Origin of the sequence: Pseudarthrobacter sp. LMD1-1-1.1, from assembly GCF_040676255.1 — a bacterium.
GTDB lineage: Bacteria > Actinomycetota > Actinomycetes > Actinomycetales > Micrococcaceae > Arthrobacter.
Window position 1 is genome coordinate 618,429 of the sequence record NZ_JBEGHP010000012.1, and the last position, 110,932, is coordinate 729,360.

General features: G+C 66.8%; 108 protein-coding genes and 3 riboswitches (2 of these 111 only partly in view). Of the genes, 57 read left to right on the top strand and 51 right to left on the bottom strand.

The features are described from left to right. Both MRBLMD1_RS08455 and MRBLMD1_RS08460 read left to right on the top strand, forming a co-directional pair. Window positions 1-146 carry the end of a molybdopterin oxidoreductase family protein gene (locus tag MRBLMD1_RS08455; RefSeq protein ID WP_364398794.1) on the top strand. The gene continues 2,320 nt to the left of window position 1, outside the view, so 146 of the gene's 2,466 nt are visible here — the last part of the coding sequence; its start codon lies off the left edge, out of view; it ends in the stop codon at window positions 144-146. Continuing rightward, entirely contained in the window at window positions 143-625 is a 483-nt protein-coding gene (locus MRBLMD1_RS08460; protein WP_364398796.1) for a hypothetical protein, read from the top strand. The genes MRBLMD1_RS08455 and MRBLMD1_RS08460 overlap by 4 nt, the downstream gene beginning before the upstream one ends. Here the strand turns inward: MRBLMD1_RS08460 and MRBLMD1_RS08465 are convergent. Beyond that, window positions 622-1,401: a MerR family transcriptional regulator gene (locus MRBLMD1_RS08465; protein ID WP_364398798.1), complete on the bottom strand. Its 780-nt coding sequence runs from the start codon at window positions 1,399-1,401 to the stop codon at window positions 622-624. The genes MRBLMD1_RS08460 and MRBLMD1_RS08465 overlap by 4 nt on opposite strands. 244 nt (window positions 1,402-1,645) lie before the next feature. Here MRBLMD1_RS08465 and MRBLMD1_RS08470 point away from each other — a divergent pair, with 244 nt between their 5' ends. The 4 genes from MRBLMD1_RS08470 to MRBLMD1_RS08485 are packed head-to-tail and all read left to right on the top strand — an operon-like array spanning window position 1,646 to window position 6,433. Then, window positions 1,646-2,515, top strand: coding sequence for an alpha/beta hydrolase (locus MRBLMD1_RS08470; RefSeq protein WP_364398800.1), 870 nt, complete (start codon window positions 1,646-1,648; stop codon window positions 2,513-2,515). A gap of 57 nt (window positions 2,516-2,572) precedes the next feature. Next, complete coding sequence (locus tag MRBLMD1_RS08475) at window positions 2,573-3,454, top strand: fumarylacetoacetate hydrolase family protein (RefSeq protein WP_364398802.1); 882 nt, start codon at window positions 2,573-2,575, stop codon at window positions 3,452-3,454. After that, window positions 3,454-5,220, top strand: a complete 1,767-nt coding sequence (locus MRBLMD1_RS08480; protein ID WP_364398804.1) for an FAD-dependent monooxygenase — start codon at window positions 3,454-3,456, stop codon at window positions 5,218-5,220. Before MRBLMD1_RS08475 ends, MRBLMD1_RS08480 begins: the two co-directional genes overlap by 1 nt. Then, entirely contained in the window at window positions 5,198-6,433 is a 1,236-nt protein-coding gene (locus tag MRBLMD1_RS08485) for a DUF3500 domain-containing protein (protein ID WP_364398806.1), read from the top strand. The genes MRBLMD1_RS08480 and MRBLMD1_RS08485 overlap by 23 nt, the downstream gene beginning before the upstream one ends. Window positions 6,434-6,570: 137 nt before the next feature. Here the strand turns inward: MRBLMD1_RS08485 and MRBLMD1_RS08490 are convergent, their stop codons facing one another. The 4 genes from MRBLMD1_RS08490 to MRBLMD1_RS08505 all read right to left on the bottom strand — a co-directional run bounded on the left by MRBLMD1_RS08490 (window position 6,571) and on the right by MRBLMD1_RS08505 (window position 10,486). After that, window positions 6,571-7,641, bottom strand: a complete 1,071-nt coding sequence (locus tag MRBLMD1_RS08490) for a quercetin 2,3-dioxygenase (RefSeq protein WP_159633979.1) — start codon at window positions 7,639-7,641, stop codon at window positions 6,571-6,573. A gap of 127 nt (window positions 7,642-7,768) precedes the next feature. Beyond that, window positions 7,769-8,068, bottom strand: a complete 300-nt coding sequence (locus MRBLMD1_RS08495) for a DUF4193 domain-containing protein (protein WP_018772148.1) — start codon at window positions 8,066-8,068, stop codon at window positions 7,769-7,771. Between the two features lie 238 nt (window positions 8,069-8,306). Continuing rightward, complete coding sequence (locus MRBLMD1_RS08500) at window positions 8,307-9,686, bottom strand: MFS transporter (protein WP_159633976.1); 1,380 nt, start codon at window positions 9,684-9,686, stop codon at window positions 8,307-8,309. A 245-nt stretch (window positions 9,687-9,931) separates the two neighbouring features. Then, window positions 9,932-10,486, bottom strand: coding sequence for a hypothetical protein (locus MRBLMD1_RS08505; protein ID WP_236560909.1), 555 nt, complete (start codon window positions 10,484-10,486; stop codon window positions 9,932-9,934). Window positions 10,487-10,813: 327 nt separating this feature from the next. On the opposite strand from MRBLMD1_RS08505, the gene MRBLMD1_RS08510 reads away from it, so the two are divergent. Next, window positions 10,814-12,022 carry an aspartate transaminase gene (locus MRBLMD1_RS08510; protein ID WP_364398809.1) on the top strand — a complete coding sequence of 403 codons (1,209 nt, stop codon included), beginning with the start codon at window positions 10,814-10,816 and terminating at the stop codon, window positions 12,020-12,022. A gap of 46 nt (window positions 12,023-12,068) precedes the next feature. Beyond that, window positions 12,069-12,764 carry a 4-carboxy-4-hydroxy-2-oxoadipate aldolase/oxaloacetate decarboxylase gene (locus MRBLMD1_RS08515; RefSeq protein ID WP_224024439.1) on the top strand — a complete coding sequence of 232 codons (696 nt, stop codon included), beginning with the start codon at window positions 12,069-12,071 and terminating at the stop codon, window positions 12,762-12,764. A 149-nt stretch (window positions 12,765-12,913) separates the two neighbouring features. Here the strand turns inward: MRBLMD1_RS08515 and MRBLMD1_RS08520 are convergent, their stop codons facing one another. Beyond that, window positions 12,914-13,156, bottom strand: a complete 243-nt coding sequence (locus MRBLMD1_RS08520; protein ID WP_159633967.1) for a hypothetical protein — start codon at window positions 13,154-13,156, stop codon at window positions 12,914-12,916. Window positions 13,157-13,278: 122 nt separating this feature from the next. After that, complete coding sequence (nac, locus tag MRBLMD1_RS08525; RefSeq protein WP_159633964.1) at window positions 13,279-14,229, bottom strand: nitrogen assimilation transcriptional regulator NAC; 951 nt, start codon at window positions 14,227-14,229, stop codon at window positions 13,279-13,281. A gap of 392 nt (window positions 14,230-14,621) precedes the next feature. Between nac and MRBLMD1_RS08530 the strand changes: the two genes are divergently transcribed. From MRBLMD1_RS08530 to MRBLMD1_RS08575, 10 genes are all read left to right on the top strand, one after another. Beyond that, window positions 14,622-15,407, top strand: coding sequence for a LamB/YcsF family protein (locus MRBLMD1_RS08530; protein WP_159633961.1), 786 nt, complete (start codon window positions 14,622-14,624; stop codon window positions 15,405-15,407). A gap of 2 nt (window positions 15,408-15,409) precedes the next feature. After that, window positions 15,410-16,141: a 5-oxoprolinase subunit B family protein gene (locus MRBLMD1_RS08535; protein ID WP_159633958.1), complete on the top strand. Its 732-nt coding sequence runs from the start codon at window positions 15,410-15,412 to the stop codon at window positions 16,139-16,141. Next, the gene (locus MRBLMD1_RS08540; protein ID WP_364398813.1) at window positions 16,138-17,151 is read left to right on the top strand and encodes a biotin-dependent carboxyltransferase family protein; all 1,014 of its coding nucleotides are present in this window, start codon (window positions 16,138-16,140) and stop codon (window positions 17,149-17,151) included. Before MRBLMD1_RS08535 ends, MRBLMD1_RS08540 begins: the two co-directional genes overlap by 4 nt. A gap of 143 nt (window positions 17,152-17,294) precedes the next feature. Then, on the top strand, window positions 17,295-18,056 hold the full coding sequence (locus tag MRBLMD1_RS08545) for an SDR family oxidoreductase (protein ID WP_159633952.1): 762 nt from the start codon (window positions 17,295-17,297) through the stop codon (window positions 18,054-18,056). Between the two features lie 45 nt (window positions 18,057-18,101). After that, the gene (locus MRBLMD1_RS08550; protein ID WP_159633949.1) at window positions 18,102-19,043 is read left to right on the top strand and encodes a 2-hydroxyacid dehydrogenase; all 942 of its coding nucleotides are present in this window, start codon (window positions 18,102-18,104) and stop codon (window positions 19,041-19,043) included. Further along, window positions 19,040-19,810 carry an SDR family oxidoreductase gene (locus tag MRBLMD1_RS08555; RefSeq protein WP_364398816.1) on the top strand — a complete coding sequence of 257 codons (771 nt, stop codon included), beginning with the start codon at window positions 19,040-19,042 and terminating at the stop codon, window positions 19,808-19,810. The genes MRBLMD1_RS08550 and MRBLMD1_RS08555 overlap by 4 nt, the downstream gene beginning before the upstream one ends. Next, window positions 19,810-20,886: an L-idonate 5-dehydrogenase gene (locus MRBLMD1_RS08560; protein WP_364398818.1), complete on the top strand. Its 1,077-nt coding sequence runs from the start codon at window positions 19,810-19,812 to the stop codon at window positions 20,884-20,886. Before MRBLMD1_RS08555 ends, MRBLMD1_RS08560 begins: the two co-directional genes overlap by 1 nt. Next, on the top strand, window positions 20,883-21,497 hold the full coding sequence (locus tag MRBLMD1_RS08565; protein WP_364398819.1) for a gluconokinase: 615 nt from the start codon (window positions 20,883-20,885) through the stop codon (window positions 21,495-21,497). Before MRBLMD1_RS08560 ends, MRBLMD1_RS08565 begins: the two co-directional genes overlap by 4 nt. A 64-nt stretch (window positions 21,498-21,561) precedes the next feature. Then, the gene (locus MRBLMD1_RS08570; RefSeq protein ID WP_364398821.1) at window positions 21,562-22,173 is read left to right on the top strand and encodes a TetR/AcrR family transcriptional regulator; all 612 of its coding nucleotides are present in this window, start codon (window positions 21,562-21,564) and stop codon (window positions 22,171-22,173) included. A 41-nt stretch (window positions 22,174-22,214) separates the two neighbouring features. Beyond that, window positions 22,215-23,246, top strand: a complete 1,032-nt coding sequence (locus MRBLMD1_RS08575; RefSeq protein WP_414703684.1) for a DMT family transporter — start codon at window positions 22,215-22,217, stop codon at window positions 23,244-23,246. Here MRBLMD1_RS08575 and MRBLMD1_RS08580 read toward each other — a convergent pair. From MRBLMD1_RS08580 to MRBLMD1_RS08590, 3 genes are all read right to left on the bottom strand, one after another. Further along, the gene (locus tag MRBLMD1_RS08580; RefSeq protein ID WP_224024459.1) at window positions 23,166-23,462 is read right to left on the bottom strand and encodes a DUF3040 domain-containing protein; all 297 of its coding nucleotides are present in this window, start codon (window positions 23,460-23,462) and stop codon (window positions 23,166-23,168) included. The two genes, MRBLMD1_RS08575 and MRBLMD1_RS08580, sit on opposite strands and share 81 nt — an antisense overlap. Before the next feature lie 94 nt (window positions 23,463-23,556). Continuing rightward, complete coding sequence (locus tag MRBLMD1_RS08585) at window positions 23,557-24,090, bottom strand: DUF488 family protein (RefSeq protein WP_236560905.1); 534 nt, start codon at window positions 24,088-24,090, stop codon at window positions 23,557-23,559. Between the two features lie 36 nt (window positions 24,091-24,126). After that, complete coding sequence (locus MRBLMD1_RS08590) at window positions 24,127-25,173, bottom strand: aldo/keto reductase (protein ID WP_159633934.1); 1,047 nt, start codon at window positions 25,171-25,173, stop codon at window positions 24,127-24,129. 178 nt (window positions 25,174-25,351) lie between these two features. Between MRBLMD1_RS08590 and MRBLMD1_RS08595 the strand changes: the two genes are divergently transcribed. Both MRBLMD1_RS08595 and malQ read left to right on the top strand, forming a co-directional pair. Beyond that, window positions 25,352-26,086, top strand: coding sequence for a GAF and ANTAR domain-containing protein (locus MRBLMD1_RS08595; protein ID WP_159633931.1), 735 nt, complete (start codon window positions 25,352-25,354; stop codon window positions 26,084-26,086). A 171-nt stretch (window positions 26,087-26,257) separates the two neighbouring features. Beyond that, window positions 26,258-28,480 (top strand): 4-alpha-glucanotransferase, encoded by a 2,223-nt coding sequence (gene malQ, locus MRBLMD1_RS08600; RefSeq protein WP_364398827.1) that lies wholly within the window; start codon window positions 26,258-26,260, stop codon window positions 28,478-28,480. 70 nt (window positions 28,481-28,550) lie between these two features. Here the strand turns inward: malQ and MRBLMD1_RS08605 are convergent, their stop codons facing one another. Further along, window positions 28,551-31,697 (bottom strand): alpha-amylase family glycosyl hydrolase, encoded by a 3,147-nt coding sequence (locus tag MRBLMD1_RS08605; RefSeq protein WP_364398829.1) that lies wholly within the window; start codon window positions 31,695-31,697, stop codon window positions 28,551-28,553. Window positions 31,698-31,884: 187 nt separating this feature from the next. Beyond that, a complete protein-coding gene (locus MRBLMD1_RS08610) occupies window positions 31,885-32,946 on the bottom strand; it encodes a lactonase family protein (protein ID WP_224024469.1) in 1,062 nt (353 codons plus the stop codon). 210 nt (window positions 32,947-33,156) lie between these two features. Here MRBLMD1_RS08610 and MRBLMD1_RS08615 point away from each other — a divergent pair, with 210 nt between their 5' ends. Next, on the top strand, window positions 33,157-34,014 hold the full coding sequence (locus tag MRBLMD1_RS08615; RefSeq protein ID WP_224024471.1) for a putative protein N(5)-glutamine methyltransferase: 858 nt from the start codon (window positions 33,157-33,159) through the stop codon (window positions 34,012-34,014). A 188-nt stretch (window positions 34,015-34,202) separates the two neighbouring features. Here MRBLMD1_RS08615 and MRBLMD1_RS08620 read toward each other — a convergent pair whose 3' ends face one another. The 12 genes from MRBLMD1_RS08620 to MRBLMD1_RS08675 all read right to left on the bottom strand — a co-directional run bounded on the left by MRBLMD1_RS08620 (window position 34,203) and on the right by MRBLMD1_RS08675 (window position 45,852). Further along, window positions 34,203-34,652 carry an HNH endonuclease signature motif containing protein gene (locus MRBLMD1_RS08620; RefSeq protein ID WP_364398832.1) on the bottom strand — a complete coding sequence of 150 codons (450 nt, stop codon included), beginning with the start codon at window positions 34,650-34,652 and terminating at the stop codon, window positions 34,203-34,205. Further along, window positions 34,649-35,878, bottom strand: coding sequence for a DUF222 domain-containing protein (locus MRBLMD1_RS08625; RefSeq protein WP_364398834.1), 1,230 nt, complete (start codon window positions 35,876-35,878; stop codon window positions 34,649-34,651). The genes MRBLMD1_RS08620 and MRBLMD1_RS08625 overlap by 4 nt, the downstream gene beginning before the upstream one ends. A 217-nt stretch (window positions 35,879-36,095) precedes the next feature. After that, window positions 36,096-36,518 carry a YtxH domain-containing protein gene (locus tag MRBLMD1_RS08630; protein ID WP_224024478.1) on the bottom strand — a complete coding sequence of 141 codons (423 nt, stop codon included), beginning with the start codon at window positions 36,516-36,518 and terminating at the stop codon, window positions 36,096-36,098. A gap of 126 nt (window positions 36,519-36,644) precedes the next feature. Then, entirely contained in the window at window positions 36,645-36,911 is a 267-nt protein-coding gene (locus MRBLMD1_RS08635) for a GlsB/YeaQ/YmgE family stress response membrane protein (protein ID WP_043451908.1), read from the bottom strand. Window positions 36,912-37,043: 132 nt separating this feature from the next. Then, on the bottom strand, window positions 37,044-37,877 hold the full coding sequence (locus MRBLMD1_RS08640; protein WP_364398837.1) for an aldo/keto reductase: 834 nt from the start codon (window positions 37,875-37,877) through the stop codon (window positions 37,044-37,046). 79 nt (window positions 37,878-37,956) lie between these two features. After that, on the bottom strand, window positions 37,957-39,513 hold the full coding sequence (locus tag MRBLMD1_RS08645; RefSeq protein WP_364398839.1) for a long-chain-fatty-acid--CoA ligase: 1,557 nt from the start codon (window positions 39,511-39,513) through the stop codon (window positions 37,957-37,959). Window positions 39,514-39,537: 24 nt separating this feature from the next. Further along, a complete protein-coding gene (locus MRBLMD1_RS08650; protein ID WP_275182255.1) occupies window positions 39,538-40,734 on the bottom strand; it encodes an acetyl-CoA C-acetyltransferase in 1,197 nt (398 codons plus the stop codon). A 48-nt stretch (window positions 40,735-40,782) separates the two neighbouring features. Beyond that, window positions 40,783-42,039, bottom strand: coding sequence for an acyl-CoA dehydrogenase family protein (locus MRBLMD1_RS08655; protein WP_364398841.1), 1,257 nt, complete (start codon window positions 42,037-42,039; stop codon window positions 40,783-40,785). A gap of 135 nt (window positions 42,040-42,174) precedes the next feature. Next, the gene (locus MRBLMD1_RS08660) at window positions 42,175-42,912 is read right to left on the bottom strand and encodes a TetR/AcrR family transcriptional regulator (protein WP_364398843.1); all 738 of its coding nucleotides are present in this window, start codon (window positions 42,910-42,912) and stop codon (window positions 42,175-42,177) included. A 76-nt stretch (window positions 42,913-42,988) separates the two neighbouring features. Then, on the bottom strand, window positions 42,989-44,011 hold the full coding sequence (locus tag MRBLMD1_RS08665) for an NAD-dependent epimerase/dehydratase family protein (protein WP_364398845.1): 1,023 nt from the start codon (window positions 44,009-44,011) through the stop codon (window positions 42,989-42,991). After that, window positions 44,005-44,976 carry an aldo/keto reductase gene (locus tag MRBLMD1_RS08670; RefSeq protein ID WP_159633893.1) on the bottom strand — a complete coding sequence of 324 codons (972 nt, stop codon included), beginning with the start codon at window positions 44,974-44,976 and terminating at the stop codon, window positions 44,005-44,007. The genes MRBLMD1_RS08665 and MRBLMD1_RS08670 overlap by 7 nt, the downstream gene beginning before the upstream one ends. 54 nt (window positions 44,977-45,030) lie before the next feature. After that, a complete protein-coding gene (locus MRBLMD1_RS08675; protein ID WP_275182260.1) occupies window positions 45,031-45,852 on the bottom strand; it encodes an aldo/keto reductase in 822 nt (273 codons plus the stop codon). A gap of 214 nt (window positions 45,853-46,066) precedes the next feature. Here MRBLMD1_RS08675 and MRBLMD1_RS08680 point away from each other — a divergent pair, with 214 nt between their 5' ends. Together MRBLMD1_RS08680 and MRBLMD1_RS08685 are read left to right on the top strand one after the other, a co-directional pair. Then, window positions 46,067-46,966: a helix-turn-helix domain-containing protein gene (locus tag MRBLMD1_RS08680; protein WP_364398848.1), complete on the top strand. Its 900-nt coding sequence runs from the start codon at window positions 46,067-46,069 to the stop codon at window positions 46,964-46,966. Window positions 46,967-47,118: 152 nt separating this feature from the next. Further along, window positions 47,119-47,325: a hypothetical protein gene (locus MRBLMD1_RS08685; RefSeq protein ID WP_159633882.1), complete on the top strand. Its 207-nt coding sequence runs from the start codon at window positions 47,119-47,121 to the stop codon at window positions 47,323-47,325. Window positions 47,326-47,401: 76 nt separating this feature from the next. On the opposite strand, the gene MRBLMD1_RS08690 is transcribed toward MRBLMD1_RS08685, so the two are convergent. Then, window positions 47,402-47,614, bottom strand: coding sequence for a dodecin (locus MRBLMD1_RS08690; protein WP_159633879.1), 213 nt, complete (start codon window positions 47,612-47,614; stop codon window positions 47,402-47,404). Window positions 47,615-47,727: 113 nt separating this feature from the next. Continuing rightward, a complete protein-coding gene (locus tag MRBLMD1_RS08695; RefSeq protein WP_364398851.1) occupies window positions 47,728-48,432 on the bottom strand; it encodes a FadR/GntR family transcriptional regulator in 705 nt (234 codons plus the stop codon). A gap of 173 nt (window positions 48,433-48,605) precedes the next feature. On the opposite strand from MRBLMD1_RS08695, the gene MRBLMD1_RS08700 reads away from it, so the two are divergent. The 7 genes from MRBLMD1_RS08700 (at window position 48,606) to MRBLMD1_RS08730 (ending at window position 55,873) form a co-directional block, all read left to right on the top strand. After that, a complete protein-coding gene (locus MRBLMD1_RS08700) occupies window positions 48,606-50,102 on the top strand; it encodes a four-carbon acid sugar kinase family protein (protein WP_364398853.1) in 1,497 nt (498 codons plus the stop codon). Window positions 50,103-50,183: 81 nt separating this feature from the next. Beyond that, window positions 50,184-51,083, top strand: coding sequence for an NAD(P)-dependent oxidoreductase (locus MRBLMD1_RS08705; protein WP_224024499.1), 900 nt, complete (start codon window positions 50,184-50,186; stop codon window positions 51,081-51,083). A gap of 168 nt (window positions 51,084-51,251) precedes the next feature. Beyond that, the gene (locus tag MRBLMD1_RS08710; protein WP_364398855.1) at window positions 51,252-52,718 is read left to right on the top strand and encodes a GntP family transporter; all 1,467 of its coding nucleotides are present in this window, start codon (window positions 51,252-51,254) and stop codon (window positions 52,716-52,718) included. Further along, a complete protein-coding gene (locus tag MRBLMD1_RS08715) occupies window positions 52,718-53,593 on the top strand; it encodes a class II fructose-bisphosphate aldolase (protein ID WP_364398857.1) in 876 nt (291 codons plus the stop codon). The genes MRBLMD1_RS08710 and MRBLMD1_RS08715 overlap by 1 nt, the downstream gene beginning before the upstream one ends. Before the next feature lie 124 nt (window positions 53,594-53,717). Then, window positions 53,718-54,122 (top strand): DUF1304 domain-containing protein, encoded by a 405-nt coding sequence (locus tag MRBLMD1_RS08720; protein ID WP_364398859.1) that lies wholly within the window; start codon window positions 53,718-53,720, stop codon window positions 54,120-54,122. Between the two features lie 86 nt (window positions 54,123-54,208). Then, on the top strand, window positions 54,209-55,528 hold the full coding sequence (locus MRBLMD1_RS08725) for an acyltransferase family protein (RefSeq protein ID WP_364398861.1): 1,320 nt from the start codon (window positions 54,209-54,211) through the stop codon (window positions 55,526-55,528). Window positions 55,529-55,543: 15 nt separating this feature from the next. Then, a complete protein-coding gene (locus MRBLMD1_RS08730) occupies window positions 55,544-55,873 on the top strand; it encodes a GNAT family N-acetyltransferase (RefSeq protein ID WP_159633855.1) in 330 nt (109 codons plus the stop codon). Window positions 55,874-55,906: 33 nt separating this feature from the next. Here MRBLMD1_RS08730 and MRBLMD1_RS08735 read toward each other — a convergent pair whose 3' ends face one another. Further along, the gene (locus MRBLMD1_RS08735) at window positions 55,907-56,230 is read right to left on the bottom strand and encodes a hypothetical protein (protein ID WP_364398864.1); all 324 of its coding nucleotides are present in this window, start codon (window positions 56,228-56,230) and stop codon (window positions 55,907-55,909) included. 190 nt (window positions 56,231-56,420) lie between these two features. On the opposite strand from MRBLMD1_RS08735, the gene MRBLMD1_RS08740 reads away from it, so the two are divergent. After that, window positions 56,421-57,194, top strand: a complete 774-nt coding sequence (locus tag MRBLMD1_RS08740) for an SDR family NAD(P)-dependent oxidoreductase (RefSeq protein WP_364398866.1) — start codon at window positions 56,421-56,423, stop codon at window positions 57,192-57,194. On the opposite strand, the gene MRBLMD1_RS08745 is transcribed toward MRBLMD1_RS08740, so the two are convergent. Then, on the bottom strand, window positions 57,162-58,298 hold the full coding sequence (locus tag MRBLMD1_RS08745; protein ID WP_364398868.1) for an FUSC family protein: 1,137 nt from the start codon (window positions 58,296-58,298) through the stop codon (window positions 57,162-57,164). The genes MRBLMD1_RS08740 and MRBLMD1_RS08745 overlap by 33 nt on opposite strands. Window positions 58,299-58,503: 205 nt before the next feature. Beyond that, window positions 58,504-60,093: an MFS transporter gene (locus MRBLMD1_RS08750; RefSeq protein WP_159633843.1), complete on the bottom strand. Its 1,590-nt coding sequence runs from the start codon at window positions 60,091-60,093 to the stop codon at window positions 58,504-58,506. A 431-nt stretch (window positions 60,094-60,524) separates the two neighbouring features. Between MRBLMD1_RS08750 and MRBLMD1_RS08755 the strand changes: the two genes are divergently transcribed. Then, on the top strand, window positions 60,525-60,782 hold the full coding sequence (locus MRBLMD1_RS08755) for a hypothetical protein (RefSeq protein ID WP_224024517.1): 258 nt from the start codon (window positions 60,525-60,527) through the stop codon (window positions 60,780-60,782). Window positions 60,783-60,945: 163 nt separating this feature from the next. On the opposite strand, the gene MRBLMD1_RS08760 is transcribed toward MRBLMD1_RS08755, so the two are convergent. Further along, complete coding sequence (locus MRBLMD1_RS08760) at window positions 60,946-63,450, bottom strand: ATP-dependent DNA ligase (RefSeq protein ID WP_364398871.1); 2,505 nt, start codon at window positions 63,448-63,450, stop codon at window positions 60,946-60,948. A gap of 40 nt (window positions 63,451-63,490) precedes the next feature. On the opposite strand from MRBLMD1_RS08760, the gene MRBLMD1_RS08765 reads away from it, so the two are divergent. From MRBLMD1_RS08765 to MRBLMD1_RS08775, 3 genes are all read left to right on the top strand, one after another. Next, on the top strand, window positions 63,491-64,663 hold the full coding sequence (locus MRBLMD1_RS08765; protein WP_364398873.1) for a Ku protein: 1,173 nt from the start codon (window positions 63,491-63,493) through the stop codon (window positions 64,661-64,663). A gap of 174 nt (window positions 64,664-64,837) precedes the next feature. Beyond that, window positions 64,838-65,686, top strand: a complete 849-nt coding sequence (locus tag MRBLMD1_RS08770; protein WP_364398875.1) for a class I SAM-dependent methyltransferase — start codon at window positions 64,838-64,840, stop codon at window positions 65,684-65,686. Further along, the gene (locus MRBLMD1_RS08775) at window positions 65,683-66,114 is read left to right on the top strand and encodes an SRPBCC domain-containing protein (protein ID WP_364398877.1); all 432 of its coding nucleotides are present in this window, start codon (window positions 65,683-65,685) and stop codon (window positions 66,112-66,114) included. The genes MRBLMD1_RS08770 and MRBLMD1_RS08775 overlap by 4 nt, the downstream gene beginning before the upstream one ends. Window positions 66,115-66,232: 118 nt before the next feature. On the opposite strand, the gene MRBLMD1_RS08780 is transcribed toward MRBLMD1_RS08775, so the two are convergent. The 5 genes from MRBLMD1_RS08780 to MRBLMD1_RS08800 all read right to left on the bottom strand — a co-directional run bounded on the left by MRBLMD1_RS08780 (window position 66,233) and on the right by MRBLMD1_RS08800 (window position 70,988). After that, window positions 66,233-66,511, bottom strand: a complete 279-nt coding sequence (locus MRBLMD1_RS08780; protein ID WP_015935750.1) for an HPr family phosphocarrier protein — start codon at window positions 66,509-66,511, stop codon at window positions 66,233-66,235. A 65-nt stretch (window positions 66,512-66,576) separates the two neighbouring features. Continuing rightward, window positions 66,577-68,679, bottom strand: coding sequence for a PTS fructose transporter subunit IIABC (locus MRBLMD1_RS08785; RefSeq protein ID WP_364398880.1), 2,103 nt, complete (start codon window positions 68,677-68,679; stop codon window positions 66,577-66,579). A 2-nt stretch (window positions 68,680-68,681) separates the two neighbouring features. Next, window positions 68,682-69,662, bottom strand: a complete 981-nt coding sequence (locus tag MRBLMD1_RS08790) for a 1-phosphofructokinase family hexose kinase (protein ID WP_275182276.1) — start codon at window positions 69,660-69,662, stop codon at window positions 68,682-68,684. After that, entirely contained in the window at window positions 69,659-70,465 is an 807-nt protein-coding gene (locus tag MRBLMD1_RS08795) for a DeoR/GlpR family DNA-binding transcription regulator (RefSeq protein ID WP_224024530.1), read from the bottom strand. The genes MRBLMD1_RS08790 and MRBLMD1_RS08795 overlap by 4 nt, the downstream gene beginning before the upstream one ends. A gap of 265 nt (window positions 70,466-70,730) precedes the next feature. Next, window positions 70,731-70,988: a DUF6458 family protein gene (locus MRBLMD1_RS08800; protein ID WP_159633816.1), complete on the bottom strand. Its 258-nt coding sequence runs from the start codon at window positions 70,986-70,988 to the stop codon at window positions 70,731-70,733. A 173-nt stretch (window positions 70,989-71,161) separates the two neighbouring features. On the opposite strand from MRBLMD1_RS08800, the gene MRBLMD1_RS08805 reads away from it, so the two are divergent. The 3 genes from MRBLMD1_RS08805 (at window position 71,162) to MRBLMD1_RS08815 (ending at window position 75,202) form a co-directional block, all read left to right on the top strand. After that, window positions 71,162-71,779, top strand: coding sequence for an alpha/beta hydrolase (locus MRBLMD1_RS08805; RefSeq protein WP_364398883.1), 618 nt, complete (start codon window positions 71,162-71,164; stop codon window positions 71,777-71,779). 202 nt (window positions 71,780-71,981) lie between these two features. Beyond that, on the top strand, window positions 71,982-72,719 hold the full coding sequence (locus tag MRBLMD1_RS08810; RefSeq protein WP_159633811.1) for an HAD family hydrolase: 738 nt from the start codon (window positions 71,982-71,984) through the stop codon (window positions 72,717-72,719). A 137-nt stretch (window positions 72,720-72,856) separates the two neighbouring features. After that, entirely contained in the window at window positions 72,857-75,202 is a 2,346-nt protein-coding gene (locus MRBLMD1_RS08815) for a glycoside hydrolase family 65 protein (RefSeq protein WP_307487611.1), read from the top strand. Window positions 75,203-75,328: 126 nt separating this feature from the next. Here the strand turns inward: MRBLMD1_RS08815 and lipA are convergent, their stop codons facing one another. The 6 genes from lipA to gcvP form a co-directional block, all read right to left on the bottom strand. Beyond that, complete coding sequence (gene lipA / locus MRBLMD1_RS08820; protein ID WP_141158411.1) at window positions 75,329-76,342, bottom strand: lipoyl synthase; 1,014 nt, start codon at window positions 76,340-76,342, stop codon at window positions 75,329-75,331. Window positions 76,343-76,387: 45 nt separating this feature from the next. Beyond that, window positions 76,388-77,827, bottom strand: coding sequence for an L-serine ammonia-lyase (locus MRBLMD1_RS08825; protein ID WP_364398886.1), 1,440 nt, complete (start codon window positions 77,825-77,827; stop codon window positions 76,388-76,390). A gap of 309 nt (window positions 77,828-78,136) precedes the next feature. Then, window positions 78,137-79,468 (bottom strand): serine hydroxymethyltransferase, encoded by a 1,332-nt coding sequence (gene glyA, locus MRBLMD1_RS08830; RefSeq protein ID WP_364398888.1) that lies wholly within the window; start codon window positions 79,466-79,468, stop codon window positions 78,137-78,139. Beyond that, window positions 79,465-79,848, bottom strand: a complete 384-nt coding sequence (gcvH, locus tag MRBLMD1_RS08835; protein WP_224024538.1) for a glycine cleavage system protein GcvH — start codon at window positions 79,846-79,848, stop codon at window positions 79,465-79,467. The genes glyA and gcvH overlap by 4 nt, the downstream gene beginning before the upstream one ends. A gap of 47 nt (window positions 79,849-79,895) precedes the next feature. Then, window positions 79,896-81,008: a glycine cleavage system aminomethyltransferase GcvT gene (gene gcvT / locus MRBLMD1_RS08840; RefSeq protein WP_364398891.1), complete on the bottom strand. Its 1,113-nt coding sequence runs from the start codon at window positions 81,006-81,008 to the stop codon at window positions 79,896-79,898. Between the two features lie 9 nt (window positions 81,009-81,017). After that, entirely contained in the window at window positions 81,018-83,870 is a 2,853-nt protein-coding gene (gene gcvP, locus MRBLMD1_RS08845; RefSeq protein WP_364398893.1) for an aminomethyl-transferring glycine dehydrogenase, read from the bottom strand. Window positions 83,871-84,022: 152 nt separating this feature from the next. After that, window positions 84,023-84,122, bottom strand: a riboswitch (glycine riboswitch). 312 nt (window positions 84,123-84,434) lie between these two features. Then, window positions 84,435-84,532: riboswitch (glycine riboswitch) on the top strand. Window positions 84,533-84,686: 154 nt separating this feature from the next. On the opposite strand from gcvP, the gene cycA reads away from it, so the two are divergent. The 5 genes from cycA (at window position 84,687) to MRBLMD1_RS08870 (ending at window position 89,981) form a co-directional block, all read left to right on the top strand. After that, window positions 84,687-86,198 carry a D-serine/D-alanine/glycine transporter gene (gene cycA / locus MRBLMD1_RS08850; protein WP_224024544.1) on the top strand — a complete coding sequence of 504 codons (1,512 nt, stop codon included), beginning with the start codon at window positions 84,687-84,689 and terminating at the stop codon, window positions 86,196-86,198. Between the two features lie 65 nt (window positions 86,199-86,263). Beyond that, complete coding sequence (purU, locus tag MRBLMD1_RS08855) at window positions 86,264-87,139, top strand: formyltetrahydrofolate deformylase (protein WP_159635121.1); 876 nt, start codon at window positions 86,264-86,266, stop codon at window positions 87,137-87,139. Window positions 87,140-87,233: 94 nt separating this feature from the next. Then, a riboswitch (glycine riboswitch) is annotated at window positions 87,234-87,333 on the top strand. A gap of 152 nt (window positions 87,334-87,485) precedes the next feature. Beyond that, a complete protein-coding gene (locus MRBLMD1_RS08860; protein WP_159630346.1) occupies window positions 87,486-88,322 on the top strand; it encodes a methylenetetrahydrofolate reductase in 837 nt (278 codons plus the stop codon). Between the two features lie 122 nt (window positions 88,323-88,444). Next, a complete protein-coding gene (locus MRBLMD1_RS08865; RefSeq protein WP_159630344.1) occupies window positions 88,445-89,248 on the top strand; it encodes a hypothetical protein in 804 nt (267 codons plus the stop codon). Further along, on the top strand, window positions 89,232-89,981 hold the full coding sequence (locus tag MRBLMD1_RS08870) for a LamB/YcsF family protein (protein WP_364398896.1): 750 nt from the start codon (window positions 89,232-89,234) through the stop codon (window positions 89,979-89,981). The genes MRBLMD1_RS08865 and MRBLMD1_RS08870 overlap by 17 nt, the downstream gene beginning before the upstream one ends. 57 nt (window positions 89,982-90,038) lie before the next feature. Here MRBLMD1_RS08870 and MRBLMD1_RS08875 read toward each other — a convergent pair whose 3' ends face one another. Together MRBLMD1_RS08875 and MRBLMD1_RS08880 are read right to left on the bottom strand one after the other, a co-directional pair. Continuing rightward, window positions 90,039-91,658, bottom strand: coding sequence for an HNH endonuclease signature motif containing protein (locus MRBLMD1_RS08875; RefSeq protein ID WP_364398898.1), 1,620 nt, complete (start codon window positions 91,656-91,658; stop codon window positions 90,039-90,041). 57 nt (window positions 91,659-91,715) lie between these two features. Further along, on the bottom strand, window positions 91,716-93,077 hold the full coding sequence (locus tag MRBLMD1_RS08880) for a DUF445 domain-containing protein (RefSeq protein WP_364398900.1): 1,362 nt from the start codon (window positions 93,075-93,077) through the stop codon (window positions 91,716-91,718). A 49-nt stretch (window positions 93,078-93,126) separates the two neighbouring features. Here MRBLMD1_RS08880 and MRBLMD1_RS08885 point away from each other — a divergent pair, with 49 nt between their 5' ends. The 7 genes from MRBLMD1_RS08885 to MRBLMD1_RS08915 all read left to right on the top strand — a co-directional run bounded on the left by MRBLMD1_RS08885 (window position 93,127) and on the right by MRBLMD1_RS08915 (window position 98,164). Then, on the top strand, window positions 93,127-94,026 hold the full coding sequence (locus MRBLMD1_RS08885; protein WP_159630336.1) for a glycerophosphodiester phosphodiesterase: 900 nt from the start codon (window positions 93,127-93,129) through the stop codon (window positions 94,024-94,026). Window positions 94,027-94,033: 7 nt separating this feature from the next. Next, a complete protein-coding gene (locus MRBLMD1_RS08890; RefSeq protein WP_364398903.1) occupies window positions 94,034-95,467 on the top strand; it encodes a CoA transferase in 1,434 nt (477 codons plus the stop codon). A 93-nt stretch (window positions 95,468-95,560) separates the two neighbouring features. Further along, a complete protein-coding gene (locus MRBLMD1_RS21985) occupies window positions 95,561-96,205 on the top strand; it encodes a DoxX family protein (protein ID WP_414703675.1) in 645 nt (214 codons plus the stop codon). After that, entirely contained in the window at window positions 96,202-96,984 is a 783-nt protein-coding gene (locus tag MRBLMD1_RS08900; protein WP_364398905.1) for an AzlC family ABC transporter permease, read from the top strand. The genes MRBLMD1_RS21985 and MRBLMD1_RS08900 overlap by 4 nt, the downstream gene beginning before the upstream one ends. Next, a complete protein-coding gene (locus MRBLMD1_RS08905) occupies window positions 96,981-97,292 on the top strand; it encodes an AzlD domain-containing protein (protein WP_159630330.1) in 312 nt (103 codons plus the stop codon). Before MRBLMD1_RS08900 ends, MRBLMD1_RS08905 begins: the two co-directional genes overlap by 4 nt. 114 nt (window positions 97,293-97,406) lie before the next feature. Then, window positions 97,407-97,664 carry a hypothetical protein gene (locus MRBLMD1_RS08910; protein ID WP_364398908.1) on the top strand — a complete coding sequence of 86 codons (258 nt, stop codon included), beginning with the start codon at window positions 97,407-97,409 and terminating at the stop codon, window positions 97,662-97,664. Window positions 97,665-97,747: 83 nt separating this feature from the next. After that, window positions 97,748-98,164 carry a hypothetical protein gene (locus MRBLMD1_RS08915; RefSeq protein WP_364398910.1) on the top strand — a complete coding sequence of 139 codons (417 nt, stop codon included), beginning with the start codon at window positions 97,748-97,750 and terminating at the stop codon, window positions 98,162-98,164. Between the two features lie 128 nt (window positions 98,165-98,292). Here MRBLMD1_RS08915 and MRBLMD1_RS08920 read toward each other — a convergent pair whose 3' ends face one another. Both MRBLMD1_RS08920 and MRBLMD1_RS08925 read right to left on the bottom strand, forming a co-directional pair. Further along, a complete protein-coding gene (locus tag MRBLMD1_RS08920; RefSeq protein WP_224024566.1) occupies window positions 98,293-98,517 on the bottom strand; it encodes a hypothetical protein in 225 nt (74 codons plus the stop codon). Window positions 98,518-98,727: 210 nt separating this feature from the next. Next, on the bottom strand, window positions 98,728-99,384 hold the full coding sequence (locus MRBLMD1_RS08925) for a TetR/AcrR family transcriptional regulator (RefSeq protein ID WP_224024568.1): 657 nt from the start codon (window positions 99,382-99,384) through the stop codon (window positions 98,728-98,730). A 123-nt stretch (window positions 99,385-99,507) separates the two neighbouring features. On the opposite strand from MRBLMD1_RS08925, the gene MRBLMD1_RS08930 reads away from it, so the two are divergent. From MRBLMD1_RS08930 to MRBLMD1_RS08950, 5 genes are all read left to right on the top strand, one after another. Next, window positions 99,508-99,831: a thiamine-binding protein gene (locus MRBLMD1_RS08930; RefSeq protein ID WP_159630320.1), complete on the top strand. Its 324-nt coding sequence runs from the start codon at window positions 99,508-99,510 to the stop codon at window positions 99,829-99,831. A 61-nt stretch (window positions 99,832-99,892) separates the two neighbouring features. Beyond that, window positions 99,893-100,585 carry an O-methyltransferase gene (locus MRBLMD1_RS08935; RefSeq protein ID WP_275182363.1) on the top strand — a complete coding sequence of 231 codons (693 nt, stop codon included), beginning with the start codon at window positions 99,893-99,895 and terminating at the stop codon, window positions 100,583-100,585. A gap of 72 nt (window positions 100,586-100,657) precedes the next feature. Continuing rightward, complete coding sequence (locus tag MRBLMD1_RS08940) at window positions 100,658-101,725, top strand: hypothetical protein (protein WP_414703676.1); 1,068 nt, start codon at window positions 100,658-100,660, stop codon at window positions 101,723-101,725. Further along, window positions 101,719-103,098, top strand: coding sequence for a bifunctional PIG-L family deacetylase/class I SAM-dependent methyltransferase (locus MRBLMD1_RS08945; RefSeq protein WP_364398916.1), 1,380 nt, complete (start codon window positions 101,719-101,721; stop codon window positions 103,096-103,098). The genes MRBLMD1_RS08940 and MRBLMD1_RS08945 overlap by 7 nt, the downstream gene beginning before the upstream one ends. After that, entirely contained in the window at window positions 103,095-103,886 is a 792-nt protein-coding gene (locus MRBLMD1_RS08950; RefSeq protein WP_364398918.1) for a glycosyltransferase, read from the top strand. The genes MRBLMD1_RS08945 and MRBLMD1_RS08950 overlap by 4 nt, the downstream gene beginning before the upstream one ends. Before the next feature lie 217 nt (window positions 103,887-104,103). Here the strand turns inward: MRBLMD1_RS08950 and MRBLMD1_RS08955 are convergent, their stop codons facing one another. From MRBLMD1_RS08955 to MRBLMD1_RS08975, 5 genes are all read right to left on the bottom strand, one after another. Continuing rightward, window positions 104,104-104,361, bottom strand: a complete 258-nt coding sequence (locus MRBLMD1_RS08955) for a hypothetical protein (protein ID WP_159630312.1) — start codon at window positions 104,359-104,361, stop codon at window positions 104,104-104,106. Window positions 104,362-104,745: 384 nt separating this feature from the next. Beyond that, a complete protein-coding gene (locus MRBLMD1_RS08960; RefSeq protein ID WP_275182358.1) occupies window positions 104,746-105,975 on the bottom strand; it encodes a YihY/virulence factor BrkB family protein in 1,230 nt (409 codons plus the stop codon). Between the two features lie 103 nt (window positions 105,976-106,078). Beyond that, window positions 106,079-106,741, bottom strand: a complete 663-nt coding sequence (locus tag MRBLMD1_RS08965) for a DUF3618 domain-containing protein (RefSeq protein ID WP_364398921.1) — start codon at window positions 106,739-106,741, stop codon at window positions 106,079-106,081. Then, window positions 106,738-107,169 carry a phage holin family protein gene (locus tag MRBLMD1_RS08970; RefSeq protein WP_224023990.1) on the bottom strand — a complete coding sequence of 144 codons (432 nt, stop codon included), beginning with the start codon at window positions 107,167-107,169 and terminating at the stop codon, window positions 106,738-106,740. Before MRBLMD1_RS08970 ends, MRBLMD1_RS08965 begins: the two co-directional genes overlap by 4 nt. Continuing rightward, window positions 107,169-108,137 (bottom strand): hypothetical protein, encoded by a 969-nt coding sequence (locus MRBLMD1_RS08975; RefSeq protein ID WP_364398923.1) that lies wholly within the window; start codon window positions 108,135-108,137, stop codon window positions 107,169-107,171. The genes MRBLMD1_RS08970 and MRBLMD1_RS08975 overlap by 1 nt, the downstream gene beginning before the upstream one ends. 185 nt (window positions 108,138-108,322) lie before the next feature. Here MRBLMD1_RS08975 and MRBLMD1_RS08980 point away from each other — a divergent pair, with 185 nt between their 5' ends. Further along, entirely contained in the window at window positions 108,323-109,162 is an 840-nt protein-coding gene (locus MRBLMD1_RS08980) for a hypothetical protein (RefSeq protein WP_364398925.1), read from the top strand. A gap of 108 nt (window positions 109,163-109,270) precedes the next feature. Here the strand turns inward: MRBLMD1_RS08980 and MRBLMD1_RS08985 are convergent, their stop codons facing one another. Next, entirely contained in the window at window positions 109,271-110,311 is a 1,041-nt protein-coding gene (locus MRBLMD1_RS08985; protein WP_364398927.1) for an NAD-dependent epimerase/dehydratase family protein, read from the bottom strand. A 146-nt stretch (window positions 110,312-110,457) separates the two neighbouring features. Between MRBLMD1_RS08985 and MRBLMD1_RS08990 the strand changes: the two genes are divergently transcribed. Beyond that, window positions 110,458-110,932, top strand: partial view of a sigma-70 family RNA polymerase sigma factor gene (locus MRBLMD1_RS08990; protein ID WP_364398929.1) — the start only. It continues 485 nt past the right edge of the window; the window shows 475 of its 960 coding nt (coding positions 1-475); the start codon lies at window positions 110,458-110,460; its stop codon lies beyond the right edge, outside the window.

A 110,932-nucleotide genomic window follows, 5' to 3' on the forward strand; every position in this document is an offset into this window, starting at 1 on the left:
GTATTTCCGGCGGCGAGGGGCCCTCTCCGGCGCCCACCACCACGGCCTCGGCCCCCGCCGGCGACTTCCCGGAAAACGCAAGGACCAAGGGAATTTTGAGCGCGCTGGCGGATGAATCCATGGACGCGGCAGGAGGGGCACGATGAAATTCGGCCTGGTACTGGAGGAAATGCACCGCTCCGAAAACGACCTGGCGCACCACCTGCTGGTCATCTCCGAGCGGCACAAGGTGGACCACGAGATCTACCACCTGGCCCGGGACCTGGCGCGCTGGTCGCAGCAGCACGTCCGGGACATCGCGGACATCGCCAAGAACTACGGCCAGGACCTTGACCCGGAGCCCCGCGGTGAGGCCGGGCCGATGGAAACCATCCGGGAGAAGGGCAGCGAGATGATGGGCCGGCGTCCGGAAACCGGGATGCTGCTGCTGCGGGACCTCCGCGAGCTCTACCTGAAGGCCTGCGGCGTGTCAGCAGACTGGGAACTGCTGGCCCAGGCCGCCCAGGGGATGAAGGACAAGAACCTCCTGGCCCTGGCGGAGAAGTGCCACCCGCAGACCATCCGCCAAATGAAGTGGGCCAACGGCAAGCTCAAGGAATCCGCCACCCAGATCCTGGTCAGCTAAGCGCAGGCGAGCAGGGAACCCTCAGCGCGCCTCCCGGGCCGCCTGGAGGTGCGCCACCAGGGCCTGCAGCTGCTCCGCGGTCCACGGCAGGCCAGGCTCAATTCGGTGCTGTTCTCGTTCCACATGGTGCGGGCGGCTTCCTTGGTGCCCTCGCCGCTGTGGAAACGCGAGCCCAGCTCATCCCAGCGGCGCACCAGCTCCCGGGCCTCGGTGCTGGTGGCTGGGACGCCGCCGTGGACCTGCCGCAGGCCCTCCTCCACCAGCCCCGCCCACTCAGTCCGTGACTGGTCCGTTGCCTCCTGCCCCAACCGGGCACGCTGCTCCTCGAGCTCCCGGCGCTGGTCCCCGGTGAAGTAGTTCTCGAACATGGTCATCCTTTCCAAAACAGTCATGAAATCGCCGGGCCCGGCGTGCCCGTGTCCGCTGAGGCGTGCCAGCAGCTCGCGGATGGTCTGCTGGAGCTGTTGCAGCTGCAGGGCCTGCTGGTCCAAGGCATCGAGCTGCCGTAGCAGCAGTCTTTGCAGGGACTCCGCATCCGCGCCCCCTTGGTCCAGCACCGGTGCGATCTCGGCGAGCGGCACGCCCAGGCTGCGCAGGGTCCGGATGCTGTACAGCCGCCGCAGGTCAGGTTCCGTGTAGCGGCGGTGGCCGGCGGCGGTCCGGCCGCTGGCGTGGAGCAGCCCGATGCTGTCGTAGTGGTGCAGCGCCCTGACGGTGACCCCCGTGGCCGAGGCCAGCTCGCCGATGCTCCAGCGGGGTTCTTCCGGTTGCTCCATACCGCCCACCGTAGGACCTGACGCCGCGTCAGGTTCAACCCCGACGCAAGCGACCGCGGTCAGAACCCAGCGCGGAGCGAACGAGTTTCATTCAGTGAAACTGGCGGCGCGTGGTGCCCGGCCCATGGCACAGAGTTGAGTCCATGAACGAGGGGCCCGTTGCGGGCCCCGCCCAGCCCATTGAGCAGTTCACCAACGCTTCAACACACAGCACAGAAACGGCGCGCTACACATGGAGTCAACGATGACGGGACGGCGGATCCTCAAGGGGATCGAGTTCGCCCGGCCACAGAACGCGGAGCCGCTGCTGCTGGACCTCTACCTTCCCGCGGGAGAAACGCCCAAGGGCGGCCGGCCGGCGGTGGTCCACTTCCACGGCGGCGGCTGGCGGACGGGGGAGCGGTCTTCGCTTGGCCCCGCTGTTGACGGTTTCGGACTCAGCCCCATCGAGCAGTTGGCAGATGCCGGGTTCGTCGTGGCCTCGGCGGACTACCGGCTCAGCACGGTTGCCACGTTCCCGGCCCAGCTGCTGGACGCCAAGGCAGCTGTCCGCTGGCTCCGCGCCCACGCGGCCGAATACGGCGTGGACCCGCACCGCATCTACGCCTGGGGCGACTCGGCCGGCGGCCACCTGGCCAGCCTCCTGGGCCTGACCGCGGATTTCCCGGTCCATGCCGGCATCGACGCGCCGGACGACGACCGGGTTGCCGGCGTCGTGGCCTGGTACCCGCCCACGGACTTGCTCAGGATGGGTGGACAGGCACGTCCGGATGCCGTGGCCCGGGCGGATGATCCCGGATCCCGCGAAGCGCTGCTGATCGGCGCGCAGCCGGCCGACGCCCCGGACAAGGCCAGGGCCGCAAGCCCCCTCAGCTACGTCCACGCAGGCGCCCCGCCTTTCCTCCTCATCCATGGAACGGCGGACCGCTTCGTCCCGGTGGCGCAGTCCACCTCGCTGGCCGGGGCGCTGGAAGACGCGGGCAACGCCGTCGAACTCCTCCTGCTGGAGGGCGCGGACCACATGTGGGCCAGCCCGGACGGCAACAGCGGTGCCGCGGAACAGGCCATTGCCGCCACCATCGATTTCCTCCGCCGTCAGTCGGAACAGCACTGATTTCCCACCACCATGCCGGGGCAATACGCGCACCCGGACCAGACCGAAAGGCCTCCCATGCAGTTCATCGGCATCACCCACCACGGCGGACCCTGGGCAGCGGCGCTCGCCGGTTCCCGGGTCCTCCCGCTCACGCCGGCCGACGATTTCTGGGCCGACGCCGAGGGCTGGCAGGACAAGGCAGCAGCCCTGGTGGCCGGCGCGGCTCATGCTGAAGCGGCCGACGGCGAGGGCTGGCTGGAACGCGGCAGCGTCACCGAGGTGCCGCTGGTCCCCGCCTCCGCGCGGGTGATCTGCGTGGGGCTGAACTACAAGGCGCACGTAGCCGAGGGCAGCTTCAAGGACCAGGAACTCCCGCCGTACCCCACGCTGTTCGCCCGGTGGACAGCCTCCCTGTCCGTGGGCAACGTGCCCGTCCCCGTCCCGGCGGCCGAGGCAGGGCTGGACTGGGAAGGCGAAGTGGCCGCCTACATCGGCCGCCGCGTGGAGTCCGCCGACGAGGACACCGCGGCGGATGCCGTCTTTGGCTACTCCACGTTCAACGACATCACCTCCCGCAGGGCCCAGAAACTCACTTCGCAGTGGACCCTGGGGAAGAACGGCGATTTCAGCGGCCCCCTGGGTCCCGTGGTGAGCCGCGACGAGGTGGGCGACTTGCGCGACGGGTTGCAGGTCCGCACCCGCGTTAACGGGATCGAAGCCCAGAATGGCAACACCCGGGACATGATCTTCTCCGTCCCGGCCATCATCTCGCTCATCAGCGAAACCTTCACCCTGCACCCGGGTGACGTCATCGCCACCGGCACCCCCGAAGGTGTGGGCTACGCCCGTACCCCGCAGTGGCTGCTGCAGCCCGGCGATACCGTGGAAGTGGAGATAGAGAAGCTGGGCATCCTGACCACGCCGGTGGGCGACATTTCCCTTCGGAGCCGTGCCTGATGAACGCCTTTCATACCGCGGCGGACCTGCCGCCGGAGGCACAGGTCCTGATTGCCGGGGGTGGCCCCAGCGGACTCTTCCTGGCCCTGGATCTCGCCTCCCGCGGCGTGCCCAGCACCGTCATCGAACCGCGGACAGCGCTGGACCACACCCGGCCGCGTGCCAAGACCACCAATGCCCGCACCATGACGCACCTGCGCCGGCTGGGCCTCGCCGAGGTCCTCCGGGACGCCGCGCCGCTGCCGGTGGAATACGCCCAGGACGTCATCTTCTGCACCGGCCTCACCGGGCTTTCCGCGTACGAGCTGCGCCGGTTCCGCAACGCCTTCCAGCTGGTTCCCGGCCGCTACGGGCCGCAGCCGGAGTGCGGCCAGCAGGTACCGCAGCCCGTCCTCGAGGAGGTGCTCCGGGCCGCCGTCGAAAGCCACCCGCTGGTGACGTTCCTGGCCGGCTGGACCGTCACTGGCGTGAGCGTACCGGACGGCGGGGCCGCCACGGCAGCCTGCGCCGTCGTCGTTGCCGATTCCTCAGGTGCGTCCCGCACCATCGCCGCGGAGTACGTCATCGGGGCCGACGGCGGGTCCTCCGCCGTGCGCCGCAGCCTGGGGCTGCGGCTTGAGGGCGGCTCCGCCGAGCTGTCCAACATCAGCATCCTCTTCCGCTCGAAATCGCTGGCGTCCGCTGTCTCTTTGGATCCTGCGGTGCAGTACTGGGTGGTGGGCTCGGAGACCTCCGGCATGGTGGGACCCATGGACCGTGACGGCACGTGGTGGGCCATCGTCCAGGGCGTGGATCCGTCCGTGACGGTCACTGCCGGGGACGCGGTCGCGATGGTCCGCTCCCTGGTGGGCTCGGACGTGGACATCGAGGTGGTGGCCACGGACCCGTGGACGGCCCGGATGCTGCTGGCTCCCGAATACAGCCGCGGCAACGTCTTCCTGGTGGGGGACGCCGCCCACCTCAACCCGCCCTGGGGAGGCCACGGTTTCAACACCTGCATCGGCGACGCCGCCAACCTGGCCTGGAAGCTCGCCGCCACGATCAACGGCTGGGCCGGGCCCGGACTCCTCGCCAGCTACGGGGCGGAACGCCGGCCGGTGGCTGCGCGCACCATCCGCGACGCCGCCACCAACGGCAAGGCCCTGGCCTACCACTTCGCAGACCCGGACCTGGTTGCGGCCGGCCCTGCGGGGGATGCCGCCCGCGGGGCTGCGCACCAGGCACTCGCCGTGAAGCAGAGCGAGTTCGATTCCCTGGGCCTGGTGCTGGGCTACGACTACGGCGGTTCATCCGTGGTGGTGCCGGACGGTTCGGCCCTCCCCGACGAGGACCCCATCCGCTACGTCCCGTCCGCTGCTCCGGGGGCCCTGCTGCCGCACGCCTGGCTGGCGGATTCCCGGTCCCTGTACAGCGCCCTTGGTGCGGGCTTCACACTGCTTGCCGACGCCGGATCGCTGGGCGGGGTGGACCCCGCCGAAGTTTTCGAGCCCGTCCTGGCCGCCGGTGCCCGGCAGGGCATCCCGGTGACCGTGGCCGCCGTCGGGCCTTCCGACGACGGAACGCACCTTGCGGACCTGTGGGGCGCTGCTGCCGTGCTGGTCCGTCCGGACCAGCACGTGGCCTGGCGCGGCAACTCCGCGGTGGAGGCCGCCGCCGCGCTGTCCGCCGCCGCGGGCTGGGCGACCGCTTTCCCTCCCGCACGTCCTGAAGAACCTGCACCTTCCATCGAGACCAGGAGCGCCCGTGTCGACGTCATCATTCCGTGATTTCCTCTTTACCCCGGACCACCCCCGCGTGGCGGACATCCGCGGACTGGATGCCCGCGAATACGCCGAGGCCGCCAAGACCGATGCGTTCGCCGGGCCCATGATCGAGGGCTGGAAGAAGCTCTATCCGCAGCCATTCACGGGCATCACCAGCGACGGCGTCCGCCGGGAAAACCTCTACCCGCTGGCACCTGCCCGGCCCGGGGAGGAAGCGCCCACCGCGGACATGGTGGCTGCGGCGCGGAAGCTGCTTGGCGCTGTCACCGCGGACCAGGCCGGGAAGCTCTGCTACGCCGTGGACGCGCCGGAGTGGCAGAGCTGGGCCAACCCCGAATTCATACAGCACGACACGGGACTCCGCCTGGACGAGGTTGCCGGTCCCGTGCGGGATGCGGTGCTCGGCGTGGTGGAGGCTTCGCTGAGCCCGGCCGGGTTTGAGCTGGTGCGGAACCTGATGCGGATCAACGGCTTCCTGGGTGACCTGGTGGAGCTGCCGCTGCTCATGAACGAGTTCAGCTACAACTTCGCCCTGTATGGGGAGCCTTCCGAGACGCAGCCGTGGGGGTGGCAGCTGTTTGGCCACCACGCGGCGCTGAACTGCCTGGTGGCCGGGACGCAGCTGGTGGTCTCGCCGGTGTTCATGGGCGCAGAGCCGGACATGATCGACGCCGGCCCACATCAGGGCGTCAAAGTGTTCAAGGAGCGCATCGCCCTGGCCCGGCAGCTGATGGCCGCCCTGCCTGCGGACCTGCGGGACCGCGCTGTTGTTTATGCGGAGATGGTGGACCCGGCCATGCCCGAAGGCCGCCTCCACCCGGGCGACGAACGGCACCTGGGCGGCTGCTTCCAGGACAACCGGGTGATCCCGTACGAGGGCATCCCGGTCACCGACATGCCGCCCGGAACCCGGGAACTGCTCAACGCCGTGGCGGAGGACTTCATCGCCTACCTGCCGGACGGTCCCCGTGCCGCCCGCCTCCGGGAAATCCAGGAACACTACGGTGAAACATTCTTCAGCTGGATCGGCGGCTGGGAAGGGGAGGAAGCGTTCTACTTCCGGGTGCAGAGCCCGGTGGTGGTGCTGGAACTGGACCACCACACCGGCGTCTTCCTCAGCAACGACCAGCCCGCCCCGTTCCACATGCACACCGTGGTCCGCACCCCCAACGGCAACGACTACGGCCGCGAACTCGTCAGGCAAGCCACCCCCTGACCCTGACCCACCATCGATTGCTGAGTAACTGCCGTTTTGGAGCGCCATAACGGCAGTTACTCAGCAATCGATGGGTTTTAAAAACCAGAAGGCCCGGATTTCCTCTCGGAAGTCCGGGCCTTCTGTGGTGGATTGGTTTAGGGGATGTCCAGGGCTGCGCGGCGCTGCGGCGGGGGTCCGACGACGGTCAGGTCCATCTCGGCCTGGGCGCGCCCGAAGCCCTCCATGTCCATGTACGGCTCGCCGCCCTCGGTGTACATGTAGTCATCGGTGGGCGTGTTGAAGTACTCGAAGAAGCCGTTGAACACCGACGGCGTCAGGAAGCCCACCATCTGGGTGTTGTGGGCATCGAGCGCGAACGAGTGGATGGTCCCGGCGGGGGCGTGCACGAAGTCGCCCTTGGTCAGGAGCATCTCCCGGCCGTTGGCGTAGAGCCACATCCGGCCCTCGGTGCAGAGGAAGTTCTCCGTGTGCTGGGAGTGGAAGTGCATCGGGATGTAGGGGGTTTTGGCGCCTTTGGTGTGCACGGCGAAGTAGTTGGAACCGGTGTTGGCGGGCCGGGACAGGTAGGTGAACATGGTCTGGTAGCTGACCAGGCGCTCACCCTCCCCGGCACTGAGGAAGTACGGGCTCTGCGTGGGCGGCAGCCCGGCGTCGTGCTTGAACGACGGCGCCACACGCTCAAGGTCAGGGAACGTGATGCCAAACTCGGCGCCCACCTCTGCCTGCTCCTGCAGGCTGGCCTTGTGGCCGGGGCGCACCGGCGGGACGTGCGAATCGATGGGCGTGCCCACCCGCTCGTAGTAGGCCTCGCCGCCGCCGGGCGTCATCCAGTTCAGGAAGCGGGTGTAGTGGCTGGCCATCCGGTACGCGTGCGGCGTGTTGGGCGGGATGACCACGGAGTCGCCGGGGGTGAGGATGCGGCTCTCGCCCGGCAGCCAGACATGCAGGATCCCGTCGAAAATGTAGAGCGTCTTGTGCTCCACTTTGTGGCTGACGAACGGCGACTCAGCGCCCATGCCGCCGGAGATGTAGGCAGCGCTGAAGATGCCCCCGGTGTCGGCGGCGCGGGCGATGACCGTGACCAGCTGGCCGTTGATCTCGTAGCGTGCGCCTTCGCCCGACGCCATGTAATACGGGACCGCCTCGCCGGGCAGCGCGTTGGCCACCGGGAGCTGCTTGTTCATTTCCTCAACGCTGAGGGACATGGTTTCCTTCTTTCCAGTCGGCCGGCCCTTGCCGGAGCGTGACCTACATCATGGCTGTCCCACGCCCCGGCCACGAGCCCTGATTCCATTAGTTGAAATCAGAACGTGGCCGGCCATCGTCCCCCTGCTACCCCTCACATTCCTTGCAGTACTTCTTGCCGTCCTTCTCACGGGCCAACTGGCTGCGGTGATGCACCAGGAAGCAGGACATGCACGTGAATTCGTCTGCCTGCACCGGGACCACCTGGATGAGGAGTTCCTCGTTGGAGAGGTCGGCGCCGGGCAGCTCGAAGCTGTCCGCGAGGTCCGTTTCGTCCATGTCGGGAGCGGCCTCCCGGCGGCCGGACTTGTCGGACTTCAGCTCCTCCAAGGCGACGTTCGGCTCTTCCTCGGGAGTCACCCGCGGAGCGTCGTAGTCAACTGACATGTGGTGTGTTCTCCTGTCCAGCTGCTGATGTCCAGATTGTTCTGGACAGATCGACAACGCCGGATGGGCGCAACTAATTCCCTGCCCGTGCGCAAAGTGAAGACCTCTTAATTGTTGGCTGTGTTGCTGCCGTCACTAAGAGGTCTTCACTTGTTCACAACGGAATCAACGTTGTGGCCCGTACAGCTAGTACGCGATCATCTCAGGGGGCGATGACCTGTCACCTCTGCTTTTCGGGCTAACCAGCGAGGCCGCGGGCAGCTGTGCTTGGGGACATGGCCGCGGCCGTGAGGACAGACGTTTCCTGCTCGCTCTGCTGCACCTCGTCGAGCTCCTTGAGGGTGTACTTTTTGGTCTCCTTGGCGGTGAGGGCTGAGATTCCTGCCAGGACCATGAACCCGAGAGCGACCATGGATGGTCCGACCCAATCTTTCAGGTCGGGGCCAGCGAGTGCTGTCGAGAGAACGGGGCCGATGACGCCCGAGATGGCGAAGCCGATTTGGGTGCCAAGGGCGAGCCCGGAGACGCGCAGCCGGCCGGGGAACATCTCCGCGAAGAACGACGGCCAGGACGCGTTCACCATTGAGTAGAAGAGGGAGTAGTTGATGATGCCAAACAGGAAGATCAGCGACCAGTTGCCGGTGGTGATCGACCACAGGTAGGGCACCATAGTGACGCCTACGCCGCCCGTTGCAATAAGGAACATCGTTTTGCGGCCGATCTTGTCCACAAGGAATCCCGCCAGGGGCGTGATTCCGAGGGCGATTACGGCCGAGACTGTGGTCGTCAGGAGCATGGTTGGCTTATCCAGCTTGTACCCGGCGGTCCCGAAGGCTACCGAGAAGGTCTGCATCATGTAGCTGGTGCCCGCGATGAGGGCACAGAATACGATCCGCAGCACTGCACGCCAGTGGAAGCGCAGAAGATGCCGGAGAGGGGCAACATTCGCTTTGGCGGCCTGGGCCTTTACGAACTCGGGCGGCTCCTGGACGTGGCGGCGGATCAGGTAAGCAGCGACCACCACGAGGGCGGAGGCCCAGAACGGCAGCCGCCAGCCCCAGCTCAGCAACTGATCCGAGGGCATAGCGGCGATCGGGATGAAGACCAGCAGGGTGAGCAGCGTGCCTGAGGAGGAACCCAAGGTGGTGAAGCTCGCGAGGAACCCGCGCCGGCCTTCGGAGGCATGCTCCAGGCTCATGGTGATGGCACTGGGCTGCTCGCCGGAAAGGCACAGTCCCTGGATGACGCGGATCAGCACGAGCAAGATCGGAGCAAGAGGACCGATCTGGGCGTAGGTGGGCAGGCACCCGATCAGGAAGGTGCAGCCGCCGATGCCGAACAGCGTGATCATCATGACGAACTTGCGGCCGCGGCGATCGCCCAGCGGCCCCAGGATGAGGGAGCCGAGCGGGCGTACCGCGTAGCCGACCGCGAAGGTGATCATGGCGAGCAGCACGCTGAGGCCCTGGGGCAGCTCGGGTGAAAAGAAGAGCACGTTCAGAACCAACGCCGACGAGGTGCCATACACCGCGAAGTCGTAGTACTCCAACGTCGTACCGATCCAGGCCGCGATTGCGGCCCTGACCGGGGTCTTCCTGGGAAGGGTTGTTTCTGTCATTTCGTCTCCGTGGGTGATGGTGAACACCGGTTGCCGCTAAACCTAGGCTCTCGGAAAGAGATCTTGAGTGGAATATCCGGCCGGTCCTGCTGTGAGCTCTCTCGCAAGTCGTGTTGACGGCTTTTGCGGACCGGCCCCAGACATCAAGTTAACGTTTGCGGTGTGGGTCACACAAAGTCCTCTTTTATGTACCTACATAGCGATTTGTTATGGCTTGGAGCCGAAGAACCGGAGACCCTGGACGATCATTGCGGATGGGCCACACGCAAGCCGACGCCCCTGGTCATTTTGCGGATTTCGTCGGACTTCAGGCCGCTTGCCCCGGCAAGTTGGTAGTCGTCCAGGAGCCGGGATTTCCTGGCCAGGGCCAGTACCTGCGTTCGTTGTTCTTCCGCATCACTCCGGGCGCCTTCGGCTGCCGCCAGCTCCGAAGCCAATCCCGCAATGAGGTGAAGATGACCGCTTCGGGTTTGGCCGGAGGGGTACAGCCCGCCGCGTGCCAGCGTGGCAGACCGGATACTGGCGGCAGGCTGGCCGGCGGCCTTCGCGACGGCGGAAATCTTCACGCCGTCGCACACGGCCTGGGCAAGGCAATCACCCAGCTCGGCGGTGAGGGCACGTACCCTGCTGGACCGAAGTGCGAGGGTCGTCCGCAGCTGGGCCAGCATGGCCAGGGCTTGTTGGGCGCGGGCCGTGGCGGGGTCTGGCTTCGGGACGCCACGGTACCGGTACGCTGCTGCGCCGGCCCCGGTGCCGGCTGTTCGCGGAGGAATCCTTTCCTGCATCTCTCTGCGAGGCACCTCTGCTCCTTGTCTCCGTTGGTGACTTCATGCCCGCGTGGCTTCCTGCCAGCAGGCGTACCTCTCCCGCGGTTCGGGACGCTGGCCTGGAAGGCGTCGCGGCGGCGCTTGGCCTTCAGTGGGCCCGTTATCCACCCTGCAGGTTACGCCGCCGGCAATCCGGTAAGGCAATACCGAAAGTGCGTGGAGCAATAGGCGAAAGTTTTGGCTGCTCCGTCATAAGGGCTGCTTATCTGTCCACGCACTTTAGGTCTTATCCAAGAGGGCGGCTCCTTCCCTAGGCTCGATTGAACAACCCTCATCCGTACCGGAAGCCTGGAAGAGACCATGCCTGAATTCGTGCCCGCATCACGCGTAACCCGTATCAAATCCTCACCCAGCGTTGCCGCGGCGGCCCGTGTCCGGGAGCTCAAGGCCGAGGGCCGCCGGATCCTGGACCTGACGGTCGGCGAGCCGGATTTCGACACGCCCCATCACATCAAGGACGCTGCCATCGCAGCCATCGGCCGTGGTGAAACCAAGTACACATCGGTCACCGGGACGCCCGAACTGCAAAAGGCCATCCTGCAGACGCTGCATCGCAAAACCGGCCAGCAGTACGCGCCGGGCGAGATCACCATCGGAGGGGGCGGGAAGCAGGTCATCTTCACCGCGTTCATGGCCACACTCGATGCAGGCGACGAGGTTGTCATTCCCGCCCCGTACTGGGTCTCCTACCCGGACATGGTGCTCGCCAACGAAGGCACCCCCGTCATCGTTTCCTGTGGTGAGGACACCGGTTTCAAACTCACCCCTGAGGCGCTGGCAGGGGCACTGACGGAGCGCGCCAAGTGGGTTATTCTCAATACGCCCTCCAACCCCACAGGGGCGGTGTACTCCCGCGAAGAACTGGCAGGCCTGGCCGCCGTCCTCAAGGAGCATCCTGCCGTCTACGTCCTCACTGATGAGATCTACGACGAGATCCACTTCGGCGAAGAGCCCATCACCAGTCTGGTGGCCGTTGCCCCTGAGCTTAAGGACCGTGTGCTGGTCACCAATGGGGTCTCCAAGGCCTACGCGATGACCGGATGGCGGCTGGGTTACGCCGGAGGGCCGGCGCCCCTGGTGGCTGCCATCAACAAGCTGCAGTCCCAAATGTCCTCCTGCCCGTCCTCCATCAGCCAGGCAGCTGCCGCCGCGGCACTCACCGGGGACCAGACGTTCGTCCGCGACAGCGTGGAGGTGTACCGCGAACGGCGTGATGCGGCAGTCTCCGGACTGAACGCGGTCAAGGGCCTGGAGTGCGCGACGCCGGATGGCGCCTTTTACGCGTACGTCAACTGCACCGGGGTCATCGGCAAGACGACGCCCGATGGCAGGAAGATCACCAACGACGAGGACTTCACGCTGTACCTGCTGGAGGCGGCCTCTGTTGCCGTCATCCAGGGGTCGGCGTACGGGCTGAGCCCCTACTTCCGGATTTCCTATGCCACCGGGCTGCCGGTGATCGAGGAATCCATCGCGGCCATCGAAAAGGCCGTCACGGCTCTTGCCTGACCCAACCACTACTTTGCCCAGACTTTCCACACAACAGGAGCACCACATGATCCACGTCAAGACGAAATTCGACCGGCCTTCCGAAGACGCCGTTCAGCGGCTTTCCAAGTTCTCCTCCGCCACGGTGCACGAAGCACAGGGCCGCAAAGGGGCCCTGAGCTCGAAAATAAAGCCGATCGACCGCAGCATGTCCTTCTGCGGCCCCGCCGTCACCGTAGTCTGTGCGCCGCGGGACAACCTGATGCTTCAGGTGGCCATCCATTACGCCCGGAAGGGCGACGTTGTGCTGGTGGCAGCCGGTGAGTACGACGAAGCCGGGACGTTTGGCGACGTGCTGGGCAACGCCATGAAGGCGAAAGGCCTGGCCGGTATGGTCACGGATTCCGGTGTCCGCGACACCAAGGACCTGATTGAACTCGGACTGCCGGTGTTCTCCGGCAGTATCTGTATCAAGGGGACCGTCAAGGAAACCATTGGCCCCATCAACCATCCCCTGGTCTTCGGCGACGAGATTGTCTACCCGGGCGACGTCCTGCTGGGTGATGCCGACGGCGTGGTGGTGGTCCGCAAGGATGAGATCGAGGAAGTCATTAAGCTGTCGCAGGCACGCGTGGACGCTGAGGACGACCTCATCCGCCGCTACAAGGAAGGCGGCACCACCATCGAGTTGTGCAAGCTGACCGATGTGCTGAAGGCCAAGGGTCTGCTGGTGGAGGACGCCGAACTGGAACCCGCCCTGTAGCCCCACACCCATCGATTGCTGAGTAATTGCCGTTTTGAGCCCTCATAACGGCAGATACTCAGCAATCGATGGGGTTAAACCACAGAGGCCCGGGGTTCCTTTCGGAACTCCGGGCCTTGCCTGTTGCCGCTTTGAAGCCGATGCGCCGATCAGTTCATGCCGGGCAGCAGGTGGGTAGGCGGTCCCACCTGGGCGTCATCCAGGTACCACATGGTGGAGCCGCGTTTTCCGGGCGGCATCATGCTTCCCTCGAACACGAAGACCGGTTCCGTGGCGGGCGCGTCCTCCGGACGCCAGAAGCCGTTGGTGGGGCAGTGGGAACCGGTGCCGGCTTTGAGCTGGATCCTTCTTTCAGCTGATTTCCGGTACTGCACGCTGGTGATCTTTTTCATGGCTGGGCTCCAGGGAAATTAATTGCCAGGGTTGCGCCTTTGGCGAACCTTTATGGCTTTTATCCTAGGACCTGCTGAATTACCTGAATAAGACTAAAGCAGAGTGACCTGATAAGGCGCGCTTATGATGCCGCGAGTGGCGTGGCAGGGGGCGCGGAATATTTACTCCGGAGTATTTCCTGCAGCATTTCCTTGAGTACCAGCAGGACGGCAGACGCGGCTTCGGACAGGGGCTCGTGGTCAGGGGTGCAGAGTGCGATCCTGCACTGCAGCGCGGGTTCGACGATCCGCAGCACCCGGAAGTCCTCCTCGTGGAACAGTGCGTCCGCAGCCGACTTGGGCAGGATGGTGGCTCCGAGGTCCGTGCGGAGCAGCCGGGTGAGGGATGGGACTGATTCCACCTCGCCCACCAGCTTCAACTTCAGGCCCCTGCTGTCGATGCCCGCCTGAACCACCTGCCGCAGCGTGTGGATCTGTTCCGGCAGGAAGAGCCCGACGTCAGCCACCTCGTCCAGGGTGATCGTGTCAGCGTCCGCCGCTACCGGGAGCTCCCGCCGGGAGTTCACGATCAGGTACAGGTCCTCGACGATGAGGGTGGTGAACTGCACCCCGCGAATTGGCCCCGGCTCGTAGATGAGTGCCATGTCCAGCCGCCCGTTCTTGATGGCATCACTGAGCACGCCGCCGTAAATCTCGGTCAGGTGCAGCACGATGTCGGGGTAGCGCCGCCCCACCTCACTGATAATCCGCGGGGTCAAGCTGGACGCCATGCTGTAGGGGGCGATTGCTATGGAGACGCGGCCGGAAGGCGCCGCCCCTGAAGCTGCCACATCGATCCTGGCCTGGTCCACGAGCCGCAGGATGGTCTGCGCGTGCCGGTACAGGGTATGGCCGGCCGCCGTGGGCTCCACGCCCTGCTTGCTGCGGATCAGGAGCCGCTGCTTCAGCTCCGTTTCCAGGGCCGACACCTGCTGGCTCAGCGCCGGCTGGGCCACGTGGAGGGCGGCGGCCGCCTTCGTGATGCTTCCTGAGTCGACGATCTTCACGAAGTACGCCAGTTTCCGGGTGTCCATAGCGCTCCTCTTTTCCAGCCGGGGACGGCTCAGCATGCGGGGTCATACGTTGGCGCTATGGCGGGACAGGCATTACGTCTTTGTGTGATCCGAGTCTCGGGCATAGGTTAATTGCAGATGACTTTCCAATGACCAGAACATTCTATCCCCGCCCCGGCCATCACCGATTTTGATGGTGGCATATGTTTTGCGCATAAGCAGGGAAGCAGTTTATTGGAAGCACCATTCTTATAGTCACGAAACAAGGACCCTGTACATTCTTTGCGCCGTCAATAGCGCCGGCCAAGGTCATAACTGTTCCCTATAGCGTGATACCGCATTCGTCTTTGTGTGGCTCCTATCCCGCTGCCACACTGATTTACACCCGCAGTACCAGCAGAGGAAGGCCCGTAATGCCCACAGTCGATCTCGTAGCGGATCTTGGTGAAGGTTTTGGCGCCTACTCGATCGGTGACGACAAAGCCCTGCTGGAAATCGTGTCCAGCGCCAATATCGCCTGCGGCTTCCATGCCGGGGACCCTGACATTATGGACGCCACCGTGGCTGAATGTGTCAGGACGGGAGTCGGCATCGGTGCGCATCCGAGCTTCCCGGATCTCCGCGGCTTCGGCCGCCGGGCGATGGACCTCACAGCTGACGAAGTCCGCACCGACGTCATCTACCAGCTGGGAGCCCTGTCGGCGTTTGCGGCCTACCACGGCGCTTCCGTCTCCCACCTGGCACCGCACGGCCGCCTGGGCAACCTCGTGGCCACCCGGGCGGACTATGCCGGAGCCGTAGCTGATGCCGCCGCCCGGGTGGACCCGAAGCTGATCATCCTGGCGCAGGACGGTGAACTCGCCACCGCTGCGGTAGAGCGCGGCCTGCGGATGGCCATCGTTGGCATCGCGGACCGCGCCTACCAGGATGACGGCACCCTGGTGCCGCGCAGCGAGCCGGGCGCCGTGATCCACAACCCCTCCGTCATCGTCCAGCGCACCGTTCGGATGGTCACTGAAGGCCTCATCGAGACTGCCTCCGGCAGGGACATCGCCATCCAGGCAGACACGGTGCTGCTCCACGGCGACAACCCGGGCGCCGTCGAACTTGCCCGCCTGATCCGCAGCGAACTGATCGCCGCAGGCGTCACCATCGCCCCGCTGGCACAGGTGCTCGCCGCAAAGCAAAAGGTTTCCTGACCATGTCCGCCACAACGACGACCAGCCAGACAACGCTGGACATCTACGAGTCCGGCGACGCCGCCCTGCGCGTGGTGGCACGGTCCGGTGACGCAGAAACCAACTGGGCCACCGTCCATTCCCTGGCAGGCTGGCTGGCAGCCGCCGGCGTCGACGGCATCCACGGCGCCGTTCCCACCTACGACTCCGTCCTGGTGGAATTCGACCCCTACCTCACCTCCGCCCGCCAGGTCCGGGCCTTCGTGCTCCTGGGCATGCGCCAGCTGGACTTCACCGGCACCGCCCTGCGGGAGCCGCGCCGCTTCGAAGTCCCCGTGGTGTACGGCGGCAGCTACGGGCCAGACCTGGACCGCGTGGCGGAGCACCAAGGCCTGGACGTTGAGGACGTCATCGCCCGGCACACGGCCAAGACCTACGTCATCCGCTGCCTCGGAGCGCCGGCAGGATCTCCCATGATGGACGGACCAGACTTCCCGGTCGCCGTCCCCAGGCTCAAGGACCCGCGGCTGTCCGTTCCCGCCGGTGCCGTATCCGTGGCCGGACGCCAAGCCGTGATCGCACCCGCAGTGGCACCAGGAGGCTGGTGCGTCATCGGCCAGACCCCCCTGACGGTCCTGGACGCAGCACGCGAACCCCTGGTGCCATACGTCCCCGGCGATGAACTGCGCTTCTACCGCATTCCCGCCGAGGACTTCGGACACTTCGAGGGGCAGTTCCTGGAGGCACGGCCATGACCGGGTCACTTGTCATCCTTCAGCCCGGCCACTCCGTAGTCACCGACCTCGGCCGGACGAACGGCCCTGCATTCGGACTTCCCGTCAACGGGGCCCTGGACCAGTTTTCGGCCAAGGCCGCGAACATCCTGGCCGGCAACGGGGACAATGATCCGCTGCTGGAACTCACCGCCCTGGACTTCAGGATGCGCGCCACCACGGACCTGCTGATCGCCGTGACCGGCGCGCCCCTGGACCTCACGGTGGGCGGCCGCGACTGCCCCCAGTGGGAGCCCGTCTCCGTCCGGGCCGGCGAAACAGTGACGGTCCGCGGAATCCGCACCGGTCTCCGGGCCTACATCGCCGTCCACGGATCCTTCACCGTCCCCATGCTGCTGGGCAGTTGCGCACCGGACACGGTGGTGGGCTTCGGACTGAAACTCGTTGAGGGCACCCTGCTCGCAACGGAAAAGACCACCGCACCCATCACGCAGCCTCACTTCGGCCTGCCCCTGTTCAGGCTGGGATTGGCAAAGCCGGAATTCACCACCCACCCGGTCATCGACGTCACGGACGGGCCGGACGTGGCCGAATTCGGCGACACCGCAGACCTGCTTTTCACCACGGAATACACCGTGAGTCCCCGAAGCAACCACATCGGACTCCGGCTCGGCGGCGCACTGCCCGAACGCCAGCTGACCTCCGAGGTCCTCTCCCGCGGTGTCCCGGTGGGGGCCATCGAGGTTCCGTCCCGGGACGAACTGCTGGTCCTGCACCGGGGACGCGGCGTCACGGCGGGCTATCCGGTCCTGGGAGTGGTCACAAGCCGCTCCCTGGACGTCCTGGCGCAGTCCAGGCCTGGACACACCGTCACCTTCAGAAAGACATCCGTGGCTGAAGCAACAGCCATGCACCGCACAGCCTGCCTGGAACTGGACAAACTCCGGAACACCATGACCACAGTCTTCGGACTCCTCGGGATCGGCGCCGGCCAGCGCTGGTACGAACTCAGCCCGGCGTCAGGAGCCTGAACATCATGAATGCCCTTCCCGCCGCCCAGGACCGCACCCACAAACCGCTACGCAATCCCTAACCCCCTGCCAACCGGGGACACCTGCGCCCGGCCCCGCGCCGGACGCAGGAGCCCGTCACTTCCCACTTTCTGGAGTACCAAATGCCTTTTTCCGACTACACAACAGCCCTCGTCACCGGAGCCTCCACCGGCATGGGCGCAGCCATCGCCGAACGGCTGGCCAAGCGCGGCCTGACCGTCCACGCGGTGGCCCGCAACGAGGAACGCCTCGCTGAACTGGCGGACCGCACGGGAGCAGTCCCGCACGTGGTGGACCTGACCGACACGGCCGCGCTCACCGCCGTCGTCCGCGACCTCAAGGTGGACGTCCTGGTGAACTGTGCCGGCGTGTCCCGGCCCGGCAACATCCTGGACTCCTCCGAGCAGGACATCGACGAACTGGTGGACGTGAACCTCCGCGGGCTGCTGCAGCTCACCCGGCTGGTGCTGCCCGGCATGGTGGAGCGGGACCGGGGCCACGTGGTGAACATCAGCTCGATCGCCGGCCTGTACAACTTCTATGGCCACACCGTGTACCACGCAACCAAGGCCGCGGTGCACCAGATCTCCCGCCAGCTCCGCAACGACACCGTGGGCAAGCGCATCCGCGTCACCGAAATCTGCCCCGGCCGGGTGGAAACCGAAATCTTCGGCCGCAATCTGGGCGGCAGCCCCGAGGCCATGGAAGAAGCCTGGAATACGTACTACGAGGGCTACGAATCGCTCACTACCGATGACATTGTCAACGCCCTTGATTACGCCATTGAGACGCCGCGGCACGTGAATGTTGGCATGCTTGAACTCATGCCCACCTTCCAGGTCCCGGGCGGCCTGACCTTCGACCGCCGCGAGCCCACCGCCTGACGTCCGCCCGCACTTCAACCACCACCAACCGATAGGTCCCCACCCATGCAGCATGTGCACACCGTCAGCTTTCCCGATTCCCGGCTCCTGGCCGACCTGTCGCCGCTTCCCGGCAGCCTGCGCGGGGTGGTGTGGGACATGAAGGAGGCCCCCGGTGGGGACCTGGGCAGCATCGACGGCGTCATCCTGCCCTACCTCAACGCCGGGGAAGTGCTGGGTTCCCTGGGCAAGGTCCCGGACCTCAAGTTCGTGCAGACGCAGTCAACAGGATACGACGGCGTCTGCGAGGCGGCCGGTCCGGGCGCCGCGGTGGCAAACGCCTCGGGCGTCCATGCAGCTGCCACCGCGGAGCTGGCCGTTGGCCTCATCCTCGCCAAGCTGCGCGGCATCGACCAGGCCGTCAAGGACCAGCAGATTGAAAGCTGGAAGCCGCAGCGCCGCCAGTCCCTGGCCGACCGCAAGGTCCTGCTGCTGGGCATCGGCGGGATCGGCAAGGAACTGGCCCGCCGCCTGGAACCCTTCGAGGTGACCATCACCCGGGTGGGAAGCACGGCCCGCACGGACGCCGCCGGGCAAGTCCACGGCCCGGATGAACTGGTGGCCCTCGCCGCCGACCACGACATCCTGGTCTCCGTCCTGCCCCTGAACGACAACACCCACCACCTGGTGGGCCGGGGCGTCCTGGCCGCCCTGCCCGACGGAGCCCTGGTGGTGAACGTGGGCCGCGGCGCCGTCATCAGCACCGAGGCCCTGACCCGCGAAGTGGTCTCCGGCCGCCTCCAGTGCGCCATCGACGTTGTCGATCCCGAGCCGCTGCCCGCCGGCCACCCTCTGTGGTCCGCCGAAAACGCCCTCATCACCCCGCATGTGGGCGGCAACGCCTCGGCCTTTGAGCCCCGGATCCTGAAACTCCTGAAGCAGCAGCTCGTGGCCCTGGCCGCCGGCCAAACCCCGGCCAACCTGGTGCAGGAAGGACCCTTCGCATGAGCGCGTTGTTCGATCTCACGGGGCGCGTAGCCCTGATCACCGGTTCAAGCAGGGGCATCGGTTCTGCCCTTGCCAGGGCGCTGGCCGACGCCGGCGCAACAGTAGTGCTGAACGGCGTCAACCCGGAGCGGCTCAAGGACGCCGAGGCGGCCATGGCGGCAGACTTCCCGCCCGGCCGGATCCACAGCGTGGCCTTCGACGTCACCGACGACGACGCCGCCGCCCGCAGCATTCGCTGGATCGAGGACAACGTAGGTCCGCTGGAAATCCTGGTGAACAATGCCGGCATCCAGCACCGCGTCCCCATGCTCGACCTGGATGTGGCGGACTGGGAACGCGTCCTCTCCACGGACCTCACCAGCGCCTTCCTGGTGGGCCGCGAAGCCGCCCGGCACATGATCACCCGGGGCCGGGGCAAGATCATCAACATCTGTTCTGTCCAGACCGACCTGGCCCGGCCCACCATCGCCCCGTACATCGCGGCCAAGGGCGGGCTGCGGAACCTCACCCGTGCCATGACCGCAGAATGGGCAGCCTCAGGACTGCAGATCAACGCCGTGGCACCCGGCTACATCCACACCGAAATGACCCAGAACCTGGTGGACGACGAGGAGTTCAACTCGTGGATCCTCGGCCGGACACCGGCCCACCGCTGGGGCACCGTGGAGGACCTGGCCGGTCCCGTGGTGTGGCTGGCCTCGGACGGCTCCAACTTCGTGAACGGACAGACCATCTTCATCGATGGCGGAATGACGGTGGTGGTCTGATGGCAACGCCCCTTGATGTCGCATTGCCCGCCACCGGCCCGGCACTGGTGGCGCACGCCGCCGGCGACCTGCGGATCGACGAGGTCCCGCTGCCCCGGCCCGCAGCCCACGAAGCAGTGGTCGAGGTCCTCTACGGCGGCATCTGCGGTTCCGACCTGCACTACTGGCTGCACGGCGCGGCCGGGGAGTCCATCCTCAAGGCGCCGCTGGTCCTGGGCCATGAGATCTCCGGCACGGTGGTGCGCCAGGCGGCGGATGGCTCCGGGCCGCAGGCGGGAACCGCCGTCGCCGTCCACCCCGCAACGCCCGGTCCAGGCGACGCGCGCTATCCGGCGGACCGGCCCAACCTGTCACCTGGCTGCACGTACCTTGGCAGCGCCGCCCGCTACCCGCACAAGGATGGCGCCTTCAGCCGCTACGTCACGCTGCCCGTCCGGATGCTCCGCCCGCTGCCGGACAGCATCGACCTGCGCACCGCGGCACTGATCGAACCCGCGTCCGTCGCCTGGCATGCCGTGTCCAGGGCCGGGGATGTCCGGGGGAAGACCGCGCTGGTCATCGGCTCCGGCCCCATCGGCGCCCTCGCCGTCGCCGTCCTCAAACGCGCCGGCGCAGCGCATATCACCGCCGTCGACCTTCATCCCAAGCCGCTGGAGATCGCCACGGCCGTGGGCGCGGACCAGGTCATCAACGCGGCGGACACCGAAGCCATCGCCGCCGTGGAGGCCGACGTCGTGATTGAATCCTCCGGCAACCACCACGGGCTGGCCTCGGCCATCCGCGGCGCGGTGCGCGGCGGAACCGTGGTGATGGTGGGGCTGCTGCCCACCGGCATGCAGCCGGTGCCCATTTCGCTGGCCATCACCCGCGAACTGCAGCTGCTCGGCTCGTTCCGCTTCAACGACGAGATCGATGACGTGATCGCGGCCCTCGCCGACGGGTCCCTGCACATCGAGCCCGTCATCACGCACGAATTCCCGCTGGCCGACGCCCTCCACGCGTTCGAGGTGGCCAAGGACTCCACCAGCTCCGGCAAGGTGCTCCTCTCCTTCGGCGACGCCGGGCAGGCCCAATGAGCGGGCACCTGCCACCGCTGGTGGTCATGGGAGTCTCGGGCTGCGGGAAGTCCACCGTCGGCGCCCTCCTGGGCCGCCGGCTGGGCAAGCCGTTCCTCGACGGCGACGACTTCCACCCCGCCGCCAACAAGGAAAAGATGGGCGCCGGGATTCCGTTGACCGACAGCGACCGGGAACCATGGCTCGCCCGCCTGGGAAGCTTGCTTGCAGGACAGGACGGGTTGCCTGGAGCGGCGCCCGGGTTGTCTGAAGGAACGGCCGACGGCGGGCCAACAGTGCCGCCGATCGTCGCCTGCTCCGCGCTCAAGCGCCGGTACCGCGACCTGCTGCGCAGTTACGCGCCGGACCTGGTGTTCGTCCACCTCGCTGGCAGCGCGGAAACCATCGGCGCGCGGATGGATGCCCGGGCCCACGAATTCATGCCGCGCACGCTGCTGGAGTCCCAGTTCGCCGCGCTGGAGGAGTTGGCAGCGGACGAGGCCCACGTTCTCGGCGACATTACCCAGCCTCTCGATGTCCTTGTGGAAGCGGTGGCCCGGCAGCTCGAGGCAGGCGCTCCCTGGGCCCCGGCTGACCCCGGGTCTGTCCCGGAGGCTGTCCACTCCGCCTGAGGACTTCTCCTGGCGCAGGTGGTAGGTAGACTGGTCTACCTACCACCTGCGCGAGGAGTGAACCATGGCTGCTGCCGGCCTCTCATCACCTGTCAGCCCGACCCCTGCGCGCCGCCCCGCCCGCGAACTGCTGCTCGACGCTGCCGCGCGGCTTTTCTATGCCAACGGCGTGACAGCCACCGGGATCGACACCATCACGGCCGAAGCCGGAGTGGCCAAAAAGAGCCTCTACAACAACTTCAGCTCCAAGGCGGACCTGGTGGCCGCATACCTTGAGGCGAGGCACGGGGAATGGCTCGGCCTGTACCGCAAGCGGCTGGCAACGGCGCCGACACCGCGCAGCCAGGTCCTGGCCGTCTTCGATGCCTACCTGGACCACGCCAACTTCGCCTACCAGTACGGCTTCCGGGGATGCGGCCTGCTCAACGCCGCGGCTGAACTGCCGGCCGGCCATCCCGGCCGGGACGCTGTGCGCCGCCACAAGGAGGAAGTCCAGGAACTCCTGGCCGGGCACGTATCGCCGTTGCTGCAGGGCCGGGAAGAACAGGTCCCCGCCATCGCCGCGCATCTGGCGTTCCTGCTCGAAGGCGCCATGGCCCGCGCCGGGCTGGAAGGCAATGACGGTCCGCTGAAGGACGCCAGGCGCATGGCCGGTCAGTTGCTGGACGCCCTGTGAGCAGCGAACGCCACCACCCCAAGGCCCAACGCTGGGGAGCGATGTCCGTGGTGGCTGCCTCCGTCCTCTGGGGCACCACCGGGACCGCGGCCACCTTCGCCGCAGGCGTGAGCCCGCTGGCCATTGGCGCCGTGGCAATGGGACTGGGCGGCCTGCTGCAGGCGCTCTTCGCAGCGCGGCACATCGGCCGCCAGGCGGGCAGCCTGCTCGCACGGTGGCGCCTGGTCTTGCTCGGTGCCGCGGCCGTGGCCACCTACCCCCTGGCCTTCTACAGCTCCATGCATCTCTCCGGCGTAGCCGTGGGAACCGTCGTCTCCATCGGCTCGGCCCCCGTGGCGGCAGCCCTCATCGAACGCTTCGCGGACAGGAAACCGCTGAGCAGGCAATGGATTCTTGGGGCCCTGCTGGGAGTCGGCGGCGCCGCCATGCTCTCCTTTGCCGGGCATGCCGCCGCGGGGTCACCACCTGTCCCGGCTGCGCCGGCTGCTGCGGGGGAGGCCACGGCTTGGAGTCCGACGGCGGGAATCCTCCTTGGGCTGCTGGCCGGCGCCACCTATGCCCTGTATTCGTGGGCGGCGCACCGCCTGGCGGGGACCGGGGTCACGGCCAGGGCCGCCATGGGCAGCATCTTCGGGCTGGGCGGTCTCCTCCTGATGCCTGTCCTCGCGGTGACGGGCGGCCCGCTGCTGGAGTCCTGGGGCAACGCGGGCGTGGGGGCCTACATGGCTGTGGTTCCGATGTTCGCCGGGTATGTCCTGTTCGGCTGGGGCCTGGCCCGCGTGGGGGCGAGTACCGCCACCAGCATCTCCCTGCTGGAAACCGTGGTGGCTGGTGTCCTGGCGGTGCTGGTGGTGGGCGAAAGGCTTCCGGCACTCGGCTGGCTTGGCGCCGCCGTCGTCCTGGCCAGCCTGTTCATCCTGACCCCACGCACCCGTCCGGCATCATCACCTGCAGCGGCACAGCCGGGGGCGAAAGAACAGCCTGCCGCAGGATCAGCCGGTGTGCTGCCGCCCCGCGCTCCGGGCCAGCACCGTGGGACCCAGGAGCAGGCAGGCGCCCAGGCCCAGCAGTAAGATCCCTAGCACCACCGCGCCCGGTGCAGGGACTCCGGCCCCAGCCAGGATGAGCACCACGCCGATCAGGGCCGCCAGCATCCCCGGGAACAGGCCTGCGGGGAAACGCCGCGCCGGATAGCCGGACAACAGTTCCATGGCCAGGTGGGGATCGTCCGCGATCAGCCCCAGTTCGAGCTCCTTGAGCAGGCGTCGCTCCTCATCGGACATTGGCATGGCGGGCCCCTGTTTTCCCTGGGAGGCGGTAACGGTATCGACCGTAGGAGCCTTCTACCGGTTAGTCAATAGGTCCAGTGGCGCTGCACGGCCGTCACTCCAGGACGTCGTAGCGCAGCTCATTTTCCGTTACCCGTACGCCTTTGGTGGGAACATGCGGAACTGCCTTGGCCGGCGGCATCAGGTGTTCAACGGGCAGGCCCGCCAGCAGGACGCTGTGGTCCGCGATGAGGCGGCGGTGGCAGCGCCACCACAGGGTTTCGCTGCACATGATGGCGGTGGTTGCCGCCTGGGAGCCTGCCACCAGTTCTGCGGCTGCCGCCCGGAAGTCTTCACTGCGCATATAGCCTGCGTAGGCGCGGAATGACTCGTTGCGGAGGGCCGTGTCCGGAGAGTCCGGGAGCAGCTTGCGGAACCCGCCCAGCCGCTTCTCCCAGCGGTAGCCGATACCCGCCTCCGGAAGCCACAGGGCCAAACGGTCCTTGCCGAAATGCGGGTACTTGCGGCTGCCCGGCCCGATCCGGACATCCACCAGGGACGTCACCCCGGCGCTGCGGAGCAACCCGGCGAAGTCCTCCTGGGAAGCGGTGCCGTGACCTACGGTGAACAGGGCCTTCATCGAAGCCATGATAGGCACGGGGGCGGGGTGGCCCGCAGAAGCCGGCTACCGTCGTCGTAATTCGGCGAACTCGATGGACGGCACGATGGCGCCCGCATCCCGTTCCACGAAGTTGGTGCCCGGGGGCACCAGGTCGTCGATGGCGTCCAGCACTGCCTCGCCCAGCTGGACGTCGGCCGCGCGGAGGTACGCCTGGAGGTGTTCTTCGCTGCGGGGGCCGATGATCACGCTGCTGATGGCGGGGTGGGTCAGGGCGAATCCCACGGCCAGGTCCACCAGGGACAGATCCAGCTTGTCCGCCAGGCGGGCCAATGAGTCTGCGGCGAGCAGCTTCCGCTCACTGGACGGTCCGGACAGGTCGTACCGGCCGGGAAGCGTATGGACGCGGGTGGGCGGCTTGCCCGATTCCAGCACGAAGCTGCCGGAAAGCCAGCCGCCCGCCAGGGGGCCGTAGGCAAGGACACCCAGGCCGTACTGCTGGGCAATCGGCAGCACGTCGCGTTCATTGCCGCGGACCAGCATGGAATACGGGACCTGGTTGCCCAGCGGCGGGATCAGGTGGTTGGTGGTGGCCAGCCACTGTGCCTCCACCAGCTGCGCCGGCGTGAACACGGAGGTGCCGTAGTACAGGATCTTGCCCTGGCGGATGAGGTCGTTCAGGGTGGTGATGGTTTCCAGGACGTCGGTGTTGTAGTCCGGCCGGTGGGCCTGGTAGAGGTCGATCCGGTCCGTCTGCAGCCGGCGGAGGCTGCCCTCCACCGCCTGGGTGATCCAGCGCCGGGAGTTCCCGGAATGCGCGGGGTTGGGGCTCATCTGGCCGTGGAACTTGGTGGCCAGGAAGACGTCGTCCCGGCGTCCCCGGAGTGCGCGGCCCACCACCTGCTCCGATTCGCCCTGCGAGTAGACGTCGGCGGTATCAACCGCTGTGATGCCGGCGTCCAGTGCCGCGTGGATGATGCGGATGCTCTCGTCAGCGCCGGTGGGTGCACCCTGGCCGTTGCCGGTCCCCTCGCCGAAGTTCATGGTCCCCAGGGTGAGGGGACTGATGGGGGTTCCCGACCGTCCGAACACCCGCAGTTCGCTCAGGCTCATCTCCGGTCTCCTCCATTCAGTTGCCGTGCCCTGGATTGTCACGACGCTACACAGATCAGGCCGGCGGCCGCAGATTTCCGTTGCAGTCCTTCTCTTTTCGTCGCATGGAGTAACCGGCGCAGCGGGGATGACGTTTTGTGGCGCGCAAAGAGGAGCGAATTACGCCTATATTGAGGGCATGGGCATCCTCAGCAGCGATGAACAGTTCGTCCAGTTGCACGACCTCATCATCGGCAGCAGCAACGTCGCTGACTTCCTGTCCGAGCTTTCCGTTGTGGCCGCGTCAACGCTCAGCGATGCGGCGGGTGTCTTCATCGAATGCGGGGTCACGCTCCGCCGCCGCAAGCGCAGCGCGACCATTGCCGGCAGCAGCGAACGGGCCGCCGTGCTGGACAAGCTGGAACAGGTCCTCGGGGAGGGGCCGTGCATCGCATCCCTGGACGCAATGCAGCCCATGGTCCTCTCCGACGTCCACACCGATACCCGCTGGCCCGACTACCAGAAGGTGCTGGCCGAAAACGGCTGCCGCAGCGTGCTGGGCGTACCCTTGGCACTGGACCGGAACCAGGCAGCCGCGCTGAACTTCTTCGCCGCGGAGCCTGATGTCTTTGCCCCCAACGTCATCCGCACGGCGGAGGGATTTGCGGACCTTGCCGGCCGGGCGCTGAGGCTGGCCCTGCGGATCGCGGACGCACAGAACCTGGCGGATGACCTGAAGGCCGCCATGGCGAACCGCACCACGATCGACCTTGCCTGCGGGGTGATCATGGCGCAGAACCGGTGTACCCAGGATGAAGCCATGGCCTTGCTCACCAAGGCGTCCAGCCACCGGAACCAGAAGCTGCGGGACCTGGCCGCTGAAGTCCTTGGCCGGGTCAGCGACGGGCCGGTGACCACGCACTTCGATCCGTAGCCGGCCGGATCCACCCTCCAACTTTTCCCCGCCCGGCTGCATGTCGCCTGGGTTTCGCCTCTGCGCCGCCCTGCAATAATCTGAACCAACGGTTGTGCACGGGGGTGTGAGCGCCCGGCACGACAGGCAGCACTGCAAGTTCCGGGACCATCACAGACGAGGCGGACACCCATGACGGCTTCAGACCAGCAGCACGCAGCACGGCCAACGAGGCCGGCAGACCCTCCTGCCGCTGCCCCGGGGCCGGTGGATCCGCACCTGCTGCAGCGGCTGGCCGACGCGCATGGCGTGGGCACGTCCTTCCAGGGCTGGGACGGGCTTCCGCATTCCGTTGCCGAAGCAACCCTGATCAAGGTGCTGGCAGCGCTCGGAGTCGAGGCGCACACCAACCAGCACATCGAGGCCGCCCTCGCGGAGGTGGAACTGGCGCCCTGGCGACGGATGCTGCCGGCCGCCGTCGTCATCAAACAGGGTGAACCGGCGCAGGTGCCGGTCCATGTGCGGGACGGTGCCACCGCGAGCCTCACCATCACCCTTGAAGGGGGAGCCGGATCCCGGGAGGCGGTCCAGCAGGACATCTGGATCCAGCCCCGGGAGGTGGACGGCGTCTCCACCGGACGTGCCACGTTCTCCCTTCCCGAGGACCTGCCGTTGGGCTGGCACACCCTGCATGCGGAGTCGGAAGGCGCCACGGCCGACGCTGTCCTGGTGGTCACACCGGCCCGGCTGGCCACGGCAAAGCCGCTGGAGGAGCGCCGCGGCTGGGGGCTGGCCACGCAACTGTATTCGGTCCGGTCCAAGCGGTCATGGGGCATCGGCGACTTCGCGGACCTGGCGGACCTGGCGGCCATCAGCGGTGCACGCGGGGCCGACTATGTGCTGGTCAACCCGCTGCACGCGGCGGAGCCGGTCCCGCCCGTCCAGCCCTCGCCCTACTCGCCGTCCACCCGCCGGTTCTTCAACCCCCTGTACATCCGCATCGAGGCCATCCCCGAGCTGGCGTACCTCCGGCCCCGGAAACGGGCGGCGCTGGAAAAGCTGCACGAGGAAGTGGCCGGCCTGAACAGGGACGGTGTGCGGCTGGACCGGGACGCCGTCTACGCGGCCAAGCTGCAGGCACTGGAGATGCTCTACCACACGCGGCGTTCACCTTCCCGGCAAGCCGCCTTCGAGGAGTTCTGCCGCATCTCCGGCAGCGGCCTGGACGATTTTGCGCTCTGGTCCGCCATCCGCGAGGACCTGGCCCCCGGTGATCCGTTGTGGGTGGATCCGGCGTGCGCCATCGGAACCCCGGAGGCGGAGGCGCTGCGGGAGAAGCTGGCGGACCGGATCGGGTTCCACCGCTGGCTGCAGTGGATCTGCGATGAGCAGCTGAAAAACGCCCAGCAGGCGGCCCTCCGCTCCGGGATGCGGTTGGGCGTGGTGCACGACCTCGCGGTCGGCGTAGACCACAACAGTGCCGACGCGTGGACCCTGGGCCGTGTGCTGGCGCCGGATACCAGCGTGGGCGCGCCGCCGGACATGTACAACCAGCAGGGCCAGGACTGGGGCCAGCCGCCATGGCACCCCGCCCGCCTGGCCGAAGCCGGCTACGAACCGTTCCGCAACATGCTGGCCAACGTGCTGCGCCACGCCGGCGGCATCCGCGTGGACCACATCCTGGGCCTGTTCCGGCTGTGGTGGATCCCCATGGGAAATGCGCCCGGGGACGGTGCCTACGTCCGCTACGACCACGAGGCCCTGATCGGCATCCTGGCCCTCGAGGCGCACCGCGCCGGTGCCGTGGTGATCGGCGAGGACCTGGGCACCTTCGAGCCCTGGGTGCGTGATTACCTCGCGGCCCGCGGCATCCTGGGCACGTCAATCCTGTGGTTTGAGTACGACGGCGATTCGCCCCTTGCGCCGGAAAAGTACCGCACGCAGGCGCTCGCCAGCGTGAACACCCATGACCTTCCGCCCACGGCCGGTTACCTTGCCGGCGACCATGTGGGGCTGCGGAGCCGGCTGGGGCTGCTGGAGCGGTCCGAAGAGGAAGAGCGGGCCAAGCACAACGCGTCACTGGAGAAAATGTTCGCCCTGCTGCGCGAACGCGGCTACCTCTCAGAGGTGACTGCCGCCGGGCCGGGCCAGCAGTCGGCGGAGGAGCACACCATCGAGGCGCTGCACCTCCTGCTGGCCCAGTCGCCGTCTGTATTGCTGGGCGTGGCGTTGGTGGACGCGGTGGGGGAGCGGCGGCTCCAGAACCAGCCCGGAACTACGGAAGCCCTGTACCCCAACTGGCAGGTTCCGCTGGGCGGCCCGGACGGCAGGCCGGTTTACCTTGACGACCTTCCCGGCAACAAGCGGTTCAACGGGCTGCTCGCCGCCGTGGAGGGATCCCTGCACAGACCCTGAGCAGCTGATCAAAGCACGATGGCCCCGCCGCTTCCTCAAGCGGCGGGGCCATCGTGCTTGTTCCGCCGGCCTAGCCTGCGGTGATCACGTGGGTGAAGTGGTCGTACCGGAAGGTGACCGGGCCGCCGTCGTGCTCAAACACGATGTTGGCCCCGGGCGTTGCCCCGCCGGCCCCGTAACTGACGTCCCACGACTTGTTGAGGGCCGCCTTGAACTCGTAGGTCCCCGCCGGCAGATCAGGCACGGTGAGCTTCCAGACGAGGTCTGCCGGGTCCAGGACCAGCTGGGCCTGCTGGCAGGCCGGCTCCCAGTCGGTGGCGCAGCCCAGCTCGCTGTCCATGCTTCCCGCCGCCGCCACGGCGGACGGCTGCTGGGACGCATAGACGGCGCTGAGCAGGTGCGTGCTGTTGTCGTAGCGGAACGTGACCGGTCCGCCGGGGTGGTCCAGCACGATGTTCTGGCCATTCAGCTGGCCGTCCGCACCGTAGTTTTCATCCCAGCCGCCGTTGAGCGCTGCCTTGTACTCGTACTTCCCGGCCGGCAGGTCGGCGGTCAGCCGCCAGATGCGGTCCGCCGGGTCCAGGACCATTTTGGCCTGCTGGCACGTGGGATCCCACTGCGCGGTGCAGCCCATGGCCTGGTTCAGTGATCCGGCCACCGTAACCGAGTCCGGCTGCGGCGCCTGGCCGACCGTGACGGTCCTGGTGCCGCTGGTGACGCTGAAGCCCGTGCCGGCCATGACGGCCCGGTACTGGACTTTCGTGCCGTCGGCCAGCGTGGAGACATCATCGGTTGCCGAGTACACGGGCGACGACGAATCCGTGCCCACCGCCGTCCAGTCTCCGCCGTTCACGCTGCGCTCAAAGGTCACTACGTAGCTGGCCTTCTCCGGATCGGCGGTGGCGCTAAGTTCCACCTTTCCTTCCACGCTGCTGCCTTCGGCCGGCTTCTGCAGGGTCAGGACGGGCGCGGGGACGCTGGCTTGGCGGCTCTGGCTGGTGGCGGTGTGGCCGCCGTTGTCCAGCACCGTGGCGCGGTACTCCAGGGGCGTCCCTGCGTCCAGGGCCGCGACGTCATGGAACACCTGGTAGGGGGCGGTGTCGTCCGTGCCGATCGGCTGCCACTGGCCGCCTGCCGTGCGGGCCTCGAAGGTGACCTCGTAGAAGGAAGAACCGTCGACGTCGGCCGTCACGTTGATGCGCCCGTTGTCACTTGGGGCTGCGGCCGGCTGCTGGAGGGCGACGGCGGGTGCAGCCTTTGAGTGCGGGATCCGCCCCGAGGATTCGTAGACGACGGCGGAGAGCGGCGGCACAGTGACCGTCAGCTTGGCGTCCTCCGAGGTTTTGGCTTCGTCGGCCCCTTCGCCGTAGATGCGCGTGTAGCTGCGCTTGGCAATGTAGGTGGGGACTTCGGCCGTCTGTGGCTGGGCGCTGTTGTTCAGGGCCACCACGTATTCGCGCTGGTCCTGGGCGTCCGTGCGGGAGAAGGCGTAGATGCCGGGGCCGTCCGAGGCGTAGCGGTGCTGGTGGGCGCCGTTCCGCAGCGCCGGGTGCTCTTTGGTCAGGGCAGCCAGCTCCTTGATCTTGGCGTACAGGGGGTGGCCCGGGTTGAAGTTGTCCGTGGCGTGCGTGGCATCGGTGCCCAGCAGGTCATCGTCAAGGTACTCCGGCACCTTGCTGGCGAAGAGCGTCTGGCGGGCGTCCTGGTCGCCGCCGGGGCCGGTGAAGCCCTGCTCGTCGCCGTAGTAGACCACCGGGTTGCCGCGGGAGAAGTACATCAGCTCGTGGGCCAGCTCGTCCCGGGCCACCTTCTCGGCGTCGCCGGCAGCCGGGTTGTCCTGGGCAATGAAGCTGCCGATGCGGCCCATGTCGTGGTTGCCCAGGAAGGTGGGGAGCTCGTAGACGTTGGAGTCGGCGTCGGTGTACCAGTCGTCGCCGGCGAAGAAGGTTTGCAGCGCCTTGGCGTCCTGGCTCCTGGACGCGAAGTTGCGGGCCGCATCCTGGAAGGGGAAGTCCAGGACTGCCTGCATCTTGTTGCGGGTGGTGAACTGGGACGTGAAGCTCTTGGTGGTGTCGAAGACCTCGCCGAACATGAAGAACTCGTCCTTGCCGTGCTCTTTGGCGTAGCTGAGCACGTTGGGGCCGAATTCCTGCCAGAATTCGTTGTTGACATGCTTCATGGTGTCGATCCGGAAGCCGTCCACGCCGAAGTCGCCGATCCAGGACTTGTAGATGTCCTCCATGCCGTGCACTACTTTGGGGTTTTCGGTGAACAGGTCATCGAGGCCGAAGAAGTCCCCGTACATGGAGTCCTCGCCGGTAAAGGTGGTGTCGCCCCGGTTGTGGTACAGGGTGGAGTCGTTCAGCCAGGCCGGCACTTTGAGGTTTTCTTCGCCGGGTGCCAGGACGGGCTTGTAAGGGAATGAGGTGTTCGCGTCCAACTGGGGGAAGGTCCCGGTGCCGGCGTAGTCGCGGTCATCGAAGGGTTCGCCGGAGGCCGTCTTGTATGGGGCGGCGTCCTTGGACACGTAGCCCTTGCGGTCGCCCTCCTGGTAGCCGATGACGTCAGCGGTGTGGTTGGTGATGATGTCGAAGTAGACCTTCATGCCGCGTGCGTGGGCCTCGTCGATCAGGGCCTTGAGTTCGTCATTGGTTCCCAGGTGCGGATCGATTTGGGTGAAGTCGGTGACCCAGTAGCCGTGGTAGCCGGCTGACTTGTCCTCCGGCTGGACTGCCTTGTTCTTGAAGCTGGGGGTCAGCCAGATCGACGTGGTGCCCAGGCCCTGGATGTAGTCGATCTTGTTCCGGAGGCCTGCCAGATCGCCGCCGTTGTAGAAGCCTTTTTTCGTGGGGTCGAAGCCGGAGACCATGGGATCGGGGCCAAGGCCGCCCTGGTCGTTGGCGGTACTGCCGTTGCTGAACCGGTCCGCCATGACGAAGTAGAAGTTTTCATCCGTCACGGGACCACGCAGCGAATGCAGGGCGGGCGCGGCTCCCTGGTTCCTGCTGGCGGGGCCGTTGGAACCGGGACCGTTGGGGGCGGCCTGGGCCGGGAGGACTGCTGCGGAGACGGCCACGGCGGCCGCCAGGAGGCCGGCGGCGGACCGGACAGCAAAGCGTTTCCGGGGTGGCTGGGTGGCTGGGGGATGCGGTGTCCCCGCCGGACCTGCCGGCAGGTGGGCGCGTGGGGGCGCGCCGGGAGGGGTGCGGAATAACAAGGGTGAGACCTTCCTGGGAAGCAGCGCTGCTGTACAGGCTTGCCGTTGACATGGGGATGCGGCAGGAGGGTTCGAAGGACAGCATGCTGTCTTGTGAACCAAGTCACAACTGTAAGCGCTTGCACTGATTTACTCCAGTGTTTAGGGAGCGCGCTGGCGCGGTAACTTTCCGCCGGGACCTGCAGTGCTAGCCGGCGGCTACCAGCGCGGTGGGCGAGGCTGCATGCAGGGTGTGCAGCACCCGTCCGGGAAGGCCGGTGATGGGATCCAGTTCAAAGGTCGCGATGTTGTGTGATCGTTCGTGCGCCACATGGAGCCAGTTTCCGCGGACCACGTGGTGGCGCGGCCAGTTCCCGCCGCTGTCAAAGTCCTTGACGGGGACCAGTTCGGTGCCATCCCCGGCAACCTCCAGGACGCTGATGAGGTTGGAGCCGCGGACGCCGGCATAGGCGAAGTTCCCCCGCGGGCCCAGGCAGATCTCGGCGGCGGAGTCGCCTTGCTGGCTTCCTCCCGCTGTTGCAGGTCCCCGGAATACCAGCTCGTAGGTGCCGGCCTCGGGACGGACCACGAAGACTTCCACGGAGTACTCCGACACGATGAAGACGTTCCCGTTCGGGTGCTCCACCAGGTGCCGCGGGCCGCAGCCGAAGGGGAGGACCACCTCGTGGTCCGCCACCAGCCCGGCGCCCGGCTGGTAGGTCCAGATGCGGAGGGTGTCATGGCCCAGGTCTGTGGTCATCACGCGGCCGTCCTGGAGCATCAGGCTGGCGTGGGCGCGGCTTTGCCGCGGGCTGCCGGGAGAAAGGGCCGCGTGGGGATCAACCGACGGTGCGGCGGGGAACCGCCCGGCCATGCCGCCGTCGGAATCCAGCTCGTAGAGGAGGACCTGCCCGTCGCCCCAGCACGCGGCCGTGACAAAGCGGCCGTGCGGGTCAACGGCAACATGGCAGGTGGCCTCACCGGCCGGCTGCGGTTCCCCGTAGGGTTCCAGGGCGGCCTCGCCGTGCCGGCGGTAGGCCCGGACCTTCCTGCGCTGCTCAGCCGCCGCGTACACCACAGGAAGGGTCGGGTGTACAGCAACGAACGACGGCGATTGAGCCTCGACAGCCGTTCCCAACCATTCCAGGCTGCCGTCCTGGTGCGCGCGGACAGCGCCGATGCCGTCCGCACGGCCGCCGCCGTCGGGGGTATACGTGCCGATCCACAGGATGTTGCTGGCCCGATTGTTGGTGGCTGCGCCGTTGGTCATGGTCCAATCCTGCCAAGCTTTCGCCCCTATTCCCGTACCCCGGGCCGCCGATTAGCATGGGATTTCCGGCAGTGGCAGAAGGGAGGCGGGCGCGGTTATGGCTGCAGCTACGTCGATTTTCCCCACCCGGAGCCCTTCGGAGACCTGGGCCTAGCCCGCGTGGAGGTGTCCGTGGGCTGGCGGGAGGGCGGCGTTCAGCCTCCTCACGGGTTGCCGGCTGCTCACGGCCAATCCCCGCAGCTGGGCTACGACCAGATCGTCTCCCAGTTGCGTTCCGCAGGCTGTGTTTTCGCCGAAGATGAGGCCCGGCTCCTCCTCGCTGAGGGCGCCGGCCCCGCGGAACTGTCACGCAATATCCAGCAGCGGGTGGAAGGCGTCCCCCTCGAGCACATCCTGGGCTGGGCTGAATTTGCCGGCGGCCGCGTGGTGGTTGAGCCCGGCGTTTTCGTGCCGCGGCGACGCACGGAACTCCTGGTCAACGCGGCCCTGGACCTGCTGGCGGAGGACGCCCTGGCCCTCCCGGCGGATGCCGCACTGCCGGCACCCCCGGTGGTGGTGGATCTCTGCTGCGGATCCGGGGCCGTGGGAACCGCCATCCTTCGCCATGCCCCGCAGGTGGAGCTGCATGCAGCGGATATCGAGCCTGCTGCCGTAAGGTGTGCCCGGCGGAACCTGGAACCCCTGGGCGGCCATGTCCATGCGGGTGACCTGTTCGCAGCCCTCCCCGCCGCGCTGCCCGGCCGGGTCCGGGTGCTCGCGGTCAACGCTCCGTACGTCCCTACGCGTGCAATTCGCACCATGCCGCCGGAAGCCCGCCTGTACGAACCCGCTGCCTCGCTCGACGGAGGCCCGGATGGCCTGGACTTCCACCGACGGGTCGCCGCCGAAGGCGTTCACTGGCTGGCTCCCCACGGTCATCTGCTGATCGAGACCAGTGAGCAGCAGGCAGCCGGGACCTCCGGCATCCTGGCCGCAGCCGGGTTCGCGGTTCGTACTGTGCGGTCGGAAGAACTGGACGGGACGGTGGTCGTCGGACGCCTGCCGGCCCAAGGTGTGGGCGCGGCGTAAGGCAGTGGCTTTCCGTGGGCCGCGCCCACCTATCGCTGCCGTTTGTGAAACCTGCTAGCGGCCGTTCCTGCTACCCCTCCAGCTGCCGTTCCTGAAAGTGCGCGTGTTAGCAGATCTTGCCAGGCCTCAAAGTGCGCACCGAATGGCCGAAGCAATGCCTCAAGCAACGTCTTTCCAGCCAGCCTTCATTATTGCCGAGGGTGGGGTGGCGGGGGTGGTTTGAAGTAGTGGTTTTGTTGGGGTGTTTGGGTGGGGTCGATGTGGGGTGGGGGGATGAAGGCTGGAGTGCCGGGGGTGGTGGTGATGGTCCATTGTTCTTTGTGGACGAGGTGGTGGTGGTGGCTGCAGAGCAGGACGCCGTTGTTGGTGGTGGTGGGCCCGCCGTGGGACCAGTAGGTGATGTGGTGGGCTTCGCACCAGGGTGCGGGGGTGGTGCAGTTGGGGAAGGCGCAGCCTTGGTCGCGGGTGGTGAGGGCGGTGCGTTGGGCGGGGGTGAAGAGGCGGGTTTTGCGGCCGAGGTCGAGGATTTCGCCGGTGGTGCCCAGGAGGGCGGGGATGATGTCGGCGTCGCAGGCGACTTTGCGGAGCGTGGCGGCGGGGACGGGTCCGGTGAAGGCGAAGGTCCCCGTACCTGTCACTGTTTCTGCGCTGTGGTCTTTGCTTGTGGGTGTGGCGGGGTTGGGGGGGAAGAGGTCTTGGTAGTTGATAGTGGCGATGATGTGGGGTCGGTTGCCGCCGGTTGTGGGCAGGGTGTTGGTGGTGAGGGCTGTTTTGCGGCGGTAATGAGTCCGTCGAGTTGTTTTTGGGCGCGGGTGCGCCGGTCCAGGTCAATCCCGCCGGGTTGGCATCCTGCCGCCTTGTCCCCGGCGGTGCGGGGGTTGGTGGCGGTGTTCATGACGGTGAGGAGGTGTTCGTATTGGTCGGTGGTGGCGAAAATCTCGAGGTGGTGGAGGCCGTGGCGGGGCTTGCGGATGAAGGCGCCCTGGGTGTGGCGGAGGGCTTCTTCGGTGGGTTCGCTCCCGTCGGCGTCGATGGTGTCGGTCCAGCGTTGGGCGACGCGGGTCAGGAAGTCAGGGTCGGTGGTGGTGGCGGCTGTGGTGAGGTGGTGTTCGATCGTGTCCAGGGTCTCGGCGGTGGTGTGGTGCTGGAGCCGGTCCAGGGTTGCCGTGATGAGGGCGGCGGCGTGCGAGGACACGGCAGGTCCGTACCCGGCCGGGGACGTGATCCCGGTCCCGGTCTCGGTGGCCCCTGTGGTGGTGGGGGTGATTGCGGCGGCGAGGTGGGGCCGGGCTGGTGGGAGTGGTTCGCCGGTGAGGCTGGTGGCCGGGAGGACCTGGTGGGCGAGGGTGAGGCGGCGGCGGGCTTCCCTGATGGGGATGTGCAGGCGCAGGCGGAGGAACTCTGCGGTGTTCCGGCACCCCTCATCGGCCGGTGACACCACCGGGTGGCCGGGACCGGCGGGCGGATTGGGCCAGGTCGCGTCGGTCTCAACCACGGCGGCGGACCGGGCGGCACGGGTCGTGGCTGCGGCGTCGGTGATGGCCTGGGCGCGGGTCCGGTCCACCGCCCCGGCGCCCAGGAGCTGCAGGTACTCCACGCTCCGGGCGAGGTCCTCGGCGCGGGCGGCGAACTCGGCGGCCTCGAGATAAGAGGCAGACGCCAGAACATCCGGGGCGGCCACGGCAACGGCCGCGATCCGGACCGCCAACCCAGCCAGGAGGTCCGGGTGGCCAGGACCTGTGGCCCGGTGCTGTGAAGCCTCCCCTGGGACCGCATGAAGGTGGGCCGGGCGCGGCAGCCAGCTGCCGGCGTCGTACGCTTTCCGGCCGTACGCCGCACCAAGATGCTCCCCAATGGCCTCCATAACCACACTCTGCCAGCCACCACTGACAACGAAGAGACCCAAAGACCCCTATGTGGAAAACGCGCGAACCGTAGTGGATCCACCCTTAAACACTGCCGGCCGCCGCGTCCCCCAAGGATCGCGACGGCCGGCAAGGCGATTCAGTTGTAGCACAACGGCTGGTCATTCCCATGTCATGCGGCGGGACCCGCGTCATGAATGACCGGTGAAGAGTCAACTAGGACTTCGTGCCGTTCCCATCGGAGGTACCAAGGTTGGTGGTCTCCGGGTGGGTGCTGTGGGCTGGGATGTGGTCCCCGCCCAGGGCGCCGGCGTCGCCGGTCCCGGAAGTGCCGGTCGAAGTACCAGGGGCAGCAGTAGAGGGTCCTGAGGCCTGGCCGCCACCGGATGCGCCGTCACGGTGCATCGCAGAGCCAATCACAGTGCCTGCCCTGCGTGCGGCTTCCCCAAGCTGGTCTGCCACTTCAGGCGCCTTTTCCTTGATGGTTTCCGTCGCCACGGACACTTTGTCCTGCACCGGCTTGCTGTCCCAGATGCCGGCCGCGCGGGCCTTCAGCTTGTCGTAAGCAGCGCGGCCTGACCGCGAACCGAGGACGTATCCCACGGCAACGCCTACACCCAAAAGAAGCTTGTTTTTCACGATGATCTCCTGCTCTGCGAGAAGGTTGTCAGTCCCGGCCGGGGCAGCGGGCGCCGGTTGCCGGGGAAAATGAAAGCCGGCCCGGGGATGATGTCCCCAGGCCGGCTTCCTGGCTTGCCCGTACAGTTATCCGCGGGCGCTGCGCTTGGTGACCATGCCGTAAATGGCAAGGACGATCAGCGAGCCGACGATCGCCAGCAGCCACGTCTGGATCGAGAAGAACTCCTGCAGTCCACTGCCGAAGATCATCCCGCCCAGCCAGCCACCGAGCAATGCGCCAACGACGCCCAGGATCAGAGTGATGACCCAGCCGCCACCCTGCCTGCCCGGGAGGATCGCCTTAGCGATCGCACCAGCAATAAGTCCGAGAATCAGAAATGCAATAAATCCCATTTGAAGCTCTCTTCCTAAGTAAAGGAGGCCTCCAGGTTCCGGAGGCACTTCATCCTTCTGGCTCAATAGTAATCATGCTTACTATCTTTTTGCCAACCCCGTTTTTGGAAAAAAGTGCAGTTCAGGCTGGTTTCAGTGTCCCGTTTGGTCCGAGTCGTTGCCCGCTCCGGGACCCTCGTCAAGGATGGACAATTCCGCTAGATCCTGCGGATCCAGGGCGAAATCGAACACGTCCAGGTTCTCTGCCATCCGCTCCGGCGAAGCGGTCTTCGGAATCGTTACCAATCCGTTTTGTATGTGCCACCGAAGGACGAGTTGGCCAGGGGTTTTCCCATGCTTTTCCGCCAGTTGGGAAAGGATGGGAGCCCCCAACAAACCCGCCCCCGAGCCGCCCAACGGACTATAAGACTCAGTAATAATGCCATGCCGTCTATGGAATTCCCGCTCGGCGGACCGCGTGATGGCCGGACTGAGCTGGATTTGGTTTACCGCAGGCACCACGTCAGTCTCCGCCATCAGCCGCTCGAGGTGCGCCGGCTTGAAATTGGACACTCCGATGGACCGGACTTTTCCCTCGGCCTGCAGCCGTTCAAAGGTCTGCCAGGTGGAGATGTACTGATCCCTGCCGGGCAGAGGCCAGTGGATCAGCAGCAGGTCCACGTAATCCAGCCCAAGACGCGCCAGCGACCCCTCCAGGCCTGCTACGGCGCGGTCGTGGCCTTGGAATTCCCCGTCCAGCTTGGTGGTGATAAAGAGCTCGCTGCGGTCCACGCCGCTGGCCCTGATGCCGTTGCCCACACCGCGTTCGTTGCCGTACTTCACGGCGGTGTCGATATGCCGGTACCCGGCTTCCACGGCCTGTACGACGGCGGCGGCCGCCTGTTCGTCGTCCAGGGGCCAGGTGCCAAGGCCCAGCTGCGGAATCCTATTGCCGTCATTGAGGTCGATGAGCGGTGCAAGTGTCATGCGATCAGTCTGCCCCCTCCTGGCCGTCCCGGCTCCCGGTGCCCGCGATTCGGGACGGCCGGGGGATACTGCCGGCAGCCTAGGCCGGTTCCTCCGCCAGTTTCCGTTTCAGGATCTTTCCACTGGGTCCCAGCGGGAGCTCGGACAGTATCCTGACCACGCGCGGATACTTGTAGGCCGCGAGCTGGGCGCTGGCGAAGTCCATCAGCTCGGTCTCGGTGACACTGGCCCCCGCGTCCAGCACGATGGCGGCCGCGATTTCCTGGCCGTGGACATCGTGCGGGATGCCGTAAACGGCGGCGCTGACAACTGCAGGGTGTGTCAGCAGGACTTCCTCCACCTCCCGCGGATACACGTTGTAGCCGTTGCGGATGATCATGTCCTTCTTGCGGTCCACGATGGTGAGGTAGCCGTCGTCGTCCTTGGTGCCAAGGTCCCCGCTGCGGAACCAGCCGTCCACCACGGCCTCGGCGGTGGCCTCAGGCCGGTTGAGGTAGCCCTTCATCAGCAGGTGGCCGCGGATCACCAGCTCGCCGAGTTCCCCGTTGGGCAGCAATTCGATCCGCTCCGTCACCTCAGGGCGGGCGATTTCGATATCAACTCCCCAGATCGGGATACCGATGGTGCCGGGCCGTGGCTGCATGCCCACGTGGTTGAAGGCCGCAACGGGGGACGTCTCGGTGAGGCCGTAGCCCTCATGGATCTCCACGCCGAAGACGTCACGGAACCGGTCCATCACTGCCAGTGGAAGCGAGGCTCCACCGGAGATGCCGTAGCGCAGGGCCGCCGGCCGATCCGGCACGGTCTTGGCGGCCTCCAGGAGTGCCACGTACATGGTGGGGACGCCCAGGAAGATGTTCACGTCGTGCTTCGCCAGCAGCTTCAAGGCGTCCGGGCCGGTGAACCGGGGCATGAGGACGATGGTGGCCCCGGCGCGAAGGCCCGTGTTCAGCACCACAGTCTGGCCGAAGGTGTGGAAGAGCGGCAGGCCGCCGAACAGGACGTCGCCGGGCCGGAAGTCCATCACGCTGGTCAGCAGGACGCTGGTTTGTTCCACCAGGGCGAAGTGGCTGCCCAGTGCGCCTTTGGGCTTGCCGGTGGTGCCTGAGGTGTACAGGATGGTGGCCGTGTCCGATGGGCGGCAGGGTTCGTACGTCCGGATCGGCTCCGCGGCGGCCGCCTCCGCTTCCAGCCGCGGAAGCCCGCCGTCGTCGGGAGCCATGACCGTCAGCACATCGACCCCGCTGGCTGAAGCACCGGCGGCGCCCTCCGTGAGCAAGGGAGCGGCGCAGATGAGCAGCCTGGCGCCGCTGTCCTGCAGGACGTACTCGATCTCGCGGGCCTTGAGCAGGGCGTGGACCGGGACAACGATGGCGCCCAGCGAAAGGATGGCGTAGTACACCCGGGCGAAGTCCGGGACGTTGGGGATCAGGACGGCGACGGCGTCTCCCGGGCCGATTCCCCGCGCCCGCAGTGCACCGGCATACGCGCGGGTTTGGCTCCACAGGTCGGCGTAGCTGACCTGGTCCTCGTCCACAACGAGGGCGATGCTGTCAGGATTCCTCTTGGCTGATTCTGCCAGGACGGCAGCGACGGAGATGGTGGCGAAGCCGTCAGGGGAGTTGTTGTTGGTCATGGCCTGCTTCTTTGTTGGGATGGGTCACGCTGTGAGGATCAGGGCGTCGCCCTGGCCGCCGCCCCCGCAGAGGGCCACGACGCCGGTGCCTCCGCCGCGGCGTTTCAACGCCAGCGCCTGGTGCAGCACCAGGCGTGCACCCGAGGCGCCCACGGGGTGGCCCAGCGCGATGGCGCCGCCTTCGGCGTTGACAGTTTCGGTGTCGATGCCGAGATCGTTGGCGGACTGGATGAGGACCGAGGCGAAGGCCTCGTTGATTTCCACCAGGTCCAGCTCCTGCACAGTGAGTCCCTGGACCTTGAGTGCGCGCTCGATGGCGCGGGCTGGCTGGGAATGCAGGGATCCGTCGGGGCCTGCGGTCTGGCCGTGGGCGCCGATCTCGGCGATCCACTCCAGGCCTGCTGCTTCCGCGGCTGCCTTGCTGGCAATGACCAGCGCCGCTGCGCCGTCGGAAAGGGGCGACGACGACCCTGCCGTGATGGTGGCGGTCTCCGCCTTGGAGAACGCCGGGCGGAGCTGCGCCAGGGATTCCGCGGTGGTGTCCGGACGGATGCCTTCGTCGTGTTCGAGGGTCACGGCAGGTCCCTTGCGCTGCGGTATCCCGATCGGTGCGATTTCCTCCGCCATGATCCCGGCGGCGCGGGCGGCTTCGGCACGCTGGTGGGAGCGGGCCGCGACGGCGTCCTGCTCTTCGCGCGTGATGCCGCGTTCGGCGTTGCCGGCGTCGGTGGCCTCACCCATGAGCTTCTTGCTCACCGGGTCCTGCAGCCCGTCATGGTTCAGGGAGTCCAGCATGGGGGCATCTCCGATGACGACGCCGGCGCGCAGCCCGGGGACCAGGTGCGGCGCGTTGGTCATTGATTCCTGGCCGGCGGCCACGATGAAGTCGGCTTCCCCCGTGCGGATCATCCGGGCGGCGTCGATCACGGCCGTCAGGCCGGACAGGCAGAGCTTGTTGATGGTGATGGTGGGAACGTCCCAGCCGATTCCGGCGGCCAGGCTGGCCTGGCGTGCGGGGCCCTGGCCCGCGCCGGCCTGGATGACCTGGCCGACAATGACGGCGCCGATCTGCTCCGGGGCCACGCCGGTGCGTTCCAGCGCGGCGCGGATGGCGTGGGCGCCCAGTTCGCTGGAGGAAAAGGGCGTGAGTCCGCCGCGGAACCTGCCGAACGGGGTGCGGGCGCCGCCCAGGATGACGGGGATGTTGGCGTTCTGGTTCAAGAACAGTCCTTTCAGGGGATGACGGGCAGCCAAAGCCGAACGGCAGGCTCAGGCGAAGGCGGAGGTGCCGGTGATGCCGCGGCCGATGATGAGCGCCTGCATGGTTTCGGTGCCTTCGTAGGTGTGGATGGCTTCGATGTCGGCAAGGTGCCTGGCGACGCGGTTTTCCAGCAGGATGCCGTTGCCACCCAGCAGGTCACGGGCGTTGGAGGCGATGCCGCGTGCGGTCCGGGTGCAGGTGTACTTCACGAGCGATGCCTGCTCGGGCGTGAGGGTTCCGGCTTCATCGAGCCGCGTCATCTGCACCACCATCAGCTGCATGGTGGCCAGTTCACTGAGCATCCGGGCCAGCCGCTCCTGGACGATCTGGGACGCGGCCAGCGGCCGGCCGAACTGCTTGCGCTGCCTGGCGTACTGGACGGCCGTTTCGTAGCAGGCGGTGGCATGGCCGACGGCGGACCAGGCCACGCCCAGCCGGGTCGCCAGCAGCACCCGGGCCGTGTCTTTGAAGCTGCGCGCACCCGGCAGGACGTTCTCTTCGGGGACGAAGACGTCCTCCAGGCGGATGTGGGCCTGCCAGATGGCGCGGAGGGCAAGCTTGCCTTCGATTTTGGTGGCGGTGTAGCCGGGGGAGTCCTGCGGAACCAAGTAGCCGTGGACCTGGCCGTCGTCGCCCCGGGCCCAGACGATGCTGACGCCGCCCACGGAGCCGTTGCCGATCCACTTCTTCTCGCCGTTGAGCAGGAACCCGCCGTCCGTGCGGGTTGCCGTGGTTTCCAGGGCCACCGAGTCGGAGCCATGGGTAGGCTCGGTGAGGGCGAACGCCGCGTATTCCGTGCCCCTGGCAATCGCCGGCAGCCAGCGCTCCTTCTGCGCCGCGGATCCGCATTCAGCCACGGAGCGCAGGGCCAGGCCGCCCTGGACGGCAATCATCGTGGCCACGGAACCATCGCCCCGGCTGATTTCCATGTTCACCAGGCCGGCGGCCATGCTGCTCATGGGTGCGAAGCCCTCCACGGTGATGCCGTCGCGGAGCAGGTCCAGTTCGCCCAGGCGCTGGAGGAGGTGCAGCGGGTACTCGCCGCGTTCCCAGTAGCCGTCAATGACGGGCAGGACCTCGTCCTGGACAAAGCTGCGGGCGCGCTCCCAGTAGGCGCGGTCCTCGTCTCCGACGCCGGCCAGGATGGACGCCGGGTCCGTCCCGAGGGCCTCGGTCAGGACATATTCCGGCTCCACTGTTCCGGCGGGGAAGCCGGCGGGATCCCCGGCGCGGGTGGGCGCGAGGGCGGGCGACGTCGTCGTCATTGCATGCATCCTTTGAATCAGCGGCGGCGGGAGGGCCGGGACCTTGTGGCCTGGACCACACCAACCAAGAATGCAATGAAACGGAGTTCCACGTCAAGAAACTGGGTACCAGGGCTGGAGGTGGCGCCGCTGGGGCTAGGGGAGCGCGTCCCGGACCGCCTGGGCGATCGCATCCTTGTCGGCAGGGCCGGGAAAAACGGTGACGACGACGGTTGGGGAGGGTTGGGCGGGCGCGGCGGCGTCCGCCGGGCTGCCCAGGAGTGCAGGCCGGAAGGTTTCCGCCAGGGCCTGGAGTTCGGCGGCCAGGGCGGTGGCCCTTTCCCGGTCTCCTGCAGCGGTGTCCCCGGCGCCAGGCGCGGCCCGCAGCCACTCCCGCAGGAAGGCGTTGTGCACGGCCACCACCGCTGCAGCGAAGGCGACGGCCTTGTATTCGCGCCGGCCGTTCCGGGGCAGCTTGTCATTCAGGTAGTGCAGGAACGCCCGCTCGTACCGGTGCGAGGTCACCAGCTCCCGGTCCCGGAGGGCCGGCACTGCCTGCAACAGCCCGTACCGGGCGCGTGAGGTCTGGGGGTTCCGCAGGTGGTGGTCGAAAACCAGCAGCGCCGCGTCCGCCACTGCGGCCAGCGGCCCGAGCCTGGATCCGGCGAGCCGTTCATTGACCTGGTGCAGGATCTGCTCGTGGTCGGCGAAGACAACGTCCTCCTTGGACCCGAACCTGCGGAAGAACGTGCTGCGGCTCATGCCTGAGGCTTCTGCGAGTTCCTCAACGGATGTTGCGTCGAAACCCTGCTTCGCCAGGAGGCCAATGGCTGCCGCGACGGGCCCATCGGCAGGATGCCCCTCGACGGGACGGTGGGAAGGGGGCGAAGTCATGCGCCGAAATCTAGCACAGCTGCCCTCCGGCAGGCTGGCCTGCCGCCGGTTGCGGAAGGCCAGCCTGTGGCCGCTTTCAGACGCCCTGCCGTGCCCAGCCGGTCAGCTTGTCCGAAAGCTGCATGTAGGCCTCGTTGACCTGCTGCAGCTCCGGGTGGTTGTCATGCCAGGCCACGATTTCCCGTGCCCCGTCCGCGAACGGGATGGTCGCGGTGTAGTCCGGGACCAAGGCCTTGATCTTGGTGTTGTCGAAGACAACGGAATGGGACCGGTCGCCCAGGAGGTTGGAACCCAGTTCCTGGTCGTGCGCGGCGATGGTTTGGGACGCCACATGCACCAGTTCCGGTTCCCGGACGCCCGCGGCGCGGGCGAAGAGTCCGTAGATCTGGTTCCATGGCAGGTACTCGTCGGAGGTGATGGTGTAGCTTTCGCCCACCGCCTGCGGCCGGCCAAGCAGGCCGACGAACGCCTTGGCAAAGTCCTTGCTGTGTGTCAGCGTCCACAGCGAGGTGCCGTCACCGTGGACCATGACCGGGAGACCGCTGCGCATGCGGTGGATGTCCGTCCAGCCGCCCACCATCGCAATCTTGGTGCGGTCATAGGTGTGCGAGGGCCGGACCACCGTCAACGGGAAGTCGTCCTCCCGGTAGGCCCTGAACAGCAGCTCCTCGCACGCGATCTTGTCCCGGGAGTACTGCCAGAACGGATTCTTCAACGGCGTGGACTCGCGGATGGGCAGCATGGTGGGCGGCTTCTGGTACGCGGAGGCCGAGCTGATGAACACGTACTGACCCGTCCGCTCCCGGAACAACTCCATGCTGGTTTGGGCCTGGTCCGGAGTGTAGGAAATGAAGTCCGCCACGGCGTCGAACTCCCTTCCGCCCAGCACCTCCCTGACGGAGGCCGCATCGCGGACGTCGGCGTGCAGCACTTCGGTGCCGTCGGGGACAGGCCTGCCGGACTGCCCCCGGTTCAGGATGGTCAGCCGGTGGCCCAGCGCGGCGGCACGTTCTGCCGCCGCCGCGCTGATGACCCCGGTCCCGCCGATGAAAAGGATGCTCCTCGGCGCCACCGTATCCGCGGCGATTGTGCCTACCACGCGTAGTCTTCCGGTGCCGTGCGGTGTCCCGGGAAAATGTCGTCCAGGCGCTTGAGTGCGTCCCCATCGAGGGAGACATCCAGGGCGCGGATTGCGGCGTCCAGCTGTTCCTGGGTCCGGGGCCCCACGATCGGTGCGGTCACGGCAGGCTGGTGGAGGAGCCATGCCAGGGCCACGTCGCCGGGTTCGTGGCCCAGTTCGTCGGCGAAGTCCTCGTACTGGCGGATCTGGTCCTCGTGCTTCTTCAGCGTTTCCGCTGCCCGCCCCTCCGTGCGGCGGACTCCCTGGCGTTCCTTCTTCAGCACGCCGCCCAGCAGCCCGCCTTGCAGCGGCGACCAGGGAATGAGGCCCAGCCCGTACTGCTGTGCTGCCGGGATGACTTCCAGTTCCACCTGCCGCATGAACAGGTTGTAGATGGACTGCTCGCTGACCAGGCCCGTGTAGTTCCGGCGGCGTGCTGCCTCCTGCGCCTGGGCGATGTGCCAGCCGGCGAAGTTGCTGCTGCCCGAGTACAGGATCTTGCCCTGCTGTACGGCCACTTCGATGGCCTGCCAGATCTCGTCCCACGGAGTGTCGCGGTCGATGTGGTGGAACTGGTACACATCGATGTAGTCCGTCTGGAGGCGCTTGAGGCTCGCGTCCAGCGCACGGCGGATGTTCAGGGCCGAGAGCTTGGACTCGTTGGGCCGGTCCGTCATGGTGCCGTAGAGCTTGGTGGCCAGGACGGTGTGCTCCCGGCGCTCGCCGCCCTTGGCGAACCAGCGCCCGATGATTTCCTCGGTCCAGCCGCGGTGGTCGGCGCCGCCGTACACGTTGGCGGTGTCGAAGAAGTTGATGCCGGCTTCGTGCGCGGAATCCATGATGCTGTGCGCGTCCGCCTCCTCCGTCTGCGGCCCAAAGTTCATGGTGCCGAGGCAGAGGCGGGAGACTTTCAGGCCGGAGCGGCCCAGATGGGTGTACTGCATGGAAGATCCTTTCAAGGGTAGGCCTGCCAAACCGGTGGGTGGGCCGGCTGGAACCTACATCTGGGTGAAGGAGGCGACGGCGGGATCGGAGCCAATGCGCGCGCCGGACTCCAGTGCGGTGATGGCGGACAGTTCGTCTTCGGACAGCTTGAGGGACGAAGCCGCGAAGTTTTCCCGGATGCGGCCCGGATTCGCGGATTTGGGAATGACGATGTTGCCGTTGGCGAGGTGCCAGGCGAGCACTACCTGGGCGGTAGTGGCGCCGTGGGCGTCGGCGATTGCGGTGACGGCGTTGCCGTTAAGGTCACCGCCCTGCCCCAGCGGGCTGTACGCCTCCACGGCGATGCCCAGGCTGCGGCACTTGGCCGCAAGGTCCGCCTGCTGGTAGCTGGGGTGAAGCTCGATCTGGTTGACGGCGGGCACTGTTTCCGCGGATTCCAGCAGGGTGTCCAGGTGGTCGGACAGGAAGTTGGAGACGCCGATGGCGCGGATCTCCTTGTTTTCGTACAGCCGCTCCATCTCCTTCCATGCCTGGACGAAGAGGCCCTGCGAGGGAACCGGCCAGTGGATGAGGTAAAGGTCGATGAAGTCCAGGCCCAGGGCCTTGCGGCTGTTCTGGAACGCTTCCTGTGCCCGGGCCTGCTCGCCATTGCGGAGCTTGGTGGTCACGAAAATTTCCCCGCGGGGGATCCCGGTAGCCGCGAGGGCTGCCCCTACCCCTGCCTCGTTGCGGTACGCCGCAGCGGTGTCGATGTGGCGGTAGCCCGCTTCCAGCGCATCCTCCACGGTCCGCTGTGTATCCTCCGGCGGGACCTGGAAAACGCCGAAGCCAAGCTGCGGAATGGTGACGCCGTTGTTGAGTGTCAGCTCTGACATGGGTGTACTCCTTGGACGTATGGTGCTGGGAACGATGCCGGTTGCTCGACGAGTGGGGAAACACAGTGAGAAATCGGTTTCCACCGGCTCACCCCTGAGCCTATGCACTTTCCGCCATCAAGTCAGCAGCCAAGGCTGATCCTGTTTTTCCTAGGACCGCCAGTCCTACCTTCGTTGTAGAGCAGGCCACGCCAACGCAGGCACAATGGTCTGCATGGGTCAAAGCGCCGAGTTCGGAAAATTCCTCAAAGCCATGCGGTCCCGGTTGAGCCCGGAAGTCGCAGGGACGGGCCCCAGTACGGGCGCCCGCAGGGTTCCGGGCCTGCGGCGTGAGGAAGTGGCGCGCCTGGCCGGGGTCAGCACCGACTACTACGTGCGGCTGGAACAGGGCCGCAACATCCACCCGTCACGCACGGTCCTGGACGCCGTTGCCAGGGCCTTGCGGCTGGACAGCAGCGAGCACGCGCACATGCTGGACCTGCTCGAGAACTGCGCGGGAGCTCCCCGCGAGCCGGGTGCCAATGCAGCCCAGGGCGTCCGGCCGGCGCTGCGCCAACTCCTGGACGCGGTGGGGGAGGTGCCCGCGCTGGTGCTGGGTCGCCGCAACGACGTACTGGCGGGCAACAGGATGGCGTTCCTCTTGTTCGCCGATTTCCCCGCGCTGCCGCTGGCGGAGCGGAACCTCACACGCTGGACCATCCTTGACCCGGCTGCGCGGGAACTGTTCAGGGACTGGAAAACCGTGGCGGCAGAAGCCGCGGGCTCCCTCCGCCTGGACGTGGGCCGGCACCCCAATGACCCCCAGGCGAACCACCTGGTGGGGGAGTTGGCGGTCCACAGCGAACACTTCCGCCAGTGGTGGGCGGGGCACCGGGTTGCCACCCGCGCTGCAGGCACCGTCCGGCTGCACCATCCCGCGGTGGGGGACCTGGAACTGAACTTTGAAAACCTGGTCCTGCCGGAGGACCCCGACCAGACGCTCAGGGTGTACTCCGCCCGGCCGGGATCGCCGTCGTCGGACGCCCTGGCACTGCTGGGAAGCCTCGGGGCAGCCCCGGATGCCGGCGTGGAACGGGACCCTGCCGCGGTGGCCGAAAGCGGCGACGCGGGCTGACCGGCCATGCGCGCGCCCACGCCACTGTACATTCGTCCAGCGAAGCGGGGTGATTCTGGCCAGCCGCCCATTGGTGGCGGGCCGGCCCTTTCCTAGGGTGGGAGTACCAGCTTTCCCTGCCCAGTTCTTATCACCCCAGGATGGTCTCAACGATGAAACGCATCGCCCTGCTGAAGGAGCGCCAGGCCTCTGCCGGCGCCGCCTCCACCGCCACCGGTTCCCACTGCCCGGCTTCCGGCCTCTGGAGCCCCGACATCGATCCCCACACGGTCCTGTCCTTCTTCGAAGGCCACGTGTTCCCGGCATTCGACGGCGTGCCCACCGTCTGGCGGCGGCGCAGCCCCGGCACGGCAAACTAGGTCCTGCCTTAAGCACAACTGACCCGCAGCCAACATCGTCAGGAACGTGTTGGCTGCGGGTCAGCTGTGTTTGGCGTTAGTGATCTTCCAGGCGGAAGCCAATCTTGATGGTGACCTGCCAGTCTGCGACCTTTCCGTCCTCCAGGTGGCCGCGAACCTCCTTGACCTCAAACCAGTCGAGGTTCCGCAGGGTCTGGGATGCCTTGGCAATGCCGTTGCGGACGGCGTCGTCCACGCCCTCGGTGGAGGTGCCGACAATTTCAGAAATGCTGTACGTGTGGTTGGACAACTTCGCTCCTCGTGATCGTCGATGCTCCCGGTTGCGGGCCGTTCCTGAAGCCTAGTAGGACTGCGGGAGCGTTGAACAGGGGCCCGGGGCAATCAGGACCGCGGCACGGGAGGCTACTTGGCGTCCAGCACCAGCTGCTTCAAGTCATCGAGGGTCTGCTGCATGTGCGCGTCCATGGCCTGGCGTGACCGGTCGGGGTCACGGGACTCCAAGGCCTGGGCAATGTTCTGGTGATGGCCGATTGCGTGCTCCTGGATCGCAGGGACGGCGGAGGTCTCGGTCCTGCGCTTTTCCAGCACGCGGTGCAGCGGCTCAAACAGGACCGACACGAACACATTCCCGGATGCCCGCAGGATGACGTCGTGGAACGCAAGGTCTGCTTCCACGAAAGCAGCAACATCGTTGATGCTGTGGGCGGCCTTCATCGCGGAAATGTAGTTGAAAAGGGACGTGATGTCTTCCTCGACGATCCGTCCTGCGGCAAGTTCACAGGCGCCCGTTTCGAGCATCCTGCGCAGCTCGATGAGCTGGATGGAGGCATCGGCGTCGTTCTTGCCCTCGGATGCGGCGCGCAGCACGGCTTCGAGGGAGGCCCAGCGGCTCAAGGGATTGACGAAGGTGCCCCGGCCGCGCTCCACGCTGAGGATGCGCTGGGCCTGCAGCGTCTTCATCGCCTCGCGGACCGTCATGCGGCTGACCTCGTGGCGGGCGCTCAGTTCGTGTTCGCCGGGAACGGTGGAGCCGGGCGGAAACTCGCCTTCGATGATGCGGTCCAGCAGCTCATCGGCCACCACGCCCACCAGTGACTTCCTTGCCATGTTGCCCCCGATCGCTCTCTCCGGCCGACGCCTGGCGGATATGTCAGACAAGTGTACTTGCGCGTCCGTATGCCGTGTGCCACACTAATTTTCAAATGCAAGATGTCAGACATCTTACAGTTACCTTTACATCTGGATCCGCGAGCCCGGATCGCTACACAACGGAGTGCACTGTGACGCATGAAGCAGACGTTCTGGCCGCCTATCCGGCAGACCTCGAAATTCCCGCCGGGCTGGTTGCCGGCGCGCTGGCCGCTTCCAACGCGGCGGTTCCCCGCGTCCTGGTAGTGCTCGACGACGACCCCACCGGCACGCAGTCTGTGGCAGACCTGCCCGTGCTCACCCGCTGGGAAGTGGAAGACTTCACCTGGGCTTTCGGCCAGGGCAAGCCCGCTGTGTACGTCCTCACCAACACCCGCAGCCTTGACCCGGCCGAGGCGGCAGCCCGCAACGAGGAAGTGGTCCGCAACGCCCTGGCGGCAGCAGGATCGCAGGACTCCGCCGGTTCCAGTCTTCGCCTGGGCTTCGTTAGCCGCAGCGATTCCACCCTCCGCGGCCACTTCCCCCTGGAACCGGACGTCATCGCAGCCACGGTTGCCGATGTCAGCGGCGAGAAGACCGATGGCGTTGTCCTGGTCCCTGCCTTCCCCGACGCCGGCAGGCTCACCATCGGCGGTGTCCACTACATGCGCGGCACCGGCGACGCCAAGGGAACCCTGGTCCCCGTCTCCGAGACCGAGTTCGCCAAGGACGCCTCCTTCGGCTTCAGCACCTCCGTCATGGCGGACTACGTCGCGGAAAAGTCGCAGGGCAGGTTCCCGGCAGACTCCGTGATTGTCCTGGACCTGAACATCATCCGTGCCGGCTCCGCCGCCCAGGACCCGGCCATCTCGGCCAAGGCCATCGCCGACGCCATCGAACCGGCCTCCGATTCCACGCCCATCGTCGCGGATATCGTCACCGAGAACGACTTCCGCGCGCTGGCTTTGGGCCTGGAAGAAGCCGAGCGCCGCGGCAAGAAGCTGCTGTACCGCGTCGGCCCGCCGTTCGTGCGCGGCCGTATCGGCCAGGACATCCGCACCGCGCTGACCTCGGAGGAGGCCTACGCGGGCAATACGCCGTCGGAGGCCGGCGGCCTGATCGTGGTGGGCTCGCACGTGGGCGTCACCACGCGCCAGCTCAACGTCCTTACCGCGGAACACAGCTCCGCCCGGATCATCGAGATCGAGGTCGAGAAACTCCTCGGCGAGGAAAATGAAGCCAAGGCGCACCTGGACCAGACCGTAGACGCAGTCGTCGAAGCCCTCCACACCGGCGACGTCATCGTGCACACCAGCCGGCTCCTCATCAAGACCGACGACCCCGCCGAAAGCCTGCGGATCGCCCGGACCGTTTCCGCCGCCGTCGTGGATGTGGTCAACCGGACCCTGAAGACGTTCCCGCCGCGGTTCGTCATCGCCAAGGGCGGCATCACGTCCTCGGACGTGGCAGCCCATGGGCTGGAAATCCGCCATGCCATTGTCCGCGGCCCCATGCTGCCGGGCATCGTTTCCCTCTGGGAACCGGTGGACGGCCCCGCCAAGGGCATCCCTTACATCGTCTTCGCCGGCAACGTGGGCGATGACGACTCCCTGGCCCAGGTCACCCGCAAGCTCAGCAGCACTTTCTAATCCCCACCGGCTCCCAACCCTCGCAGGCTCGGGCCGGGGCCCTCGCCGGCGTGGGCCCAGTAAATTTCAAGGAGAAACACCATGACCAGCAACTACACCGTCACCGTCCTGGGCCTCGGCGCCATGGGCCTGCCCATGGCCACCCGCCTGGCCTCGCAGCTGACCGTCCACGGCTTCGACATCGCCGAACCCCGCCTGGAACTCGCCCGGGAAGCCGGGATCGCCACCTTCAGCACGGCCCGCGAAGCCGCCAAGGGTGCCGACGCCGTCCTCCTGGCCGTCCGCAACGGTGAACAGCTCAACGACGTCCTCTTCGGCGAAAACGGCGTGGCCTCCGTCCTGGAGCCGGGCGCCGTCGTCATCCTCGGCTCCACCGTGGGCACCGACGCCATCCCCGCCACGGTCGCCAAGCTGGCCGAATACGGCGTGGACCTGGTGGACGCGCCGCTGTCCGGCGGCCCCAAGCGCGCCGGCGAAGGCGACCTGCTGATCGTCGTCGGCGCTTCCCCTGAAGCCCGCGAAAAGGCCGCCCCCGCCCTGGACCTGCTCGCCTCCACCCTCACCGTGGTGGGCGACAACCCCGGTGACGGCCAGGCCCTGAAAACGGTCAACCAGCTCCTGTGCGGCGTCCACATCGCCGCCGCCGCCGAGGCCCTGGCCCTGGCCGACGCCCTGGGGCTGGACCAGGCCAAGACCCTCGCTGCCCTGGAAGCAGGCGCGGCAGGTTCCTTCATGCTCTCCAACCGCGGACCCCGCATCCTTGAGGCCTACAACGAGGAAGGTGCCGAGGTGCTGTCCCGCCTGGACATCTTCGTCAAGGACATGGGCATCGTGGGCAAGGCAACCCGCGCCGCCGGCCTGGCAGCCCCCGTTGCCGCCGCCGCCGAACAGCTCTACCTCCTGGGCCAGGCCCAGGGCCTCGCCGCCGCCGATGACTCCGCCGTCATCAAGGTGGTCGCGCCCGCCAAGCGCACCAAGTAAGCCACTCCTCCTGCCCTTGCGCACAAGACGTACGACGACGGCGGTCCCCCCTCCGCCGTCGTCGTACCTCCCAGCGTTGCCGGCGCAGTCCCGCAACGTTTATCCCCACCCCACCATTCCCTGATGCCGCCCTGCCCGGGACCGGCACGTCAAAGGAGACATCCCCCCGTGAACCACCTGATGAGCCCGCTGATACAGCGGGCGGCCGATGCCCCGGCCATCAAGCCCGCCGTTGAGCTGGGCACCCCGGTACTGCTCACCATCGCAGCGGTGGGCATCGCCATCCTGCTGGTGATGATCATCAGCTTCAAGATCCAGGCCTTCGTGGCCCTGCTCACCGTCAGTATCCTGGTGGCCGTGGCGGCCACCATCCCGCTGCAGGACATCTTCACCGTGGTCTCCAGCGGTGTGGGCAGCACCATGGGCAAGGTTGCCATCCTGATCGCGCTCGGCGCCGTGCTGGGCCGCATGATCGAGGTGTCCGGCGGCGTCCAGTCCCTCGCTGACCATTTCACCCGCAAGCTCGGAGCCAAGCGCGTTGCCGTGGCGCTGACCGCCGTCGGCTTCCTCGTGGCCATCCCCGTCTTCTTCGAGGTGGGCATCATCGTGCTGGTGCCCATCGTGTACGCCTTCGCCAAGATCGCCAAGGTCCACCCCGTGAAGTTCGGCCTCCCCATGGCCGGCATCATGCTCGCCATCCACGTCGCGGTACCGCCGCACCCCGGAATCGTGGCCGGCGCCGGCGTGCTCGGTGCCGACATCGGACTCATCGCCCTGATCTCACTGCTGATCTGCGTGCCCCTGGGCTTCCTGTCCTACTGGGTTGCGTCCATCATGAACCGCAAGGACTACGAGCTGCTGCCGGCCGTGAAGGCCCAGGTGGAGGAGTTCGGCTCCAAATCATTGGTCAAGGTGGGCCACGACGGTCCCGGAGCCGCCGCCATCGCACCCCCGCGCCCGGGCCTGATCATCTTCCTGATCGCAGCGCCCATCGTGCAGATCCTGCTCGGTACCGTTGGCACCCTGGTGCTTCCCAAGTCCGATCCGCTGTACGGCCTCGCTGCCTTCATCGGCAACCCCTTCCTGGCCCTGCTGGTGGCCGTGGCGCTGTCCTTCTTCCTGCTGGCTGTCCGCCGCGGCTGGTCCTTCAAGGAAACCGGCGAGATCTTCGAAGGCTCCCTTCCGCCCATCGCCTCCATCCTGATGGTGGTGGCCGCCGGCGGCGTGTTCGGCAACGTACTGCAGGTTTCCGGCATCGGATCGGCGCTGTCCAAGACCCTGGACACCCTCGGCGTCCCGCTGCTGCTGCTCGGCTTCATCATCTCGCTGGCCCTCCGCGCTGCCCAGGGTTCGGCCACCGTGGCCATCGTGACCACCACCGGCCTGCTGTCCGCAGCAGTCAGCGGCGGCGGCTACAGCCCGGCACAGATCGCCGTGATCGTGATCGCCATCGGCTTCGGCGCCCTGGGCCTGTCGCACGTAACCGACGCCGGCTTCTGGGTGGTAGTGCGCTACTACGGCCTCACCGTCTCCGACGGCCTGAAGACCTGGACCGTCCTGACCACCATCCTGGGCGTGGCCGGCTTCCTGCTGACCTTCGTCGCCTGGATCCTGGTGGGAGGCCTGGGCGCCTGATGCAAACCCGTCTGGACCACCTGGTCACCTCCGCCCTGCAGCAGGGTTCCGCAGTGCCGGCCTTCACCTGCTACGACTTCACCACCGCGCTGGCCGTGGTGGGCGCCGCCGAGGAATCCGGCAGGGGCGTGATCCTGCTGGTGGCACCCAAGACCGCCGCCACCGCGAATGGCCTCCGGCTGATCTCGGCGCTGCGTGGCCTGGCTGACGCCGCCGCCGTCCCCGTCGCTGTGCAGCTTGACCACGCCTCCGACCTCCAGGTGATGGCCGACGCCGTTACGGCAGGGGCGGATTCCGTCCTCGCCGACGGTTCGTCCCTTCCGTACGAGGACAACATTGCGTTGGTCCAGGCGGCCCGTGCCCTGTTGGGCTCCGACGTGGTGCTTGAGGCGGAACTCGGCGGCCTGGCAGGAGACGAGGACCGTGCCTTCGGCGTGGACTCACTGGATGCCGCGGGGGCCGGCCAGTCCGGCGCCGAGGCGGCAGGCCTGACCGACTCAGCGCAGGTGGAGGACTTCGTGTCCCGCACCGGGGCGGAACTGCTGGCCGTCGCAGTGGGCAACGTCCACGGCAAGTACAAGGGCGAGCCGCGGCTGCGCTGGGACGTGCTGCAGGACATCGCGGCGCGGATCCATATTCCGCTGGTGCTGCACGGTGCGTCCGGCATTCCCGCTGAAGAGCTGGTCAAGGCCGCGGCCATGAACGTTGGCAAGGTTAACTTCAACACCGAACTGCGGACCGGCGTCCTGGCCACCCTCCAGGAGCAGCTTCCCGCACACCGTGCCGACGGTGAGAACCTGCAGGGCCTGCTGGCTTTGTGGAACACGTCGGCGAAGGGCTTCGCTGCCACCACGCTGGCCACGCTGGCACGGTAGAGGGAACGGAATCTTCCACGAACGGGAGGCCAGGATCAAGCAGCCGGTCCTGGCCTCCTCCTTTTCGCTTTCATCCCGCCTGCCAGGCGGGATGAAGGTTTCGCCGGGAGGCTAGGATCGAGCAATGATCCTGGCCTCCCTTCTCTTTGCCTTCCTTGCCGCCGCACTGCACGTCTTCATCTTCACCATGGAGTCGCTTACCTGGACCCGGCCCGCCACCTGGAAGCGCTTTGGGGTTGCCTCCCAACAGGACGCTGAGACCACCAAATCCCTTGCGTACAACCAGGGCTTCTACAACCTGTTCCTGGCCGTCGGTGCGTTCATTGGAGTGGGGCTCGTGGTGTTTGGCGGGTCGGGATCCGTGCAGTACGTGGCAGGCTGGACCCTGATCTTCAGCTGCTGCGGTTCCATGCTGCTGGCGGCCGCCGTCCTGGCGTTCACCGGACGCAAGTACCTCCGCGCCGCGGCAACCCAGGGCACCACGCCGCTGCTCGCCGTCGTGCTCGGACTGCTTGCAGTGCTGCAATAGGGGCAGAAGGGGCGTAAGTCCTTAAACCCGCGCAGGCAACGGGGGCACAATAGTGCCGTGGGCAGCGTCGAGCCGTTGTAGGTCCCATGCGCAGCACCGTGGGGCGGGGGACAGGAACCGGGGCGGACACGGTGGACCGTGATCCGGTCATCGACCTTGTCCGGTTCATCTGCCTGGCGCTGGTGGTGGTGGGGCACTCCATGATGGTCAGCCCGGTCCTGCACCCGGACGGAACCGTGACCACCGAGAACACCCTGGCCCAGCAGGACTGGTTCGAGCCCATCATCTGGATCTTCATGGTCATGCCCCTGTTCTTCGTCACCGGCGGCGTGACCGGACTGCAGTCCTGGCGCCGGCTCAAGGCAAGCGGAGGCACCGCGGCCCAGTTCATCCGCGCCCGGCTCCTGCGCCTCCTCCGCCCGGCCACCCCTTTGCTGGCAACGATGGTGGTGGGTTTGTCCGTGGCGGCGGCGCTCGGCGTGGACCGGCAGGTGGTCCAGCTCATGGCAGCCGGGGCGGGCATGCCCCTGTGGTTCCTGGCCGCCTACCTCGCGGCGCAGCTGAACATCCCGGCCCTGGCGGCACTGCATGCGCGGGCGCCCTGGCTTGGCTTCTGCCTGCTCACCGGGCTCGTGGTTGCCGTGGACTGCCTGCGGGGCGTCCTGCCGGACCTCGCCAACGCCAACCTGGTGTTCGTGTGGTGCGCGGTCCAGCAACTGGGTTTCCTGGCCGCCGACGGCCACTTTTCCCGTCTGTCCCGTTCCGAGCTGCTGGGCATTGCCGTGGCCGGACACCTGCTGCTGGGACTCGTGACCGGGCTGGGGCTGTACCGCGGAAACATGTTGGTGAACCTCAACCCGCCCAACCTGACCCTGGTGATCCTGGCCGTCCCGCAGCTGGCCACGATGGAACTGGCGCGTCCGGTCCTGGCGCCGCTGGCCGGGGTGGGCTGGATCGGCCGGCTGCTGGTGCTGGTTGGCGGCAGATCCCTCACGGTGTACCTGTGGCACCTGCCGCTGCTGGTGGGCATGTCCGGGCTGCTGCTCCTGGCGCCGATCCCCAAGCCCGGCGCCGGCACCGCTGCATGGTGGTGGTCGCGGCCCCTGGTGGTCCTGGCGCTGCTCATTCTGCTCCTGCCGGTGGCCGCCGCGTTTGGCCATCTGGAGGAACGGACGACGACGGCCGTCACCCTGCGCTGCCGGCCCGCCACGGCGGGGGCCGCCGTCGTCGTGGTCTTCATCCCCGTGGCGGACGCCGCGCTCAGCGGACTGTCACTGGGACTGCTGGCCGCCGGCACGGTGTGTTTCTCGGTGGCGATCGTTTTGCTGGGCGGTTTTCCGCTGCGGCGCCGGCAACCATACCGGCGCCGCCATGGCCGAAGGACCATTGCCAGCGGACTGAAGTAGTGCCAGTGTCGAACCATGACCGAGAACACCACGTCCGCTGAGGACAAGTTCACCGCAAATGTCTCCCTGCGGCGCAATGACGCACAGCACCGGTACGAACTCCTGGTGGACGGCAGGCTGGCTGTCCAGGCCTTTTTCCACGATCTTCCCGGGCACATCGATTTCACCCACACCGAGACCGGCGAGGATTTCGAGGGACAAGGCCTGGGCAAGGTCCTTGCACACTTTGCCCTGGATGACGTGGTGGCCACCGGCAAGCGGATCATTCCGCACTGCCCGTTCATTTCCAGCTACCTGCGAAAGCACGAAGGCTACGAACAATTCGTAGATTGGCCGGAACGCTGATCCCGGGCCGCCGGCATTAGTGCCGGCGGCGGTTCAGCTGGCCAGCGCCTGGCCGGTGACCGCCATGGCGGTGCCCGGATCATCGATGGTGAAGCCGCAGGCGCAGCGGTACGTGACGATGCTGTCCGGGACGGACCCGGGACGCAGTGAAACTACGGTGTCCCCGTCAACATAGACGGGCTGCCGGACCGGAAGCTCATCATGGTCGACGCGCTGCATTGGCGTGCGGCAGTGCATGCGCGAATTCAGGGTCATCAGCAACCCTGCGTCCACGGGTACGGTTGTGGACAAGAGCTGCCCAGCTGCCTCGGTGCGCGCCCCAAACGCCGTCAGCTGGTGTTCCATTGCGGTGGTCATTATGTTCTTCCTTGGGCTTCTTCACGGAACCGCCGGCATTGGCAGCCCCGCCGCGAACTGCTTGCGGAGGTTCATCTATCACCATAAGCAAAGCATGCTTACTATTTGTTGCACAAGTTACGGCTGGGAATCGGCCCCGCAGCCAGCAGCCACAACAGCCCACACGGCCGTCTCTGGCTAGGCTTGCATCATGACGCCAACCACCACCCGAACCACAGCACTCGTTACTGGCGCCAGCGCCGGCCTGGGCCACGAATTTGCCGAGCAGCTCGCCGCCCAGGGGCATGACCTGGTCCTGGTGGCGCGCAACGCGTCCCGGCTCGCAGAAACAGCGGAAGACTTCCGGCGGCGGTACGGCGTCACGGCTGAGGTGCTGCCCGCCGACCTGACGCAGGACGACGACGTCGCGGCCGTCGTCGAACGCCTTGAGGACGCCACGCGGCCGGTGGGGATCCTGGTGAACAACGCCGGGATCGGCCTGCTCCACAACTTTGAGGACAACCACGCAGCGGAGGAGAGGCGCCACCTGAAGCTGCACGCGGAAACGTCCATGGTGCTCACCCACGCGGCACTCAGGGGAATGCTGGAGCGCGGGGATGGCCGGATCATCAATGTTGCCAGCGTGGCCGCGTTCCTGCCCCGCGGCACCTACTCGGCGGCGAAGGCGTGGCTGGTGAGTTTCAGCCGGTGGGCAAACCTGGCTTATCGCAAGCGGGGCATCAAGGTCACGGCAGTCTGCCCGGGCTTCACCCACACGGAGTTCCACGACCGGATGGGGATGGACAAGTCGGTGGCCCCATCCTGGACGTGGCTGCGCGCGGAGCGGGTGGTCAGGGAAGGCCTGGCGGACAATGAGCGCGGCAAGGCGGTGTCCATCCCCTCCAAGAGGTACAAAGTGGTTGCCGCCGTGGCCAAGGTGGCGCCGGCGCGGCTAATGGCCGGGCCGGCGCGGAAGCCGAAGTAGGCCGGGGCGCCTGGCCGGCAGCCCGGGAAGGGCCTTCCGCGGCCGGGCGCCGGACCGGCGGACGGCCAGCACCACCAGGATCCCCAGCAGCGCACCCACCAACGTCTCCACGGCCCGCTCAAGGATCAGGACCCGGGGTTCGGTGGGGGAGGCCAGCTGGGTTATCAGCAGGATGACCGGGGTGAACCAGACCATGGCCAGGCCATAGTGCCTGGTCATGAACAGTTCCGTGGCGAACTGGAAGAGGATCACCAGCAGCGCCAGCACCACTGCCCGGTGTACCGGCTCCTGAAGCGCCGGGTACAGCGCCGCCAGGGTCCAGGGTCCCGGGATGATGACGACGGCGGTGACCGCCAGTCCCAGGAACGTCCCGACGATGCGGTGGACGCCCCGCCGGACGCTGCTGGGCAGGTCTGCTCCGGCCAGGGGTACCGCGGCCGCGGCCATGGCCCAGTGCGGGTGGCCGCTGCCGCTGATGACGCCCACGGTCCCGGCGGCACCCACCGCCAGGACGTACCGGGCGGCGTGGACTGACAACTCCCGCCGCCCCGCCGCCGAACGGCGCGGGACGCTCCGGGTGGCCCCTGGCTCCCAGGACCGCCGCCGAACCCAGCCGCTGAAGCCAATCAGGATGGAGAACACCGAGGATGCCACCGCGATGAGCACGGCGGTGTACCAGGGGACTGCGGTGGGAACGGAAGCGCAGGCGCCCAGGGCGAGGATTCCAAAGAAGGGCCCGTTGGGTTTCAGCCGTACCCTGTCCGCGTACACCGACCCCACTCCGGCCAGGGTCGCTTCCACTGCCACGAGCCACCAGGAGTGGATGTGGTTGATGGAGAGCGTTACTCCCACCACCACGCCGGTGAGCAGCACCAAGGCGCCCTGGCCCTGGTGGCGGAGCCGGAGCTGGTGCGGTTCCGAGCGGCCGTACATGCCGGTGAGCGCGCCGAACACGGCGTAGATGATGAGGTCGGTACGGCCGGCGGCCAGCAGGAGCAGCGACGGTACCGCCACGCTGAGGGCCACGCGGAGCGCGGCAAGGTGGTCGCCGTTGGCAGGTTCCAACCGGTGGAGCGCGCGTACCTGCTCCACAACGCGCTTCATGTCCCGACCTGTCCTGTTTCTATGGATCTACTGCAGCCCGAGGGCCCTTGCGACCGTATCACCGCGCCCCATGCAGAGCCACATGCCGGCAGTCACGGGAGGACATCGGGCAGGCACGCAAAGGCCCGCCCAGCGTGCTTCCCCCAAGGAAGCACGCGGGACGGGCCTGTGAGCGTGGGCTACAAGAGTGCCCGGGAGGCTGGGCCTATGCCCCGGCCGGAACCCCGCGGTGTGCGTGGGGGTCGGTGCCGTCCTGGGTGTCGAACGGCAGTTCGTCCAGGTTGATCAGCGGGTTCTCGTCCTGGGTCGCCACCAGTTCCTTGGCCTCTGCCTGGGTGTCAACGCTGGGCATCGATCCCGGGAGCGGCCGGTTGGCGGATTCCTTCAGGAAGTAGATGGCCACGGCGCCCACCAGGGAGGTGGCCATCAGGTAGTACGCCGGCATCATGTCGTTGCCGGTGGCCCCGATCAGCGCGGCCACGATGAACGGGGTGGTTCCGCCGAAGATGGCTACGGCGAAGTTGTAGGCAATGCCCATCGCTCCGTAACGGCTGGAGGTGGGGAACTGGGCCGGCAGTGCCGATGCCAGGTTGGCCACGTAGAAGGTCACGGGGAAAGCGATCAGGGCCAGGCCGGCGAGGGTGGACCAGATCTGCCCAATGCCAATCAGCATGAACGCCGGGATGGCCAGGACGATAGTACTGACAGCGCCGATCCAGAGCACGGGACGGCGGCCAATCCGGTCGGAGAGCTTGCCGGTCAGCGGGATGCAGAGGCTCATGACCACCAGGACGGGAATCGTCAGCAGCGTGCCGTGCACCTCGTCGTAGCCCTTGGACTCGGTCAGGTACGTGGGCATGTAGGACGTCAGCGCGTAGCCGGCAGTGTTGGCAGCGGCCACAACAACCATGGCCACAATGATGGGGCGCCAGTAGGCCTTGACAATTCCCACGGGTCCCTTGGCCGTGGCGGTGTCCCCAGCGGAGGCGTTCTTGGCGTTTTCTTCCTGGGCATCAAGGGTGGCCTGGAACTGCGGCGATTCCTCGATCTTGCTCCGGAAGTACACGGCGATCAGGCCCAGCGGCCCGGCAACCAGGAACGGGATGCGCCAGCCCCAGTCCTCCATGGTGCCCTGGCCCAAGGTCAGCTGCAGGACAGAGACCAGGGCAGCGCCGATGGCGAAGCCGAGGTAGCTGCCCAGGTCCAGGAAGCTGGCGAAGAAGCCGCGGCGCTTGTCAGCGGCGTACTCGCTGACGAACGTGGTCGCGCCGGCGTACTCGCCGCCGGTGGAGAAGCCCTGGATGACCTTGAGAAGCACCAGGAGCGCCGCAGCCCAGAGGCCGATCTGGGCGTATCCGGGCAGGAGGCCGACGGCGAACGTGCTGGCCGCCATGATCATCAGCGTGGTGGCCAGGATCTTCTGGCGGCCCATCTTGTCGCCCAGCCAGCCGAAGATCACGCCGCCCAGGGGGCGGGCGATGAAGGTGGCGGCAAAGGTTCCCAGCAGGAACAGCGTCTGGGTGGTGGGATCGGATTCAGGGAGGAACACCGGGCCCATGGTGGTGATGAGGTAGCCGAAAACGCCTACGTCGTACCACTCCATGGTGTTGCCAACGATCGTGCCGCCCAGTGCTTTTTTGAGCATGGGCTGGTCCACCACGTTGACATCGGATTCCTTGAGCCGGCGGCGTGGCAGCAGCCTGGGCTTCTTGGCAGCCGTGGGGGCTGCAGGGTCGGTTCCGCGGGCGCTCCTGGCGCCTGCTGAAGAGTCGGTCATGCTTCGGTCTGTGGGCATTTGGGCAACTCCTGTGGAGGTCATTTGCTTGCGACTTGTAGCTGCCCCGCTCCGGGCAGGCCTTCAATTTTACGGGATTCCTCTAGCGTCCGGGCAGTTTGATGGCGTAGCATGCTCCCTTTTGGGCCCGATATGGGGCCGGTTCCGGAAATTTTTCCCCCGGCTTTTCCCGCGTGATCACTGGGAAGCAGGCTGATGAACGGCGCCGTTACCAAAATTTTTCCAAGTTGCTCCGTTTCAAGCCCGCTCCCGCGGGAAACCGGCCGCAAAAAGTGACCGCTGCCACGGTCCCCGGAGGGGTTCCCAGCAGCCGCGGACGTGCCTATGGTAGAGCGATGAACACACTTCTTTCCGGGCAGTAGTCCGCGCGCCCGGACGCTTTCGTCGGCATTCGTTTCAAGGAAGAACGAAGGAAAGAAGGGAAGAACCACATGGGTGAAGAATCCAACCAGTTCCACATCAGGCCTGAGGTGGCAGACCACCTTGCCGCAGCCATGGATGCGCCTGTTACGCCCGGCCCCGCGGCAACGGGTGCCGTTCCGCTGGCAGGGCAGGGCGGGTGGCCGGACGGCATGGGAAAGCGCAGGCACCCGAAGGACCGCGGCGCCGGCCACGGCCGGATGGGGCACGAGGCCGCCGTGGTGGCGGTCCACCGCACCGGCCGGCCGCAGATGCCGCACTCCTCATAGCTGCCTGCAGCGCGCGGATCCAGCATGGCGACGCGCGCTGTCCACATCGACACGGAAGTTACCTGGCGCCCCCGACATATGGGGGACGCCAGGTAATTTGCGCGCCGCGGACCCGCAAGCGCGCCGACAAGCGTGCGCCCCGCCAGGAGTCATCGCGCCGGGCTCACCCTTCGCGGACCACGTCCGACGGGTCCTTGTCCAGGCGCCAGCCCCGCCACCGTGGATGCCTGAGCCTGCCCGGCCCCGTCCACTCGCTGTAGGTCACCTCGCCTACAAGCTCCGGTGACACCCAGTGGGCGTCGGCGGAATCCGGCCGGGGGACGTCGTGGAAGGGTGAGGTCTTCCGGCCCAGGCGTTCCACCGTCTGGCGGAGTTCCGTGAGCTCCCGGCTGCTGAAACCGGACCCGACCCGGCCCACGTACTGCAGCTTGCCGCCGTCGGGAATGCCTACCAGCAGCGATCCCACGGTGTCCTGCCGCCCGCCCTTCCCCGGCCGCCAGCCGCCCACCACCACTTCCTGCGTCTGCTCCGTCTTGAGTTTGATCCAGGTCCTGGTCCGCTGCCCGCTCACGTAGCGGCTGTCCGTCCTCTTGGCCATCACCCCTTCAAGGCCGAGCTCCCGGGCGCTGTCGAGGAGGAGGTCCACGGATTCCTCAAGCACCATGGACAGGTCCACCGGGCAGCCGGAGGGACGGAAGAATTCCTCCAGCCGCTGCCGCCGTGTGCTGAGCGGCAGGCGCCGGAGGTCCTTGCCGTCGTCGAAGAGGAGGTCGAACAGCATCAGCTGGACCGGGATCGAGGTGCGGGCTTTGGCGACGTCGGCGGCCCGGGTGAGTTTCATCCGCCCCTGCAGCAGGCCAAAGTCAGGCCTTCCACCGGGCCCGACGGCGATGATCTCACCATCCGCCACGAACGGCTGCTCCGGCCAGCAGGCCCGGTCCGTGAACTCGGGGTAGGTCTTGGTGACGTCGTTGCCGTTGCGGGAGAAGATCCGGACCTTTTCGCTGTCCGCCACCAGCAGCGCCCGGACGCCGTCCCACTTGAGCTCGTACTGCCACGTGCTGCCGTGCAGGTCGGCGGTGCTTCCCGAGGTTGCCATCATGGGCGCGTACTCCAGCGGGTCGGCGGGGGCGCTGTGCGTTGCTGCGGGAGCCTCGGCCGCCTCTTCGCCGCCGGCGGCCGGCGAAGGTTCCGGTACTGCCCGGGCCGGCTGCCGTCGCCGTCCGCCTTGCTGCTCCTGGTCCATCAGGTGGATGAGCCATTGGTTTTCGGCGTCCTTGCCTTGCCCGCGTCCGGTGTGGATGAGGGCCACCTTCCTGCTGCCGCCCAGGCCGCCGCTTTCCGAGCCCGACAGGGTGACAATGACTTCCTTGCCGTTGATCCACTTGTGCAGTTCGTAGGTGCCGGTGTCCCAAATCGTCATCTCGCCCGCGCCGTACTGCCCTTTGGGGATGGTGCCGTGGAAGGTGAGGTAGTCCATGGGATGGTCCTCGGTCTGGACGGCCAGATGGTTCCTGCCACCGGATTCCGGGACGCCCTTGGGCAGGGCCCATGACGCCAGGACCCCCTCGTGTTCCAGCCGCAGGTCCCAGTGCAGGCGGCTGGCGTGGTGCTCCTGGATGACAAAGCTGTTGCCGCCGGCCGGGATGCCTGCGAACGGTTCGGGGGTCGCCTTGGGGTCGCGCATGGAACGGTACCTGCCCAGCCGGGCGTCGGCGTCGTGGTGTGCGTCCCCTTGGTCCGGGTTGCCAGTTGTCCCACCCGCCTCCGCGCCTGCCGCGGCGTTCACGACGGCGGCGAACGGGTCCTTGCCGTCCCGCACCCGGCGCAGCACCTCCTGGTAGTCCAGGTGCTTAAGTGCGGGAGACTGGATTTCCCGCCATGTCCGCGGGGCGGCCACCATGGGCGTGGGCCTGCCGCGCAGCGAGTAGGGGACCACCGTGGTTTTTGCCGCGTTGTTCTGGCTCCAGTCCACCAGCACCTTGCCCGTGCGCAGGGATTTCTTCATGTCGCTGACGGCAAGGTCCGGGTGGTCGGCCTCGAGTGCCCGGGCCAGTTCACGGGCGAAAGCGGAGATCTGTTCCGAGGTCTGGCTGCCGTCCAGCGCCGCGTACAGGTGGATGCCCTTGCTGCCGCTGGTCACCGGGACCGGGTCAAGGCCCACGTCCTGCAGGATGGTCCGGGCCAGGAGGGCCACCTCCCGGCATTCCGGCAGCCCGGCACCCTCGCCCGGGTCCAGGTCCAGCACCAGCCGGTCCGGATTGAGCTGGTGGCCGTGCGGATCCACCCGCCACTGCGGCACGTGGATTTCGAGGGAGTTGATCTGGCCGAACCAGGCCAGCGTGGCGGCGTCGTTGACCAGGGGGTAGTGGATCGTCCGGTCCTTGTGGGTGATCGCGGCCCGGGGCAGCCAGCCGGGCGCTGAGTCCTCCAGGTCCTTCTGGAAAAACACCTCTCCCGGTTTGTCCGCGGTGCCTACTCCGTTGACCCACCGCTTCCGCGTGGCCGGGCGGTTGGCGGCCGCCGGTATCAGGACGTGTGCCACTGCGGCGTAGTAGGCCAGCACATCCGCCTTGGTGGTGCCGGTCTCCGGGTAGATGATCTTGTCCAGGTTGGTCAGCGTCAGTTCGCGCCCCGCCACCCGGACACGTTCCCGGCTACCTGCCATGGGGCTTCACCTCCGGCCCGCTCTGATGTTGACTGTATGAATGAGAGCCATCTGGAAAGGTGCCATCGCGTTCGGCCTGGTCAACGTGCCCGTGAAGGTCTACAGCGCCACTGAGGATCATGACATCAGTCTGCACCAGGTTCACAATGCCGATGGCGGCAGGATCCGCTACCAGCGCCGGTGCGAGGTCTGCAGCGAGGTGGTGGACTACTCGGACATCGAGAAGGCCTTCGAGGAGGATGGCCGCACGGTAGTGCTGTCCAAGGATGAGCTCAAGTCCATTCCCGCCGAGAACAGCCACGAGATCGAAGTGGTGCAGTTCGTGCCGTCGGAGCAGCTCGAACCCATGATGTTCGAGAAGAGCTATTACCTGGAGCCGGATTCCAAGTCGCCCAAGGCCTACGTTCTGCTGCGCCGCGCGCTGGAGGACACGGACCGGGTGGCCATCGTCCAGTTCGCGCTGCGCGAGAAGACCCGGCTGGGTGCCCTGCGGATCAAGGACGACGTCCTGGTGCTGCAGTCCCTGCTCTGGCCCGACGAGGTGCGCGAGGCGAGCTTCCCGTCCCTGGAGGCGGACATCAGGATCTCCGCCCAGGAACGGGACATGTCAGCGGCGTTGGTGGAGTCCATGGCCGCCGACTTCGAACCAGACTCCTTCACCGACGAGTACCAGGTGCAGCTCCGCCAGCTGATCGACGCCAAGCTGGAACAGGGCGAATCGCTGGACACGGAGGAAACCTTTGGCGTGGAAGCCGGCGAGGGCGGCAAGGGCGAGGTTATTGACCTCATGGAGGCCCTCAAGCGGAGCCTGGACCGGAAGCGCGGCGGCGGGGAAGCCGCCTCCGCCGGCGGGGAATCCGACGCCGAAGCGGACGCAGGGGACGAGGACACCGAAACTGCCAAACCGGCACGCCGGACCTCCGGCACCAAGGCGGCCGCGTCCAGGACCGCGGCAGCGAAGACCGGCACGGACGATGCCAAGCCAGCCACCAGGTCATCAGCGAAGTCCACACCGGCTTCCGCCAAGTCCACGGCGTCCAAGTCGACGCCAGCCAAATCCACTGCCGCCAAATCCACTGCCGCCAAGTCCGCTGCAGCTAAAACAAGCGCGTCCAAGTCCTCCGGCACGGGCACGGCGGACACCAAGGCGTCCGGCACAAAGGCCGCGGCAAAGCCGGCCGCCAAGACCACCAGGGCGCGCAAGCCGGCCTGACCGGCACTCGCGACGGCACTCCGGAAGGGCCTGGCCGGCCGGTCCGGCGCGCTTTCGGGAAACCCTGCCTTTACAGCGGCCTCCAACGCGCCCACAATGAGTCGCATCGCAGCCTCCGCTGTGCCAACAGCGTGCTGTCACCCATGTGGACCTGACACGTAGAGGGGCACGGACATGAGCCAGCAGACCGATGCAGTGGAGGCGGACCGGGAGCTGAAGAGAAAGCACCGGGCCATGTGGGCGTCAGGGGATTACCCCGCCCTCGCGGACGAGATGCTCCTGGAACTGGGTGCCGTCCTGGTGGAGGCCTGCGGCATCAGGTCACGCCAACGGGTCCTGGACGTTGCGGCCGGAACCGGCAACGCGGCCATTCCAGCGGCCATGATGGGTGCCAAGGTGGTGGCCAGCGACCTTACACCTGAACTTTTTGAGGCAGGGCGCAAAGAGGCAGCCAACCGTGGCGTCAGCCTGGAGTGGCAGGAGGGCGACGCGGAAGCCCTGCCGTTCGGCGATGGGGAGTTCGACGCAGTGATGTCCTGCATCGGGGTGATGTTCGCCCCGCACCACCAGGCGGCCGCCGACGAGCTGCTCCGGGTCTGCAAGCCGGGCGGCTCCGTCGGGCTGCTCAGCTGGACGCCGGAAGGATTCGTCGGGCAGATGCTGGCCGCCCTGAAGCCGTTTGCCCCGCCGCCCCCGCCCGGCGCGCAGCCGGCCCCGCTCTGGGGGAGCGAGGAGCATGTCCGCGAACTGCTGGGGGACCGGATCACCGACGTTCACACCCGCAAGCAGAACCTGGCCGTCAGGAGCTTCCACCAGCCCGCGGACTTCGTCAGGTATTTCAAGTCCCACTACGGCCCCATCATCGCCGTCTACAAATTCCTGGGCGAGGACCAGGAAAAGGTCAAGTCCCTGGACAAGGCCCTGACCGACCTTGCCGATTCCTTCGGTGATGCGCACGGCGATTCCCCGTTCCAGATGGAGTGGGAGTACCTGCTCTTCACGGCAAGAAAGGCTGCAGCATGACCGAAAACCATGTAGCAACGTCCGTCACCATGATCGACGCCGGGCCGGAACGTGTGTGGGAGGTGATCACCGACCCCGCCGCCGTGAAGGAGTTCATGTTCGGCGCAACCCTGCAGACCGACTGGAGGGTCGGCAGCCCCATCACCTGGCAGGGGGAGTGGGAGGGAAAGCCCTTCCAGGACAAGGGCCGGATCCTCGAGGTCGAACCAGGCCGGAAACTGGTGTACACCCACTTCAGCCCGTTGTCCGGCCAGGAGGACACGCCGGAGAACTACCACACGCTCGAATGGACGCTGGAGGACCAGGACGGTGCCACGAAGCTTTCGCTGTCGCAGGACAACAACCCCAGCGAGGAAGCTGCCGCGCACTCCAAAGGCATGTGGGACAAGCTCGTGGCGGACGTCAAGGCGCTCGCCGAGCGCGGCTGACTGCTCCCCGCCCGGGTGGGCTGGGGGTTAAAGCCAGGCGGCCGCCGTCGGGCGTTTCCCTTGGGAGGAAAGCCCGACGGCGGCCGCCGGCGTTGTGCTGCCTGGGGCAGCGCAGCTGCTACTCGGCGTCGTGATCCGTTTCGAGGATCTGCACCAGGCGCTCCAGCGCATCGTCCGCGCCGGCACCTTCGGCGCGGAGGACCACCACGTCGCCGTGTGAGGCGCCCAGGCTCATGAGGGACAGGATGCTGGCGGCATCCATGGCCTCGTCTGCCGGCTCGCCTTCACGGGCGATGGTGATGTCCAGGTCGAACTCTCCGGCTGCCTCGGCAAAGATAGCGGCGGGGCGGGCGTGCAGGCCCACGCGGCTGGCGACTGTTGCGGTGCGTTCTGGCATTTTTGCTCCTTTGTCTTTCGGCGTGCTGATGGTTCAGCGCCGGGAAGGTCTGTGGCTAAACCGGCTCAGACGGTTACGGGAACCGGTTCAACCGTATCAACGGTCTTCTTGACTGCCCAGCGCTTGAGGGCGATGACCGACAGGGCGGTAACCACCACGCCGACGATGATCGAAGCAACGAACATCAGGAAGTTGTCGATGGCGAAGAAGACGAAGATACCGCCGTGGGGTGCCTTGGATCCGACGCCCGCAGCCATCGAGATGGCACCGGTCACCGCACCGCCCAGCATGCTGGCGGGGATAACGCGCAGCGGGTCGGCGGCGGCGAACGGGATGGCGCCTTCGGAGATGAAGGACGCACCCAGCAGCCATGCTGCCTTGCCGTTTTCCTGCTCGGCCAGGCTGAAGAGCTTCTTGTTCAGGACGGTGGAGGCCAGGGCCATGGCCAGCGGCGGAACCATGCCGGACGCCATGACGGCGGCCATGATCTGCCACGGAGCCTGGTTGTCGATGGTGGCGGCACCAAGGCCGGCGACGGCGAAGGAGTAGGCAACCTTGTTGACCGGGCCGCCGAGGTCGAAGCACATCATCAGGCCCAGGATCACGCCCAGGGCGATGGCGCCGGCACCGGTGAGGCCGGACAGCCAGGAGTTCAGGCCGTTGGTGATGGCGACGATGGGGCCGCCCAGGATCACGAACATCAGGCCCGAAGCCACCAGCGAGGCCAGCAGCGGGATGATCACCACGGGCATCAGGCCGCGCAGCCAGCGTGCCACCTGCAGGCGCCCCACCACGTGGGCGATGTAGCCGGCCAGCAGGCCGCCAACGATGCCGCCCAGGAAGCCGGCACCCATGAATCCGGCAACTGCACCGGCGACGAAGCCGGGCGCGATGCCCGGACGGTCAGCGATGGCGTAGGCGATGTAGCCTGCCAGTGCCGGAACCAGGAACCCGAGCGACAAAGCGCCGATCTTGAACAGGACCGCGCCGAGGTAGGCGCCCAGCGGACCCCAGGCGTTTTCGGGGAATTCGGTGGGCAGGTTGAACAGGCTGTTCTGGACAACGATGGTGTCCGCGTACTTGGTGATCAGGTAGCCGCCCATGAGGAAGCCGAGGGCGATCAGCAGGCCGCCGCCGGCCACGAACGGAATCATGTAGCTGACACCGGTGAGCAGGGCCTTCTTGAGCTTCTGGCCGATGTGCTCGCCCTTTTCCTCAGCCTCGTGCTCTGCCTGTTCTTCCGCGCCGAAGTGCGGGACTCGGCGGGCGTTGGGGTTCTCTGCCGCGGCGAGTGCTTCCTGGACCATCTTGTCCGGTTCGTCGATGCCGCGCTTTACGGGGGCATTGATGACCGGCTTGCCGGCGAAGCGCTCCTTGCCGCGCACGTCCACGTCCACGGCGAAGATGACGGCGTCTGCTGCGGCGATGACCGCGGGGTCCAGTGCCTTGGCGCCGGAGGAACCCTGGGTTTCCACCTGCAGGTCTACGCCCACTTCCTTGGCAGCTGCCACGAGGGAGTCGGCCGCCATGTAGGTGTGGGCGATGCCGGTGGGGCACGCGGTGACGGCTACCAGGCGCTTGGGTCCGCGGGCGGCCGAACCGGTGGAAGCCCCTGAGGGGGCACCCACGGCACTGGCACCAGCTGCCCCGGCTGCGCCTACTCCGGCGCCGACCGGAACTGCATCGGCCGGAGCCGCTGCGGCGTGGGCTGCGGGCTTGTCCGCCAGGGCGCCGTCCACGAGTTCCACGATCTCCGCCTCGGAGGAGGCGTTGCGGAGGGCCGCCGTGAAGTCCTTTTTGATGAGCGACCGGGCCAGCTTGGAGAGCAGCTTCAGGTGCTCCTGGTCCGCTCCGTCCGGAGCGGCGATGAAGAACACCAGGTCAGCGGGGCCGTCCTTGGCACCGAAGTCCACCTTGGGGTTCAGGCGGGCCATGGCCAGGGTGGGCACGGTGACGGCGGCGGAGCGGCAGTGCGGGATGGCGATGCCGCCGGGGATTCCCGTGGCGGTCTTCTGCTCGCGGGCGAAGGCGTCGGCGAAGAGTCCTTCGACTTCTGATGCGCGTCCGGTGGCAGCTACCTTGCTTGCCAGATGCCGGATCACCGTCTCGGGGGCGTTGCCCAGGTTCTGGTCGAGCTCGACCAGGTCCGTGGTGATGAGCTGGGTCACTGTCAATCCTTTCGAAGGGCCGTGATGGTTACGGCATCCGGGGTGGTTTGGTTTACTGCCGGAACGGTGGAACCCGGCAGCGAGGCAGCGGCGGCACCATGGGCCACCGCCTGACGAAGGCAGTCGGCAGGGGCGGCGCCCCGGCCATGGGCAAGCAGGTAGCCGGCAAGTGCGGAGTCGCCCGCACCCACCGTGCTGACCGCGGCGACCGGCGGGTGCGTGGCCAGCCACGCGCCGTCGGCCGTAACGAGGACAGCTCCCTTGGAACCGAGAGTTGCCAGCACAGCACCCACACCGGAACGGACGACGGCGGCTGCGGCGGCAGCGGCAGCAGCCGGATCCGCTTCCAGTTCGTCACCGGATGCCGGGGGGAAACCGGCAGCTGCGGCCAGCTCCGCCAGTTCCTCGGCGTTGGGCTTCAGGAGGTCGGGCATGCCTTCCGGGCCGCCGGTGAGGGCAGCCGCGAGTGGCAGGCCGGACGAGTCGACGGCGATCCGCGGGGCGGTGCCGTCGGCGGAAGAGCGCAGGCGGCGGGCAGCCGTTGCGTAGAAGTCAGAGGGGAATCCCGGCGGCAGCGAGCCGGCCAGGACCACCCAGGTGGCGCCGCGCGAGCTTTCGACCAGCAGCTTGATCAGGGCTTCCTGCTGGTTCTCATCCAGTGCGGGGCCCGGTTCGTTGATCTTGGTGGTCACGCCGCCGGGTTCGGTGAGCGCTACGTTGGTGCGCAGCGGCTCGTCGATGGGAAGCGAAACGAAGGGCACTGCGTGCTCGCGCAGCCCGGCCAGGACGGGATCGCTGTCCGCGCCGGGGAGGACGGCAAGGGACTCCAGTCCCGAGGCCACCAGGGCGCGGGAGACGTTGACGCCCTTGCCGCCGGATTCCTGGCGGACGGAGACGGCGCGCTGTACCTCGCCACGCTCCAACGGGCCGGGAAGGGCGACGGTCCGGTCAAGGCTGGGGTTGGCCGTGAAGGTGACGATCATGCGACCACCACATCAACGCCGGCCTCTTCCAGGGCGGCTGCGAGCTCAGGTCCGGGTTCACTGTCTGTGATCAAGGTGTCCAGATCTTTCAGGGAGGCGAACTGGACCAGGGTTTCCGTGTCCAGCTTGGAGGAGTCGGCCAGCACCACAATGCGGCGTGCCGACTGGACGAAGGCTGCCTTGACGGCGGCTTCTTCAGGATCGGGAGTACTGACGCCAAAGGTGGCGTGGATGCCGTTGGTTCCGATGAACGCGATGTCAGGGCGGATCCGGGCGGCAGCGTTCACCGTTGCCTGCCCCACGGCCACCTGGGTGAGGCCGCGAACCCGGCCGCCCAGGATCTGCAGGGCAACGCCGGGGACGTTGGAGAGTTTGCTGGCAATGGGTACTGCGTGGGTGATGACCACCAGTTCGTGCTGGGGGCCCGTTCCGTCGGAAGGTTCGACGGCGGCGCGGCGGGCCAGCATGTCGGCAAGCACTTCGGTGGTGGTGCCTCCGTCCATCAGGACGCTGGCGGGCGAGTTCCGGGGGATCAGGGCAAGGGCGGCTTCGGCGATCCGGATCTTTTGGTCCGGCCGCTGGATGGCCCGTTCAGTGACGCTTTCCTCGGTGGTGCTGAAGCGGTCTGCCGCAACGGCGCCGCCATGGACACGGCGGACCGTGCCGGCGTTTTCGAGGGCTGCAAGGTCCCTGCGCACCGTCTCGGTGGTGATGCGGAAGCGCTCAGCCAGCAGCGTCACGCTGACCCGGCCGCTGCCGGCTACAAGCTCGGCAATCTGCTGCTGGCGCTCTTCGGCGAACACATACCCTCCGTTGCGTAGGTCCTGCTGTGAGTTTGTACGCCTGGCCGTCTTCCCGGTCCTGCGTGACTGGCATCACATTGATGTTGAGTTACTTGACTTTATCTTTGCTTCTGTTGGTTTGTCAATGGAAATCAACATGAAACAAGATCCAGCTTTTCAGGCCCGGGCGCAGGCGCGAAAAAGCCGGGCTGGACACGTGGTGGTCCAGCCCGGCTTTTCGGGTTCATCGGTGGTGGCCCGGATCCCGTCCCCGGTGGTGGCCCGGCTAGATGCCGCCGTCCCGGCTTTCGTGGCGGGTGATGCGCTCGCCGGTGGTGGGATCGATGACCGAGCGGGACTCGCTGACCCGGCGGCTGCGGCCCGGGGAAGCGAGGATGAGTGAGGCGATCAGCCCGATTACGCCTACCGCCATGAGGATGTAGCCCACCAATTGCTGGTCCACGAACGGGATGAGTCCGGGCGCCACGGCCCAGGCAAGGATGGCGCCGAGGGCGATGAGGAAGATTGACGATCCGATTCTCATGACTTGCTCCTTTTGGCCGCGGGCTGCGCGGCGCTGGTAGGGCGATACGGGAGGGTGGTGCGTACACTGCCAAAAGCCAAGCCTGCTGTCTATCAAGCGTCACGCTACCTCCCGGTGATTGCGGATTCAATGATCCGGGCGGGGCGTCGTGCTTCCGTAGTTAGGCTTGACCAGTGGAAACAGTTGTGTGGTCCAAGCCGGAGGACCAGCGCGCAGGCACCCCCCTGCTGGTGATGATGCACGGTTACGGTACGGACGAGTCCCGGATGGTGCGCCTCTTCGAGTACCTGCCTCCCGAGTTCACGTTTGCCGCCCTGCGGGCTCCGATGCCCATCGGGGACCACTGGGGCTGGTTCCTGCTCGACTACTTCCTGGCGAACGACTTCGCGGATGTCATCTCCGCCGCCAACTCGGTGCGGGCCTGGATCAGTTCCGTCAGGGACCAGCACAGCAGCGTCACCCTGATGGGTTACTCGCAGGGCATGGCCATGGCCAGTACGCTCCTGCGGCTGCACCCGGATGACTACAAGGCCGTTGTGGGACTGTCCGGCTTTGTGCTCAACAACGAGCTCCTCTCGGTGACGGACTCCTTTGACGTCAGGCCGCCCTTTTTCTGGGGGCGGGACAAGGCGGACCTGGTGATCAACGAGGACGCCGTTGCCTACACCGCGGAGTGGCTGGAAGAGAACACGCTGCTGACGGCCCGGACGTACCCGGGAATGGGGCACGCGATGTCCAAGACCGAGATGGTGGACGTCAGCGCCTTCCTGCGCCACTACGTGCTGCGCTGACTGTGTAGCTGCCCCATCGGTGGGTACGAAAAAACAGTTGCCAGCGAAATTTGCAAGCGCTTACACTCGTCTACGGCCATGATCGGTCCTGCAGTGGGCGGACAAGGAAGTGATGCTGCGTGCATGAGGCGCAGCAGTATCCTCCTTCAGGCTGTCCCGGCAGGGCCGGCTGTCCACGAACCGAAAGGACACCGCACTGCCGATGACACTCGAAACTGCAGCTGGGACCGCCGGCTGGACCGGCGCCGCAGCAATCCTCTTTGACCTGGACGGCGTTCTGACGCCCACCGCCACCGTGCACGAGCGCGCCTGGCAGGAACTGTTCGATGGCTACCTGGCCTCGCATCCGGAGGTCCCCGGGTACCGGGAAAGCGACTACTTCGACCACATCGACGGCAAGCCCCGCTTTGACGGTGTGCGCGACTTCCTGGCTTCGCGGGGGATCACGCTCCCGGAAGGCCCGCTGGATGACGACCCTGCCCACGAAACCGTCCAGGGCCTGGGCAACCGGAAGAACGCGATCTTCAATGACATCGTCAGCGCCGGCGTCGAACCGTTCCAAGGCTCGGTCCGCTTCCTCGAAGCCGCCCTGGAACGCGGACTCAAGGTCGCCGTCGTCTCTTCCTCCCGCAATGCCCCTGCCGTCCTGAAAGCCGCCGGACTCAGCCACTATTTCCCCGTGGTGGTGGACGGTGTGGTGGCCGCGGAACAGGGCCTGCCCGGAAAACCAAGCCCGGCCACCTACGAATACGCGGCCAAACTCCTGGACCTCTCCAGTCCGGAGTGCGTGGTGGTCGAGGACGCTGTGTCAGGGGTTCAGGCCGGACACGCGGGATCGTTCCACTCCGTGATCGGCGTGGACCGTGGCGCCGGGCGGCAGACGCTCCTGGACGCCGGAGCCACCCTGGTGGTCAACGACCTCCAGGAACTCGTCCCCTAAACCCAGGCCTCAAACCCCGTTGCCTGCCCCGGGCAACCCTGCTGCTCCCCGGCAGCACCCATCCGAGTATTGCCCTTCCCCCGAATATTCCGTGCCGGCCAGTCCGGCACCACAGCAAGGCCAAAAGGACCCCGACCATGGCATTGATCTCCGCGGACCGCGAACGGTTCCCCGATACCCCCTGGCAGCTCGTCGAAACGCGCTACGGAACCGATGGCGCCGGAACCCTGGAGGCCCTGTTCGCCCTGGGCAACGGCCATCTGGGCATCAGGGGTGCCCATTGGGCGGCGGCCGACGCAGAGCTGCCAGGCAGCTTCATCAACGGCCTGCACGAAATCTGGGACATCAAGCACGCCGAAAACGCCTTTGGCTTCGCCCGGACGGGCCAGCGAATCCTCTACATCCCGGACGCCAACAACTTCACCGTGGTGGTGGACGGCGAAAACCTCAGCCTTGCCGAATCAGAGGTCCTGGACTACCGCCGGAGCGTCGACTTCTCCACCGGGATCTACGAGTGCCGCATCACCTGGCAGTGCCGCTCCGGCGCCACCGTGACCACCACGGAACGGCGGGCGGTGGGCTACGAGTCCCGCGGCTGCCTGGGCATTTCCCTGGAGGTGGATGCGGACCGGCAAATCTCCCTGGACGTCACCTCCGCGGTGATCAACCGCCAGGACCAGCCGGTGGAAGACCACTCCGTCCACGATCCCCGCCGGGCGGGACGGCACGCCGGGCGGGTGCTGCTCCCCGTGCGGCTGGACGGCGGCGACGGCTCGCTGCGGTTGTCCTGGGAGGCAGCCGAGTCCAAGCAGCGGGTGGGGATCGCGGTGGACCACTGGACCTCCGCCGGCCACCAGCCGTTCGAAACGGTGGTGGACCAGGACGACAGCACCGTCCGGTACGTCCTTGCAGTGGACGCCGGTGACCCGTTCCGGCTGGAAAAGACCGTCAGCTACGCGGCCGGCCCCACCGTCCAGGACCCGGACGTGGATGCGGCCGCAGTGGCTGAAGAGGCACTCCGCCCGGTGGACAGCATTTTTGCCGAAAGCATGGCCCACTACCGCGGTTACTGGGCCACCTCGGACATCGTGGTTGAGGGCGGCCGGCCCGGGTTGCAGCAGGCCATCCGCTGGAACCTGTTCCAGCTGGCCCAGGCCACGGCGCGTGCCGATGTTGCGGGCATTCCCGCCAAGGGCGTGACGGGCTCGGGCTACGAGGGGCACTACTTCTGGGACCAGGAGGTGTACCTGCTGCCGTACCTTACCTACACCAACCCCGACGGCGCCCGGCAGGTCCTCGAGTTCCGCCACGGCATGCTTCCCGAGGCCAGGATCCGGGCGAAGGAGCTGAGCGTGGACGGCGCCCTCTTCCCGTGGCGCACCATCAACGGGCTCGAGGCCAGCGCCTATTACGCGGCCGGTACCGCACAGTTCCATATCGCCGCCGCGATTGCCTTCGCCACCAACAGGTACCTTTGGGCAACCGGGGATGCCGGATTCCGGGATGGCATGGGCGCTGAACTGCTGATCGAGACGGCCCGGATGTGGATCTCCCTGGGCTTCTTTGGCAAGGACGGGCTCTTCCACATCCACGGCGTCACCGGCCCTGATGAGTACACGGCAGTGGTGAATGACAACCTGTACACGAACGTGATGGCCCGCTTCAACCTGCGTGCCGCCGCCGCGCTTGGGCACGCAGGCATCACCCACGAGGAGCGCCAGCTGTGGGAGGCTGCCGCCAACCGCATGCAGCTGCCCTTCGATGACCGGATGCAGGTCCACTCCCAGGACAACGACTTCATGACCCTGGAGGCCTGGGACTGGACCACGCCGCGGTCCAAGTATCCGCTGCTGCTGCACTTCCACCCGCTGGTCATCTACCGGCACCAGGTCCTGAAGCAGGCCGATACCGTCCTGGCCATGTTCCTGCAGTGGCAGGACTTCACTGCTGAGGAGAAGCAGCGGGCCTTCGACTTCTACGATCCCATCACCACCGGCGATTCCACGCTGTCCGCCTGCGTCCAGGGGATCATGGCGGCCGAGGTGGGCTATTCGAGGGAGGCCCTGGACCACTTCACCAATGCCGCCTTCATTGACCTTGACAACACGCACGGCAACACGATCGACGGCGTGCACATCGCCTCCACCGGCGGAGTCTGGAGTTCGCTGGTGTGCGGTTTCGCCGGCATGCGCGACCAAGGCCCGGTCCCGTACTTCGATCCCCGCCTGCCCGCGGAGTGGGAGGGGCTGACCTTCCACCTGAAGATCAGGGGCCGCCTGCTGCTGGTCCAGCTCGCCGCCGGCTTTATCACGCTGACGGTCCAGGACGGCGGTCCGCTGGAAGTTGACGTCCGTGGCCAGCGGCTGACGGTGGGCAACGAGCCGGTGCGGGTTCCACTGGAACCGGTCGCGGAACCGGAACCCACGGTGTTCCCCAGCGGATTGCCGACGGCGAGCATCCCGGTGGTGCGCGGCAACAGCTGAGCGGGTTGCCGGGCTGGGCGGACGCGCCGGGGGAGGCCCGGCGGCTTCCCTTGCCGGCCTCCCCAGTCTCCTGTTGTCTTCCGGCCTGGTGCCCCCCAAAACAGCACCAGGCCGGAGCGCAGTGGCCTAACCGGCGAGGAGGGTGGCGGCTTCCTGGCGGGTGGTGCCGGAGTCCTGGATGCCTTCGGCGATGTGGGCGAGTTCGGCGGGGATGTCGCGGCCTTTTTTGCGCATGGCGGTGGCCCAGAGGCGGCCGGCGCGGTAGGAGGAGCGGACCAGGGGGCCGGACATGACGCCGAGGAAGCCGATTTCTTCGGCTTCGTGCTGGAGGTCCACGAATTCCTGGGGTTTGACCCAGCGGTCCACGGGCAGGTGCCGTTCGGAGGGGCGCAGGTACTGGGTGATGGTGATCAGGTCGCAGCCGGCCTGGTGGAGGTCGCGGAGGGCTTCGCTGATTTCTTCGCGGGTTTCGCCCATGCCCAGGATGAGGTTGGACTTGGTGACCATGCCCAGGTTTCGGCCCTGGGTGATGACATCCAGGGAGCGTTCGTAGCGGAACGCGGGGCGGATCCTTTTGAAGATCCGGGGCACGGTTTCGACGTTGTGCGCGAAGACTTCGGGGGCGGAGTCGCAGATCGCCTTGATGTGGTCGGGGTTGCCGGAGAAGTCGGGGATGAGCAGTTCCACGCCGGTGCCGGGGTTCAGTTCGTGGATTTTGCGGACGGTTTCGGCGTAGAGCCAGACGCCTTCGTCTTCGAGGTCGTCGCGGGCCACGCCGGTGACGGTGGCGTAGCGCAGCTGCATGGACTGCACGGAGCGGGCCACCTTGGTGGGTTCGAACATGTCCACGGGGGAGGGTTTGCCGGTGTCGATCTGGCAGAAGTCGCAGCGGCGGGTGCATTCGGAGCCGCCGATCAGGAAGGTGGCTTCCTTGTCTTCCCAGCATTCGAAGATGTTGGGGCAGCCGGCCTCTTCGCAGACGGTGTGCAGGCCTTCTTTTTTGACCAGGTTCTTCAGCCCGACGAACTCCGGGCCCATCTGGACCTTGGCCTTGATCCACTCCGGCTTGCGCTCCACCGGGACCGCAGCGTTGCGCTGCTCGATCCGCAGCATCTTCCGGCCTTCAGGTGCCAGGGTCATGATCGTGTTTCCTTTGTCTTCTTGGGGAATCGGAGTATGCCGGTGTCAGCATTCGACGACGTTGACGGCGAGGCCGCCCATGGCGGTTTCTTTGTATTTGTCGGACATGTCTTTGCCGGTTTCGCGCATGGTGATGATGACTTCGTCGAGGGAGACGCGGTGGGTGCCGTCGCCCCAGAGCGCCATTTTCGCGGCGTTGATCGCTTTCGCGGCGGCGATCGCGTTCCGTTCGATGCAGGGGACCTGGACCAGCCCGCCGATCGGGTCACACGTCAGGCCGAGGTTGTGTTCCATCGCGATTTCCGCGGCGTTCTCCACCTGGGCCGGGGTGCCGCCCATGACCTCGGCCAGGCCCGCGGCGGCCATCGAGGACGCGGAGCCGACCTCGCCCTGGCAGCCCACCTCGGCCCCGGAGATCGAGGCCTGTTCCTTGTAGAGCACCCCGACGGCGCCGGCGGCGAGCAGGAACCGCACCACCACATCGTCGCGGTCGGCCTGGGTGGCCTGGTCCATGCCCGGGGCGAAGTGCAGGGCGTAGAACAGCACCGCCGGGATGATCCCGGCCGCCCCGTTCGTGGGGGCGGTGACCACCCTCCCGCCGGAGGCGTTTTCCTCGTTCACCGCCAACGCCACCAAGTTAACCCACTCCTGCCAATACCTCGGGTCATAGTGGTCCTGCCCGTCCTGGCCGTCCTGGTCGGTGTCTTCGGGGCGGGCGGTTTCCTTCTTCAACCGCTCGTACCAGTCCGGGGCGCGGCGGCGGACCTTCAACCCGCCCGGCAGCACCCCTTCACGCTTGAGCGAGGTGGCCACGCAGTTCTCCATCACCGACCAGATATGCCCCAGCCCGGCCCGGATCTGCTCCTCGGACCGGGAGGCCTTCTCGTTCACGAACATCACGTCCGCGATGCCCAGCCCGGTCACCGCGCAGTGCTCCAGCAGTTCTGCCGCGGTCCGGAACGGCAGCGGCAGCTCCTCTTTGGACGCGTCCAGTTCCTGCTGCGCGGCGTCCTCTTCACCCTCGCGGACGATGAACCCGCCACCGACCGAGAAGAACGTCGCCGCATGCACCACATCCCCGGCCGCGTCGGTAACGGTGAACGTCATCCCGTTCGTGTGCCGCGGCAGCACCGTCAACGGCCGCAACACCATGTCGCCCACCCCGTAGGGCAGCGCAACCGCACCGGCCAGGTTCAGGATCCCGGTCTCCGCGACTGAAGCCAGCCGCTCCTCCACCTCTTCGGGCAGGATCAGTTCCGGATGGAACCCCTCCAACCCCAACAGGATCGCCGTCATCGTCCCATGCCCGTGCCCCGTCGCCGCCAACGACCCATACAAATCCACCCGCAGCGACGCCACGTCCGCCAGCTTCCCCGAGGCCTTCAACTCCTCAGCAAACACAGCAGCAGCCCGCATCGGCCCCACAGTATGAGAAGACGAAGGGCCAATACCGATCGAAAAGAGGTCAAAGACACCAACAGCCATGTGCGTGGTTCCTAACTAATACAAGTGGTCGGGATGGAGCGGGCAGGACATCCTCTGCGTGCTCGGTCGCGAAGACGCCCGCTGAGCGGACGTGACGCTCCCTTAGACGCACGCTGCCGGATGCCCCACCCACTCCGCGGGCACGTCACCAGGAGACATGCGCACGAGGGGCCGGCGGAGCCGGACTTTTCGAAAGCCTGCTCCCCACCGTCTCCCTAGCCTCGCAAGCTCGGCCAGGGAACCCTGACGGCGTGGGCCCAACGCAGGCGTGAAAATGTCCGGTCCGCCGGTCCCGGTAGCAACCGGAGATCAGGACAGTGGTGCGACGCCCGGGTAGAGCGGGTGGGCTGCGGCGAGTGCCTCGACGCGGTGACGCAGCCCGGAAAGGTCCGCGCCGGCGTTGGCAATCAATGCCTCGGCGATGATGTCCGCAACCTCGCGGAAGGCGTCCTCGCCGAAGCCACGGGTGGCCAGGGCCGGGGTGCCGATGCGCAGGCCGGACGTGACCATTGGCGGACGCGGGTCGAACGGGACCGCGTTGCGGTTGACGGTGATGTCGATCGCGGCCAGGCGGTCTTCGGCCTGCTGGCCGTCGAGTTCGCAGTTGCGCAGGTCAACGAGGACCAGGTGCACGTCGGTGCCGCCGGACACCACGCTGATGCCCCTGGCGGTGACGTCCGGCTGGACCAGGCGTTCGGCCAGGATGCGGGCGCCGGCCAGGACGCGCTCCTGCCGCTCCTTGAATTCCTCGGACGCCGCGATCTTGAAAGCCACGGCCTTGCCGGCGATGACGTGCTCCAGCGGCCCGCCCTGCTGGCCCGGGAAGACGGCGGAGTTGATCTTTTTCGCGACGTCGGGGTCGTTGGAGAGGATGATGCCGCCGCGCGGGCCGGCGAGGGTCTTGTGCGTGGTGGAGGTGACCACGTGGGCGTGCGGGACCGGCGAGGGGTGCAGGCCGGCGGCCACCAGCCCGGCGAAGTGTGCCATGTCCACCATGAGGTAGGCGCCCACGGAATCGGCGATGCGGCGGAACTCGGCGAAGTCCAGCTGGCGCGCGTAGGCTGACCAGCCGGCCACGATGAGCTGCGGCTTGTGCTCCTGGGCCAGCCGCTCCACCTCTGCCATGTCGATGGTGTGGGTGTCTTCGCGGACCTGGTACGGGACCACGTTGTAGAGCTTGCCGGAGAAGTTGATCCGCATGCCGTGGGTCAGGTGGCCGCCGTGGGCCAGGTTCAGTCCCATGATGGTGTCGCCGGGCTTGATGAGCGCGTGCATCACCGAGGCGTTGGCCTGGGCGCCGGAGTGCGGCTGGACGTTGGCGAACCCGGCGCCGAACAGGGCCTTGACCCGGTCGATGGCCAGCTGCTCGATGACGTCCACGTGCTCGCAGCCACCGTAGTACCGCTTGCCCGGGTAGCCCTCGGCGTACTTATTGGTCAGCACCGAGCCCTGCGCCTGCATGACCGCTGCGGCTGTGTGGTTCTCGGAAGCGATCATTTCCAGGCCGTCGCGCTGGCGGCCCAGTTCGTCGTCGATCTTTGCTGCAATCTCGGGGTCCAGGGCAGCGAGGTCTGCGTTCAGGCTGGGGGAGACCACCTGTTCAAAGGCCACGGTGCCCGCGGCGGATGAAGCGCCGCTCACAGTTCGCCGCCGTTTGCTTCGGCGTATTCCTGTGCGGACAGCAGCGGGCCCTCTTCGGTGACGGTGACCTTGAAGAGCCAGCCGGCGCCGTAGGGGTCGTTGTTGATCACGGCGGGGTCGCTGACGACGTCGTCGTTGACTTCCGTGACCTCGCCCGTCACGGGGGAGTACAGGTCGGAGACGGACTTGGTGGACTCGATCTCGCCACAGGTCTCGCCTGCGGTCACCGTGGCGCCAACCTCGGGCAGGTCCACGTAGACGATGTCGCCCAGCGCCTCGGCGGCAACGGCGGACACGCCCACCACGGACGGGCCGGAGCCGTCGGCGGCGATCCATTCGTGTTCGGCGGAGTACTTCAGTTCAGCGGCAACTTTAGCCATGGTGTGTTTCCTTAAGTTTGGGGTTCAAAAATGCGGGAGCGCCGGTGCTATTTTTGGCGCTTGTAAAAGGGCAGTGCGACGACTTCGAAGGGCTCGGCCTTGCCGCGCAGGTCCACGTCCAGTGCGGTGCCCAGCTCAGCGTGCTCGACGTCGACGTAGGCCAGTGCCACGGGGTAGCCAAGGGTGGGGCTCGGCTGGCCCGAGGTCACCTCGCCCACCACGTTTCCGTCTTTCAGGACGGGGTAGCCGCCACGGCCGGCACGGCGGCCGTGCCCTTTCAGGCCAACGAGTTTGCGCTTGGGGCCGGCTTCCTTGGCTGCCTCGAGTGCGGCCCGTCCCACGAAGTCGCCTTCCTTGGACTTGAGGGCAACTACGGGGCCAAGGCCGGCGTCGAACGGCGAGCGCTCCAGCGAGAGCTCGTTGCCGTACAGCGGCATGCCCGCTTCAAGGCGAAGCGAATCGCGGGATGCGAGGCCGCAGGGGACAATGCCGAACTCTTCCCCGGCCTGGGCCACGGACTCCCACAGGGAAGCGGCGCCTTCGTTCGGGAGGAAGAGTTCAAAGCCGTCTTCACCGGTGTAGCCGGTGCGGGCCAGGATGACATCGTGGCCGGCCACGGTGACTTCGTTGAACGCGTAGTACTTCAGGTCGGTGACCAAGGCATGCTGGGACTCGTCCGTGAGCTTGAGCAGGATGGCCTCGGCCTTGGGTCCCTGGACTGCGACGAGCGAGGTTGCCGCCGAAGCGTCCTCCACCGTCACGTCGAAGGCGACAGCGCGTTCGGCGAGGGCGGCCGCCACGGTGGGGGCGTTGCCGGCGTTGGGAACCACCAGGTACTTCTCATCGCCGAAACGGTACGTGATGAGGTCGTCGATGATGCCGCCGTCTTCATTGCAGATCAGCGAGTACTTGGCCTTGCCGTCCGCGATGGCGGACAGTTTGCCCACCAAGGCGTAGTCAAGGAAGGCACCGGCCTGGGGCCCGGTGACCCATACTTCGCCCATGTGGGAGAGGTCGAACAGGCCGGCGGCGTTGCGGACGGCGTGGTGCTCGGCCAGTTCGGAGCTGTACTTGAGCGGCATCTGCCAGCCACCGAAGTCGGTGAAGGAGGCGCCCAGCTTCTTGTGCTCTTCGTAAAGAGCCGTGTAGTTCTCAGTCATGGGGGATCCTTAGTTTTCGAACTCTTCGAGCGGCGGGCAGGAGCAGATGAGGTTCCGGTCTCCGGCGGCGCCGTCGATCCGGCCCACCGGCGGGAAGTACTTGTCCTGCTTGAGGTGGTGGACGGGGAAGACGGCCTGCTCGCGGCTGTACTGGCGGGTCCATTCGGAGTTCACGACGGCGGACGCGGTGTGGGGTGCGTTGCGCAGCGGGGAGTCCTGGACAGAGAAGTCGCCGTTGGCCACCTGGTCGATTTCCTTGCGGATAGTGATCATGGCCTCGATGAAGCGGTCGATCTCGGCCAGGTCCTCGGACTCCGTGGGCTCCACCATCAAGGTGCCTGCCACCGGGAACGCCAGGGTCGGGGCGTGGAAGCCGAAGTCGATGAGGCGCTTGGCCACATCCTCGGCCGTGACGCCGGTCCTGGCGGTCAGGTCGCGCAGGTCCAGGATGCATTCGTGCGCCACGAGCCCGCCTTCACCGGTGTACAGCACCGGGAAGTACTCGTTCAGGCGCACGGCAACATAGTTCGCTGCGAGCAGGGCTGCCTTGGTGGCCTCGGTCAGGCCCTCGCCACCCATGAGCTTCACGTACGCCCAGGAGATCGGCAGGACACCGGCGGAACCGAAGTTCGAGGCGCTGATGGCCACGCCGTGGCCTTCCTCATGCGCTGCCTTGTTGGCGTCGCCGGGCATGAACGGCGCCAGATGGGCCTTGGCCGCAACAGGTCCGACGCCGGGTCCGCCGCCGCCGTGCGGGATGCAGAAGGTCTTGTGCAGGTTCAGGTGGGAGACGTCGCCGCCGAACTTGCCGGGCTGGGCCAGTCCCACCAGGGCGTTCAGGTTGGCACCGTCAACGTAGACCTGGCCACCGGCAGCGTGCACAGCCTCGCAGATCTCGGTCACGTCCGCGTCGTACACGCCGTGGGTGGACGGGTAGGTGATCATGATCGCCGAGAGGACGTCCTTGTTCGCCTCGATTTTCGCGTACAGGTCCTCGTGGTCGATCGTGCCGTCCGCGGCCGTGGCAACGACGACGACCTTCATGCCGGCCAGGACAGCAGAGGCGGCGTTGGTGCCGTGGGCGGAAGCGGGGATCAGGCACACGTTGCGCTGGGTATCGCCGTTGGCGCGGTGGTAGCCGCGGATGGCCAGCAGGCCGGCGAGCTCGCCCTGGGAACCGGCGTTCGGCTGCAGCGACACCTGGTCGTAGCCGGTGATTTCCGCAAGGTCGGCTTCCAGGCCGCTGATCAGTTCACGCCAGCCTTCGGTCTGGGAGTCCGGGGCGAAGGGGTGGATGGAGGCGAACTCCGGCCAGGAGATGGCCTCCATCTCGGCGGTGGCGTTCAGCTTCATGGTGCACGAGCCCAGCGGGATCATGGTGCGGTCCAGTGCGAGGTCCCGGTCGGACAGCCTGCGGATGTAGCGCAGCAGCTGGGTTTCGGACCGGTGGGTGTTGAACACCGGGTGCTGCATGTACTCGGAGGTGCGGAGCACCTCTGCGGGCAGGTCGAAGCCCTCAGCGTCCACTACCGGGCCGGCTCCAAAGGCGACGGCGATCGCGGACAGGATTTCCGGCGTCGTGGTTTCATCCACGGACACGCCGATGGTGTCGGCGTCGATGTGGCGCAGGTTGATGCCGCGTGCTTCAGCAGCGGTGATGACCTTGGCGGCCTTGCCCGGGACGGAGACCGTGACCGTATCGAAGAACGCCTCGGCGGCCAGTTCCCGGCCTGCGATCTGGAGCGTGGTGGCGAGGGCGCGGGCGTTGTTGTGGACGCGCTCGGCGATGGCCTTCAGCCCGTCGGGGCCGTGGTAAACGGCGTAGAAGGAGGAGACGATGGCCAGCAGGGCCTGCGCGGTGCAGATGTTGGATGTCGCCTTTTCGCGGCGGATGTGCTGCTCGCGGGTCTGCAGCGCCAGGCGGTACGCCGGGAGGCCGGCGTCGTCCTTGGATACGCCCACCAGGCGGCCCGGCATGGAACGCTCCAGGCCCTTGGCCACGGCCATGTAGGCGGCGTGCGGGCCGCCGAAGAACAGCGGGACACCGAAGCGCTGGGTGGAGCCGACGGCGATGTCGGCACCCTGTTCGCCCGGAGGGGTGATCAGGGTCAATGCCAGCAGGTCAGCGGCGACCGTGACCAGCGCGCCGCGCTCCTTGGCCTCGGCAATGACGCCGGCGTGGTTGAAGACGCGGCCGGAGACGCCGGGCTGCTGGAGCACGATCCCGTTGATCGCGCCTTCAGGGAGTCCCTTGGACAGGTCGGCGACCTCAACCTCGAAGCCGAGCGCCTCGGCGCGGCCCTTGACGATGGCGATGGTCTGCGGCAGGACGTCTGCGTCCAGGACGGTCTTGCCGTCGCGGGCGTCCTTGTTCTTGTTGGCGCGTCGCATCATGAGGACAGCTTCGGCAACAGCCGTGGCTTCATCGAGCAGGGAGGCGTTGGCGATGGGCAGGCCCACCAGGTCCTGAACCATGGTCTGGAAGTTCAGCAGCGCCTCAAGCCGGCCCTGGGAAATCTCGGGCTGGTACGGGGTGTAGGCGGTGTACCAGGCCGGGGCCTCCAGGACATTCCGGCGGATGACGGCGGGCGTGATGGTGTCGTAGTAGCCCTGGCCGATCATCTGCACGGCCGTCTTGTTCTTGGCGGCGAGCCTGCGCAGCTCCGCAAGGACCTCAACCTCGCTCAGCGCGTCTTTGAGCGCAAGGGGCTTGGACTGGCGGATTGAGTTGGGAACGGCGATGTCCACCAGTCCATCAACGCTGTCGTAGCCAACGGCCTTGAGCATGGTGTCCACGTCAGCCTGGCGGCGTGCACCGATATGCCGGTCTGCAAAGGCAGACGGAAGGGATTGAATCGTCATGAGGAACTCCAGGTTTGGCCGGCCACGGGTGGCACGGCATGGATCGGGTCCCTCCCCGCTCTGTATTGGACCTGAGAGATTCCGCAAACCCATCAGGGCCTGCTTGCACCGTCGGTGAGTGCTGCCGGAGCAGCACTGCTTTCCAGAGTCGCCTCGCCGTGACGGTACATGGGCCTGAGAGATTCCTGGGGAGGATTTGCTCCTACGGCGCCTGCCCGGTGATGGCCGGGAGAACTCTCCCGCCACAGCTCGAAAGGCTTATTGAAATGTGGGTGATTCGGCTCACAGGTTACAGGCAAAGCGAAGCGGGGAGCAAATCAGTCCGTCATGAATTGGGGCTCAAGGGCGTTACGTGGATGGCGTAACGCCGGGCTTGACTTTTGTTCGTGACGGACGCCACACTGAACCCCGTGATCCGGCCGGACAGCGGAACTGGCCCAAAGACGCTGGGCGCTCCGTTCGCCGGCCGGGATCACCGGAGGCCCCACTGTCCATTCTGCGCATTATTGCGCCTGGCATGGATGCCCTCTGACAACTGAACACTGATTACCAAGCAAACGCTTTTGACCTGCGGCGGGAGAGCCCTGCCGGTACGTTCAGCAGGCGCCGTAGGAGCAAACCCTCCCCAGGAAACTCTCAGGCCCACGTACCGCCGCGATGAGGCAACTCTGGAAAGCAGCCGGGCCCTGTCCTGGCTCACCGACGGTGCAAGCACGCCCATTTCGGCATGTGGAAACTCTCAGGTCCCAGACAGAGCGGGGAGGAAATCCAATCTTTGCGACACCCCGGGTGCCGCTCGAACGATGGAGTTCCTCAATGACGACCCATTCCCCGACGTCCCCCGGCGGCGGAGCCCCGCACCTGGAGCGGCAGCTCAGCAACCGCCACATCCAACTGATCGCCATCGGCGGTGCAATCGGCACCGGCCTGTTCATGGGCTCCGGCAAGACCATCTCGGCGGCCGGCCCATCAGTGATCTTCGTGTACATGATCATCGGCTTCATGCTGTTCTTCGTCATGCGTGCCATGGGTGAACTGCTGCTCAGCAACCTCAACTACAAGTCCTTCAGCGACTTTGCCGCCGACCTGCTGGGTCCGTGGGCCGGCTTCTTTACGGGCTGGACCTACTGGTTCTGCTGGGTCATCACCGGCATCGCCGATGTCATCGCCATCGCCGGCTACTCCCGTGAACTGTGGCCCGGGGTGCCCCTGTGGATTCCCGGCCTGGCCACCGTGGCCATCCTGCTCCTGCTGAACCTCACCACGGTGAAGGCGTTCGGCGAGACGGAGTTCTGGTTCGCACTCATCAAGATCGTTGCCATTGCCGCACTGATCATCGTTGGCCTGTTCATGATCTTCACCGGTTTCCAGTCCGACGCAGGCCCTGCCACCTTCACCAACCTGTGGAGCCACGGCGGATTCTTCCCGAACGAGTTCATGGGCTTCGTGGCCGGCTTCCAGATCGCCGTCTTCGCCTTCGTGGGCATCGAGCTGGTGGGCACCACGGCGGCCGAGGCCAAGAACCCGGAGCGGAACCTGCCCAAGGCCATCAACTCCATCCCCATCCGCGTGCTCCTGTTCTACGTTGGCGCCCTCATCATCCTGATGGCCGTCACCCCCTGGACCGAGTTCAGGGCCGGCCACAGCCCCTTCATCGCCATGTTCTCCCTGGCAGGCCTGGGCGCCGCGGCCACCGTGGTCAACCTCGTGGTGCTGAGCTCCGCGATGTCCTCCGCGAACTCGGGCATCTACTCGACCTCCCGCATGGTCTTCGGCCTTGCCCAGGAAGGCGACGCCCCCGACGTCTTTGGCAAACTGTCCCGGCGCAAGGTGCCCCAGAACGCACTGTTCCTCTCCTGCGTGCTGCTGCTGTCCGGCGTCGTCCTCATGTACGCGGGCCAGGACGTGGGCAAGGCCTTTGATATGGTCACCACCGTCTCCGCCGTCTGCTTCGTCTTTGTCTGGTCCATCATCCTGGCCAGCTACATCGCCTTCCGCCGCCGCCGGCCGCACCTGCATGAAGCATCGAAGTTCAAAATGCCCGGTGGTGTTGCCATGGTCTGGGTGGTCTTCGCCTTCTTCGCCTTCGTGATCTGGACCCTCACCACCCAGCCGGACACCCTGGTGGCCCTGCTGGTCACCCCGGTTTGGTTCATCCTGCTGGGCGCAGCATGGTTCGTCCTCCGCCGCCGCCCCGCACACCAGGCCCGTTTCGCTACGTTCCAGGCTGAACTGCAGGCGGACCAGGACTTCACCGACGCCGCAGCCGGCAAGGCTGTCCGTACGGGTGCCGCCGCAGAAGCGGGGGAAGAGCGGGTCAACCGGTGATCGCTGAGGAGCTCCGCGCTTCCGGGCTGCGCGCATCCGAACCTGGGACTTCTGAAGCCGGGCAGCTGCAGGCAGTGGCAGATCCGGAAACGGGCCGGGAATTCGTGCTGACGTTCCACTGCCCGGATGCCCTTGGCATTGTCCAGGCGGTGGCGGCATACCTGCTGGAACAGGAATGCTACATCGTGGACATCAAGCAGTTCGGCGACAGGGCGAGCGGGCGGTTCTTCATGCGCATCCACGTCACCTCGCAGGTTGAGCTGGACCTTGGCCGCCTCCGGGCCGGTTTCGGTCAGGTGGCCCAGGAGTGGCAGATGGACTGGCGGCTGGAACGCCACGGACGCAAGCAGCCCATCCTGGTGATGGTCTCCAAGTATGAGCATTGCCTCAACGACCTCCTGTTCCGCGCCCGCAATGGTGAATTGCCCGTGGAGATCGCCGCCGTGGTGTCCAACCATCCGGACCTGGAACCGCTTGCGGCGTGGCACGGTGTTCCGTTCCACCACATCCCCGTGACGCCGGAAACCAAGGCCGATGCCGAGGAGCGGCTGCTGGCCCTGGTGGACGACTACGCCGTGGAGTTGGTGGTGCTGGCCCGCTACATGCAGGTGCTCAGCGACGAGGCCACCACCCGCCTGAGCGGGAAGGCCATCAACATCCACCACTCGTTCCTGCCCAGCTTCAAGGGGGCAAAGCCCTACCACCAGGCCTACGAGCGCGGCGTCAAAACGGTGGGTGCCACCGCCCACTACGTCAACTCGGAGCTGGACGAAGGGCCCATCATCTCGCAGCAGGTCATCGAGGTGGACCACACGTACTCCGCCTCGGACCTGGTCACGGTTGGCCGCGACGCCGAATGCAAGGCGCTCACGAATGCCGTCCGCTGGCACGCTGAAGGGCGGATAGTCCTCTCCGGCAACCGGACGGTCATCCTCCGCTAGTTTGCGGGCCCGTCCACGCGGCCGGTGCCCGCACTCCCTCCAAACGGAGGGGCAGGCGCCGGCCGCCGTGGCACCACTACTGAATACAGCCTTTCGAGCTGTGGCGGGAGAGTTCTCCCGGCCATCACCGGGCAGGCGCCGTAGGAGCAAATCCTCCCCAGGAATCTCTCAGGCCCATGTACCGTCACGGCGAGGCGACTCTGGAAAGCAGTGCTGCTCCGGCAGCACTCACCGACGGTGCAAGCAGGCCCTGATGGGTTTGCGGAATCTCTCAGGTCCAATACAGAGCGGGGAGGGACCCGATCCATGCCGTGCCACCCGTGGCCGGCCAAACCTGGAGTTCCTCATGACGATTCAATCCCTCCTGGCACCAGCCGCAGCACCGACTCCCGCGGAAGGACAGGCCGGCAAGTACGGTACGGTACTGCCTGTCCGGATGCAGATCATTCCCTCGGAGGGTATTGCCGCCCGCATCCAGGCCGCCGTGCCCCCTGGGGCGCAGCTGACGGTGACGTGCCTGCCCCGCCAGGGTGTGGGACCCACCATCCGGACGGCCATTGAGCTTGCCTACCTTGGCTTCGAGGTTGTTCCGCACCTGGCAGCACGAAGCATCGAAAGCCGTGAGCAACTGGCCGGCGTGGTCCGGAACTGCCACGACGCCGGCATCACCGAAGTGTTCGCCGTCGGCGGTGACGCGGGGGAGCCGGCCGGTCCCTATGACAGCAGCCTTCCGTTGCTGGAGGACCTCGCGGAGGTCTCTGGCGGCACCATCCGGGCCGGCGTGGCGGGCTACCCCGAAGGGCACCCGGGCCACAGCGAACTGCACATGCTTGATGCCCTGCTGGAAAAGCAGCACCTGGCATCGTCAGTGGTGACGCAACTGTGCCTTTCGGCCCCCCGGATCCAGTGGTACGCCCAAACCCTGCGCCGGGAAGGGGTGCGCCTGCCTGTCTGGGCCGGAGTGCCCGGCGCCGTTCCGCGGGCGCAGCTCATTCGCGCCGCGCTGAAAATCGGTGTAGGCCCATCCCTCACACTGCTGAACCGCAGGGGACCCCTTGGCCGGCGCCTGCTCCAAGATGGCCGCTACTCCTCCGAGGCCATCGTCGCGGAACTGCAGCGCGGCGAAGCAGTGGAAGGTATCCACCTTTACACGTTCAACAACCTGGCCGGCCCCGCCAACTAGAGGCCGGCGGCGGGGGTAGCCGTGACGCGGAGCGGAAAGTTCAGCATGCTTAGTGTTTGTCCACATAGGATGGATAAGCACGGCAGCCTACCCGCTGCAGGTCGATTTGAATGAAGGTGACCATGGCCAGGCGCAGCAATCCCGCAGTACGAATCGCACAGGAAACCGCCCACAACGCAATGTTCGATGCCGACGGCAAACCCAAGCCCGGTGTCCACAACATGCTCCTGAAGGCAGTGCAGATCCAGCGGCCCCTGGTGGTGGCCTACATCCGCCGGCTCCAGAAGAAGCATCCACGGGCCACCGCCGCCCAGTTGGCGGCCATCGCAGAGCGTGACTACCTGCGCGCAGTGACCGGTGGGGGTGCCCTGGTGGGTGCCACCGCCGTCGTCCCTGGTGTTGGAACCGTGGCGTCGCTGGGACTTTCCGCAGCCGCAACCGTCGGCTTCCTGGAGGCGACGGCCCTCTACGCGACGTCGCTGGCAGAGCTCCACGGCATCCGCCTCACCAATCCCGAGAAGGCCGGCACCATGGTTATGGCCATCATGCTTGGTGAGGAAGGGACCGCCCTGCTGGGAACGCTCAGCGGCCAGGCGGCCGGCGGCGCCAAGCCCGCCGACGTCTGGGGGAACATGCTGTCCAAGTCCTCGATCCCTGGATTCGGGAGTGTGCGGAAGAAGATCCAGCACGCCTTCCTGAAGAACCTGCTCAAACGGCAGGGCACTGCGCTGTTCGGCCGGGCCCTCCCCTTCGGCATAGGGGCAGTTGTGGGTGGAGCCGGTAACCTCGTGATGGGCCGTGCCGTGGCGCAGAACGCCAGGGAGGCGTTCGGACCCATGCCGGACACCATTCCCGGGGAGCTGACCGCAGCTGCCGGGCCGGACAACCTGACCCTGGAAGGCAACACCCTTGGATCTAAACGCTGATGTAGGCCAATCATTCGGCTCCTGGACCGCGGGTGGCGATCCGGCGATGTTCCAGCTGGCCACCAGTGTCAACGTAGCGTGCGGCCTCCATGCAGGCGATCCCGTCATCATGCTGGACAGCTGCCGGGCGGCTTACGAACTTGACGTCACCGTGGGTGCGCACCTTGGGTACCGCGATATGGCCGGTTTTGGCCAGCGCTCGCTGGACATGAGCTTTGATGAGCTATTTGGCGACGTGCTGTACCAGCTGGGCGCGCTCGACGGCGTCGCACATGCCGTGGGTGCCTCGGTGGACTTCGTGAAGCCACACGGTGCGCTGTATGACACCCTGATCCATGATGCTGAGCAGGCCTCCGCACTCGTGGCGGCCGTGAACGCCTACGATCCTGGACTTCCCATCCTGGGCTTCCCGGGGTCGGAGCTGCTGAAGCAGGCCAAGGAGGCCGGCCACCCCGTGTTCACCGAGGCCTTCGCCGACCGCGCCTACTACGCCGACGGCACCCTGGTGCCGCTGTCCAGGGAAGACGCCGTGCTGCACGACGTCGACACGATCGTTGAGCGCGCCGTTCGCCTGGCCACAAAAGGCGAAGTGATGGCCATCGACGGGTCCATCGTCACCGTCCAGCCGGACTCCCTGCGACTGCAGGGCTGTAGCCCCGGCGCCGTGGAGACGGCGGCAAAAATTCGGGCAGGACTTGAGGCCGCGGGCGTGGAACTGGAGGCCTTCGCATAGAAGCGGCAGCGTGCTCCGGACCCAGGGACTACTGACCGTTGGACTGCCAAGGCCCCATCATCCCGACGGTACTAATGGCGTGGCGAGGAGTTCGGTCCAGAGGGGATCGTCGGCCGGCAGGTCGTTGAGGTCCACGTATCTGTCGTCGTCTGGTTCCCACTGCGGAAGGTTTTCGAGGCTGGCCTCCAGGCATTGGCATTGACCCGGCGCATCCCATTTGAGCCACTGCGGCCATTGCGACCCCTGCGGCCAACTTTCCGGTGGCCAGTGGGTTGGTTCGGGGTCGGGGTGTTCTGGGTTGTAGTGCCTGCCTGTTGGTGAGGTCCAGCCGGGTGATTCATTCTTGTTGGCCGGGTCCGGTGTCCATCTGGTGTTGTGTTTGAGCCGGTGGTGTTTGGGGCAGAGCTGGGCCAGGTTACTGACGTTGGTCGTGCCGCCGTGTTCCCACGCTTGTAGGTGGTCGGTTTCGTTGTCGGGGGTGCGGTTGGTGCAGCCGGGGAAGGTGCACTTGGCGTCGCGCATCCTGATCCACCGTTTGATGGTTTCGGTGAGCCGGTAGTTTTTGCGGCCGATTTCCAGTGGTGCGCCGTCGCGTGGGTCGACGAGGACCCGGTAGAACGATTCCGCCCCGTCGGCGACAAGTTTGCGGGCCATGGACGCCGGGATCGGCCCGAAACCATCCAGTACGGCGGGTTCATCGGTCACTCCGAGGAGGGCGAAGACGGGCACGGTGACCAGGACGTCGGCCCGCGGCGCAAGGACCTTCCCGATCCCGGTGACACCCTGCGTGCCCGGGGCGGTGCCGGTGGACCCCTCGCCCGCCATCTGGCCGGCGCCGAGTAGGAGGCTGGCGGCGATGTCGGGGCGCAGCTGGGTGAGGGTGCGCTCTTCGGTGGGGCCTTGGAGTCCGCGGGCGGTGGCCGTGGTCCGGTTCCAGATGGCACAGGCGGTGTCGCCGGGCAGGTAGAGGGAGACCCAGGCCATACCGTCCCGGTCGGGGGTGTATTCCATCCGCCGGTCAGCGGCACTTTTGGCGTGGCGCTTCTCGATCGATTCCGGGTGGTGGCGTTCCCGCCACCCACGCACCTTCGCCCGGAACCGGGACGGGACGAGCTCGCCGGGGGCGGCGCCGCGGGCGCGCTGGGGTGCAGCCGGGTCGAAGAAATGCGCCACCAGAGAGGCCGCGCCGTCGGGGGAGAGGCCCTCGGTCTCATCGGCGACAATGCGGGCGTGCTGCCAGGACATGTCGCCGGCGGCCAGCGCCTGGAAAACCATCGGCAGGGAACAGATCCGCCGTGACTGCTCCACCAACGCCCCGGCAGCCGCGGAGCTGATGGTCAGCACCCCGGCGATTTCCTCCACCACCGACATGTCAGCGTAAGTGCGGTCCTGGACGGTGGCGTCCGGCGGGGTCATCGCCTGCTGCAGTTCAACGGCCCGGGCGGCCTGCCGGGACTTTAGCGCCGTAAGTTGAGCTTCCAGCCGGGCCGTCAGCTCCAACCCTTCCAGGCACAACTCATACCGGCGCTGGAACACATCCATACCGGCGCCAGCATGAGCTCCGGAAGCCAGGAAAGCGTCCTCTTTCTCCAGCGCATTCAGGGCAGCAATGGAGGCGTGGATACCCTCCAAAGCCACCCCGACACCACCGCCGATTCCCATACCGACATCATCCATCGAGGCACTGACATTTGAAGCCGCCCCGTGCCCAACCGCCAGGCCGCCGCGAGCGAATCACCCAAAAATCAGCTGCGCCACCGTGAAGATCGCCAGCCCGGCGAGGGACCCCACCACGGTGCCGTTGATGCGGATGAACTGCAGGTCCTTGCCTACCTGAAGCTCAATCTTCTGCGAAGTTTCCTCGGCATCCCAGCGCGCAACCGTGTCCGTGATGACTCCGGCGATGTCCGAACGGTAGGTCCGGACCAGATACCCGGCGGCGTCGCCGATCCAGGCGTTGACCTTGCCGGCCAGTTCCGGATCCTGCACCAGGCGCGAGCCAAAATCGCGCACCGCGGCCTTGAACTTGATGGTGAGCTCGCTGTCCGGATCGTCAACGGCACCCAGCAGCGCGTTCTTGACCGTGCCCCAGGTCCGGGATGCGAGCTCGCGCACCTCGGGATCGCCCAGCACCTGCGCCTTGATGTCCTCCGCGCGGGCAATCATCGCCGGATCATGCTGCAGGTCCTGCGCGAGGTCGTTGAGGTACTTGTCGATCGACTGGCGCACCTGGTGGCGGGGGTCGGCCTGGACCGCGCGCACGAACTTGAGGATTTCGAGGTAGACCTTGTCGCCCACCAGACCATCCACGAACTGCGGAACCCAGGTGGGGGAGCGGTCGGATACCAAGCGGGTGACGGTCTCGTGGTTGTCATCCACCCAGTCCGCAGCACGGTCCACCAGCAGGTCCACCAGCGTGTGGTGGTGCCCGTCGTGGAAGACCCGCTCCGCCAGCCTGCCCACCGGGGGTCCCCACGGCGGAGCAAGCAGGTGCTTGCGGACCATGCCCTCGATGACGGCCTGGACGTCGTCGTCATTCAAAACCTTAAACGCGCCGCGGATCACCGCAGCACCTTCCTTGGCCACACGGTCGGCACCACCGGGGGCTGCCAGCCATTCACCGGCACGGCGGGCGATGTTGACGCTGGCCAGCTTGTCCTGCACCACCTGTTCGGAGAGGAAATTGGTCTCCACGAACTCACCCAGGGAGGCGCCGATCTGGTCCTTGCGGCGCGGAATGATGGCTGTGTGCGGAATCTTGATGCCCATGGGGTACTTGAACAGCGCCGTCACGGCGAACCAGTCGGCCAGCGCGCCCACCATGCCACCCTCAGCGGCCGCGCGTACGTACTGCAGCCATGGATAGTCCTTCTGCAGCGCGAACGCGAAGACAAAGACCACGGCCATTGCGATCAGCAGGCTCAGCGCCAGCAGCTTCATTTTCCGCAGCGCTGCCGCCTTTTCGGCGTCGCCGGCACCAAGCCGGCGGCTTACGACGGCGGCAGCCGCCTTAGTGCCCGGCGGCACCTCCCGCGCGGCCTCCGCGGGCGCTTCCTGCGTGGTTGGCCCAGTAGTTGCCTCAGAGTTCACCTGCATGTGCCAAGCCTAGCCCCGAAGGCGGGGGCGGGTCGGCTACCGTGTGTCCATGACAATTGACGAGTCAGTGCCGCAGCGGCCGCTGGTCTTTGCCCACCGCGGGTCCAGCGGCGCGTATGCCGAACACACCCGCGCCGCCTACCTGCAGGCCCTGGCTGACGGGGCCGACGGCGTGGAGTGCGATGTCCACCTGACCCGGGACCAGCACGTGGTGCTGCTCCACGACGCCAACCTGGACCGCACGTCGGACGGGACCGGCCCGGTGGCCGAACGGACGCTGGAGGAGTTGCGCCAGCTGGACTTCTCGTCCTGGAAAGGCGTCCGCATTCCCGAAACCTACGGGGCGCGCTCCGAGCAGCTCCTGACCCTTCCGGAGCTGCTGGACGTCCTGCGCGGGGCGGGCCGTCCGGTGAAACTCGCCATTGAGCTCAAGCATCCCAGCCCCTACCAGCTCAAGCTGGAGGACCGGGTCCTGGAAGTACTCCGCAGCGAGGGCTGGGACCCGCAAAGCTCCACAGTGGACAACATCGCCGTGACATTCATGAGTTTCAGCCCCGATTCCGTCCGGCACCTGCTCCTGTCCATCCCGCCTCAGTACATCTGCCAACTCGTGGACGACGTCACCATCCATGAGATCCGTGGCGGGCTGGGGGTGGGGCCGATTACGGGCGGCGCCATCGCAAACCTGATGAAGGCCACCCAGCTGGAGGGCGAACGGATCCTGGATGACCGGGAGGTGGGGATGGCCGGGCCGGGTATTGATTACGTCCGTGAGCGCCCCGGCACCGTCCGGCGCTGGCTGGACTCCGGCCGCCGCTTCAGGGTGTGGACTGTGGACTCACCGGAGGACGTGGCCCTTTGCCAGGAGTTGGGCATCCAGGAGATCACCACCAACGTGCCGGCCCGCGTCCTGGAACAGCTGCACATGGCCGCGCCGCAGGGAAAGTAGCGCTGACATGGCCGCCCCCGGCACACCGTCCGTGCCCCGCTGGTGGGCCGGGCCGCTCGACGTCGAAGGCGTGGCGCTGCAGTCCGTGGAAGCAGCCGCGGAAGCCCTGAACCTGTACACGGCGAGCCCTGGCCGGTACAGCACAACTGCTGTGCTCACGGCAGCTGCCTTCGATTCCTTCGGGCACCTGCGGATTGCGGGGCGCAAGCCGCAGGGTTTCGCGCCCCTGTCCGGCTTCCGGAAGACCGCCGACGGCTGGATCCGGCTGCATGCAAACTACCCGCACCACGAGCAACGGCTTTTGCAGGCGCTGGGTGCAACCTCCGCGGAAGGGGTGGAGAGGGAACTCCAGTCCATGGCCGCGCTGGAGGCTGAGGCCGCCATCCAGCGGCACGGCGGAATTGGCGCGGCTGTCCGGACTCGCGGTGAATGGCTTGCGACCGACATGGGCCGAGCGGCCGGTTCAGGACCTTGGATTGCTGTGGAGCATGCCGACGGCACAACCAGTGGCTTCGGACTGCAGGATATCGGGGCGGCCACAGAGGCCGGCACCAGCCCCGGCACCCTGTCCGGTACCAGCGCCCTGCACGGTGCGGACGGCCTGCCCCTGGCCGGGGTACGGGTCCTGGACCTGACGCGGGTCATCGCAGGGCCGGTCGCCACCCGGCTGCTGGCCGCGCTCGGAGCAGAGGTCCTGCGAATCGACCCGCCCGCCTTTCCCGAGATCGAAGACCAGTTCGTGGACACGGCCTTTGGCAAGCGCAGCGCAGTACTCGACCTGGGACCCGCGGCAAACCGGCAGAACTTGCAGCAGCTCCTGGCCGGCGCAGATGCCGTGGTCACCGGTTACCGGCACGGCGCGTTGGACCGCTTTGGGCTCAATCCGCGGGAACTGCTGGCAGCACACCCGGGACTGGTGGTGGTCACGTTGGACAGCTGGGGCGGCAGTGGGCCGTGGAGCGGGCTGCGCGGCTTCGACAGCATTGTCCAGGCCGCCAGCGGAATCGCACACCTCTACGGCAGAGAGGACGATTACGGCAGGTGGCGCCCGGGTGCCCTTCCGGTGCAGGCGCTGGACCATGCCACCGGCTACGGGGTGGCTGCGGCTGCAGTCGGTCTTCTGGCCGCGCGGCGCCGGACGGGTTTGGGCGGCGCGGCACACCTGTCTCTGGCCCGCACCGCAGAGGAACTGTTTTCCTTGACCGGCATGGAAAACCAGGCCGGCAGGGAACACGGGGCTGGCACCGAAAGCCAGGCTGGCACCGAAAACCAGGCCACCACAGCAAGCCCCGCGGAACTCCCATCGCCCGAATACCGGTCCGTGGACAGCAGCTTTGGGGAGTTGCGGTACGTCGGGCCGCCACTGCTCGACGCAGGCCGGCCGCTGGACTATCAGTCCCCGCCACCACCATATGGAAGCTCGCCGGCCGCCTGGCTGTGACGCTTGCAGCCCCGGGCTGTGTAGCTGCGCAGCCCTGCTGTCCTGCCGGATGCCGGGTTTCTGGGGGTGCTGACGCTGTGATTGAGTGGTTCCATGTCTTCTCCCAGGTCCGGCCCCGCTGCTAAGGGCCTGTCCGCTCTGTCCCCATCCATTCCCGGCGCGGCCGTGCAGCACCTGTCCGCGGCTGCCATGGGGGCCCTTCTGCTGGCCAGTGCCGGCAAGCATTTCAGGGATCCCGGCTTCTACCGTGACGTCGTTCCGGGATACCTCTGCCGGCAGGATCCCTCGCCTGACGCAACCCCAAGCGGTACCACCCCTGACAGTCCAACCCAAGGCAGTTCACCCCAAGGCATTTCAACCGAGGGCAGTCCAACCCAAAGCAGCCCACCCCCAAGCAGCACGGGCACAGCCGCCGCAGCCCAGCATCCATGGGCCGTCCTGTCCCGGGACGAGTGGATCGCCGTGAGCGGCCTGCTGGAGCTCGCCGCCGCCGTCGGAATTCTCCTGCCACCCACCCGGAAGTTGACAGCCACTGCCATCACCGCGATGTTCACGGCGTTCCTGGCCGGGCACGTCGATGCCCTCCTGAGGGCGTACGGACCGCAGGGCACACCCCGCCGCCGGAAGATCCACGCCGTGCGGCTTCCGCTCCAGGCGCCCCTGATCCTGTGGGCCTGGAGCCTGCGGACACGTGCACTACCCGGCCGTAAACACCGTAAACCCGGAGGCCGAGGGTGAAGCTGCTGGCATCGCCGGCAGTCAGGGTGGGTATCTCCATCAGCATTGCCACGGGGCTGTACGGCGTGTCCTTCGGGGCGCTCGCGGTGACGTCCGGGCTCAACTTCTGGCAGACCATGGTGTTGAGCCTGCTCCTCTTCAGCGGCGGCTCGCAGTTCGCCTTCATCGGGGTGGTGGCAGGCGGCGGCTCAGGCCTGGCGGCCATGAGCGCAGCCACCCTCCTGGGCATGCGCAACGGCATCTACGGCATGCAGCTGAACGCGCTGCTCCGCCCCACGGGCTGGCGCAAGTACGTCGGCGCGCAGCTCACCATCGACGAATCCACTGCCACGAGCACGGGCCAGACAGACCCGGCCGAACAGCAGCGCGGATTCTGGACCGCCGGAATCGGCGTCTACGTGCTCTGGAACCTCTTCACCGCTGTGGGGGCACTGGCCGGAAGCGGGCTGGGCGATCCCAAGCAATGGGGGCTGGACGGGGCTGCCGTCGCCGCCTTCCTGGCGCTGCTCTGGCCCCGGCTCAAGGGCCGGGAGCCAATCGCCATCGCGGTGGTGTGTGCCGTGGCGACCGTAGTTGCCGTTCCCTTCGTTCCGCCAGGCGTCCCCATCCTGGTGGCCGCGGTAGTTGCCGCGCTGGTGGGCTGGTTCAGCCATGGCCGCCGCGACGAAGGCCTCGAACCCGACGTCGAGCCCTACGGCACGCACGGCCACGGCCATCACCAGGACCGCCTTGGCGGACCGGAGCGCAGAAGCGGCACGGACCCGGAAGCACGCGCATGACTCTGTGGATCTGGCTGCTTATTGCCTGCGTCCTTGCCTACGCATGGAAGCTGGTGGGCTACTTTGTTCCCGCCAAGTTCCTTGAGGACCCCCGCACCTCACGCGTCGCGGGAACCATGACCATCGGACTGCTGGCCTCGCTCACAGTGGTGAATGCGGTGGTGTCGGGCCAGGCGCTCGCCGCAGACGCCAGGCTGGGAGCGCTGGCCGCCGCCGCGGTCGCCCTGGTACTCCGGGCACCGTTCCTTGTTGTGGTAATCGCCGGAGCCGGCACGGCGGCACTGTTGCGGATCCTGGGTTGGAACTGATCCCCTAATTCGTGCCCAAAGTGGTGACCCGGGTCACTTTGCTGGGCCTGTGCCGGTTGTACTATGAGATCGGCTTATGCAGTTGGCCATGGAATTTCCTATTGAACGGCACCCATGGAAAATCAGCTGCACCCTGCGGGCGGCTTAGCGGGCAGGCTTCGCCATAAGAACGCCCGACGCCGGGCGGGCCTTCCTGCCAAACGCTTCTTCAAGCGCTTTTCCGGACTTTCGGACGTCCCGGAAGAGGACCTGGAACTTCTCTCCCAAAGACTTCGGGAGGCATTCGACCTGGATCCGTCGTCGTCCGTGCCCGCCCTTCAGGCCCTGGTGCGCCGGGAGATCCGCAAGCGGGCGGACACAGGCAGCGCGTAGCGGCCCACCATTCCGGGTGCCATCTGTGATGGACTGGAAGAGAGGCAGCCCACACCCAGGCGGCCACCAAAGGAGGAATCGAGATGGACGACGAGTCACGGCCTGTTGAGCCGCAGGACGGCCACGGCACCGATGAGACCGGCAAGGACGCCAAGGGAGAACACGGCACCGGGGTGCCGGCCGCGGAACAGTCCGCAAAGCCGCGGGCCGCCTATCTTGACCCGCGAGGTTCGGAGTCAACCCGCGAGCTGCGCGACACCGCCAGAAGGCGCCGGGACGCGGAAGAAAAACTCCAACAGCACCTGATGGAAGCGAAGGACCACGTTCCCAACGAATTCCATGAACATCCCGGACATGGCTACGTGGGACACGCCGGACATGAGCACCTCGCCCATGAGCCGTCCGGTCATGAGACGCCAGACCAGGAAAAGCCCGGCCGGGAACAGTCCGGCCGGGAGCAGGACAGCGGCACCGGCGAAAAGGGCGCAGACAAGGCCTGATCAGCAGTGGAGTCCTTAGCCGGCTGGGCCCCCCGCCTGCCGCGGCCAGCGCTGACTTTCGGCCGGCCGGACGACCCCTGGCTGCCGGTCGGCATTGACCGGCAGCCAGGAGCTGAACAAGCGGTGGTTTAGGCTACGCCGTGGGCCGCGCCGTCAGGTGAGACGGACCTCCGGTACGTTTCCTCGACGCCCATCTCGTACCAGGCCTGCGCGCCAAACTCCGGTTCGGGGGTATCCAGGTTCTGGTACAGGGCGTCAAGCAGTTCGACCAGCTCGCCGGCGGTCAGTGCAGGCAGGACTTCCTCCGGCCCGCGGGGATCGGTCAGGTAGTGGAGAAGCTTTGAGTGGTTCATTGCAGTGCGGCCGTTGTGTGCGGGACAGGCGCGAAGTGCATGGGGTTGCTCCAACGTGGAAGTGCCGAGGCTGACTGCCTAACCCCAATTCAGAGTGTATTGCACGTACTTACTGGTAACAATGGAGTTGGCCCACAACGCATCTGCCACCAGGAAATTGCCGCCATAGAACTACCGTCAACGAATTCCGGCAGCAGGCCGCCGCACGGCTTACTCCGGCAGCGTTCCGGGCTGGACGTTTACCGTGGTGTTGCCGGGCGCGGGCGGCACGGGAACGAACACGGGGAGCGGGCGCGACGGGCGGACCGTGCGGATGGCATCCTCCACCAGCGCCAGCGGGCGGCGCCACGCATCAGAACCGGGTTCCATGGTGTCCACCACACCGATCAGCATGGCCAGCAGCCGGAACATGTCCGTCATGGAAATGTCAGTGCGCAGGCTTCCCTGGCCTTGGCCGCGCGCCAGCAGGATGCTCATGGATTCCATCAGGGAACCGGTGATTCCGGTGAGGAGTTCGCGCCGGCCCGCCACCGCACACAGCAGGTTGGCGTCGTCGCTCGCGGCCCCCATCAGGGCTTCGAGAACGCGCAGCAGGCCTGCGGCGGCATCGATATCGGCAAGGGCGCCGTCCATGACGGGGTCAACCGTGAGCCGGAGCTGCCGGTTGAGCGCGGCAAGCACCAGTTCTTCCTTGTCCGCGAAGTTGCGGAAGAGGGTTGCCGGGCCCACGCCGGCGGTGGTTGCGATGGTCTGGAGCGGTACTTCCGGGCCGAACTCCCGGAAGCATTGGCGTGCAGCCGTGATGATCTTGTCCACGTTCCGCGCTGCGTCGGCACGGAGGGGCTTTCGGGCGACTGCGAGGCTCATGCCCAAAAGGGTAGCAACGGAGCTTCCGGCCAACACGGTTACTGCGGGGTAGGCGCTTATGTGACGGCGGCCCGCTGCCGTCACCTGCGCCGCTGTCCGGAGCTGCGTGGGAGACTGGGGAGCATGTTGCTTGCATTTTCTGTCGCGCCGTCAGGCGTTCCCAGCGAAGGTTCACGGCCCAACGATGCGTCGGTGCACGACGCCGTTGCAGCCGCAGTCAAGATCGTCAGGGAGTCCGGGCTGCCCAACCAGACGGATTCCATGTTCACCACCATTGAAGGCGAGTGGGACGAGGTGTTCGACGTCGTCAAGCGCGCCACCGAGGCCGTGGGGCGCTACGGCAGCCGTGTTTCGCTGGTGATCAAAGCAGACATCAGGCCCGGCTACAGCGGCGAGCTGACCGCGAAGGTCGACCGCCTGGAGAATGCACTGGTGCAGGAGCCCTAAGCGTCTCACAAGGGGGCCGCATTGTCTGGACCCCCGGCACGCCGCGTGCCAAAATGTGGCAATGTTCGAGCACAAGCCGCGGCCGGAATGGATTGCCACCGAGGAGTTCCTGTCCGCTGCCGTAGTGCATCCGGACAGCGCCGTCCAGCAGGCCATCCACGCCGCGGCGGAGGCCGGCATGCCCGCCATCGAGGTGGCGCCTAACGCAGGGAAGCTCCTGAAGCTCCTGGTCCAGCTGTCCGGTGCCCGGCGCATCCTGGAGATCGGGACGCTCGCGGGATACAGCACCATTTGGATGGGCCGGGGGCTGCCCCCTAACGGCACCCTGGTCACCTGCGAGTACCTGCCCCAGCACGCAGAAGTGGCGTGGGCCAATATTGATGCGGCCGGCCTGGGGGAAAGGGTGGAGATCCGGCTGGGCCCGGCGCTGGAGACCCTGGCGGCCCTCGAGGAAGAGGAACGGGAGCCGTTCGACTTCATCTTCATCGACGCCGACAAGCAGAACAACAGCCGCTACCTGGACTGGGCCGTCAGGCTTGGCCGCCCCGGCGCCGCGGTGGTCCTGGACAACACCATCTGGGAAGGCGCGGTGCTGGACCCGGACATCGACCCCGTCAACGCGCCGGGGATCATCGATGCACTCAAGCTGCTGGGCAACCACCCCCGGCTGGACGCCACCGTGATCCAGACCGTCGGCTCGAAAGGCTGGGACGGGTTCGCCCTGGCGCGCATTCTCCCGCAAAACAGTAAGTAAGCTGTGGAGATGCGTCCGGTGCCCGCCGGACATCTCTCCTGGAGGACGTATTTGCAAGCGCCACTTACTGCTGTGCTCCTCAGTTCCGCCCCCGCTGGGCTCTCCCCGTGGGGTTCCCTCTTGGAGTCGTTCGCCGGTGCCGTAGGTGATGTGCCGGCCCTGCTGGCCCTGGCCGTCGAGGCCGGACGGACGTGGCCGCGGCCCGGTGAAGGACGCACCGCCGTGTTGTGGGAGCTCCTGGCCTCCGTGGCTGCCACTGACGTTGCCGCGGCCCGGGTGCTTGAGCCGCACCTCGACGCCGTCGCCATCCTTGCCCAGGCCGGCCAGGCCTTTCCGGCCGTTCATCCCAGGCCGGATGGTGCCGCGGAAGCAGCGTGGGGCGTGTTCGCTGCAGAGGCACCCAACGCCAGGCTTGAGGCGCGCTCCGGAAGCACCGGCATTGTGCTCAACGGAATCAAGCCTTGGTGTTCACTTGCCGGCCGGCTGGACTGCGCCGTCATCACCGCGCACACGGACGACGGCGGCCGGGCGGCTTTTGCCGTCAGCCTTCGCCACCCGGGCGTGGCATGTGAGGAGCCAGACTGGATTGCGCGCGGCCTGCGGGAGATCCCCAGCGGTAGCGTGCGCTTCGACCAGGTCCCGGCGACGCCGGTTGGCGACACCGGCTGGTACCACAGCCGGCCCGGTTTCGCCTGGGGCGGGATGGGCGTCGCCGCCTGCTGGCTGGGCGGAGCAGTGGGGGTGGCACGGGATTTCCGTGCCGGCCTGCTGGCAGGTGCGGATAATGGGCGGGAGCCGGACCAGCTGGCGCTCGCGGCATTGGGCGAGGTGGACCGGACCATCGCCGCCGCCCTGCAGTACCTGGCCGGGACGGCAGCCCGCATCGACGACGGCACCCTCGGCGCCGACGGGAGCCAAAGCACCTGGAGCGAGGCCCAGCGCGTGCGCGGAACCGCTGCGGCCGCCGTCGAACGTGTCCTTCACCTCGTGGGCTCCCACCGGGGGCCGGGGCCACTCGCCTTTGATGAACCGTATGCCAAAAGGATGGCGGACCTGGCGCTGTATGTCCGGCAGCATCATGGCGCACGTGATGATGCCCAACTCGGCCGGCTGGCACTCAAGGGGGACTGCCCGTGGTGACCTTTTCCCACGCAGACCAGGGGACCGCCGAGGAAGCCTGGGCCCGGAGCGGACTGGCTGCTGTACCCGAACTGCCACTCGACGCGGCTGAGCTGGCGGGCATGCGCTTCGTGGTCGTGGCAGCCCATCCTGATGATGAAACGCTCGGCGCCGGGGGGCTCATGGCCTCGCTCGTAGCCCTGGGAGCCGAGGTGGAAGTCCTGCTGTGCACCGCGGGGGAGGGGTCGCACCCGGATTCGCCCACCACCACTCCCGGACAGCTGGCCGCCGTCCGGCTTGCCGAGTTTTCCGCGGCCCTGGCCGCCCTGGGCCTGGCGGACCGCTGGACGTTCCTCGGCTTGCCGGACCGTGGACTGGGCGGCCATGCCGAAGCGATCGCCACTGCTGTCCGGGACGCTGCACAGCGGCTGGCCGGCGCCCCGGACCGACTGGTCCTGGTGGCACCGTACCGGGCCGACGGCCACGGCGACCACGATGCCCTTGGCGCGGCCGCGGCAGAAGTGGCCCGGCGCGACGGCCACGCGCTCCTGGAGTATCCCATCTGGTTTTGGCACTGGGCCACGCCCCGGGACCGGGACTGGCGGCAATGGGTCCGCTTCCATCTGGACGATCCCGCCCGCACGGCCAAGAAGCGTGCCATGGAGGAGCACGCAACCCAGGTGCAGCCACTCTCACCTCTTCCCGGGGATGAAACGTTGCTCAGCGGGACCTTCCTGGAGCACTTCTCGCGTGGCTACGAGGTCTTCGCCTGGACGCCCGCGCCCACTTCGTCCGGACGGGCGCATTCCAGCAGCGACGCCGAACTGGTCTTCGACGGCGTCCATGACGGTACGGAGGATCCCTGGAACTACGGCACAAGCTGGTACGAGCGGCGCAAACGCGCGCTCACCCTTGCAGCCCTGCCGGCGGAATCCTATGAACGCGGCCTGGAAGTGGGCTGTTCCATCGGGACCTTGACGGCTGAACTGGCCACCCGGTGCCGGACCCTGCTGGCGGTGGACGCCAGCGGGACCGCAGTGCGCCGGGCCAGCCAACGGTTGGAAGGCACACCCGGGGTGCAGGTGGAACAGCGGGTCCTTCCCGGCTCCTGGCCCGGAGGAGTATTTGACCTGGTGGTGGTTTCCGAAGTGGGTTACTACCTGGCCCCTGAAGAGCTGGCCCAGCTGTGGGACCGGGTGGAGGCCACCCTGGAACCCGGCGGAACGCTTCTCCTGTGCCACTGGCGGCATCCCATCACCGGTTGGGAGCTGGATGGGGACACCGTCCACACGCTGGCCCGGGAAAGGCTGGGATGGCGGACGGCCGGGCTTTACCAGGAACGCGACTTCGTGCTGGAAGTCCTGGTCGCTCCGGGCGGCGGGGCGGCGGGATGATGCCGGCCGGTCCGGGGGACGATGCATCAAGCCCGCCTGTCCAAGCCGCCAACGGCATCCAGCACGTTGCGGTGGTCATTCCGGCCCACAACGAGGAGCAGCACCTGGAACGGGCGCTCACTGCGGTCAGCTGCGCGGCAGACCGGGTCGAAGCGGAACTGCCGGATGTTGCCGTGCAAGTGGTGGTTGTCCTGGACGGCTGTACCGACCGGTCGCCAGCGGTTGCCGCGCGGGTGGCGGCCGGGGATCCGCGGTACCTGCTGCTTCCCGTCAGCTTCGGGAGCGTGGGAAGAAGCCGGCAGGCCGGCGTCAGGGCCGCACTGGAGAACTCAAGCAGGTGCACCCAGGATGGCCGGGCGGCGGGGCATTCCCCGCAGGAGACCTGGCTGGCCAACACGGATGCCGATTCCTGCGTGCCGTCACACTGGCTGGTGCGGCAACTGGAACTCGCTGAACTCGGTTTCGATGTTGTCCTTGGCACCGTGCAGCCGGACCCCCATGGAATGCACCACGATCTGTTGGCCCGCTGGCATGCGCGGCACGCCGGCACCGAGGACCACACCCATGTGTACGGTGCCAACCTTGGAGTCCGTGCCTCTTCCTACCTCGCTGCAGGGGGCTTCCCCGGCGTCGATTTCGATGAAGACCAGGCGCTGGTCCGCAGGCTTCGAAGCAGCGGCGCGGGCATCGTTGCCACCGACACCACACGGGTCCTTACGTCAGGACGGACGGTGGGCCGGGCGCCGCACGGGTTCGCCGCGTACCTCCTGGCCCTGGCGCAGCCATAGGGCACTGCGCAGCCGTAGGGCGGGGCGGAGCCATGGGGCACTGCGCAGCCATAGGGTCGGGCGGAGTCTTAGCAGCGGCATCTGACCCAAGAGCTGCCCCGGCATGGAAAAGGGCTGCTGCCGTACGGCAACAGCCCTTCGTTCCGGGACTTAATCTCGCGTGACTGCGTCAGTGACCTTCCCGGGCGCAGGCTTCAGCCGGCGCTTCCGCTTCGTGTCAGACCAGGTCCGGAGCGCTGGCAACGATGTAGTCCGCCGCAGCTGGTCCGGTCATGGAGAGGTTATTGCTGTCCGGGTTGATTCCGGCATCGTGCAGGGCCTCCCAAAGAGCTTCCGGCGGCTGGAGTTCTGCCTTGTGCAGGAGGCACCAACTTGTGTAAAGGCCGTAGAGCTCGTCGCGCCTGAGGCCCAGCCCGGGCTCCCTGTCCGCGACAACTGCTTCGGCAAGAAACTGTTCAAAATGGGTAGCAGGCATGTCCGCTCATTAAGGGTCGACACTGATTCCGCCGTCTGCTTCAGCGGCCTTGCCCGGTTTCCAGGGGATCCCGGCGAGGTAATCAAGAAATTATTGCAGTTCTGTGTGCTTGTCCAGTTGGACCCGGCCGGGTTGCACCGTGGCGGGGCACACCCTGTACAGTTGCGCGGCGAACAGCGGTGGGAGGCTTCCGGACGGGTTTGAGGGGGCCGACGGCGACTGGGGGGACTGGCCTCGGTCTCAGAAGAGGCCATCTCACCGCCGACCCCGTATTACCCCGGAGTTACTTCATCCCGGGAAAACCAAACAGGACCTTCAAGATGAATTTTCCTCCATCTCGAAGGTCCTGCCTAGTCCCCCTGGGCAGCGGCTGGGCCTGCCTGCCTAAGCGTTCCCGCCTGGCCGGGCGCCGCCGTCGGGCTCCCCGTTGCCGGCCCGGTGCTGCACCTTCTCGCGGACCCTGTCGCGGTGCCGCTCGCCTGGCCTCACTTCGTTCTGTTCATTCCCGGCACCTTGCCCGTCGGGGTTATCGCCGGAATCATCCTGCCCGTTCTCCGAGGCATACTGCTCCCGAAGTTCACGGCCGTGCTTGATGTCCTCTTCGATCTGCTTCTGCAGCTTCTCGCTTTTCTTGGTATCCCGCGGCGGCAGCTGGATGGTTTCCTCTGCCTTGATACCGGCCTGGAGTTCGCGGCCGCGCTCCACCTCGGCGTCGAATTCAGCGCCGAAAAGAAGGGACATGTTCAGGATCCACAGCCACAGCAGCATGATGATCACGCTGCCCAGTGCACCGTAGGTCTTGTTGTAGTTGCCGAAGTTGCCGACGTAGAAGCCGAAGCCCAGCGAAGCGATCAGGAAGACAAACAGGGCAATCCCGGACCCCATGCTCATCCACCGGAATTTGGGCTGCTTGACGTTGGGGGTGGCGTAGTACAGCACTGCAATGATGGCGATGATCAGCGCGATCATGACCGGCCATTTGGCAATGTTCCAGACCATGAGGAAAGGCCCGCTGAGGCCGATCAGCCCGCCCACTGCCTCCGAAACCGGGCCACTGAGGACCAGCATGCCGGCCAGCAGAGCCACGATAACCACGGCCAGTAGCGTGACGCCAAGCATGGTGCCGCGAAGCTTCACGAACGCGCGTCCCTCGTCCACCTCATAAACCCGGTTCATGGCCCGGCCGAAGGCTCCGACGTATCCGGACGCCGACCACAGGGCGGTTACAAGCCCGATCACCAGGGTGAACCCGGCCGCCGGGGCGCTGGTCAGTTCAGCTACCGGTCCGCTGATGGTGTTGACGGTCTCCGCCGGGGCGAAGCCGCGCACGATTTCCAGCAGGGCGTTGGTGGTCTTCTGCGGATCCCCAAAAAGGCCAAGGAGCGAAACCAGTGCCAGCAACGCTGGGAACAGCGAGAGGACGGCGTAATAGGTCAGGGCCGCCGCCAGGTCAGGGCATTGGTCCTTGGTGAACTCCCGGAGCGTCTTCTTGGTTATGTACTTCCAGGAAGGCTTATCCAGGTCCCTCGGGCTGGCAGGTTTCCTTGAATCGTTTGGATCCGGAGCCTGGCCCGCCTTGGCGGTGCTGGTCTCGGAATCGTCGTGAGTGGCCATGGGGAAGTCCTCTCAATCAGGGGCCAAGCGGACAGGCCGGCCCGCGGATGGCGGTGCCGGCCTGCCAATCAAACTGATGCCTTACGGTGCCGCGGTGGGCTGATCAGGTGTTTTGGATGGTGTCTTTGGCGTCGGTCGCGCGGTCTTTGACGTCGGTGGCTGCGTATTGGCCTTCGGTTTTGACGTTTTGGGCGGCGTCGGTGGCGGTGGCCTTGACGTTTTCCATGGCTTCCTGGGCGGGTTCCTTGAGGTCCTGGGCCATGGTTTTGGCGGCGTCGGTGACCTGGGTTGCCAGGGGCTGGGCTGCGGTTTTGAGTTGGTCCGCGGCTTCGCGTTCTTTGTCGCTGGCGGGGATCAGGGAGGAGATCAGCATGCCGGCGCCGAAGGCGATGAGGCCGGCGGCCAGGGGGTTGCCGGCGGTTTTGGCTTTGACCTGGTCGGGGGCGTGGGAGACGGCCTGGCCGGCGTCGGAGAGTTTCGCGGAGACGGTGTCTGTTGCCTGGTGCAGGTTGTCTCCTGCGGTGTGCATGGCGTTGGTGGTGTGCCCGGCTCCGGTGGCGGTGGTGTTGTGGACTTTGGTGCCGGCGGTGTCTGCTGCTCCCATGATTTTCTCCTTCACCCCGGTCACGGCGTCGCGGACCTTGTCGGTTTGGCGGTGGACGATGTTGGACGGGGTGACTTTATCGGCCACGGCGTCCACGTTGGTGCCCAGGCGTGCCCGGGTGGCTTCTATGTCTGCGCGGATGACGTCAGGGTTGTCGCTCATCGGTTTACCTCACCTGGTTTTAGGGTTGGGGGAATTTCTGAGAGGGTTTCGCCGGTTTGGGGCAGGCCCTTGATCTGTTTGAGTTCCTTGCGGCCGGTGGAGGCCAGGACGGCGGCGATGATGGCCCAGATGACGGCGACGATCAGCGCGGCCCAGCCCAGGGCCATGATGGCGCCCAGGGCCCACATCAGGGCCAGGGAGAGGAAGAGCAGGACGAAGTGGCCGCCGATCCCGGCGCCGGCGAGCATGCCGGCGCCTTTGCCTGCGCGGGAGGTGGATTGTTTGAGTTCGGCTTTGGCCAGTTCCACTTCCTGGCGCATCAGGGTGGACAGGTCACGGGTCACGTCCCCGAGGAGGTCACCGAGTGAGGCGTTGTCCGCTTTCACATGCGCCGCGCTGGGCGGCGGCTCCGGAATCTGGCTACTCATCACAGACCACCCGTCTGGCCGCCCCGGGTGCGGTCCTGGGTGAGGGGATCGTTTGCCATGGGATCGTCGGCGAGGGCGCGGTCGCGCAGCGGGTCGTCGGAGAGCTGGTTTCCTGACCAGGGCTCCTCCACGAGCTGCGGGCTGTCCAGGCCGCTGGCCGGACCTGCTGCTTCCGGATAGCTGCTGCCCGGTGCGCCGCCGTCGTATCCGGCCGTTGTGGTGGCCGGTGCGGGCAGCTGGACCGGCGGGGGCGGAACCGTCCCGCCCGCAACGGGGTATGACTGGTTGTACTGGTCGCCGTAGGTGGCGCCGGAGTACCGGCCGGACAGGCCCGCTGCACCGGTGCCGGCAGTGGATGTTTCGGGAGGACCTGCGGTGAGGCCGCGGGTGAGGCGTCCGGCGAGGACGCCGGCGCCGGCAGCGAGGAGCAGGAAGGTTCCAGGCCGGTTGCGGGCGAACCGCTGGACCTCGTTCAGGAGGTCACCCGGCTCCCGGTTTTCCAGCCAGGTGGCCATCGAGGAAGTGCGCTCTGCCGCCTGGCGGACCAGGTCGCCGGCCATGCCCTGCTGGTCCGGGGCGCTGGCCATGCTGTGCAGCTGGGTGGAGATGTTGCGGATGCCTTCCGCGGCCTTCTGCTGCTGGGTGCCCGCCTGGCTGGTGAGGCCGGACTTTGCCTGGTGCAGCAGGTCCTGCGCATTGGCCTTGGCCTCATGCGCCACGTTCGCGGCTTCTTCCTTCGCCGTCTGGGCTACATTCTGTGCCGATCCCGCTGCGGTCCGGGCAACGTCGGCTGCTTCTTCCTTGGCTGCGTCTTTGCGGGACGTGCCGTAGGCATCACCAGCCTGGCTGCCGCCGGCAAGGGGAGCAGCGGTTGAGGGGAAGGTGGCGGGCTCCCGCTCGCCAGGGATTCCTGTATTGGCCGGGGGAGCCGTGTATGCGGGATCCTCGGGCCATTGGTTCTCTGTCATCTTCGCTCTCTTTCCAAGAAGGCCGGTTGTTGATCAAGAACCAGCAATACTGGCCGTAAAATGATAAGCATGATTACTAATGAAAGGTAAGTACCCTTGCTAAGCGAGTTATAACCGTTCCAAAAATGTCAGCCGGAATGGCGAGGGCCTGCCCGGTCACAACGAAGTGGAAAGTGGTGGGAAACGTGGATACAGCCCCATGGGTATGGGTGATAGTTGCCGTTGTTGTGGTGGTACTGATCGTGCTGCTGCTCCTGGCCGGTGGAAGGCGCCGGAAAGCCATGCAGGAGAAGCGGGACCAGGAGCACCGGGAAAAGGCCGCCGAGATCCGGCGCGAAGCCGAGAACATGGAAATTGACGCCCGTGAACGTGAGGCCAAAGCCATCCGGGCGCGCGCGGACGCCGAGCAGGCGCAGGTTGACGCTGCACGGCTGCGCCAGGAAGCAGAAAAGCGCAGCCAGGAAGCCCAGTCCCTGCGGGGTGACGTTGCCAGCCGTGCACGGAAGGCGGACGAACTTGATCCCGATGTAGGGCCCGATGGCAGGCGGCAGGAGCGCCCCGTTGTTCACGACGCCCGGGACGAGCGCCGCGAAGGATATGACGCCGGGCAGGGGCGTCCTGTAGTGAATGATGCCCGGGAGGATCGCCCTGTGCTGAATGACGCCCGGGACGAGCGCCACGAAGGACATGACGCCCAGCATTTTCAGGGCAGTGAGGTCAACCGTGACGGGCGCGGTCCGGCCCACGCGGGTCCTGCCCGGGACATGGGCTCAGACATGGGCGGGGATGCAGCTTATCCCGGTGCTGGGAGCGCGGACACCGGCCGTCGCGGGCGGTACGACTCTCCTGACGCCGGTGGTGGCCTTGGCGGGCACCATGACGCTCCGGCGGCGGGTGCCGAAACCGGGATCCCTGAGGCCGAGGCTGAGGCTGGGCGGAGGCGCCAGGCGGACGCCAGGGACGCTGCCGCCGGGCATGGCGTCCGGGATGAGCGCGGCGAGGGCGACCCTCGAACCGGCATCTGAATGCACCGGCATGTGAACGCGCAGCCGTATGAACGCGCTGCCATCTGACGCGCAGCCGTGAAAGATGGAGGCCGCCGCCATTTTGGTGGCGGCCTCCAGCGGTTGGCTTTAGGAGCGGCGCGGCTTCAGAGCGGGGGAAGGGCTGACTCCTTCCCCCGTTCCCATGCCCGCAAGCAGTTCCTTGACGGCATCGATCGACGAGACTTTCGGCTCCCAGGCCAAAATGCGTTCCGCGCGGCTGGTGTCCATGATGGGGGCGCCTGCGGCCATCTCCACCCACCCCGAATCGGTGGGTTGCACCCGGGCGCGCCACGTCAGATCAACGACTGCATGGAGCAGCGCCATGGGGATGGGGAGGATCCTCTTGGCGCCAAGGATGCGCCCCAGTTCCTGCGGCGTCAGGACCGGCTCGGCGGCGATATTGAAGGCTCCGCTGGCACGCTGGTCCACCACCCGCCAATAGGCCTCGGCGACATCGTCGGCATGGACTGCCTGAAATACCAGGTTGTCCGGGACGGGCAGTATCGGCAGCCATGGCTTGGGCGGCACCAGCCGGGACAGGACGCGGCCGAGGAAGTACCTGCCGATTTCAGCCCCCGCGTGTTCCTGGAAGATGAGAGCCGGCCGCAGCCGCGCGACGGCGATGCCCGGGTTCGCGGCCATGAAGCCGTCCAGGAGCTTCTCCTGTTCGGCCTTGTGCCGGCTGTAGTGCGAACCGGCCATTCCTCCCGCCGGCCACGACTCGTCCCTGCGCTGGTCCTTGCCCGACTTGCTGTAGGCGCCCACCGAAGAGGCGCAGACAACCTGCTTGACTCCCGCCCGGCCTGCGGCATCCAGGACGTTTCTGGTTCCCATGACGTTGGTCCGGTGCAGCATGTCCAGGTCCCGGTTCGGCTGGATCTGCCACGCCAAGTGGACCACCGCATCAACCCCGTCCAGCGCCTGCTCCAGCCGGGGAATGTCCCGCTCCAGGCCCACATCCAAGGTGTGCCAGTGCACGCCGGCGTAAGGCTCCCGGGACGTGTCGGGAAGCCTGCGGCTGATTCCCACCAGCTCCAGGCTTCCGGGCTTTCTCTTCAGCTGGCGCTGCAGGTTTCGCAGCAGTGCTGTTCCCGCATTTCCGCTGGCTCCGGTGATGGCAATGCGCATGACGAGACTCCTAGGCGGGTTGGTCCGGTTGCCGTTTACATTCCGAGCTTATAGCGGAGAAGGATTGTTTTATAAGCAAGCTTATGATTTCCTACTTCTAAGTCTTGCCGCAGGCTTTCGGAACCAGACCGAGGGAAACCACACTCATGCCCGAATCCTTTGCCGCACTAGCCGTGGACGCTGCGCCCGTCCCCCATCCACAGCCGGTATCCGTATCCCAGCAAACCCCTCCCGCCACCTCAGGGCGGCTCCGGGAGGCGTTCGAAAACGACCTGGTCCTAAGGTACCTGGACCTCGCAGAAGCTCTCGCAGCGCGCTTTGAAGCCCGTGGCAGGGAGCGGGCTGACCTGAACCAGGTGGCCTATCTGGGCCTGGTGAAGGCGGCGCGTGGTTTCGACCAGGCCAAAGGGGAGAGCTTCCCCGCCTACGCCGCGCCCACCATCACCGGCGAACTCAAGAGGTACCTCCGGGACCGGACCTGGGTTGTCCGCCCGCCACGCCATATCCAGGACCTGAGGACCCGCCTGTTCCGGGCGGAGCCGGAGCTGACCCAATCCCTGGGCCGCAACCCCAGCGTTGCGGAGCTGGCCGGGGAGCTGGACAGTGACCCGGCAGAGGTGC

Coding starts and splice junctions, on each gene's coding strand:
- MRBLMD1_RS08925 (WP_224024568.1), bottom strand. CDS start 99,384: ATGAGCCTCGCAGTCGCCCGAAAGCCCCTCCGTGCCGACGCAGCGCGG.
- gcvH (WP_224024538.1), bottom strand. CDS start 79,848: ATGGCTAAAGTTGCCGCTGAACTGAAGTACTCCGCCGAACACGAATGG.
- MRBLMD1_RS08950 (WP_364398918.1), top strand. CDS start 103,095: ATGATGCCGGCCGGTCCGGGGGACGATGCATCAAGCCCGCCTGTCCAA.
- MRBLMD1_RS08735 (WP_364398864.1), bottom strand. CDS start 56,230: ATGACCACCGCAATGGAACACCAGCTGACGGCGTTTGGGGCGCGCACC.
- lipA (WP_141158411.1), bottom strand. CDS start 76,342: ATGACCCTGGCACCTGAAGGCCGGAAGATGCTGCGGATCGAGCAGCGC.
- MRBLMD1_RS08960 (WP_275182358.1), bottom strand. CDS start 105,975: ATGGCCACTCACGACGATTCCGAGACCAGCACCGCCAAGGCGGGCCAG.
- gcvP (WP_364398893.1), bottom strand. CDS start 83,870: ATGACGATTCAATCCCTTCCGTCTGCCTTTGCAGACCGGCATATCGGT.
- MRBLMD1_RS08465 (WP_364398798.1), bottom strand. CDS start 1,401: ATGGAGCAACCGGAAGAACCCCGCTGGAGCATCGGCGAGCTGGCCTCG.
- MRBLMD1_RS08885 (WP_159630336.1), top strand. CDS start 93,127: ATGACAATTGACGAGTCAGTGCCGCAGCGGCCGCTGGTCTTTGCCCAC.
- cycA (WP_224024544.1), top strand. CDS start 84,687: ATGACGACCCATTCCCCGACGTCCCCCGGCGGCGGAGCCCCGCACCTG.
- MRBLMD1_RS08745 (WP_364398868.1), bottom strand. CDS start 58,298: ATGAAGCGCGTTGTGGAGCAGGTACGCGCGCTCCACCGGTTGGAACCT.
- MRBLMD1_RS08460 (WP_364398796.1), top strand. CDS start 143: ATGAAATTCGGCCTGGTACTGGAGGAAATGCACCGCTCCGAAAACGAC.
- MRBLMD1_RS08470 (WP_364398800.1), top strand. CDS start 1,646: ATGACGGGACGGCGGATCCTCAAGGGGATCGAGTTCGCCCGGCCACAG.
- MRBLMD1_RS08725 (WP_364398861.1), top strand. CDS start 54,209: ATGCGCAGCACCGTGGGGCGGGGGACAGGAACCGGGGCGGACACGGTG.
- MRBLMD1_RS08645 (WP_364398839.1), bottom strand. CDS start 39,513: ATGACCAACAACAACTCCCCTGACGGCTTCGCCACCATCTCCGTCGCT.
- MRBLMD1_RS08500 (WP_159633976.1), bottom strand. CDS start 9,686: ATGACAGAAACAACCCTTCCCAGGAAGACCCCGGTCAGGGCCGCAATC.
- MRBLMD1_RS08585 (WP_236560905.1), bottom strand. CDS start 24,090: ATGGCTTCGATGAAGGCCCTGTTCACCGTAGGTCACGGCACCGCTTCC.
- MRBLMD1_RS08480 (WP_364398804.1), top strand. CDS start 3,454: ATGAACGCCTTTCATACCGCGGCGGACCTGCCGCCGGAGGCACAGGTC.
- MRBLMD1_RS08590 (WP_159633934.1), bottom strand. CDS start 25,173: ATGAGCCTGAGCGAACTGCGGGTGTTCGGACGGTCGGGAACCCCCATC.
- MRBLMD1_RS08915 (WP_364398910.1), top strand. CDS start 97,748: ATGGACGACGAGTCACGGCCTGTTGAGCCGCAGGACGGCCACGGCACC.
- MRBLMD1_RS08730 (WP_159633855.1), top strand. CDS start 55,544: ATGACCGAGAACACCACGTCCGCTGAGGACAAGTTCACCGCAAATGTC.
- MRBLMD1_RS08550 (WP_159633949.1), top strand. CDS start 18,102: ATGCAGCATGTGCACACCGTCAGCTTTCCCGATTCCCGGCTCCTGGCC.
- MRBLMD1_RS08875 (WP_364398898.1), bottom strand. CDS start 91,658: ATGGATGATGTCGGTATGGGAATCGGCGGTGGTGTCGGGGTGGCTTTG.
- MRBLMD1_RS08575 (WP_414703684.1), top strand. CDS start 22,215: ATGTCCGTGGTGGCTGCCTCCGTCCTCTGGGGCACCACCGGGACCGCG.
- MRBLMD1_RS08540 (WP_364398813.1), top strand. CDS start 16,138: ATGACCGGGTCACTTGTCATCCTTCAGCCCGGCCACTCCGTAGTCACC.
- MRBLMD1_RS08740 (WP_364398866.1), top strand. CDS start 56,421: ATGACGCCAACCACCACCCGAACCACAGCACTCGTTACTGGCGCCAGC.
- MRBLMD1_RS08865 (WP_159630344.1), top strand. CDS start 88,445: ATGGCCAGGCGCAGCAATCCCGCAGTACGAATCGCACAGGAAACCGCC.
- MRBLMD1_RS08655 (WP_364398841.1), bottom strand. CDS start 42,039: ATGACGACGACGTCGCCCGCCCTCGCGCCCACCCGCGCCGGGGATCCC.
- MRBLMD1_RS08635 (WP_043451908.1), bottom strand. CDS start 36,911: ATGGGATTTATTGCATTTCTGATTCTCGGACTTATTGCTGGTGCGATC.
- MRBLMD1_RS08560 (WP_364398818.1), top strand. CDS start 19,810: ATGGCAACGCCCCTTGATGTCGCATTGCCCGCCACCGGCCCGGCACTG.
- MRBLMD1_RS08570 (WP_364398821.1), top strand. CDS start 21,562: ATGGCTGCTGCCGGCCTCTCATCACCTGTCAGCCCGACCCCTGCGCGC.
- MRBLMD1_RS08625 (WP_364398834.1), bottom strand. CDS start 35,878: ATGGAGGCCATTGGGGAGCATCTTGGTGCGGCGTACGGCCGGAAAGCG.
- MRBLMD1_RS08490 (WP_159633979.1), bottom strand. CDS start 7,641: ATGTCCCTCAGCGTTGAGGAAATGAACAAGCAGCTCCCGGTGGCCAAC.
- MRBLMD1_RS08920 (WP_224024566.1), bottom strand. CDS start 98,517: ATGAACCACTCAAAGCTTCTCCACTACCTGACCGATCCCCGCGGGCCG.
- MRBLMD1_RS08640 (WP_364398837.1), bottom strand. CDS start 37,877: ATGACACTTGCACCGCTCATCGACCTCAATGACGGCAATAGGATTCCG.
- MRBLMD1_RS08685 (WP_159633882.1), top strand. CDS start 47,119: ATGAAACGCATCGCCCTGCTGAAGGAGCGCCAGGCCTCTGCCGGCGCC.
- MRBLMD1_RS08535 (WP_159633958.1), top strand. CDS start 15,410: ATGTCCGCCACAACGACGACCAGCCAGACAACGCTGGACATCTACGAG.
- MRBLMD1_RS08905 (WP_159630330.1), top strand. CDS start 96,981: ATGACTCTGTGGATCTGGCTGCTTATTGCCTGCGTCCTTGCCTACGCA.
- MRBLMD1_RS08800 (WP_159633816.1), bottom strand. CDS start 70,988: ATGAGAATCGGATCGTCAATCTTCCTCATCGCCCTCGGCGCCATCCTT.
- MRBLMD1_RS21985 (WP_414703675.1), top strand. CDS start 95,561: ATGTCTTCTCCCAGGTCCGGCCCCGCTGCTAAGGGCCTGTCCGCTCTG.
- MRBLMD1_RS08515 (WP_224024439.1), top strand. CDS start 12,069: ATGATCCACGTCAAGACGAAATTCGACCGGCCTTCCGAAGACGCCGTT.
- MRBLMD1_RS08780 (WP_015935750.1), bottom strand. CDS start 66,511: ATGCCAGAACGCACCGCAACAGTCGCCAGCCGCGTGGGCCTGCACGCC.
- MRBLMD1_RS08705 (WP_224024499.1), top strand. CDS start 50,184: ATGACCAGCAACTACACCGTCACCGTCCTGGGCCTCGGCGCCATGGGC.
- MRBLMD1_RS08930 (WP_159630320.1), top strand. CDS start 99,508: ATGTTGCTTGCATTTTCTGTCGCGCCGTCAGGCGTTCCCAGCGAAGGT.
- MRBLMD1_RS08985 (WP_364398927.1), bottom strand. CDS start 110,311: ATGCGCATTGCCATCACCGGAGCCAGCGGAAATGCGGGAACAGCACTG.
- MRBLMD1_RS08760 (WP_364398871.1), bottom strand. CDS start 63,450: ATGGCAGGTAGCCGGGAACGTGTCCGGGTGGCGGGGCGCGAACTGACG.
- MRBLMD1_RS08910 (WP_364398908.1), top strand. CDS start 97,407: ATGGAAAATCAGCTGCACCCTGCGGGCGGCTTAGCGGGCAGGCTTCGC.
- MRBLMD1_RS08680 (WP_364398848.1), top strand. CDS start 46,067: ATGGGTCAAAGCGCCGAGTTCGGAAAATTCCTCAAAGCCATGCGGTCC.
- MRBLMD1_RS08765 (WP_364398873.1), top strand. CDS start 63,491: ATGAGAGCCATCTGGAAAGGTGCCATCGCGTTCGGCCTGGTCAACGTG.
- MRBLMD1_RS08860 (WP_159630346.1), top strand. CDS start 87,486: ATGACGATTCAATCCCTCCTGGCACCAGCCGCAGCACCGACTCCCGCG.
- MRBLMD1_RS08495 (WP_018772148.1), bottom strand. CDS start 8,068: ATGTCAGTTGACTACGACGCTCCGCGGGTGACTCCCGAGGAAGAGCCG.
- MRBLMD1_RS08750 (WP_159633843.1), bottom strand. CDS start 60,093: ATGCCCACAGACCGAAGCATGACCGACTCTTCAGCAGGCGCCAGGAGC.
- MRBLMD1_RS08770 (WP_364398875.1), top strand. CDS start 64,838: ATGAGCCAGCAGACCGATGCAGTGGAGGCGGACCGGGAGCTGAAGAGA.
- MRBLMD1_RS08975 (WP_364398923.1), bottom strand. CDS start 108,137: ATGACAGAGAACCAATGGCCCGAGGATCCCGCATACACGGCTCCCCCG.
- MRBLMD1_RS08880 (WP_364398900.1), bottom strand. CDS start 93,077: ATGCAGGTGAACTCTGAGGCAACTACTGGGCCAACCACGCAGGAAGCG.
- MRBLMD1_RS08825 (WP_364398886.1), bottom strand. CDS start 77,827: ATGGCTGTTGGTGTCTTTGACCTCTTTTCGATCGGTATTGGCCCTTCG.
- MRBLMD1_RS08595 (WP_159633931.1), top strand. CDS start 25,352: ATGGGCATCCTCAGCAGCGATGAACAGTTCGTCCAGTTGCACGACCTC.
- gcvT (WP_364398891.1), bottom strand. CDS start 81,008: ATGACTGAGAACTACACGGCTCTTTACGAAGAGCACAAGAAGCTGGGC.
- MRBLMD1_RS08520 (WP_159633967.1), bottom strand. CDS start 13,156: ATGAAAAAGATCACCAGCGTGCAGTACCGGAAATCAGCTGAAAGAAGG.
- MRBLMD1_RS08580 (WP_224024459.1), bottom strand. CDS start 23,462: ATGCCAATGTCCGATGAGGAGCGACGCCTGCTCAAGGAGCTCGAACTG.
- MRBLMD1_RS08675 (WP_275182260.1), bottom strand. CDS start 45,852: ATGTCAGAGCTGACACTCAACAACGGCGTCACCATTCCGCAGCTTGGC.
- MRBLMD1_RS08810 (WP_159633811.1), top strand. CDS start 71,982: ATGACACTCGAAACTGCAGCTGGGACCGCCGGCTGGACCGGCGCCGCA.
- MRBLMD1_RS08670 (WP_159633893.1), bottom strand. CDS start 44,976: ATGCAGTACACCCATCTGGGCCGCTCCGGCCTGAAAGTCTCCCGCCTC.
- MRBLMD1_RS08815 (WP_307487611.1), top strand. CDS start 72,857: ATGGCATTGATCTCCGCGGACCGCGAACGGTTCCCCGATACCCCCTGG.
- MRBLMD1_RS08970 (WP_224023990.1), bottom strand. CDS start 107,169: ATGAGTAGCCAGATTCCGGAGCCGCCGCCCAGCGCGGCGCATGTGAAA.
- MRBLMD1_RS08965 (WP_364398921.1), bottom strand. CDS start 106,741: ATGAGCGACAACCCTGACGTCATCCGCGCAGACATAGAAGCCACCCGG.
- MRBLMD1_RS08545 (WP_159633952.1), top strand. CDS start 17,295: ATGCCTTTTTCCGACTACACAACAGCCCTCGTCACCGGAGCCTCCACC.
- MRBLMD1_RS08955 (WP_159630312.1), bottom strand. CDS start 104,361: ATGCCTGCTACCCATTTTGAACAGTTTCTTGCCGAAGCAGTTGTCGCG.
- MRBLMD1_RS08660 (WP_364398843.1), bottom strand. CDS start 42,912: ATGACTTCGCCCCCTTCCCACCGTCCCGTCGAGGGGCATCCTGCCGAT.
- MRBLMD1_RS08565 (WP_364398819.1), top strand. CDS start 20,883: ATGAGCGGGCACCTGCCACCGCTGGTGGTCATGGGAGTCTCGGGCTGC.
- MRBLMD1_RS08695 (WP_364398851.1), bottom strand. CDS start 48,432: ATGGCAAGGAAGTCACTGGTGGGCGTGGTGGCCGATGAGCTGCTGGAC.
- MRBLMD1_RS08530 (WP_159633961.1), top strand. CDS start 14,622: ATGCCCACAGTCGATCTCGTAGCGGATCTTGGTGAAGGTTTTGGCGCC.
- MRBLMD1_RS08775 (WP_364398877.1), top strand. CDS start 65,683: ATGACCGAAAACCATGTAGCAACGTCCGTCACCATGATCGACGCCGGG.
- MRBLMD1_RS08715 (WP_364398857.1), top strand. CDS start 52,718: ATGCAAACCCGTCTGGACCACCTGGTCACCTCCGCCCTGCAGCAGGGT.
- MRBLMD1_RS08755 (WP_224024517.1), top strand. CDS start 60,525: ATGGGTGAAGAATCCAACCAGTTCCACATCAGGCCTGAGGTGGCAGAC.
- MRBLMD1_RS08790 (WP_275182276.1), bottom strand. CDS start 69,662: ATGATCGTCACCTTCACGGCCAACCCCAGCCTTGACCGGACCGTCGCC.
- malQ (WP_364398827.1), top strand. CDS start 26,258: ATGACGGCTTCAGACCAGCAGCACGCAGCACGGCCAACGAGGCCGGCA.
- MRBLMD1_RS08610 (WP_224024469.1), bottom strand. CDS start 32,946: ATGACCAACGGCGCAGCCACCAACAATCGGGCCAGCAACATCCTGTGG.
- MRBLMD1_RS08475 (WP_364398802.1), top strand. CDS start 2,573: ATGCAGTTCATCGGCATCACCCACCACGGCGGACCCTGGGCAGCGGCG.
- nac (WP_159633964.1), bottom strand. CDS start 14,229: ATGGACACCCGGAAACTGGCGTACTTCGTGAAGATCGTCGACTCAGGA.
- MRBLMD1_RS08555 (WP_364398816.1), top strand. CDS start 19,040: ATGAGCGCGTTGTTCGATCTCACGGGGCGCGTAGCCCTGATCACCGGT.
- MRBLMD1_RS08890 (WP_364398903.1), top strand. CDS start 94,034: ATGGCCGCCCCCGGCACACCGTCCGTGCCCCGCTGGTGGGCCGGGCCG.
- MRBLMD1_RS08510 (WP_364398809.1), top strand. CDS start 10,814: ATGCCTGAATTCGTGCCCGCATCACGCGTAACCCGTATCAAATCCTCA.
- MRBLMD1_RS08935 (WP_275182363.1), top strand. CDS start 99,893: ATGTTCGAGCACAAGCCGCGGCCGGAATGGATTGCCACCGAGGAGTTC.
- MRBLMD1_RS08720 (WP_364398859.1), top strand. CDS start 53,718: ATGATCCTGGCCTCCCTTCTCTTTGCCTTCCTTGCCGCCGCACTGCAC.